General features: G+C 70.2%; 86 protein-coding genes and 11 pseudogenes. 54 read left to right on the top strand and 43 right to left on the bottom strand.

Annotation, left to right across the window (positions count from 1 at the left end; genetic code table 11):
* Positions 1 to 360: 360 nt before the first annotated feature.
* Both H4N64_RS30445 and H4N64_RS30440 read right to left on the bottom strand, forming a co-directional pair.
* Positions 361 to 564: a hypothetical protein gene (locus H4N64_RS30445; RefSeq protein WP_186285643.1), complete on the bottom strand. Its 204-nt coding sequence runs from the start codon at positions 562 to 564 to the stop codon at positions 361 to 363.
* An 836-nt stretch (positions 565 to 1400) separates the two neighbouring features.
* Positions 1401 to 2261: a UbiA family prenyltransferase gene (locus tag H4N64_RS30440; protein ID WP_336246832.1), complete on the bottom strand. Its 861-nt coding sequence runs from the start codon at positions 2259 to 2261 to the stop codon at positions 1401 to 1403.
* Between the two features lie 46 nt (positions 2262 to 2307).
* Between H4N64_RS30440 and H4N64_RS30435 the strand changes: the two genes are divergently transcribed.
* From H4N64_RS30435 to H4N64_RS30410, 5 genes are all read left to right on the top strand, one after another.
* Positions 2308 to 3444: a type III polyketide synthase gene (locus tag H4N64_RS30435; protein WP_186285641.1), complete on the top strand. Its 1137-nt coding sequence runs from the start codon at positions 2308 to 2310 to the stop codon at positions 3442 to 3444.
* 9 nt (positions 3445 to 3453) lie between these two features.
* Positions 3454 to 3969 (top strand): isoprenylcysteine carboxyl methyltransferase family protein, encoded by a 516-nt coding sequence (locus tag H4N64_RS30430; protein ID WP_186285640.1) that lies wholly within the window; start codon positions 3454 to 3456, stop codon positions 3967 to 3969.
* Positions 3966 to 4997, top strand: a complete 1032-nt coding sequence (locus H4N64_RS30425; protein ID WP_186285639.1) for an FAD-dependent monooxygenase — start codon at positions 3966 to 3968, stop codon at positions 4995 to 4997. Before H4N64_RS30430 ends, H4N64_RS30425 begins: the two co-directional genes overlap by 4 nt.
* 178 nt (positions 4998 to 5175) lie before the next feature.
* Complete coding sequence (locus tag H4N64_RS46465) at positions 5176 to 6171, top strand: YbhB/YbcL family Raf kinase inhibitor-like protein (protein WP_336246831.1); 996 nt, start codon at positions 5176 to 5178, stop codon at positions 6169 to 6171.
* Positions 6172 to 6455: 284 nt separating this feature from the next.
* The gene (locus tag H4N64_RS30410; protein WP_186285638.1) at positions 6456 to 6863 is read left to right on the top strand and encodes an SseB family protein; all 408 of its coding nucleotides are present in this window, start codon (positions 6456 to 6458) and stop codon (positions 6861 to 6863) included.
* A 63-nt stretch (positions 6864 to 6926) separates the two neighbouring features.
* Here the strand turns inward: H4N64_RS30410 and H4N64_RS30405 are convergent, their stop codons facing one another.
* A complete protein-coding gene (locus tag H4N64_RS30405) occupies positions 6927 to 7226 on the bottom strand; it encodes a hypothetical protein (RefSeq protein WP_260860059.1) in 300 nt (99 codons plus the stop codon).
* Between the two features lie 78 nt (positions 7227 to 7304).
* On the opposite strand from H4N64_RS30405, the pseudogene H4N64_RS30400 reads away from it, so the two are divergent.
* Positions 7305 to 7466: pseudogene (locus H4N64_RS30400) on the top strand (dsRBD fold-containing protein); the annotation flags it as partial.
* A 208-nt stretch (positions 7467 to 7674) separates the two neighbouring features.
* Here the strand turns inward: H4N64_RS30400 and H4N64_RS30395 are convergent.
* The 7 genes from H4N64_RS30395 to H4N64_RS30365 form a co-directional block, all read right to left on the bottom strand.
* Entirely contained in the window at positions 7675 to 8343 is a 669-nt protein-coding gene (locus H4N64_RS30395; protein WP_186285637.1) for a CBS domain-containing protein, read from the bottom strand.
* 69 nt (positions 8344 to 8412) lie between these two features.
* Positions 8413 to 9297 (bottom strand): universal stress protein, encoded by an 885-nt coding sequence (locus H4N64_RS30390; protein WP_186285636.1) that lies wholly within the window; start codon positions 9295 to 9297, stop codon positions 8413 to 8415.
* Between the two features lie 41 nt (positions 9298 to 9338).
* A complete protein-coding gene (locus H4N64_RS30385) occupies positions 9339 to 9548 on the bottom strand; it encodes a hypothetical protein (protein WP_186285635.1) in 210 nt (69 codons plus the stop codon).
* Positions 9549 to 9651: 103 nt separating this feature from the next.
* Positions 9652 to 10083 (bottom strand): DUF2267 domain-containing protein, encoded by a 432-nt coding sequence (locus H4N64_RS30380; protein ID WP_186285634.1) that lies wholly within the window; start codon positions 10081 to 10083, stop codon positions 9652 to 9654.
* 612 nt (positions 10084 to 10695) lie between these two features.
* Positions 10696 to 11523: an NmrA family NAD(P)-binding protein gene (locus H4N64_RS30375; RefSeq protein WP_186285633.1), complete on the bottom strand. Its 828-nt coding sequence runs from the start codon at positions 11521 to 11523 to the stop codon at positions 10696 to 10698.
* A 251-nt stretch (positions 11524 to 11774) separates the two neighbouring features.
* Positions 11775 to 12173, bottom strand: coding sequence for a DUF6256 family protein (locus H4N64_RS30370; RefSeq protein ID WP_186285632.1), 399 nt, complete (start codon positions 12171 to 12173; stop codon positions 11775 to 11777).
* A gap of 29 nt (positions 12174 to 12202) precedes the next feature.
* A complete protein-coding gene (locus H4N64_RS30365) occupies positions 12203 to 12439 on the bottom strand; it encodes a DUF6186 family protein (RefSeq protein ID WP_186285631.1) in 237 nt (78 codons plus the stop codon).
* Positions 12440 to 12871: 432 nt separating this feature from the next.
* Between H4N64_RS30365 and H4N64_RS30360 the strand changes: the two genes are divergently transcribed.
* Together H4N64_RS30360 and H4N64_RS30355 are read left to right on the top strand one after the other, a co-directional pair.
* Positions 12872 to 13075 (top strand): cold-shock protein, encoded by a 204-nt coding sequence (locus tag H4N64_RS30360; protein ID WP_186285630.1) that lies wholly within the window; start codon positions 12872 to 12874, stop codon positions 13073 to 13075.
* Between the two features lie 194 nt (positions 13076 to 13269).
* Positions 13270 to 13431 (top strand): hypothetical protein, encoded by a 162-nt coding sequence (locus tag H4N64_RS30355; protein ID WP_186285629.1) that lies wholly within the window; start codon positions 13270 to 13272, stop codon positions 13429 to 13431.
* A 45-nt stretch (positions 13432 to 13476) separates the two neighbouring features.
* Here H4N64_RS30355 and H4N64_RS30350 read toward each other — a convergent pair whose 3' ends face one another.
* Complete coding sequence (locus H4N64_RS30350; protein WP_186285628.1) at positions 13477 to 13710, bottom strand: hypothetical protein; 234 nt, start codon at positions 13708 to 13710, stop codon at positions 13477 to 13479.
* On the opposite strand from H4N64_RS30350, the pseudogene H4N64_RS46460 reads away from it, so the two are divergent.
* The 3 genes and pseudogenes from H4N64_RS46460 to H4N64_RS30340 form a co-directional block, all read left to right on the top strand.
* Positions 13709 to 14308, top strand: a pseudogene (locus H4N64_RS46460) (PAS domain-containing protein); the annotation flags it as partial. The gene H4N64_RS30350 and the pseudogene H4N64_RS46460 sit on opposite strands and share 2 nt — an antisense overlap.
* 84 nt (positions 14309 to 14392) lie before the next feature.
* Positions 14393 to 15475: pseudogene (locus H4N64_RS30345) on the top strand (SpoIIE family protein phosphatase); the annotation flags it as partial.
* A 473-nt stretch (positions 15476 to 15948) separates the two neighbouring features.
* Complete coding sequence (locus H4N64_RS30340; RefSeq protein ID WP_186285626.1) at positions 15949 to 16374, top strand: CBS domain-containing protein; 426 nt, start codon at positions 15949 to 15951, stop codon at positions 16372 to 16374.
* A gap of 684 nt (positions 16375 to 17058) precedes the next feature.
* On the opposite strand, the gene H4N64_RS30335 is transcribed toward H4N64_RS30340, so the two are convergent.
* Entirely contained in the window at positions 17059 to 18003 is a 945-nt protein-coding gene (locus H4N64_RS30335) for a helix-turn-helix domain-containing protein (protein WP_222109571.1), read from the bottom strand.
* A 207-nt stretch (positions 18004 to 18210) separates the two neighbouring features.
* Between H4N64_RS30335 and H4N64_RS30330 the strand changes: the two genes are divergently transcribed.
* From H4N64_RS30330 to H4N64_RS30320, 3 genes and pseudogenes are all read left to right on the top strand, one after another.
* Positions 18211 to 18639: a hypothetical protein gene (locus tag H4N64_RS30330; protein WP_186285625.1), complete on the top strand. Its 429-nt coding sequence runs from the start codon at positions 18211 to 18213 to the stop codon at positions 18637 to 18639.
* Positions 18640 to 19233: 594 nt separating this feature from the next.
* Positions 19234 to 19509, top strand: coding sequence for a hypothetical protein (locus H4N64_RS47135; protein ID WP_186285624.1), 276 nt, complete (start codon positions 19234 to 19236; stop codon positions 19507 to 19509).
* Positions 19443 to 19704: pseudogene (locus H4N64_RS30320) on the top strand (ATP-binding protein); the annotation flags it as partial. The gene H4N64_RS47135 and the pseudogene H4N64_RS30320, both read left to right, overlap by 67 nt.
* A gap of 338 nt (positions 19705 to 20042) precedes the next feature.
* On the opposite strand, the gene H4N64_RS30315 reads toward H4N64_RS30320, so the two are convergent.
* Together H4N64_RS30315 and H4N64_RS30310 are read right to left on the bottom strand one after the other, a co-directional pair.
* Complete coding sequence (locus tag H4N64_RS30315; protein WP_186285623.1) at positions 20043 to 20762, bottom strand: alpha/beta fold hydrolase; 720 nt, start codon at positions 20760 to 20762, stop codon at positions 20043 to 20045.
* A gap of 48 nt (positions 20763 to 20810) precedes the next feature.
* Positions 20811 to 21782 carry an alpha/beta hydrolase gene (locus tag H4N64_RS30310; protein WP_186285622.1) on the bottom strand — a complete coding sequence of 324 codons (972 nt, stop codon included), beginning with the start codon at positions 21780 to 21782 and terminating at the stop codon, positions 20811 to 20813.
* A 376-nt stretch (positions 21783 to 22158) separates the two neighbouring features.
* On the opposite strand from H4N64_RS30310, the gene H4N64_RS30305 reads away from it, so the two are divergent.
* The 6 genes from H4N64_RS30305 (at position 22159) to H4N64_RS30280 (ending at position 28425) form a co-directional block, all read left to right on the top strand.
* Positions 22159 to 24033, top strand: coding sequence for an amidohydrolase (locus tag H4N64_RS30305; RefSeq protein WP_222109582.1), 1875 nt, complete (start codon positions 22159 to 22161; stop codon positions 24031 to 24033).
* Positions 24034 to 24126: 93 nt separating this feature from the next.
* Positions 24127 to 24804 (top strand): hydrolase, encoded by a 678-nt coding sequence (locus tag H4N64_RS30300; RefSeq protein WP_222109570.1) that lies wholly within the window; start codon positions 24127 to 24129, stop codon positions 24802 to 24804.
* 53 nt (positions 24805 to 24857) lie between these two features.
* Positions 24858 to 25382: a DoxX family protein gene (locus tag H4N64_RS30295; protein WP_186285620.1), complete on the top strand. Its 525-nt coding sequence runs from the start codon at positions 24858 to 24860 to the stop codon at positions 25380 to 25382.
* The gene (locus H4N64_RS30290) at positions 25363 to 26103 is read left to right on the top strand and encodes a YoaK family protein (RefSeq protein ID WP_186285619.1); all 741 of its coding nucleotides are present in this window, start codon (positions 25363 to 25365) and stop codon (positions 26101 to 26103) included. The genes H4N64_RS30295 and H4N64_RS30290 overlap by 20 nt, the downstream gene beginning before the upstream one ends.
* 26 nt (positions 26104 to 26129) lie before the next feature.
* Positions 26130 to 27755, top strand: a complete 1626-nt coding sequence (locus H4N64_RS30285; protein WP_186285618.1) for an MFS transporter — start codon at positions 26130 to 26132, stop codon at positions 27753 to 27755.
* 94 nt (positions 27756 to 27849) lie between these two features.
* A complete protein-coding gene (locus tag H4N64_RS30280) occupies positions 27850 to 28425 on the top strand; it encodes a Dps family protein (RefSeq protein ID WP_186285617.1) in 576 nt (191 codons plus the stop codon).
* Positions 28426 to 28694: 269 nt separating this feature from the next.
* Here the strand turns inward: H4N64_RS30280 and H4N64_RS30275 are convergent, their stop codons facing one another.
* The gene (locus H4N64_RS30275) at positions 28695 to 29342 is read right to left on the bottom strand and encodes a response regulator (protein ID WP_186285616.1); all 648 of its coding nucleotides are present in this window, start codon (positions 29340 to 29342) and stop codon (positions 28695 to 28697) included.
* The gene (locus tag H4N64_RS30270) at positions 29333 to 30313 is read right to left on the bottom strand and encodes a sensor histidine kinase (protein ID WP_186285615.1); all 981 of its coding nucleotides are present in this window, start codon (positions 30311 to 30313) and stop codon (positions 29333 to 29335) included. Before H4N64_RS30270 ends, H4N64_RS30275 begins: the two co-directional genes overlap by 10 nt.
* A gap of 187 nt (positions 30314 to 30500) precedes the next feature.
* Between H4N64_RS30270 and H4N64_RS30265 the strand changes: the two genes are divergently transcribed.
* Positions 30501 to 30854 (top strand): hypothetical protein, encoded by a 354-nt coding sequence (locus H4N64_RS30265; protein ID WP_186285614.1) that lies wholly within the window; start codon positions 30501 to 30503, stop codon positions 30852 to 30854.
* Positions 30855 to 31074: 220 nt separating this feature from the next.
* Here the strand turns inward: H4N64_RS30265 and H4N64_RS30260 are convergent, their stop codons facing one another.
* The 3 genes from H4N64_RS30260 to H4N64_RS30250 form a co-directional block, all read right to left on the bottom strand.
* Positions 31075 to 32145, bottom strand: a complete 1071-nt coding sequence (locus H4N64_RS30260; protein ID WP_186285613.1) for a class I SAM-dependent methyltransferase — start codon at positions 32143 to 32145, stop codon at positions 31075 to 31077.
* 185 nt (positions 32146 to 32330) lie between these two features.
* Complete coding sequence (locus tag H4N64_RS30255; RefSeq protein ID WP_186285612.1) at positions 32331 to 33224, bottom strand: cytochrome c biogenesis CcdA family protein; 894 nt, start codon at positions 33222 to 33224, stop codon at positions 32331 to 32333.
* 93 nt (positions 33225 to 33317) lie between these two features.
* Positions 33318 to 33818 (bottom strand): redoxin domain-containing protein, encoded by a 501-nt coding sequence (locus tag H4N64_RS30250; RefSeq protein ID WP_260860058.1) that lies wholly within the window; start codon positions 33816 to 33818, stop codon positions 33318 to 33320.
* A gap of 476 nt (positions 33819 to 34294) precedes the next feature.
* On the opposite strand from H4N64_RS30250, the gene H4N64_RS30245 reads away from it, so the two are divergent.
* Both H4N64_RS30245 and H4N64_RS30240 read left to right on the top strand, forming a co-directional pair.
* Positions 34295 to 34681: a hypothetical protein gene (locus H4N64_RS30245; RefSeq protein ID WP_336246830.1), complete on the top strand. Its 387-nt coding sequence runs from the start codon at positions 34295 to 34297 to the stop codon at positions 34679 to 34681.
* A 128-nt stretch (positions 34682 to 34809) separates the two neighbouring features.
* On the top strand, positions 34810 to 35193 hold the full coding sequence (locus H4N64_RS30240; RefSeq protein WP_260860057.1) for a CDP-alcohol phosphatidyltransferase family protein: 384 nt from the start codon (positions 34810 to 34812) through the stop codon (positions 35191 to 35193).
* Positions 35194 to 35361: 168 nt separating this feature from the next.
* Here H4N64_RS30240 and H4N64_RS30235 read toward each other — a convergent pair whose 3' ends face one another.
* Both H4N64_RS30235 and H4N64_RS30230 read right to left on the bottom strand, forming a co-directional pair.
* Entirely contained in the window at positions 35362 to 35781 is a 420-nt protein-coding gene (locus tag H4N64_RS30235) for a DoxX family protein (RefSeq protein ID WP_186285611.1), read from the bottom strand.
* A 119-nt stretch (positions 35782 to 35900) separates the two neighbouring features.
* Positions 35901 to 36239 (bottom strand): hypothetical protein, encoded by a 339-nt coding sequence (locus tag H4N64_RS30230; RefSeq protein WP_222109569.1) that lies wholly within the window; start codon positions 36237 to 36239, stop codon positions 35901 to 35903.
* A gap of 88 nt (positions 36240 to 36327) precedes the next feature.
* Here H4N64_RS30230 and H4N64_RS30225 point away from each other — a divergent pair, with 88 nt between their 5' ends.
* A complete protein-coding gene (locus H4N64_RS30225) occupies positions 36328 to 36768 on the top strand; it encodes a heavy metal-responsive transcriptional regulator (RefSeq protein ID WP_186285610.1) in 441 nt (146 codons plus the stop codon).
* A 267-nt stretch (positions 36769 to 37035) separates the two neighbouring features.
* Here the strand turns inward: H4N64_RS30225 and H4N64_RS30220 are convergent, their stop codons facing one another.
* Complete coding sequence (locus H4N64_RS30220) at positions 37036 to 37683, bottom strand: class I SAM-dependent methyltransferase (protein ID WP_186285609.1); 648 nt, start codon at positions 37681 to 37683, stop codon at positions 37036 to 37038.
* 121 nt (positions 37684 to 37804) lie between these two features.
* On the opposite strand from H4N64_RS30220, the gene H4N64_RS30215 reads away from it, so the two are divergent.
* From H4N64_RS30215 to H4N64_RS30200, 4 genes are all read left to right on the top strand, one after another.
* Complete coding sequence (locus H4N64_RS30215; RefSeq protein WP_222109568.1) at positions 37805 to 38737, top strand: helix-turn-helix domain-containing protein; 933 nt, start codon at positions 37805 to 37807, stop codon at positions 38735 to 38737.
* Positions 38738 to 39067: 330 nt separating this feature from the next.
* A complete protein-coding gene (locus H4N64_RS30210) occupies positions 39068 to 39328 on the top strand; it encodes a sigma-70 family RNA polymerase sigma factor (protein ID WP_186285608.1) in 261 nt (86 codons plus the stop codon).
* Positions 39325 to 39744 (top strand): hypothetical protein, encoded by a 420-nt coding sequence (locus H4N64_RS30205; RefSeq protein WP_222109567.1) that lies wholly within the window; start codon positions 39325 to 39327, stop codon positions 39742 to 39744. The genes H4N64_RS30210 and H4N64_RS30205 overlap by 4 nt, the downstream gene beginning before the upstream one ends.
* Before the next feature lie 49 nt (positions 39745 to 39793).
* On the top strand, positions 39794 to 40693 hold the full coding sequence (locus H4N64_RS30200) for an SMP-30/gluconolactonase/LRE family protein (protein ID WP_336246829.1): 900 nt from the start codon (positions 39794 to 39796) through the stop codon (positions 40691 to 40693).
* 67 nt (positions 40694 to 40760) lie between these two features.
* On the opposite strand, the gene H4N64_RS30195 is transcribed toward H4N64_RS30200, so the two are convergent.
* From H4N64_RS30195 to H4N64_RS30170, 6 genes are all read right to left on the bottom strand, one after another.
* Entirely contained in the window at positions 40761 to 41210 is a 450-nt protein-coding gene (locus H4N64_RS30195; RefSeq protein ID WP_222109566.1) for a DUF6069 family protein, read from the bottom strand.
* Positions 41211 to 41335: 125 nt separating this feature from the next.
* Positions 41336 to 42334, bottom strand: coding sequence for an RNA polymerase subunit sigma-70 (locus H4N64_RS30190; protein ID WP_186285606.1), 999 nt, complete (start codon positions 42332 to 42334; stop codon positions 41336 to 41338).
* 202 nt (positions 42335 to 42536) lie between these two features.
* The gene (locus H4N64_RS30185) at positions 42537 to 42851 is read right to left on the bottom strand and encodes a hypothetical protein (protein ID WP_186285605.1); all 315 of its coding nucleotides are present in this window, start codon (positions 42849 to 42851) and stop codon (positions 42537 to 42539) included.
* A gap of 462 nt (positions 42852 to 43313) precedes the next feature.
* Positions 43314 to 43724 carry a DUF6069 family protein gene (locus tag H4N64_RS30180; protein WP_186285604.1) on the bottom strand — a complete coding sequence of 137 codons (411 nt, stop codon included), beginning with the start codon at positions 43722 to 43724 and terminating at the stop codon, positions 43314 to 43316.
* Complete coding sequence (locus H4N64_RS30175) at positions 43721 to 44332, bottom strand: TetR/AcrR family transcriptional regulator (RefSeq protein WP_186285603.1); 612 nt, start codon at positions 44330 to 44332, stop codon at positions 43721 to 43723. The genes H4N64_RS30180 and H4N64_RS30175 overlap by 4 nt, the downstream gene beginning before the upstream one ends.
* Before the next feature lie 550 nt (positions 44333 to 44882).
* Positions 44883 to 45662 carry an NAD(P)H-dependent oxidoreductase gene (locus H4N64_RS30170; protein ID WP_186285602.1) on the bottom strand — a complete coding sequence of 260 codons (780 nt, stop codon included), beginning with the start codon at positions 45660 to 45662 and terminating at the stop codon, positions 44883 to 44885.
* Between the two features lie 138 nt (positions 45663 to 45800).
* On the opposite strand from H4N64_RS30170, the gene H4N64_RS30165 reads away from it, so the two are divergent.
* Positions 45801 to 46631, top strand: a complete 831-nt coding sequence (locus H4N64_RS30165) for a helix-turn-helix transcriptional regulator (RefSeq protein WP_186285601.1) — start codon at positions 45801 to 45803, stop codon at positions 46629 to 46631.
* Positions 46632 to 46719: 88 nt separating this feature from the next.
* Here H4N64_RS30165 and H4N64_RS45650 read toward each other — a convergent pair whose 3' ends face one another.
* Complete coding sequence (locus tag H4N64_RS45650) at positions 46720 to 47355, bottom strand: hypothetical protein (protein WP_260860055.1); 636 nt, start codon at positions 47353 to 47355, stop codon at positions 46720 to 46722.
* Between the two features lie 237 nt (positions 47356 to 47592).
* On the opposite strand from H4N64_RS45650, the gene H4N64_RS30155 reads away from it, so the two are divergent.
* Positions 47593 to 49497 (top strand): SMI1/KNR4 family protein, encoded by a 1905-nt coding sequence (locus H4N64_RS30155; protein ID WP_186285600.1) that lies wholly within the window; start codon positions 47593 to 47595, stop codon positions 49495 to 49497.
* A gap of 109 nt (positions 49498 to 49606) precedes the next feature.
* Entirely contained in the window at positions 49607 to 49747 is a 141-nt protein-coding gene (locus tag H4N64_RS30150) for a hypothetical protein (RefSeq protein ID WP_186285599.1), read from the top strand.
* A gap of 481 nt (positions 49748 to 50228) precedes the next feature.
* Here the strand turns inward: H4N64_RS30150 and H4N64_RS30145 are convergent, their stop codons facing one another.
* Entirely contained in the window at positions 50229 to 52925 is a 2697-nt protein-coding gene (locus tag H4N64_RS30145; protein WP_186285598.1) for an AAA family ATPase, read from the bottom strand.
* Between the two features lie 83 nt (positions 52926 to 53008).
* On the opposite strand from H4N64_RS30145, the gene H4N64_RS30140 reads away from it, so the two are divergent.
* The 3 genes from H4N64_RS30140 (at position 53009) to H4N64_RS30130 (ending at position 55729) form a co-directional block, all read left to right on the top strand.
* Entirely contained in the window at positions 53009 to 54286 is a 1278-nt protein-coding gene (locus H4N64_RS30140; protein WP_186285597.1) for an MFS transporter, read from the top strand.
* Between the two features lie 83 nt (positions 54287 to 54369).
* Positions 54370 to 55011 (top strand): isochorismatase family protein, encoded by a 642-nt coding sequence (locus tag H4N64_RS30135; protein ID WP_186285596.1) that lies wholly within the window; start codon positions 54370 to 54372, stop codon positions 55009 to 55011.
* Positions 55012 to 55042: 31 nt separating this feature from the next.
* Entirely contained in the window at positions 55043 to 55729 is a 687-nt protein-coding gene (locus H4N64_RS30130) for an alpha/beta fold hydrolase (RefSeq protein WP_186285595.1), read from the top strand.
* A gap of 202 nt (positions 55730 to 55931) precedes the next feature.
* Here the strand turns inward: H4N64_RS30130 and H4N64_RS30125 are convergent, their stop codons facing one another.
* On the bottom strand, positions 55932 to 56396 hold the full coding sequence (locus H4N64_RS30125; RefSeq protein ID WP_260860054.1) for an aldehyde dehydrogenase family protein: 465 nt from the start codon (positions 56394 to 56396) through the stop codon (positions 55932 to 55934).
* Positions 56397 to 56402: 6 nt separating this feature from the next.
* Between H4N64_RS30125 and H4N64_RS30120 the strand changes: the two are divergent.
* From H4N64_RS30120 to H4N64_RS30110, 3 genes and pseudogenes are all read left to right on the top strand, one after another.
* Positions 56403 to 56765 (top strand): annotated as a pseudogene (locus H4N64_RS30120) (formyltetrahydrofolate deformylase); the annotation flags it as partial.
* A gap of 204 nt (positions 56766 to 56969) precedes the next feature.
* Entirely contained in the window at positions 56970 to 57806 is an 837-nt protein-coding gene (locus tag H4N64_RS30115) for a class II glutamine amidotransferase (RefSeq protein WP_186285594.1), read from the top strand.
* Positions 57807 to 57862: 56 nt separating this feature from the next.
* Positions 57863 to 58120 carry a hypothetical protein gene (locus tag H4N64_RS30110; RefSeq protein WP_260860053.1) on the top strand — a complete coding sequence of 86 codons (258 nt, stop codon included), beginning with the start codon at positions 57863 to 57865 and terminating at the stop codon, positions 58118 to 58120.
* A gap of 87 nt (positions 58121 to 58207) precedes the next feature.
* Here the strand turns inward: H4N64_RS30110 and H4N64_RS30105 are convergent, their stop codons facing one another.
* Complete coding sequence (locus H4N64_RS30105; protein ID WP_418896303.1) at positions 58208 to 58885, bottom strand: helix-turn-helix transcriptional regulator; 678 nt, start codon at positions 58883 to 58885, stop codon at positions 58208 to 58210.
* An 85-nt stretch (positions 58886 to 58970) separates the two neighbouring features.
* On the opposite strand from H4N64_RS30105, the gene H4N64_RS30100 reads away from it, so the two are divergent.
* Complete coding sequence (locus tag H4N64_RS30100) at positions 58971 to 59402, top strand: hypothetical protein (RefSeq protein WP_186285592.1); 432 nt, start codon at positions 58971 to 58973, stop codon at positions 59400 to 59402.
* A 355-nt stretch (positions 59403 to 59757) separates the two neighbouring features.
* Positions 59758 to 60096: a hypothetical protein gene (locus H4N64_RS45645; RefSeq protein WP_186285591.1), complete on the top strand. Its 339-nt coding sequence runs from the start codon at positions 59758 to 59760 to the stop codon at positions 60094 to 60096.
* Between the two features lie 35 nt (positions 60097 to 60131).
* On the opposite strand, the gene H4N64_RS30090 is transcribed toward H4N64_RS45645, so the two are convergent.
* The 3 genes and pseudogenes from H4N64_RS30090 to H4N64_RS30080 form a co-directional block, all read right to left on the bottom strand.
* Positions 60132 to 61361 carry a hypothetical protein gene (locus tag H4N64_RS30090; protein ID WP_186285590.1) on the bottom strand — a complete coding sequence of 410 codons (1230 nt, stop codon included), beginning with the start codon at positions 61359 to 61361 and terminating at the stop codon, positions 60132 to 60134.
* Positions 61362 to 62294: 933 nt separating this feature from the next.
* Positions 62295 to 63068 (bottom strand): polysaccharide deacetylase family protein, encoded by a 774-nt coding sequence (locus H4N64_RS30085; protein WP_186285589.1) that lies wholly within the window; start codon positions 63066 to 63068, stop codon positions 62295 to 62297.
* A gap of 140 nt (positions 63069 to 63208) precedes the next feature.
* Positions 63209 to 64407: pseudogene (locus H4N64_RS30080) on the bottom strand (L,D-transpeptidase).
* 207 nt (positions 64408 to 64614) lie between these two features.
* On the opposite strand from H4N64_RS30080, the pseudogene H4N64_RS30075 reads away from it, so the two are divergent.
* From H4N64_RS30075 to H4N64_RS30055, 5 genes and pseudogenes are all read left to right on the top strand, one after another.
* Positions 64615 to 65809, top strand: a pseudogene (locus tag H4N64_RS30075) (lipid II:glycine glycyltransferase FemX).
* Positions 65806 to 67437: a murein biosynthesis integral membrane protein MurJ gene (murJ, locus tag H4N64_RS30070; RefSeq protein ID WP_272491828.1), complete on the top strand. Its 1632-nt coding sequence runs from the start codon at positions 65806 to 65808 to the stop codon at positions 67435 to 67437. The pseudogene H4N64_RS30075 and the gene murJ overlap by 4 nt, the downstream one beginning before the upstream one ends.
* Positions 67438 to 67460: 23 nt before the next feature.
* Positions 67461 to 68144: pseudogene (locus H4N64_RS30065) on the top strand (response regulator).
* Entirely contained in the window at positions 68141 to 69616 is a 1476-nt protein-coding gene (locus H4N64_RS30060; protein ID WP_186285588.1) for an ATP-binding protein, read from the top strand. The pseudogene H4N64_RS30065 and the gene H4N64_RS30060 overlap by 4 nt, the downstream one beginning before the upstream one ends.
* On the top strand, positions 69613 to 70266 hold the full coding sequence (locus H4N64_RS30055; RefSeq protein ID WP_186285587.1) for a hypothetical protein: 654 nt from the start codon (positions 69613 to 69615) through the stop codon (positions 70264 to 70266). Before H4N64_RS30060 ends, H4N64_RS30055 begins: the two co-directional genes overlap by 4 nt.
* Positions 70267 to 70351: 85 nt before the next feature.
* Here the strand turns inward: H4N64_RS30055 and H4N64_RS45640 are convergent, their stop codons facing one another.
* Positions 70352 to 70618 (bottom strand): hypothetical protein, encoded by a 267-nt coding sequence (locus H4N64_RS45640; protein ID WP_260860052.1) that lies wholly within the window; start codon positions 70616 to 70618, stop codon positions 70352 to 70354.
* The gene (locus H4N64_RS30050; RefSeq protein ID WP_260860051.1) at positions 70605 to 71297 is read right to left on the bottom strand and encodes a C45 family autoproteolytic acyltransferase/hydolase; all 693 of its coding nucleotides are present in this window, start codon (positions 71295 to 71297) and stop codon (positions 70605 to 70607) included. Before H4N64_RS30050 ends, H4N64_RS45640 begins: the two co-directional genes overlap by 14 nt.
* 356 nt (positions 71298 to 71653) lie before the next feature.
* Here H4N64_RS30050 and H4N64_RS30045 point away from each other — a divergent pair, with 356 nt between their 5' ends.
* Positions 71654 to 72268 (top strand): hypothetical protein, encoded by a 615-nt coding sequence (locus H4N64_RS30045; protein WP_186285586.1) that lies wholly within the window; start codon positions 71654 to 71656, stop codon positions 72266 to 72268.
* Between the two features lie 235 nt (positions 72269 to 72503).
* On the opposite strand, the gene H4N64_RS30040 is transcribed toward H4N64_RS30045, so the two are convergent.
* Positions 72504 to 73094: a TetR/AcrR family transcriptional regulator gene (locus H4N64_RS30040; protein WP_222109565.1), complete on the bottom strand. Its 591-nt coding sequence runs from the start codon at positions 73092 to 73094 to the stop codon at positions 72504 to 72506.
* Positions 73095 to 73221: 127 nt separating this feature from the next.
* Between H4N64_RS30040 and H4N64_RS30035 the strand changes: the two genes are divergently transcribed.
* The 4 genes from H4N64_RS30035 to H4N64_RS30020 all read left to right on the top strand — a co-directional run bounded on the left by H4N64_RS30035 (position 73222) and on the right by H4N64_RS30020 (position 76904).
* Complete coding sequence (locus tag H4N64_RS30035) at positions 73222 to 74307, top strand: DUF2855 family protein (protein ID WP_186285584.1); 1086 nt, start codon at positions 73222 to 73224, stop codon at positions 74305 to 74307.
* A gap of 70 nt (positions 74308 to 74377) precedes the next feature.
* Positions 74378 to 75028, top strand: a complete 651-nt coding sequence (locus H4N64_RS30030) for a histidine phosphatase family protein (RefSeq protein WP_186285583.1) — start codon at positions 74378 to 74380, stop codon at positions 75026 to 75028.
* 98 nt (positions 75029 to 75126) lie between these two features.
* Positions 75127 to 76134 carry an NADP-dependent oxidoreductase gene (locus H4N64_RS30025; RefSeq protein ID WP_186285582.1) on the top strand — a complete coding sequence of 336 codons (1008 nt, stop codon included), beginning with the start codon at positions 75127 to 75129 and terminating at the stop codon, positions 76132 to 76134.
* Positions 76131 to 76904, top strand: coding sequence for an SDR family NAD(P)-dependent oxidoreductase (locus tag H4N64_RS30020; protein WP_186285581.1), 774 nt, complete (start codon positions 76131 to 76133; stop codon positions 76902 to 76904). Before H4N64_RS30025 ends, H4N64_RS30020 begins: the two co-directional genes overlap by 4 nt.
* Positions 76905 to 77121: 217 nt before the next feature.
* Here H4N64_RS30020 and H4N64_RS30015 read toward each other — a convergent pair whose 3' ends face one another.
* Positions 77122 to 78462 carry a ferredoxin reductase family protein gene (locus tag H4N64_RS30015; protein WP_186285580.1) on the bottom strand — a complete coding sequence of 447 codons (1341 nt, stop codon included), beginning with the start codon at positions 78460 to 78462 and terminating at the stop codon, positions 77122 to 77124.
* 210 nt (positions 78463 to 78672) lie between these two features.
* A pseudogene (locus H4N64_RS30010) lies at positions 78673 to 78906 on the bottom strand (SbtR family transcriptional regulator); the annotation flags it as partial.
* 44 nt (positions 78907 to 78950) lie between these two features.
* Here H4N64_RS30010 and H4N64_RS30005 point away from each other — a divergent pair.
* From H4N64_RS30005 to H4N64_RS29995, 3 genes and pseudogenes are all read left to right on the top strand, one after another.
* A pseudogene (locus H4N64_RS30005) lies at positions 78951 to 79828 on the top strand (zinc-dependent alcohol dehydrogenase); the annotation flags it as partial.
* Positions 79829 to 80124: 296 nt separating this feature from the next.
* Positions 80125 to 81765 (top strand): serine/threonine-protein kinase, encoded by a 1641-nt coding sequence (locus tag H4N64_RS30000; RefSeq protein WP_186285579.1) that lies wholly within the window; start codon positions 80125 to 80127, stop codon positions 81763 to 81765.
* Complete coding sequence (locus H4N64_RS29995) at positions 81762 to 82460, top strand: hypothetical protein (RefSeq protein WP_186285578.1); 699 nt, start codon at positions 81762 to 81764, stop codon at positions 82458 to 82460. Before H4N64_RS30000 ends, H4N64_RS29995 begins: the two co-directional genes overlap by 4 nt.
* 225 nt (positions 82461 to 82685) lie before the next feature.
* On the opposite strand, the gene H4N64_RS29990 is transcribed toward H4N64_RS29995, so the two are convergent.
* Positions 82686 to 82946, bottom strand: coding sequence for a dihydrofolate reductase family protein (locus H4N64_RS29990; protein ID WP_336246833.1), 261 nt, complete (start codon positions 82944 to 82946; stop codon positions 82686 to 82688).
* 34 nt (positions 82947 to 82980) lie between these two features.
* Between H4N64_RS29990 and H4N64_RS46455 the strand changes: the two are divergent.
* Positions 82981 to 83115 (top strand): annotated as a pseudogene (locus H4N64_RS46455) (VOC family protein); the annotation flags it as partial.
* 1 nt (position 83116) lies between these two features.
* Here H4N64_RS46455 and H4N64_RS29985 read toward each other — a convergent pair.
* Both H4N64_RS29985 and H4N64_RS29980 read right to left on the bottom strand, forming a co-directional pair.
* Positions 83117 to 84367: an MFS transporter gene (locus H4N64_RS29985; RefSeq protein WP_222109574.1), complete on the bottom strand. Its 1251-nt coding sequence runs from the start codon at positions 84365 to 84367 to the stop codon at positions 83117 to 83119.
* A 374-nt stretch (positions 84368 to 84741) separates the two neighbouring features.
* Positions 84742 to 86283: a pectate lyase family protein gene (locus H4N64_RS29980; protein ID WP_186285576.1), complete on the bottom strand. Its 1542-nt coding sequence runs from the start codon at positions 86281 to 86283 to the stop codon at positions 84742 to 84744.
* A gap of 765 nt (positions 86284 to 87048) precedes the next feature.
* Between H4N64_RS29980 and H4N64_RS29975 the strand changes: the two genes are divergently transcribed.
* A complete protein-coding gene (locus H4N64_RS29975) occupies positions 87049 to 87906 on the top strand; it encodes a calcium-binding protein (RefSeq protein WP_260860050.1) in 858 nt (285 codons plus the stop codon).
* Positions 87907 to 88124: the final 218 nt, after the last annotated feature.

The following is an 88124-nucleotide window of genomic DNA, read 5'->3' as shown; positions in this document are numbered from 1 at the left end:
ACGTCGGATGCGACGAGGTTGCCGGTGCGCCTCTGCCGGTTTCCTGACCGATCTTGAAGTCAACCGCTGACAGACGGTCAAGACCGCAGACTCCCGCCCACGACCAGCACGAGCCCGCCGAAGGACGGTCACGCCAGAGCCTCCGACCTGCACGTTCGAAGATGGCGAAGGCTCATTGTGCCGGCGCCACTCCCGTGCCCCGTTCTCGTAAGCACGCGAAGCTCCTGACAGACACGGGTGATCTCGGTCAAGAACCCACTGCTGCCAGGAGCTTTGCCTGTCCATGCGGCCTGCGTCCGCCAAACCCCAACCACACCGTCAGGTTGGAGGGGGCTCATCGGCGGGAGTTACGGCCGCGGATCAGAGGGAGGCGTGGAAGCCGACGTGGTTGTACTGGCCGGCGGAGCTCAGGACCTCGTTCTTGACGGCGTCGGCCTGGGCCAGGACATCCGCGTCGCTGATCGCCGTGGGGCCGACGACGAGGCCGGCGTGCAGGCCGCCGGAGACGTTGTCGAGCGCGGCGTCGGAGATCTCAACGGTCGCAACCTGGGGAGCGGAGTTCATGGTGAAACTTCCCTTCGTTTGGTGATCCACAAGGGGGGTGGCCCCGCCGGGCACTGAGAGCGGGGCTCGGCCGCAGGCGTGCGACACCCGTTTCCGGAGAAATTCGCACGGCCCCCTCGGCGCAAAGGATCAAAGCACGGAGCACGCCGGGCAACCAATCAACCGGAATGCACACCCGGAAAGTTGAACGAACAGTCGACGCATCCGTGCAGGAACGCACACGACTTGGGGGCAGCTTCTCCACGTGCTGCGCGACACCGGGACCCGACTGGTCCCGAAAGCCGCCCCAACACAGCGTCATACGGAAGGCCCTGTGCAGAACCTTCGTGCACCGCACCGCAGTTGCGCATTCGCTGTGCAGATTCACTGAAGCCCGAGTACCGCTCCACCTCAGACACAGACCGTAGTCGACCGACGGCAGACCGTATGCAGGTCAGGACGGCGTACAACGAGCGCGATTACGTGCCTCGCAGCGACGGTGTGCGCGCCTCAGCGGCGCCACCGTTGGTATGAGCCGGGCGCCGGGATCATGGCCTGGGCCCAGGACGCCTGGCGAGGCGGCAGCAGGCGGTCGTAGTGGGATCGATGTGTGAGCTCTTCTGGCGACTCGTTCGGCACCGCAGCCCGACAGACCGTCAGCGGACATGGCGCGAGAAGCGGCAGCGCCGGCTGATCAAGCTCTCCACCTCGCCGAACAGCAGCGGCCCGTATCGCCGCCTGGCACCCGGCCGTATACCGGAACGCCTGCGCACGGCCGAGCGCAGGTCCGCTGAACGAACGACCCACCCCAGCACCGCGACGTGCGGCGCGGCACGCGGCACGCGACGGGCTCGGGGTCAGGCCATGTCCGAGCCCCGCAGCAGGAGCTGTGCCACAGCCATGCCGGCCACCACGATCGCCGCCCGGAAAGGCCACCGGCTCCGGGCCCTCGACGGCAGAGCCGTACCTGCGACCGCGACGATCCCCGCGGCGGCCGCCAATACCCAGTCCGAGGTCTTCGCCGCCCCAGGGGGACCTGCGACGACCACGCCCACAGCCGTCAGCATCACGAGTGGGGCCAGCCACCGGCAGACCGGACGGCTCAGCCGCTGCGGCAGCCCGCGCACACCGGTCGCGAGATCGTCCTCGATGTCCGGAAGGACGTTCACCAGGTGCGCTCCCACGCCCAGCAAAGCCCCTGCTCCCACCGCCCACCAGGCGGGCCAGGACGGCGACGGCAGTCCGAGGGTGACAAAGGCGGGAAGCGAGCCGAAACCCACGGCATAGGGCAGCGGTGAGAGCACCGTGTGCTTCAGCCGCAGGTTGTAGGTCCAGCCCGCGGCCACGCCCGCCAGGTGTGCCGCTCCCGCGGCGGCGCCGCTCAGCAGCGACAGCGGTACGCACAGTCCCAGTGCCGTCCCGGCCGCGACTGCCGCCGCCCGGGATGGGAGTTCGCCGGTGGCCACCGGCTTGTCGGGGCGACCGCAGGCCGTGTCGCGCTGTGCGTCGGCGGCGTCGTTGCACCAGCCGATCGAGAGCTGGCCGGCCAGAGCGGCTGCGGCCACGGCCGCCGACCCGGCCACCCCGCGGCCCGCCGCTACGGCCAGGGCGGTCACGAACACCGTCACGGCGAGCGCCGGCTCCGGATGGCAGGAGCGCAGCAGCACCGGGACACGGTGTGTGGTGCGCGAGAGAACCCCAGACGGGTGGAGAGACACGTCAGCAAGGTAATTGGGCATCCAGGATGCGGAAGGTATTACTGACATGCGTGTTCCCGTGATCGTCGACCATGCCCCTTCCCCGCCCACCGCGCCGAGCTGGACGAGCGTGCCCGCCACGGCGACCACGATCGCCGCCGTTCGCACGGCGCTGCCGCCGTACCGTTACGCCCAGGACGAGCTGACCGAGCCGATCGGCGACCTGTGCCTGCCCCCGGGCGCGGATCGCGCCGTGCTACGCCGCCTGCACGCGTCCGCCGGTGTGCGCACGCGTCATCTCGCCCTGCCGATCGAGCGGTACGCCGGTCTGGGCGACTTCGGGCGGAGCAATGACGCGTGGCTGGCGGTGGGCCTGGAACTGGGCGACGAAGCCCTCACTGGCGCACTGGAGGACGCGGGGCTCCAACCGGCCGATGTCGACCTGCTGGTGTGCGTCTCCATCACCGGCGTCGCCGCCCCGTCACTGGACGCCCGGTTGGCCGGTCGCGTGGGGCTGCGGCCCGACGTCAAGAGGCTTCCGGTCTTCGGCCTGGGCTGCGTGGCGGGCGCCGCCGGTCTCGCCCGGGTACACGACTACCTGCGCGGGCACCCCGACGACACCGCGGTACTGCTCACCGTCGAACTGTGCTCGCTGACGCTCCAGCAGCGCGACGACTCCCGCGCCAACCTCGTCGCCGGCGCCCTGTTCGGTGACGGTGCGGCAGCGCTCGTCGCACGGGGCGGCGGCAGGGCCGGGCCGGACGCGGCCGGGCCCTCGGTGGTCGCCACGCGCAGCCGCCTGTATCCGGACACCGAACGGCTCCTGGGGTGGGACATCCGCGCCAGCGGATTCCGGGTCGTGATCGATGCCGGCGTTCCCGGCATCGTGCGGGACCACTTCGGCCGGCACTTGCGTGCCTTCCTGGCCGAACACGGCCTCACCACCGACGACATCGGGACCTGGGTGTGCCATCCGGGAGGCCCAAGGGTCCTTGCCGCCGTGACCGACTCCCTCGGCCTGCCCGACGACGCCCTGGACTCCGCCTGGCGCTCACTGGCGACGGTGGGAAACATGTCCTCCGTCTCCGTGCTGCACATCCTGCAGAGCATCCGGGAATCCCGTCGGCCCGAGCCCGGTACATGGGGGCTGCTGATGGCGATGGGCCCGGGATTCTGCTCCGAACTCGTCCTGCTGCGCTGGTGAGTGGTCCTCATGCCGTGGTACACGCTTCTCATCCTGGCCGTCGCCGCCGAACGCGTCGCCGAACTCCTCGTCGCCCGGCGCAACGCGGCCTGGACCCGCGCCCGCGCCGGAGTGGAGCACGGCCGTGGCCACTACCCGGTCATGGTCGCCCTGCACACGGGCCTGCTCGCCTGCTGTCTGCTCGAACCCGTGCTCGCCGACCGGCCCTTCCTGCCCGCCCTGGGATGGCCCATGCTGGCGCTCGCCGTCCTGGCCCAGGCCCTGCGCTGGTGGTGCATCACCACCCTGGGGCCGTACTGGAACACCCGGGTCATCGTCGTCCCCGGCGCGCGCCTGGTCGGTGCCGGCCCCTACCTCTTCCTGCGCCACCCCAACTACCTCGCGGTCGTCGTGGAGGTCGCCGCCCTGCCGCTGGCGCACTCCGCATGGCTGACCGCGACGGTGTTCACCGTCGCCAACGCGATGCTGCTCGCCGTCCGGGTCCGCTGCGAGAACGCGGCCCTCACCCAGGCGGTGCCCGCGTGAGCACCGGCCACGACCTGCTGATCGCCGGAGGCGGACCCGCCGGCCTCGCCACCGCCCTGCACGCCGCCCGCGCCGGCCTGGACACCGTCATCGCCGAGCCACGCCCGGCGCCGGTCGACAAGGCATGCGGTGAGGGCCTGATGCCCGGCGCCGTCCGCGCCCTCACCACCCTCGGCCTGGAGATCCCCGGCCACCCCATCACCGGCATCCGCTACATCCAGGGCCCCCGCCAGGTCCAGGCCGCGTTCCGGCACGGCCTGGGCCTCGGCGCGCGCCGCACCCACTTGCACAGCGCCCTGCACGGGGCCGTCCTGGACGCCGGGGTGCCCGTACTGCCCCTACGGGTCGAGGACGTACGGCAGGACAGCACAGGCGTGACCATCCCCGGCACGGGGCTGCGCGCCCGGTGGCTGGTCGCCGCGGACGGCCTGCACTCACCCGTGCGCCGCTGCCTCGGCCTGGAGGTGAAGACCCGCGGGGCACCCCGATACGGGCTGCGCCGGCACTACGCGGTGCCCCCCTGGTCGCCCTACGTCGAGGTGCACTGGGGAGCGCACGCCGAGGCGTACGTCACCCCGCTCGGCCCCGCACTCGTCGGCGTCGCCCTGCTCACGGCCCGGCGAGCCCCCTTCACCGCCCAGCTGGAGGGCTTCCCCGAACTGGCGGCCCGCCTTCCTGCGGAAGCGGCCGTCACTGCGGTGCGAGGCGCTGGACCGCTGCGCCGGCATGCCCGTACCCGCGTCCACGGGCGGGTACTGCTCGTCGGCGACGCTGCCGGATACATCGATGCGCTGACCGGTGAAGGCGTTTCCCTCGCCCTTGCCGGCGCCGAAGCCCTGGTCGCCAACGTGCGGCGGGGCACACCGGGCCGCTACGAGACCGAGTGGACCCGCGCGACCCGCCGCCACCGGCTCCTGACGGAACTCCTGGTGAGGGCCCGTCAGCAGCCCGCGCTCGCCCCCCACATCATGCCTACGGCCGAACGCCTGCCGCGCCTCTTCGCAGCAGCAGTGAACGCACTGGCATAGGACTCCGCCGCTGCCGGAACGGCCACATCTCCCGCCACAGCACGTCGCCGGGATCCTGGAAAGGGGCCCCGGGGTTGCCAAGCCCGTCCCCGGTCGAGTCCTGACAGGCTGATTCCGTGCGTCACGGTGATTGCTGCACGCCGCCCTGGCTACCCGATTGACTGGAAGGTGAGGTCCCATGCGCCACGAGGAGTTCATCGGTCAGGTGCAGTCGCGGGCGCGGCTGGACAGCCGGAGCGCGGCGGAAAGGGCGACCCGTGCGACGCTGGAGACCCTCGGCGAACGCATCCCCGCCGGGCTGGCCGAGAAACTGGCCGCGCAGTTGCCGCAGGAGATCGCGGAGCATCTGCGACGTGGCGAGAAGGCAGCGGAAGTTTCCGGCACCGGGGTGCACATGAGTGAACACGAGTTCTTCGAGCGGGTGGCCGGGCGCGAAGGAAAGGGGTTCCCGAAGGCGGTCCATGACGCCCGCTCGGTGATCGAGGTGGTGGGGAAGGCCGTCCAGGGCAGCGTGGCCGAGAAGGTGTGTGACTCCCTGGACGACGAGCTGGCCGCGAGACTCTTCGCCGGCAGCACCGACACCACGGCACACCGCGAGACCGCCGGTACTCACGCCCGTACGCCCGTCGGCGGCCACCAGCCCACGCGGCCTGCGTCAGCCAAGCCAGCCAGTTCATCGACCGGGGACCGTGCCGTGCCGCAACGGGCGCACCAGGGCCGCTCGACCGCACTCGAGCTCGCAAGCCCCGTCTTCGAAGATCATCACCGTATCCCGCCCCGGTACACCGAGGACGCGGGGGATGTCTCAGCGCCGCTGACCTGGTCCGGCGTGCCGGACGGGGCGACGGAGCTGGTGCTGCTGTGCGAGGACGTCGACGCGCCGTCCGGCAGCGTCGTGCACTGGGCGGTCGTCGGCATCGACCCCCGCAGCGAGAGCGTGGCAGCGGGCCGGCCCCCACCGGGCGGCACGGAACTGGTCAACGGCTTCGGCCGACCGGGCTGGAGCGGGCCGCATCCGCCGCCCGGGGAACTACCGCACCGCTACGTCTTCCATCTCTACGCCCTGGCGGAGCCGTGCGTCCTGCGTGATGCGCCCACCGCGGAGCAGGTCCATGAAGCCGTGACGGGACGGGAACTGGCCGAAGGAACTCTGGTGGGCCTGTACGAGCGCTGATGTGCGCGATGTCGGTCGGCCGTTCTTCAGCGGATGCGGCGTCATCGTCGGTTACACCGCTGTCCACCGACTGCGCTCGCCTCAACAGGTACGTACGTGACGGTATAGGCCGGGGGACGCCGGGAACCCGGATGCAGCCTCGACCATTACCGCGGAGGCCCCCAGCAATGGGAATGATCATGGACACTCCCTTGAACGACACCTGCCTCACCGGCTACCGGCGGGTGCCGAAGGCGCTGCTCGCGGCCTACTGGCCGTGAACCGGCGGAGTGGGAGAGCGCCGTATGACCGACTCGTCGCCCGAACCGATCGCCGCACGCATCCGGAGGGCGCTCGACGCCCTGGCCGATGACCGCCACGCACCGGTCCCCGCCTGGGTGCACGCCCTCGCCGAGGGTGAAGTGCTGGTGCCGCAGGCGGACGAGGCCGGCCGGTGGCGGCCCAGTGCCGCAGTTCCCGTGCCCGTCGTCCGGCACCGGGAGGACGGCCCGTTCGTTCCAGTGTTCACCTCAGAGGCGACCGTGGCGGCCGCGCTGTCGTACACGACGCCCTGCCAGCGGGTACGGCTGGGCGTCCTCGCCGCTGTGTGGCCGGGCGAGGACGTGTCGCTGGCCGTCGACCCCGGCTCGCCGGACGCGCTCACCGTCGACGCCGCGGACGTACAGCTCCTGTTCGGCCTGCACAGCAGCTGATCCCGCCGGTACCAGCACGATCAGCGTGTGCCCGCGCCGTCGCGTCTCCCCGCCACCCGTTGCTCAGGCCCGGGTGTCCGGCCCCATCATCTCGTCCAGCCGGGTCGTGCCGTCCTGCTCCGGGTACCTCTGCAGGCTCCTGCGACGGCGGCGCACCGCCCCGTTCACCATCATGGCCAGACCCAGGCAGAAGATCAGCGCCAGGACGATGCCGGAGCTGAAGACGGCGAGCGTGTTCATGGTGGCGATGTCGCGGTCGAGTACCGTCACGGTGTACTCGGGGCCGCCGGACAGGTTGTCGGCGATCGCCAGGCCGGTGAAGGCGCCGGTGGCCGCGAGGAGGAGCAGTCCGAGGAACAGCATCCGAGTCACCTCCTCAAGGAGGGAGTCGTATCACCGGTACGACTACCCAGGGGTCTTGCGTGGCACACGACGACGTCGCCCCGCGGACGTTCCCGGCGCAGTCCGAGTGATCCGGCACAGACCCGGGTCGGCGAGGAGCTCGTCACCGCCCGGGCGCTCAACGACCTGGCCCGGCGGCTGCTGCGCAAGGCCGCGCATGAGCTCGAGGAGACCACGCAAGCGTCGGCGCACCCGCGATGAGTGTGCGGACATCCTCGGCGGGCGGGGTGAGCTCGTCGGACCGGCCGAGGTCGATGACCAGCTGTGGCTCGTCGGGCCGTCGGCGGCGCGGCGGTCCCGCGGGCCGGCGGTGGGTCAGGAGGTTCTGCGGCGCCAGGGCCGAAGCGGCAACTTCCTCTCGAACACGACTTGATCACGTCGGTGACCCCGTCCGCGGCAGGGACGTGGGTCACTGTCGCGTACCGGCTGTAGCCTCTGTCTCGGCGCGGAGGTGATGGGTGACATCGACGACGCCATCGACGCTCTCGGACAGACGTACCGCGATGGGGATGAGGCTGCCTTCCGGCACCGTGCCGCTGAGCATCACCCGTCCATCGGTGACCTCGACGGTGACCGCGCCAGGGTCCAGGCCGAGCGTCCGGGTCAGGACATCCGTCATGATCTCCTCGCGGATCGTCGGGTCTCGCCGCAGGAAGACGTGCAGCAGGTCACCACGGCTGACGATGCCCACCAAATGTCCGGCGTCGTCCACGACGGGCAAGTGTTTGACGTGGTGGCGGGCCATGGCACGGGCAGCCTCCACGACCGACCACTGCGGTCGTGCCGTGACGGGCGGACTGGTCATCAGCCCCTCGGCGGTCAGCGCGTGGGCCTTGGCGTGCTCCGCGGGCAGCAGGTGCGGCCCTGCCAGATGTCCGCCCGGATCCTCCTGACTCTCCTGTTTGCGCAGCAGGTCCGCCTCCGACACGACGCCGATCGGGCGGCCCTGGTCGTCGACGACCGGTACCGCCGCGATGCCGTGCTCAGCGAGGTGCTCGACGATGTCCTTGAAGCCCGTGTCCCGCCGCACGCTCACAACCGCCGCGGTCATGAGGTCGCCGACCGTTCGATGCAGCATGTCACCTCTCCTCCTCTCCCTCCTGTCGACTTGGGCCGTTCTGCCGTTGCGTCGTTGTGCGCGTGCGGGCTACTGGTCGTGCGCATGCGGGACGGTGATGACCGGGCAGCGTGCGTGGTGCAGTACGCCCTGACTGACGGAGCCCAGCAGCATGCCGGTGAAGCCGCCGTGCCCGCGTGTGCCCACTACCAGGCCGAGGGCGTGCTCGGACGCCTTGGCGAGGACCTCTACCGGGTGGCCCCGCACGACCTCCTGGTGCAGTTCCACCTGGGGACGAGCGGCGGCACGCACCGTAACCGTCTCCGTCAGGAGCCTGCGGCACTCCTGGACGGCTGCCTCCTCGTCCAGTGTTCCGAGCCGCGGAGGGTGCCACACATACAGGGCCCGCAGTGCCGCGCCGCGCAGGGCGGCCTCCTCGAAGGCGAAGTCGACGGCCGCAGCGGACTGAGGGCTGCCGTCGACCCCGACCACGAAGTACGGCTGCGGCTGGGCGATGTGTTCCGGCTCCGGTACGACCACCACGGGGCAGGACGCGTGGGCGATGAGCGGCAGAGCGACGGCGGCGGACGTGAACAGCTCCTGGACAGCACTCAGGTGCCAGGAACCGAGCACGACCTCCGTGGCGTTCTGCGCCTGCTCACCCAGCACCCACGCCGGATGCCCCTCCGCCAACAGCCCGGACACCGATACGTGCGCATGGCGGGACTCGACGAAGGCGACCGCCTCCTTCAGCAGCCGATCCCCCGTCGCGTGCAGCGCCTCGTTCCACTCCACCCAGGACGGCCGCCCGCCCGTCGGCCGGTACCCGGGGGTCGGTACGTTCTGCGCGAGGACCAGCAGCAGGGGCAGGCCGCGCCGGTGTGCCTCGTCGGCAGCCCAGCCGAGCACCATGCGTTTGCCGGAATCGGGGTCGACTCCGGCCACGATCGGTTTACGTCCCTGTGCGTGCGTCATCGCCGACTCCCAGTTGTCTCTCTTCCGACGCGACGGTGTGTCTACAGGCCCTGGGAGAGCAGGAGTTCGTGGGCGAGTCGCGCGCCGCGTTCCGCTTCCTCGGGCGGAACGTCCTTCGACGGGATGTTCTCCAGGCCACGCGCGAGTACCCGGAGGGCCTCGGCCAGGGTCGCGACCTGTGCTTCCAGCCGGCTCAGCCGGGCCTCCGGCCCGAGCGCGGCATCGGGTTCAGTGGAACGGTTCTGCGCCATGTCGTGCTCCCTTACGAGGTGGTGAGCGGCCGGTGACCTGAGCGGCCGTCAGGTCCTGACCCACATGCGTGGGGCGTCGCCGGACTGGTTGCGTGGAGCTCGGTCAGGCAGTCGGCTGGAGGAGGAGTGCGCGGATGTCGTGCGGAAGTTGCTCCAGTGCCGCCTCCAGTTGCCCGGGCGAGACGTGTTCGCGTACGACGGCGGTGACGGCGGGAGTGATCCGGAGCACGTCGTCGGCAGAGATCTTCGCTTCCCGGGCGAAGCGGTTCACGTAGCCTTCGCGGTCGTACTTGATCGGTACGGTGCTGGGGTCCCAGCCGTCGTAGTAGGCGCCGCGCAGCAGGTCGGGGAGCTGCGCGGCGAAGTGGGCGGCCACGTCGATGGTGACCCGGTCGCGGAGCGTGTGCAGCCAGGTGCGCAGTACGCGGTGGGCTAGGTGGCGGTCCTCGGTACCCAGGGCTTCCGACACCGCTTTGAGCCAGATGTTGGCGGTGTGGATGGCGTGCTCGAAGTCGGGTGGATGTGTGGGAGCCATCGATCTTGCCCTTCCGGTCTTCCACCGCGCCCATGCGTTCGCGGGATTGCCGTGCCTCCGGGCGGGCGGTGTTCGGCACTGGGAACGGTCGGCTTGATCAGAAGTGGCGAGGCGCGGGTGGCACCTGCCCGGCGGCGTACCGCATGCGCCGCACGAGGTGCACGCGGTGACTTCTCTGTCCTGCCCTTGGCTCCATGCTAGGGCGGGCGGAACCCATTGGCAGCCGCGCCGCAGCGGGACATCACGGGGCTGAGGAACACCACTGGCAATACCCGCCAGGAGCGGAGCCGCCAGCGTGGAGTCGGGCCCACGGGCCCCACCGTGCGGGTGCCGTCATCTGGTCCGCCCTTCGTCGTGACATGCAGAAACCCGAGGCAGGGCATGCGGCCCGCAGGGGCGCCGAAGGGGTGATGACCTGATGCCCGAGGCAACGACAACTGATCCGTACAACCCACCCACCGGCACGGTGCCCGCCGATGGTGAGGTGAGGTGATCTGCATGGCGGCCATGCCTGTGGTCTGGCGGGACTACGGGCCCGTGGGGGCCACATTGACGGGGAACTCCCGCGCTGCCCGGGCGATCGTGCCGCGCTCGCGCACCCGCCGCACCGTGTCAGTCGCGCTGCCCGCCGAGCAGCAGCGGCGCCACCGACCGCGCGAACTCCTCGAAGCGACGTGGCTCACGGCCGGTCAGCTCCCCCACGGTGCCGGTGGTGGACGCGTTCACTCCGGCCCGCAGCGCGCCGAAGACGGCCGCCACGTCGGGTACGTCCACGTACTCCACGGATCGGCCCAGGACGCTCGACAGGCGCCGCGCGACATCGGCGTAGCTGATCGCCTCCGGGCCGGTGAGCTCGTACGTCCGGCCGGTGTGTCCCGCGGTGGTCAGCACCACGGCGGAGGTCGAGGCCACGTCGCTCGGATCGACCATCGCGATCGGGGCGTCCCGGGCCGGAAGGAAGAAGCGACCGGTCTGCGCGATGGTCGCGGCCGAACCGATCACGTTCGACATCAGGTGGCCGGCCCGCAGCACCACGCCTGGGATCCCCGAGTCATGCAGATGTTCCTCGATCCGGCCGTGTTGGTCGAAGAAGACCAGCGGCGAACCAATCTGCGCCCCGACCGTCGACAGGAAGACCACCTGCGCCACCCCGGCAGCCACCGACGCGTCGATCGCCCTCGTCCCGTACTCGGCCTGCCGGAGGTCGTTCGGGCAGATCAGGACCACCCGATCGACACCTTCGAGCGCGCGCCGGATCGTCGACGGCTCACCGAAATCCCCCACCGCCAGCTCGGTCTCACCGCCGATCAGGGCGGCCGCCCGGCCCGGATCCCTGACGAAAGCACCCACTCGGACGCCGAGAGCACGCAGCTCCGTGACGGCCCTCGAACCGACATTCCCTGTCGCCCCGGTCACCAGCGCCGTCATTACGTCGTTCACTCCAAGGATCGGCGATCAGCCCTCACCATGGCCGATCGGTGACGAGAAGTCGTCGTGAGTCACTGAGCGTGGCGCGGGTAACGACCCAGCGTCCTTCCTCTCCGCCTCTCGCGCCGCCCACACCGGCGCCAGGGGCAAGTCGGGCTCGCCGTCCGAACGCGGGCGCAGCTGCCGTTGGTGATCAGCGGTCGCGTTCTGGGGGCCGGTACGGCTGCTGCTGCGCCACCGCGCCGTCGCCGCCCCGATATGCGTCACTCAGAAGCGCGCTTACGCCGTTGTCGCTCCGTGAGCCATGAGGCGGTGAAGAACACCGGCAGAGCGATCCCCACCAGCAGCGCGGAGCCGGTGAACGCGCTTGCCAGAAAGTGGCCCGCCACGCGCACCACCCCGTGGTAGTAGCCGACCACCACGGCCATCAGCAGCACGTATCCCCCGACGGCGGTGCCGAGCACCTGGCGGATCAGGCCGGGCCACCCGGGTCCGGGCGCGCCGGGAGCGAGTTGTTTCGCGAGTAGGTGCTCCGGCCTGCCGGCCGCCTTGTCCGGGCCGGGCCTCTGTCGGTGAAGGAGCCGCAGGCCAAGGGCGAGGTAGCCCATGACCAGCATGTAGCCGGTCAGCATGATCCCGATGTTCAGAGCGAGGGGCAGCACGGTACGGCGCTACATCCGGCGGAACGCCGTCATGATGCGTCCCGGAGCAGGAAGTGCCAGCCGCGGACGAAGGTGTGCCAGCCGAACCACAGCCACAGAGCGAACAGTGCCCATCGCCCGAACGGGTAGCGCATCACCGCGCGCACGGCATCGCTGAGGGTGGGGAAGCCGTCACCTGTCCGGACGAGGGCCAAGCCCTCCCAGGCGAACAGGGCGCCGAACAGCACCGCCCAGACGAGATAGCCGATCACTGGATGCTCCGTCACCGCCGCCTCCGCTCTCGTGTCGTGTGCGTCGGTCGGCTGCCAATGGACAGCCGGGGCCATCATGCGTCACGACGTGGTCGAAACTTCGGATACACGGACGGTCTCGTCGGCTTGTCGTACGACCTGATCGGCCGGCACGGGCGCCCAACGCTCTCTTAACCGTGCCTCACTTCATGCCGGAGGCCGTCGCGGCCCTCGCCGGCCGACCGGTGCAGAACGAGGCCGCAGGCCCCACCCACGGTGCTGCCAGGGCCCCCGCCTCGGCGGGCTACTGTGGAACGGCGGTCCGGGCGCCGTCCGACACAGGCCTGGTCGACGGCCTGGACAGCGTGTCCACCGGGGACAGGCAGGTCAGAATGGCAGGGTCGTAGACGGTAGCCGCGACGGGCTGCGGGACGGCGATGTCGCGGTCTGGAACAAGGAATCGGACTGATGGCAACAGGCACGGTCAAGTGGTTCAACGCCGACAAGGGGTTCGGCTTCATCCAACCGGACGGCGGCGGCCCGGACGTATTCGTTCACTTCTCCGCCATTCAGGCCGAGGGTTTCAAGGAGCTGCTGGAGGGTGACAAGGTCGAATACCAAGTCACCCAGGGGCCCAAAGGACCACAGGCGGAGCAGGTCCACCGCAGGTAGAAACCTCCGTCGTCGCAGCCGACACGGGAAGAGAGGGGCAGCAGGACCGCAGCGCCGTACGGCGGCACCGTGCGTGCAGGCCCTCGGCGAAGCAAGGTGCTGGTGCGCAGGCGGACGATGCCGCAGATGCGCGGACCGGCGCAGCGTTTCCTGTGCCTGTCGTTCGGCACCGGGAGGAAGGGGCATTCCTCCCCGTGTTCACGTACACGACGCCCTACCAGCGGGTGCGGCTGGGCATCCTCGCCGCCCTGTGGTCGGGTGACGACGTCTCGCCGGCCGTCGACCCCGGCTCGCCGGACGCGCTCACCGTCGACGCAGCGCAGGTGCAGCTCCTGTTCGGACCGCACGGCGGATGACGCCGCCGCCAGCCAGCGCGGCGCGGCGTGGCTCCGCGCTGTCGCTCAGGCGTGGTCCACCAGTTCGGCCCGGCCCTTCTGCCGTGCGCAGTGGGCGCAGCAGTAGAACTCCCCGTCCGCCTGCAAGCCATGGCCCAGAATCCTGCAGCTGCAGTTGTCGCAGATGGGGGCCATGCGCTGGGCCGCGCACTCCAGACTGTCGAAGATGTGGACCGCGCCGGCGGCTCGAACCTCGAATGCCAGCTCGTAGTCATTACCGCAGACTTCGCACACCGCCATGGAAGATCACTCCATCCGCTTCCCGGACATGCGGGACCGATGTCTCGCCGGACCACCACGAGCCTGTCGCCCGTGGCGCGGACTGCGCAAGCGCCGCGGGGCCATGTGCGTGACCCGGAACGACCGAATTCAATCGTGGCCGCGCCGAGACAGACCGGAAGGGTGTCAGGCGGGTCGGCCACGGATGAGGGCAGCCCGGCCGAAGTACCGATGGACCGGGCAGGCACCCCCGGGACGAAGCAGTCCCGCCGCCGGGCGGGTATCGGGGCGCCACCCACACCGGAGATCACGATTGGAGTGCCTGGATGAGTCGCGTTCAGGAGCACAATGGAAGTGGTGGGTGGAAAGTATGTACGGCAACCCCCTGGCGGTGGAGAACGCAGCGGCCGCAGTGGACGCGCGGGGCGTCGTAGCGGCGTGGAGCCGGGGTGCCCGACTGCTTCTCGGGTATGAGCCGGGTGAGGTGATCGGGCGTCCGGCGTCTGATCTTCTTGCCGCTCGCCTTCCGGGGTCGGCCTGGCGGAGCCTCTCGCAGCAGGAGGCGTGGACCGGACGGGTCACGCTGCGCGACCGGGACGGCCACCGGGTGGATGCCGATGTGCGGGCTTACCCGTTGGTGGGTGCCGATGACCACGTCGTGTGGTTCGTTCACGCCGTACGACAGGAGACCGACGGCGCGGATCTGGCCCTGCAGCGCCGCCTGCTGCTGTATCACCGGCCCGCGCAGCCGGCAGTGGAGACGGCCATGCGCTACCTGCCCGCGGACCCGCACGCCGGTGTGGGCGGCGACTGGTTCGACGTCATCCCTCTCTCCGGTGCCCGCGTGGCTCTGGTCGTCGGCGATGTCGTCGGCCACGGCATCAACGCCTCGGCCACCATGGGCCAGCTGCGCAGCGCGATGCGCACCTTGGCCGATGTCGACCTTCCCCCGGACGAACTGCTGACCCAGCTCGACGACCTGATCCTCGAAGAGATCGAAGAGGGCATCGAATCTGCCGGGGAGGTCGGGGCGACGTGCCTGTACGTGGTCTACGACCCGGTGTCGCGCCACTGCACCCTGGCCAGCGCAGGCCACCTCGCCCCGGCCGCAGTCCTGCCGGACGGCTCCGTGGACTTCATCCCCATGGTTCCCGGCCCCCCTCTGGGGGTGGGCGGTCTCCCCTTCGAGGCCACCGACGTCCGCCTGCCCGAAGGCAGCCTGCTCGTGCTGTACACGGACGGACTGGTCGAAGCCCACGACCGCGACATCGGCACCGGAATGCAGGAACTCCTGCACGCCCTGACCGTACCCACCCCCTCGCTGGAGGCCACCTGCGACAACCTCATCACGGCACTCCTGCCCGAGTGTCCGGAGGACGACGTCGCCCTGCTCGTGGCCCGCACCCACGCCCTGGGCCCTTCGCACGTGGCCAGCTGGGATCTGCCCGCGGCGCCCGTCATCGTCGCCGACGCGCGCCGGCGGGCCGCCGACCAGCTCACGACCTGGGGTCTGCAGGACATCGTCCCGACCACCGAGCTGATCGTCAGCGAGCTGGTCACCAACGCCATCCGGCACGCCCGGGCCCCCATCCAGCTGCGGCTCATCCGCAACACCGCGCTGATCTGTGAGGTCTCCGACGCCAGCAGCACCGCTCCGCATCCGCGCCGCGCCCGTGCTCTGGACGAGGGCGGCCGTGGCCTGTTCCTGGTCGGGCAGCTCGCCGACCGCTGGGGCACCCGTCACACGCCGACAGGAAAGACCATCTGGGCGGAGCAGCCCCGGCCGCTCCCTCGCCCACGGCCCCGGCGCCTCCCCGCCGACAGGACATATGCAGCGGATCACGTCGTGGGGCCACGCAACAACCAGCGTGAATCCCCCACATGGCCGACGGGCGGATTCCGCCCGGGGATCACAGCCGCGGGCTGACCAGGACACCACCACGAGCGGGTGCTGCCGATCCCGGGCTCTCGCCGAACCTCGTGCGACCAACAGGCACGCCAGGTAGAACAGACAGCCGGCCGGGCTGGTGGCGGTATGTCGGCAAGCAGCCCAACGGACCACGGCGAGCTGATCGACATTGGGGTCGCGTGTGAGCCCACCCTCTGCCGCGCCTCGGCCCTCGCAGCCCTGGAAGTGCCGGACGGAGCCATATGGCGGGTGCGCCGTTTCGCCGCATCGCGCGTGGTGGGAGCAATGCTGCGGATCAAGGGTGCCGCCCGGCTCGGGCGGTCCGGTCAGTTAGACGGAGGAGGACTGCGATGAAGGCGCGGGACATCATGCACACGGGCGTGGAATGCATCCCTGCCCACGAGACCCTGGACCGGGCAGCGCAGCGGATGCGCGAACTCGACGTAGGCGTCCTGCCCATCTGTGGCGAAGGTGACATGCTCACCGGCATGATCACTGATCGCGACATCGTGCTCAAGTGCGTGGCGTCGGGGCACGACCCGTCCAAGGTCACTGCGGGAGAACTGGCCGAGGGCACCCCGAAGTGGATCGACGCTGATGCCGACGTCCGCGACGTTCTCGACGCGATGGAACGGAACCGGGTCAAACGTCTCCCTGTGATCGACGTGAAGAACGACAAGAGACTGGTCGGCATGATCAGCGAGTCCGACCTCGCCCGGAATGTCTCCGACGAGCAGATCGCCGAATTCGTCTCCAAGATCTTCACCCCCCACTGAGCCCCAGCAGGCAGGCGATCGGGATGGCCTGATGGACGCTGACTACGCAAGCCCCTGCGCCTCCCCGCAGCGAATTCTGCTGCCGCAGGCAGGGCGACTGCGGGGCCGGGTTGCGTGGCCGATGATGCGCCCGACGAACCGTGATGCTGTGAGTGGAGGGCCATCTGGGAAGCCGTGGCCTTCTGTGAGGCGCGGCGCTGATCACTGCGGGGCGTGGGCTTAAAGAGGCATGCCCGGCCTTGAGGCAGACCAAGGTCATGGGCTTCCGCCCGCCCAAGCCGCTGCGTCACGAGTTCGAAGCGCTCGGCGAGGCCGAGGGGCGCACGCCTTCCGACGCGCTCATCAAGGCCATGCACGACAGGGTGAGCAAGAGGCGGCGCGGACGACTAGCCCGACGCCGGCGCCGGCGCCGAGTAGAACCGAAACGTCATCCGGTTGCGGGAGCCTTCCGCGTCCACTGGCTCGTTCCGGGACTTTTGCGGGTCAGGCGCCGGGTCATCATGGGGATGAGTGCCCAGTTCAGATGGGCTTCGGAGTGCTGGGGCGGCCGTCGGCATCAACAGCCGACCACGCCACAGGCCTGTTGACGTGGGTCAGGGCAGGCTGGACGGGCCGCTGCACAGGTTCCCGGTGTGACGGGAGAACGCGGCCGTCGCGCGACCGGCGTCAGGTGCACGGGGGCCGTCAGCCCGCCCGGACGAGGAACCGCTGATCTGCCGCACCGGAGCAGCGTTCCTCGATCGCCTCGGCGCCTACGGTGGTGTCGTTGTCGACGATGCCGATGCACCCGGTGCTGGTGGCCGGGCGCAGCCGGAAGGCCCCGGCAGTGGGTTCCAGGCGGAAGAGGGTGCCCTGCGCGCAATTCTGGCGGGGTTCGAGCATGCCCTTGATCTGGTCCTCGCCCATGACCGTCAGACATCCCTTTCCCATCTGGGGATGGTGCCACTGGATGCGGTAGAGCCCCTCACCCATCGGTTCGAGGTAGGTGCGCGGCACGGATGCCTGGGCACAGGGGAGTTGGACGGCTACGGCGCTGTCGTAGGCGCCGTCGCGGTCGCGTCCGTCGGTCAGGCAGAGGTCGGCCGTGCGGGCGGGGCGGAGGGTGACCCAGCCGTCGGTGGGAGAAGCCGGTGCCCCTGGCTCGGCGGAGTCGCCAGAGAGCAGCCCCCAGGCGACCAGGGCCAGCAGGGGAACCGCGAGCGTGCTCGCGCCGGCAAATGTGAAGCCCTTGGGTCGGCGGGGCCGCGCGATCGTGGCCGCTTCAGCCCGCGGTCGAGCATCGGTTGCAAAGTCGCGCGTCGGGAGGGGCGCCGCACTTGTGCGTGCGGCGGCGAGCCGGTCTCTGGCGGCCAGCCAGGCGTCGACCCGCTCACCGTCCCCGCAGGCGCGGACGAACGCGGCCAGGACCTCGGGGCGCGGCAGGCTCGTCCGGCGCAGTACGTCGGCGAGCGTGCTGCGCGCCAGGACGTCACCGCTGCGGGCGGCTCGCTCCTCCAGCTCGCGATACGTCAGCCCCGAACGCTCCTTGAGCCGCTGCATCGACGCGATGAAGCCGGCATCGTCCCGGACTTCGTGCGGAGACACGTCTTCGTACGGCGGCAACTCCCCCAGGTTCCCCATGCGTGTCATCTTGCGTCGTCCCTGCCAACGAGACAACGACGCATTCCGCCATGTCCTGCTGTCCGGGCCGGAGTTCGGACAAGGCTCCGACCAGCCCGGACAGCCCGCGCCTGTCCGGGACAAGCGGTTTCACTGTGCTGCTGCTCCGGCGTCCGCAAGCCTGTTCCCCGTCCAAGCGCTCACACCACAGCGCACGGCTCACACGAGGGAGCATCAGTGGAGAAGACGGGTTTGACGTCCCGGCTGGGAAAGGCGGGTATAGGCGTGGCCCTGGCCGCCGTGGCTACCGTCGCCTTTTCGGGCACGGCGCAGGCAGCCAGTGTGTACGGCGAGAGCACCAACGGCTGCGCTGCCGCCGGGGGCACCTACAGCTACACCTGGACCGGCAATGCCCAGGGGCGTGACACCTACAGCGCCTACTTCAACATCACTGTCCGGGACAAGTGCCCGGGCGACGGCTGGGCAGGCGGCCTCTACCTGAGCTACTGGAAGTACCAGAACGGCCAGTGGAGCTGGATCTCTCAGAAACGGGTCAAGGTCAACGGAACGTACGACATCCCGCTGCACAACGTGGACGGTGTACAGATCAACGTCTGCAACTACTACCCGGAGAGGGCCCCCTCCGGCTGCAGCCGCGTCTGGTGACCTCTCCTCCCACCGGGGTGTGCGAGTCGTACACCCCGGTGGGAGGAAGGGCGTCGCCGACAGGTCGGGCAATCGGCCTGCGGCGGTGCCCGGCCCGGCCGGCCGATCTCCCACGGCCAACTCAGAAGGCTGCTCGGCGCAATCAACGACCACACACTGGACGCTCCAGGCGTGTGCACAGAAGACAGGATCAAATATGCGCATTCGTCACGCACTTGTCGGCGCGCTTGCCGGGACCGCTCTCGCGCTCGGCTCCCTGGCTGTCCCAGCCCAAGCGGCCCCTGCGGCCGGTGGGACCGCACCCGCGTGCATCAAACGCGATGTGACCTACACCGACCAAGGTTTCTGGGTGTACCTGGAGAACACCTGCCTCCGATCCATGACCATTCAGGTCATCGTGAACGACGGTCCCGACGGCCCGTGTTTCACCCTGGCGAAGGGCTACACCGCAGCGCCGTTCTTCTACAAGGGCACATACGCGCGCACGGCCGTCTGCTGACACGCACCGCACGATTCGGAAGATCGGCCGGCGGGCCGGGCACCGCCGCAGGCCGATCTGTCGTGGGCGGCAGGCCGGCAGCGCGCTGACCTGCCGTGGCCGGCCTCATGGTCGGAGTCCTGGTCGGCTTCGTGGCCGTGACCGGCGAGGCCGCGTCGGTCGTACATCGCGCGCCCGCCGACACCGAATTGTCCGAGGTCGGTCTGGAGACTGACGCCGGTATCGATCTCGTCTTGCGTCCAGCCGGTGATGTCGAGCTGTTGACTGAACTGAAATTGGCATTTTCGCAGCAAGACGAACACAGATGGCCACCCCTCTCCGCACCGTTTCGGGCTCCAACGGTGACCCGCTGGCCGAGGCGATCGAGCTGACCCGCAGGCTCAAACTCCCGTACATCCGGCTGGCGTTGACCGACCCGATCCCCACCGCCAAGGCTCAACGCTGGGATCCCGCCGAGGCCGTCCGGGTGCTGCTGGCCGAGGAGGCCGCCGGTCGCGACCCGCCGCAAGCAGGCCGGCTTCCCGGCCGGCAAAACGTTCGGTGACTGGAACGAGACCGCGCACTCCGCAGCCACCCACCACCCACTCACACGTGGAGGTCACGGGAAGTGCAGGTGGATGGTGAGTCCGCCCGCCGGCGCCGTAGGGCGGGGAGCAAAGCGATTCCCGTTCGGTTGGATTGACCACCTGTTAGCGTGTCCGGTCTTCCCGGCCGTCGTGGCCTCCTCAGACTTTCCGTTCCTGGAGAACCCGGCCGCGTCCAACTCCGCCGTGGAGAAGTTCCTCGCGGCGAGGGAACAGGAGCGGATTCGCCGAGCACGGCTCGGTCCTTTTTCCTGTGGCCCCAGTCGCGCCGCGCGGACATCGGATCGGAGGGTGTCCGCGCGGGTCGTTCGTGGGTCGGGTCAGCTGGTGGCGCGTACCGCCTCGCGGATCAGGTCAGCGACCTGCCTCGGCTCGGAGACGGCGATCGCGTGGGACGCGCCCTCGACCTCGACGACGGTCGCCCCGGCCCGCTTCGCCGCGAAGCGCTCCACCTCCGGGTTGATCGCGTTGTCCGCACCGGCGATCAGGGCCCAGGACGGCTTGGTCTTCCACGCGGCCGCGGACGCCGTCTCCTCGAAGGCCGCGGCGGCGAGCGGGCGCTGTGCCGCCGCGAGGACCTTGGTGACGTCCGCCGGGACGTCCGCGGCGAAGACGGACGGGAACGCGTCCTCGGCGATGGTGACCTCGACCGCCGGGTCACCGCCCGCGACCGGGTACGTCCACTGCTTGAGGTTGCTCACCAGCGGCGATGCGGGGAAGCGTCCCTGTAGTTCACCGAGGCTCTCGCCCTCCTCGAGGACGTAGGCGGCCACGTAGACGAGCCCGACGACGTTCTCGGTGGTGCCGGCCACGGTGATGAGCGCACCGCCGTAGGAGTGGCCGACCAGAATGACCGGGCCGTCGATCTGGGAGGCGATCGAGGCGACGTACGCGGCGTCCGAGGCCAGGCCGCGCAGCGGGTTCGGCGGGGCGATCACGGGGATGCCGCTGCCCTGCAACTCGGCGATGACCCCGGACCAGCTGGTGGCGTCCGCGAACGCGCCGTGGATGAGCACCACCGTGGGCGTGGAAGTCGTCATGGTGTGTTGTCTCCTTGAACTCGGAAAGTCGAACTGAGGCGGTTGCGCTCAGGCCGAGTGCAGCGCCGTGTGCAGGGTGTGCACGGCCATCGCGATGGCGGACCGGGCCGCCTGGGTCTCCCGCAGGGCGTTGAGCATCACGAAGTCGTGGATGATGCCCTGGAAGCGGACGGCCGTAACCGGGACGCCCGCCGCGCGCAGCTTGTTGGCGTAGGCCTCGCCCTCGTCCCGCAGCACGTCGGCCTCACCGGTGATGACCAACGCCGGGGGCAGCCCGCCGAGTTGCTCGACGGTGGCCCGCAGCGGCGAGGCGGTGATCCGGGCGCGCTCGGCCTCGTCCGTCGTGTACTGGTCCCAGAACCACTGCATGCCGTCCCGGCGCAGGAAGTAGCCGGTCGCGAACTGGTGGTAGGAGGCCGTGTCGAAGTTCGCGTCCGTCACCGGGTAGAACAGCACCTGCTGGACCAGGGGCACATCACCGCGCTCCTTGGCCATCAGCGTCAACGCGGCCGTCATGTTGCCGCCGACCGAGTCACCGGCCACGGCCAGTCGGCCGCCGTCCAGGCCCTTGGACGCGCCCTGTTCCACGACCCACTGGGCGACGGTGTAGTTCTGCTCGATCGCGACCGGGTAACGGACCTCCGGTGAGAGGTCGTACTCGGGGAAGACGACCGCGGCCTTCGCGCCGACGGCCAGTTCACGCACCAGGCGGTCGTGCGTGTGGGCGTTGCCGAACACCCAGCCCGCCCCGTGGATGTAGAGGATCACCGGCAAGGTGCCCTCGGTGCCGGTCGGCTTGACGACACGAGCCCGGACGCTGCCCGTGGGACCTCCCGGGACGGTGATCCATTCCTCGTCTACCGCCGGCTTGTCGATCTCGCCGGCCTGCACCTCGTCGACTGCCTTGCGGCCCTCCGCCGGAGGCAGTTCGAAAAGGTAGGGCGGGTTGGCGGTCGCTTCCGCGAACGCCGCTGCCGCGGGCTCCAGCACCGGTTCGACCGGCACGAACTCATCGGACAAGGGGATCTCCTCAACTCGCTGCATGCGCCGCCAGTCCCGGCCAACACTCGAACCGAGTCGTGGGTCTGGAGCCTCCGGCGCCTGATTTCACCGTAGAAGCGCTGTGCGCCCCGCAGTTGCCCATGAGTGCACGTCCGGCGTCCGCGCAGCGCACCGAATCCGTTCCGCATCCCGGCAGTGCACTGTGAGAAATGGAGCGCTGCACGGAGAGAACATCCACGGGCGCGCGGCAGGCCTAGCGTTGCGGCTCGGCGGTGAGGGGTCGCCCCGCATTCGGCGGCGAGCATTCACGCCTTCACCGCGTCACCCGTCAGCAGATCGCGCATGCGACGGGCATCGAGAACGTTTATACGAGGGGGTCCCGCACGTGTCTCCAATGCCGGTCGGCGGACTGGTTCCCCGGGCCGTCGACGACGCCGCAGAGCTCGTCGTCCGCAACGCGAGCATTCACACCGGGGACGCGAGCCGTCCGCAGGCCGAGGCGCTCGCCGTGAAGGACGGGGTCATCACGGTCGTCGGTGACGACAAGGACGTCGCCCCGCACATCGGGGCGGACACGAAGGTGGTGGACGCGCTCGGCAGGCGCGTGATCCCCGGCCTCAACGACGCCCATCTGCATGTGATTCGCGGCGGCCTCAACTACGTACTTGAGTTGCGCTGGGACGGGGTTCCCACGCTGCGCCAGGGCCTGGCGATGCTGCGGGAGCAGGCCGCGCGTACCCCCAAGGGTCAGTGGGTGCGGATCGTGGGCGGCTGGTCCGCCGAGCAGTTCGCCGAGCGGCGGCTGCCGACCGTCGCGGAGCTGAACGCCGCCGCCCCGGACACCCCGGTGTTCGTGCTGCACCTGTACCAGTCGGCCGTCCTCAACCGGGCGGCGCTCAATGCCGCCGGATTCGACAAGGACACCCCCGACCCCAAAGGCGGGCAGATCGTGCGCGGTCGGGACGGGGAACCGACGGGCATGCTGCTGGCGGCGCCCAGCGCCCTCATCCTCTACTCGACCCTCGCCAAGGCCCCGGTGCTGGAGGGCGAGGACAAGTTGGTCTCGACCCGTCACTTTCTGCGGGAACTGAACCGGTTCGGCCTGACCTCGGCGATCGACGCCGCCGGCGGGTTCCAGAACTTCCCCGACAACTACAGCACCGTCGTCGAGTTGGCGAAGGCGGGCCAGTTGTCGCTGCGCATCGCCTACCACCTCTTTCCGCAGACCGCGGGGCAGGGGATAGCCGACCTCACCCGCTGGATCGAGATGGCCCGCCCCGAGGACGGGGACGCGTGGCTGCGTCTCAACGGCGCGGGCGAGAATCTCACCTGGGCGGCGGCGGACTTCGAGAACTTCACCCAGCCGCGCCCCGAACTCGGCGACTTCGAGCCGGAGTTCGAGAAGGCGGTCCGTCTTCTCATGGAGAACGGCTGGGGATTCCGGCTGCACGCCACGTACGACGAGACCATCCGCCGGGACCTCGCCGTGTTCGAGAAGCTGGCCGCCGAGGGACTCTTCCCGGCCGGGAACCGCTGGCTGTTCGACCACGCGGAGACCGTGTCCGCGGAGAGCCTCGACCGCGTCGCCGCGCTCGGCGGCGCCTTGTCCGTGCAGAACCGGCTGTCCTTCCAGGGCGAGGCGTTCGTACGCCGCTACGGCTCCGGAGCCGCCGCCGACGCCCCGCCGATCCGGGCCATGCTGGACCGCGGTCTGACCGTGGCCGCCGGCACGGACGCCACCCGGGTGTCGACGTACAACCCCTGGGTCGCGCTGCACTGGCTGGTGAGCGGCCGTAGCGTCGGTGATCTGCTGCTGCGCCCGCGGACCAATCGTGTCGACCGGCAGACCGCGCTGCGGATGTTCACCCGCGCGGGCGCCGAACTCACCGGTGAGGAAGAGGTCAAGGGCGTGCTGCGGCCGGGCTGTTACGCGGACCTCGCGGTGCTGTCCGAGGACTACTTCACCGTGCCCGAGCCGGACATCGCGCGGATCGAGTCGCTGCTCACGGTCACCGGCGGCCGGATCGTCTACGCCGCAGGCGAGTACGAGGGCCTGGACGAGGAGCTGCCGCCCGTCTCCCCCGCCTGGAGCCCCGTGGCGCACTTCGGCGGCTACCAGTCGTCCAGGCAGTGCCTTGCGGGCGTGCGTCAGGCGGAGTCGCTCGGCGAGGCCGTCGCGGAGTCCGAGCAGCACCGTGCCTGGCGTGTCGCGCGCGGCCTGGCCCCGAGCGCCGTCGACGCGCCCTTCGATCCCTGCTTCGTCCTCTGACTGCGCCGTATTCCGGTCCGGCCGAAGCCCAACAGACCCCGTCCACTGGGCGGCTGTTGCTCCGACGCGGACGGTTCGTCCGCGCCGCTACTCATGGAAAGGCAGTTCATCGTGAACATCTCCGAGGTCACCGCGTCCGCCGGCCCCGACCTGCTGACGCCCGACAACTGTGCGGTGCTGTTCGTGGACCACCAGCCGCAGATGTTCTTCGGCACCGGCAGCGGCGACCGTACCGCGATCATCAACTCCACGGTGGGCCTGGCCAAGGCGGCCAAGGTCTTCGACGTCCCCGTCGTGCTCAGCACCGTGGCCGCCGAGTCCTTCTCGGGCCCGATCATGCCGCAGCTGCCCGCGGTCTTCCCCGAGCACAAGGTCATCGACCGTACGACGATGAACGCCTGGGAGGACCCTGCATTCGTCGAGGCCGTCAAGGCGACCGGCCGTAAGAAGCTCGTCATCGCGGGTCTGTGGACCGAGGTCTGCGTGGTCCTGCCCACGCTGTCGGCACTCTCCCAGGGCTACGAGGTCTACGTCGTCACCGACGCGTCCGGCGGCGTCAGCCCGCAGGCGCACGAGCACGCCGTCCAGCGGATGATCCAGGCCGGGTCCGTCCCGGTGACCTGGGTGCAGGTGCTGCTGGAACTCCAGCGCGACTGGGCCCGCGCCGACACGTACGTGCCGGTCACCGAGGTGGTCAAGGAGCACGCGGGCGCCTACGGCCTTGGCATCGTCTATGCCCAGGCCTTCATCGGCGAGCACGCGGCCGGCTGATCCTTTCCACCCTCACAGCAGTGCAGAACTGAGTCAGGAACAGGCAGGAAGAGATGGATACGGGACTGCTGGTCCTACGGCTGGTCGCGGGGCTCCTTGTCGCCGGTCACGGAGTGCAGAAGGTGAGCTTCCGGCTCGGGGGGCACGGCCTCGCGGGCGGAACGGCGGAGTTCCGTAATGACGGGTTCCGCGGCGGCCGGCTCACCGCGGTCGTCGCGGGAGCCAGTCAGATCGGTGCCGGCCTGTTCCTGGCCGCGGGACTGCTCACGCCTCTGGCGGCGATGGCCGCCATGGGTGTGATGACGGTCGCGGCCACGGTGAAGTGGCCCAAGGGCCTCTGGGTGCAGAACGACGGCTACGAGTACCCCCTCGTCCTCGTTGTCATCTGTGCGGCGCTGGCCCTGACCGGGCCCGGCCGGTGGTCCCTGGACCACGCTCTGGCCGTCACTCCGTGGCCGGTGTGCGTCGCCGTCGCCGCACTCGTGATCGGCCCCGTCAGTGGGCTGCTGACCCGTGTGGTGCTCCACCGCGAGCCCACAGCACCGGAGAGGAAGGCCCATGCACAGGCTGCTGACTGACGCGCTCCGCACCCTGGCCCCGCCCAGGGGGGATGCCCACGGCCCGCTGCCTCCGCTGCTGCTCGCGCTGACAGTGGTCACCGGGGTGGTCGACGCGGTGAGCTATCTGTCGCTGGGCCACGTGTTCGTCGCCAACATGACCGGCAATGTGGTCTTCCTCGGCTTCGCGCTGGCGGGTGCCCCGGACCTGTCCGCGCTCGCCTCCGTGGTCGCGCTGGTCTCCTTCCTGCTCGGCGCGCTGGCGGGCGGCAGTCTGGGAACGCGGTTCAGCGCGCACCGCGGGAACCTGTTGAAGACCGCGGCGGCCGTGGAGACGGTGCTGGTCGCCGTCACCGTCGTCGTCGCTGTGGTCTCCGACGGCCGGGTCACCACCGGCGTCCAGTACACGCTGATCGTGTCCCTCGGGCTGGCCATGGGGATGCAGAACGCCGTCGCCCGGCGCCTCGGCGTCCCCGACCTCACCACGACCGTCCTGACGCTGACCCTCACGGGGCTGGCCGCGGACTCCACCACGGCGGGCGGAAAGGCACCGAGGAGCGGCCGCCGGATCCTGTCCGTACTGGCCATGCTCCTCGGCGCCCTCGCCGGAACCGCGCTCCTGCTGCACGGACACCTCGCGCTCGCCCTCGGCCTGTCCCTGCTGCTCCTGGCACTCACCTCCGTGGCCACGCACCGCCTTGCCACGCCCGAGGCCGTGTGGATCAGACCGCCGGTCCAGTAGACGCCCCGCACCCGGTCTGGACGGACATGCCCTCAAAACCACCCGACTCTCCGTGGGCACCGCTCGCTGCGCGTGTCTTCCGAGCGCTGTGGATCGCCCAGTTGGTGTCGAACGTCGGCAGCTGGATGCAGACCGTCGGCGCCCAGTGGCTGCTCCTCGGGGACAGCGCCGCGCTGGTGACGCTCGTACAGACCGCCTCCAGCCTTCCGGTCGTGCTGCTTGCCCTGCCCTCCGGAGTGATCGCCGACCGCTTCGACCGGCGCTCGGTGCTGCTGGTGGCGCAGTTCGCCATGGTCGCGGCCTCCGGCGCGCTGGCGGTGCTGGCGTTCACGGGGGCCCTGACACCGGCGGTGCTGCTCGCGCTGACCTTCCTCCTGGGCTGCGGCACCGCGCTGATGGGCCCGGCCTGGCAGGCGATCCAGCCGGAGCTGGTGGAGCGCGGTCAGCTCGGCCAGGCGGCGGCGCTGGGTGCGGTGAACATGAACCTGGCCCGCGCCGTCGGGCCGGCGCTCGGCGGGGCCGTGGTCGCCGCGGCGGGCGCGGGATGGGTCTTCGCCTTCAACGCGGCGTCCTACCTGGGCACCGCGGCCGTCCTCCTGGTGTGGCGGCGCCCGCGTGCGGCCATCCCGGCCGCGGGGCACGAAGGGCTGATGGCCGCCCTGCACGCGGGCCGACGTTATGTGTGGAACGCGCCGGGGGTACGCCGAGTCCTGCTGCGTACGCTCCTGTTCATCCCGGGCGGCGCCGCGCTGTGGGCCCTGCTGCCCCTGACCGCGAGCCGCACCCTCGCCCTCGGCTCCGGCGGCTACGGACTGCTGCTGGCGGCCGTGGGCGCGGGTGCGGTGGCCGGGGCCTTCGCACTCCCCCGCATACGTCGCCTGCTGGGCGCCAACGCCACGCTCGCCGCGGGCGCGTCGCTGTTCGCGGGGGTCCTCGCGGCGCTGGCCACGGTGCGCACTCCGTGGCCGGCCGTGATCGCTCTCCTGGCTGCCGGACTCGCCTGGATCGGGGTGCTGTCCACGCTCAACGCGGCCGTGCAGACCCGGCTGCCTGCCTGGGCCAGGGCCCGTGGCCTGGCCGTCTACCTTCTGGTCTTCCAGGGCGGCCAGGCGCTGGCGGCACCGCTGTGGGGCGCCGTCGCCGACGGGCTCGGGCAGCGCGCCTGCCTGCTGATCGCGGCGGCCCTGATGCTGCTGAGCGCCGCCAGCGTACGCCGCTGGCCGCTGCACGACGCCGACCGCATCAACCCCGCGCCGTCCGCGCACTGGCCCGCTCCTCCCCTGGTGTTCGACCCGGGAGAGGCAGACGGCCCGGTCCTCGTCTGCGTCGTCCACCGCGTCCCGGCGCACCACCGCGCCGAGTTCGTCGACCGCATGCGCCACGTCCAGGGTTCCAGACGCCGCACCGGCGCCCTGACCTGGGGCCTCTTCCAGGACGGCAATGAACCGGAACGCTTCATCGAGACCTACCTGGTCGCCTCCTGGGCGGAACACCTGGCCCAGCACGACGTCCGCCTGACGGCGACCGACCGCGCCCATGAGGAGCGGGCGCGTGAACTCCTCGCACCGGGAACGGCGCCGGAGGTGACCCACGCCTTCGACACCTCGTCGGGCCCGGCCTTACCCGAGGGGCAGAACCGGTCGGTGCACTGACGGGCACCGATGCGAGCGTTCTGGGACAACACACATGCCCATGCGGCCCATAGCGTCGGCCCCGTAATCCAGCACGCATCGCGGGAGGTACGTCATGACCACAGGTTCCCGGCCCATGAGCAGTCAGCCGTGGCTGCATCAGAAGGGCGAGGTCATCCAGGAGTTCGGCACAGTCAAGCAGTTCCCCCTCGCGCTGTCCTACGAGGCGCGCATGTACTCCTGCCAGCGGGTGAACAAGGTACTGGCGGACACCCAGATCCTCTACGGCCTCTACAAGAAGCACCACTGGATCATGCGGGGCGCGACCTTCTACCAGCTCCACCTGCTCCTGGACAAGCACGCCGGAGAGCAGTTGGAGCTCGTCGACACCCTCGCCGAGCGCGTCCAGACCCTGGGCGGCGTCGCCGTGGGCGATTCCCGGCACGTCGCCGAGCTCACGTCGATCCCGCGCCCGCCGGACGGTGTCGAGGAGGTGCCGGCCATGCTGTCCCGGCTGCTCGAAGCCCACGAGACCATCCTGACCGAGGCCCACGACGCGGCCACCCGCGTCGCCGAGCTCGGCGACGACGGCACGAATGACCTCCTGGTCTCGCAGATCATCCGCACCGGCGAGTCGCAGGCCTGGTTCCTGGCCGAGCATCTGGTCGACACCCCGCTGGTCCGCGCCTGAGCACGCCGCACGTGCATGGACGGGGAGCACCGACCTGTTTCGGTCGCTGCTCCCCTCCCGCACACCCAAGGGTTTGTCCTCGGGGTCGTTCCCCGCACCACCCTCGACCAGTTGGGGATCTTCCCGTTCCTGCTGGCCGGCAGCGTGCTGTGCTGCCCGTCGCGGGGCTCGTCGGCCACATCCGCTCTGGTCGCGCTGGGGCGCTCGAAGCGACCCCGCAGCAGTCGATGTCTGAAGCAGCAGTGCACCAACAGCAGTCCGGACGCGGTTCACTGCCAACGCAGGAACCGCAGCACCGCCTGCACCCGCCGGTGGCCGCGCTCGCTCTGCTCCAGGCCGAGCTTGGTGAAGACACTGCGTACATAGCCCTCGATCGTCTTGGGGCTCAGGACCAGTTCCTCGGACAATGCGGCGTTGGTCAGCCCCTGGGCCATCAGCGACAGCACCTCCCGCTCGCGGTCGGTGAGTTCGGCCAGCGGGTCATGTTCCCGTCGCCGGCCGACCAGCCTGGACACGAATTCGGCGTCCATCACGACCTCGCCACCGGCGACGCGTCGAACGTCGACCGCGAACGCACCGAGGTCGGACACCCGGTCCTTGAGCAGGTAGCCGACCGCGCCGTCGAACTCTTCCATGAGCCGTAGCGCGTGATGCACCTCGACGTACTGCGACAACAGCATCAGCCCGACCTGCGGCGCGAAGGAGCGGATCTCGGCCGCGGCCTCGATGCCCTCGTCGGCGAAGCCCGGCGGCATCCGCAGATCGGTGATGACCACGTCCGGTGCGTAGCGGCAGACGAGGCCGACCAACTCGGCACTGTTCCGGGCCTGGGCCATCACGTCGAAGCCCTCCTCGGCGAGGATACGAGCCATGCCCTCGCGGAAGAGGACCGCGTCGTCGGCGACGATCACTCGCACGGCAGCACCGCCCTGACCCTCGTGCCCCCGCCCGAGGGGCTGTCGACCCGGAGGTCACCACCCAGCGCGGCGAGGCGATCCGCCAGCCCTCGCAGCCCCGTTCCCGGCCCTGGGCGTGCTCCGCCGCAACCGTCGTCGGTGACCTCCACGCACAGGCCGCCTTCGACCGGGGCCACGTCGACGACGACCACGCCTGCGCCCGAATGCCGTGCGGCGTTGGTGAGCGCCTCGCTGACCACGTCGTACGCCGTCGCCTCGAGGTCACGCGGCAGGCGACCGGCGTCGGCCACATGCAGTCGCACCGGGATCGCCGACCGGTCCCCGAGCGCCGCGAGCGCGGGCTCCAGACCCGACTGGGCCAGGACCATCGGGTGCAGACCACGGGCCAGTTCGCGCAGCTCGGCGGTGGCCTCCAGCAGGTACGTCCGCGCCAGTTCGACGCCATCGGCCATTGCCGCGCCGTCGGCCCGCGCCTGCTTGGCCAGGGCGCCGAGCTCCAGAGCAAGGGTGACCAGGCGTTGCTGCGCACCGTCGTGGAGGTCGCGCTCGATGCGCCGTCGGGCCGCGTCCTCGGCGGTGACGATCCGGCGGGCCGCCGCCTCGATCTCCTGGCCCTGTTGCTGCTGCACGATGACCAGTCCGGTCTGCGCGACCAGGTCCGCGAGCAGGCGGGCCTCCGTGGCGCTGAGCGATCCGCCGGCCGGCTCGCGGACGGTGACCGCGCCGCGCACGCTGCCGCGGTGGACAACGGGCCGGACCAGCCGGCGCGGCCCGCCCAGCCCGGCGAGGGTTGCCGGGCCCGCCTCGACGGTCGTGGCCGGCCACCGCCCCCGCGGGATCAGATGATGCTCCTCGCCCACCCATACGACAACTGCGGTGGCGCCGACCGCGCTTGCGACCGTGGCGGCGACGGCGTCGAGCAGGTCCCGCGGCGGGTCCTGGAGGTGGGCCACGGGACCCCCGACGGACATGCGACAGAACAACTCCGATCGCCCAAGGGGCGAACCTAAGTCGCGCAGTGGCCAACCTGCGTGCCCGCCGATCTGATCCGGGTATGGGCGGCCCTGGACGCACTGTCGGCTCGATCAGCAAACACGCGGTCATGTGGAAAGCGGCCGCATGCTGCGCGTGGCTTGCGGGACTAGGCTTCGGGCTGCCGTGCGCGTAGCCATCTGGTATCTCGCCGACCACGGCAGCGTCTGGACCTTCCTGGGCTTTCCCACCTACGGCGACGGCCCCTTTGAGGACATCGGTCTCACGACGACCATTCCTCTGCTCTGCCTTTTCCTCCTGGTCTGCGTGGGAGAACTGGCCGTGGGACGGGCGCTCTGGCAAAGTCGCCGCAGCGCCAGACCGCTCGCCCTGGCACTCCTGCCCATCGAAATCGCAGTCTGGACCGGTTTCGCACTGCCCTTCGGCTTCCTGGCAGGCGCCGCCCGAACCGTGCTCGTCCTCGCGGTGAGGGGCGGCAAGGAGGAAACCACCACCCGTTCGGATCAGCGCGAAACCTAGCGTGGCGCCGGCGGTGGCACCCGGCCATGGTCGACGGCGAAAGAGCCACTCGACGTCAGATCCCCGTATGCCTCATCCTCTTCTCGGCTTCGTCGCGCCCCAGCGCATCGAAGTTGTCCAGGTGAAATTTGTTGGCGTTGAAGGGATCCCCGCGCCAAGACACAGTGATGCGGTCACCCCCGACGAGGCGTCCCCTTCTGCCACAACTCTTCGGGCCGGCCTACGGCTTGATGTCGTAGAGGACGTTGAAGGGGTCGTCCGCGGTGGACCGGGCCACGTCGCTGAAGCCCGCCTCGGCGCACAGATCGCGTACGACTGCCTCGGGCATACCGCACGTGCCGAGAGCGGCTCCGCCGCTCGCGAGGGACGTGGTCATGCAGTAGAACAAGCTGAACCCGTAGAACATCGAGGCCACGGGGCCCACATTGTCCTGGGGGCGGTCCTGGCAGTTGATCTCGAGCATCAGGTAGTCGCCGTCATCCTTGACCGCGGCCCTGACGGCGGCAAGCAGCCGCTTCGGGTCCGCCGCGTCGTGGATGACGTCGAAGGTGGTGACAAGGTCATAGCGTCCGGGAAGCCCCTGGGCGGCATCGACCGTCTCAAAGGTCACGCGGTCGGCGACACCGGCCTTCTCCGCATTCGCCCGGGCGCGTTCCACCTGGGCCGGGAAGTTGTCGAACCCCGTGAAACGCGAGTGGGGAAACTTCTCGGCGAGCACGATCAGGGCGCGGCCCGCGCCGCATCCCACGTCCGCGACGTCGATGCCGCGCCCCAGCTTCTCGACGACGTGCGGGAAGGTGCTCAGCCAGTCGTCGACCATCACGCTCTCGAACCAACTGCCGGTGAAACGGCTCATGCCGTCCCACAGGATGTCCGGGTAGTCGCTCTGCCGCACGCCTCCCCCGCTCCGGAACGCCTCGATCAGTCGTTCGTACGGCGCCAGGGCGGCGGGCATCATCTGGTACACGCCGCCGAGGAACATGGGCCCTGATTCCTCGGCCAGGGCGGGGGCGTGCTCGGCGGGCAGCGTGAAGCGCCCGGGCTCGGGTTCCGCCAGATACCCCGTGGCTGTCATACCCCGCAGCCACTCACGTACGTAACGCTCGTTCAGCTCCAGACGGTCCGCGAGTTCCTGGCTGTCGGCGGGGCCGTTGGCCGCGAGGTCCTTGAACAGGCCCAGCCGGTCTCCCAGGTGGCAGAGACCGATGGTCATCGTCCCGCTGAGGTCCCCGAGCGCTTTCTCCATGAAGGCTTCGACCTTCGCCTCGTCCAGCTCGCGCGGCGCCGCCATGATGTCCCTCCTGACCGTCGAGCACGATCGCGGGGTGCGACCGGCCCGGCCAGCCAAGCACCGGGGTGCTCTCCTGCGTCGCCGCCACGACGGGCGGAGGCGCGAACTCCACTCCCCGGGCGGCGTCGGCGTACTGCGCCCATGCGCGCTGCGCTTCAGCCGGGCCACGCCCGGCTCACGGCGGCTCAGGCCGGGTGCTTGGGTGCCGAGGAAGGACTGGGGTCGGTATGGGTGGGCCGACGTGTGCGCGTGCGGCGACGGATGACCAGGGCCGCGGTCAGCAGGACGGCGAAGAGGGTGGCCAGTGCTGTGGGACCGATGGTGTCCACGCCGTCGGCGACGGCACGCTGGATGGTGGCCGCCGTGTCGATGACGGGGTCCTCGGTGGCAGGGTCGCGCCGGACGCGGATCTCGTACCAGCCGTAGTAGGCGACGTACGCGCCGACGAGGAGGAGCAGTCCGCCTCCGAGGCGCGGGGCGATCACACCGAGGCGGCGCAGACGGGTGACGGCGGTGGTGCGGGTGAGTGCGACGGTCAGAGAGGCCGCGCCGACGATCAGGCCCATCCCGGCGGCGTAGGCCGCGAACAGGGCGATGCCCTCGCCGGTGGAGCCGCTGCGGAAGGCGGAGACGACGATGGCGAGGAACGGGGCGATGGTGCAGCCGAGGGACGCGGTGGCGTACGCCATGCCGAACAGCGCCATCGAGGGCAGGGAGCGCGTGAGGGTGGGGGCGCGGCGGAGTTTCGGGGTCAGGGTGGGCAGTTGGCGGCCGACGAGCAGCCATACTCCGGCGGCGACGATGAGCAGGCCGAAGCCGATGGTGAACCAGGGCAGGTGCTGCTGGATCTGTCCGGCCATGGGCTGGATGGCGAGGCCGAAGATACCGAAGAGGGCGGCGAATCCGGCGGTCATCGCGGCGGTCGCGGCCAGCGCCCGGCCCACGGCGACGGCACGGCTGGGGCTGTCGTCGCCGAGGACGAGCAGGGAGAGGTAGGCGGGGAGCAGGGCGAAGCCGCACGGGTTGACGGCGGCGAGCATGCCGGCGCCGAGCGCGAGGGCGAGGGGAAGGTCGGCCATGGCTTCAGCCGGTGAGCGTGGCGAGCTTCTCGGCCAGCCCCTTGCCGCCGGGGAGCACGCCCTCGTAGACGGTCTTTCCGGTCCGGTCGAGGATCACGTAGTTGCTCTGCTGGATGATCTCGAACCTCTTCCACACCTCTCCCTTCTCGTCGGACAGGTGGGGAAGGAGTCGGTGCCGGTGTCGGAGACGAAGTCGCGCATGGCGGCGTTCTTGTCCAGGCCCGCGACGCCGACGACGTTCGCCTTGCCCTGGTAGTCGGCGGCCACCTTGGCGGTCTCGGCGGCCTGGCCCTTGCACGTGGGGCACCACGGCGCCCAGAACCACAGCACGGTGGGCTTGCCCGCGAGGGTTTTCGCGTCGAACGGTCTGCCGTCCACCGTGGTGGCGGTGAAGTTCAGCGTCTCAGGGACGCTCGTGTCCTCCGCCTCGCTGCCGCTGCCGTCCCCGGTCGGGGACGGCTGGACTGGGGATGACGCCTGCGATGGGGAGGCTCCCGCGTCGCCGACGGAGGCGGAGCCTCCGCCTGAGCCGCATCCGGTGGCGGTGAGGAGAGCGGCGGTCAGGGTGGCCGGGAGGAGGGTGCGGGGGCGCAAGGAGGACTCCTGGGGTTGTCGGTACTGGTGGCGAAGGTAGCTGTGGAGGCTCGAGCGGGCAGCCGGGCGGGGTCTTACGGTTTGGTGACGTCAGCCTGCCGTGTCCCTTGAGCCGTTCGGGGTCGGGGACCGTGATACACCCTCGGGCCAGTGACGTTTCACTCCTGGGCCTGGGGTGCGTCGGCGCCGGCCGATCCACCGCAGTCGTCCGCACCTCCGATGGCTCCGCATCCGGGAGATCCCCGCAAGCCCCGGGTACGCGGTGCTCCGGTCCCCGGGGCACCGCAGATCAGAAAGCGTCGGCCTCGACCCCGACGCCCGCGTCCTCGACATGGATGGCCGGATGCGAGCCACGGACAGCGTGTGGGGCGTCGGCGACGTCACCGGGCGCGGTCTGTTCACCCATGCCGCGATGTACCGGGCCGAGGTCGCCGTGCGGGACATTCTGCGAGAGCCCGGTCCACAGGCCGACCACCGTGCCCCTGCCACGGATCACCTTCACCGCCCCGGAAGTCGGCTCCGCGGGGCTGACCCAGCAAGCGGCCAGGGAGCAGGGGCACCGGCTGCGGACAAGCGCCTCGCGGGTGCCCTCCTCGGCACACGGCTGGATGCACAAGGTCGGCAACGAAGGGCTGATCAAGCTCGTCGAGGACGCCGAGCGGGGCGTCCTGGTCGGTGCCACCCCCACAGGCCCGTCCGGCGGCGAGGTCCTCTACGGGCTCGCCGTCGCCGTCCAGACCGAAGTCCCGGTCGACCGGCTCCGGCACATGATCTACGCCTGTCCCACGTTCCACCGCGGCGTGGAGGGCGCCCTGGGCGGGCGACCTCGTCAGCTGAGCGCCGCGCGGCGCTCTGCCTCCTGATTGACCGCTGACAGCGAGGCCGCGACGGTCGCCTCCCACCGCGGGGCTACCGCGTTGCCCCACCACTGCCCGAGCGCCCACAGGTCCGTGCCCAGCTCACCGGTGTACTCCAGCCGCGTCCTCCGCCCGTGCTCCAGGAGCTGGAACGACTCGGTCTCCCCGGCCGAGGCAAACCCTGGTCCGGACCGCTGGCCATCGCCCTCGACCTCGCCGACGGCCGTCTGGCCCGCCACCAGGACACCGCATCCCCCTTCGGCGACTACGCCGACACCTTCGCCGACGCCGCCTACTGGACGTGGCTCACCCTGCGCCACGAACCCAGCCGCACCCTGCGGACGGCCGCCGTCGCCGCCTGGGCGCTTCCCGTCGTCACCGTCACCGCACTCGCGCTGCGCCGCGGCACCATGCCCAAGCGGGCCCCGCCCCACGCTGCTGCGGCCGGCCGCCGCCCTGCAGGTCGTCGTCGCGCTCCGCCACCTCACCCGCCGCCAGGACCGTCCGAAGCCGACTGATCCGACTCCGCCACCGGAGCACCCTCCACTCGCTTGACGTCAAGGGCTGCAACGTCAAGATCGCCTGGCCAGGGTCCCAGTAGGCGACGTCCGTTGGTGACGACGTCGCCGGAGAGGGCCGCCCCAGGGGGCGGGACACCGACCCACGCGGCCGGTGCGGTCGTGGCCTCAGCGCAGGTCAAAGAGAGGGCCCGTGATCGTCAGGCCCAGGTCGGTGCCGGCATGTGCGATGAGCGCGAGCAACATCAAGGACGCGCCGGCCAAAGCCAGGTCCTTCTGGAAGTGGACCAACTCCCCTTGCCTGGCCTGTGGGTCGCGCTCCCTCCAGAACCTGTGCATCAACACCGCGGCGGGCACCAGGAAGACGACCAGCAACAGCGCGCCCAGGTCAGCCCAGATGCCGAGCAAGACGCTCAATCCGCCGACGAGAATGAGCAAGCCGCTGCCGATCGTGGCGGGCACGGCGAGAGGGACTCCTCTGGATGCCGCGTACCCGGCCATCGCCCTGGTCCTGGTGAGGTGGCCGGCGGCCGAGGCGAGGAAGAGTGCCGCGAAGAGGATGCGGCCGATAAGTACCAAGACGTCCATGACGACCTCCGGGCGGAATGCCGGCGAAGCAGAGACCACCTAGGACAAAAGCTACTCGTCCCACCCCTCCGGAGGATCCGCCGCAGCGTGCCACCGCCCCGGTCCGAACCGCCTCAGCTCTAACCAGCCACCTCAGACAGACCGGCAGCCGCCAGGGCCCGGCGCAGGTCCGTGACACTCGGGGCGCCTTCGCTCGTACCGTCGACATTGCGGTACAGGCGGCACGAGATGCTGGGCCGGGCGCCCGGGACGGCGAACGGATCGGCACCGTTGAGCAGAACGGTGGGGGAACCCTTCATGTCCCACCGCGCGGCTGCGGTCTCGTCGGGCACCTCAACCACCTCCACCGGCACGGCGCGCCCCGCGAGCACGGCCGCGATCCGCTCACATACGAGCGGAGCGTTCGGGCAGCCGGGCACCGCCAGGACCGAGATCCTCACACCCGCGCGCTGTTCCATGACACGCCCTCCTGTCTCATCTCCTGCTTCTCTTCCGAGGAACGTAGACCTTCCAGTGGACTGGAAGGTCAAGGGCTAGCCTGGAGGCATGCGCATCGGTGACCTCGCCGCCGTCAGCGGGCTGACCACCAAGACCATCCGCTTCTACGAGCACGCCGGACTCGTGCCGGAGCCGCCCCGCACCCCGGGCGGCTACCGCGACTACCCGGAGCGGACGGCACAGCGTCTGGCGTTCATCCGCGTCGCCCAGGGCGCCGGGCTCACCCTCGCCGAGATCCGCTCCGTCCTCGCCCTGCGCGACGCCGGAGCCGCCCCCTGCGCCCACGTCACGGCACTCATCGACCAGCACCTCGCCGACATCGAGCGCCGTCTGGACGAACTGCGCACGACCCGCGCCGCCCTGCGCGGCCTCGCCGAGCGCGCCGCCGCGACGGACCCGTCCGACTGCACCGACTCCGACATCTGCCGCATCCTGGCCGGGGCGAACCGTGAGCACCGTCCAATGAGTCCGGCACGCGAACATCCATAACGCGCCAGGCAGAGGACTACCGAGAGCCTCCCACACCGGCGCGGAAACGAGGAGTACGGCCATGCTGCGCGCTGGGCATGGCGGCTCTTGTTGAGCGCCTCTCTCGGTGATCGGACCGAGCCGGCCCACCGTCCACCGGCGCTTTCCTGCCCCGGTGGTGTGTCAGGGGTGCGGAAGCCACGGTGAGGGGGCCGTGAATCGCCGCGGTGGCTTTGTCCCCTGTCAACCGTGTTGGCCATGCTCGGCGCCAAGCCGTCTGACCCGGGACTATTTCTGGCCCGGCCCGGTCGGGCGGGCCAGTTCGATGCCGACTTTTCCACCAATCCGCAGGGCCATGGTGCGGGTCGGCTCCACAGTGAAGCCGGCTGCGGCGATCCGCTGCGACACGGCGTCACCGACATTGTCGCGCAACTGTTCGCCCACCCGACCGCGCATCCCGGCCTGCCGGTGCCCTCGGCCGTGCCAGTGGTCATGCCCGTGCTCGTCGAACACCGCGTCGGCCAGGACCAGCAGCCCCTCGGGCCGCAGCACCCGGCGCACTTCGGCAAGCAGCGCGTCCTTCGACGTACTGTCCAGGTGGTGCAGCATCAAGCTGGAGAAGACCCGGTCGAACGAACCGTCGCCATAAGGCAGTTCCTGGGCGAACCCGCGGTCCAGCCGCACGGTGAGGCCGACCCGCCGGGCCTTGCGACCGGCGCGGGCCAGCGCCTTGGGGTCAGGGTCCAGGCCGACGAGGTCCACGTTCCGGTATCGCTGACCGGTCGCCCGCAGCAGGTTCCCGGTGCCGCAGCCGACGTCCAGCACCCGGTGCCCGTCCCGCAACCCGGCCAGCCTGATCATCTCCTGGTGAATCGGGCGCAGCCCGAACACGTGGTGCACCACGTCGTAGAGCGGCGTCAGGAAGTGCTTGCCCAAACCCGGGATGTACTCCCGCTCGGTGAGCGGCTGAGAAGTTTTTTCGGCCATGGATTCATTCTGACCGCGCCTGGAGCTGCGGGCCTGTACCGATTTACGGCTCCAGTGGGACGATTCGACGGTGAAGACCGTGCGTAAGGCGCCCAGCCGGGACCGGCCGGCGACCTACTCGATGCTGCCGGCACCCGGAGAGCTGCCCGTGGCGACCTGGCGACTGGAGCACGGCTGGGAGAGCACCGGCACCTTCGAGGAGCACGCACACGACTTCCCCGGCCTGGCGTACTTCCAGACCACCGGCGGGCTGCTGCGCACTGGCCGGCGGGCCTGGCCGATCGAGGCCGGCGACCTGTTCGTGATCGCGCCCGGCGACGTGATGGGCCACATCCACGCCACCGACCTGGCCCACGCCCACGGCTGGGGCGTGTTCTTCACCGCCGACGCGCTCGGCCCGGACGTCCCCGGAGCCCACCTGGCCTGGCGCACGCACCCACTTCTGTTCCCGTTCGTGCGCGGCGGCGCGATCGGCGCCCTGCGGTTGCGGGTGCCCGAACCGGACCGGCCCGAGTGGGCCGCCCGGATCCAGGCCCTGCACGGCGAATTGGCGCAACGCCGGGACGGCTACCGGGAGGCCGTGTCGGCCCATCTGACGCTGCTGCTGGTCGGAGTGTCCCGGCTCGCCGCCGATGTCGTGGGCGACCTGCGCGAGAACCGGGAACCATTGCTCGCCGAGGTGTTCGAGGTCATCGAGCAGCGCTACCCACAGCCTCTGTCACTGCGCGACGTGGCCGCCGCGGTCAGCGTTTCCCCGGGCCACCTCACCTCGACGGTACGCCGACGGACCGGACGTACCGTGCAGGAGTGGATCACCGAGCGGCGGATGGTGCAAGCCCGGCGCCTGCTGGCCGCGACCCAACTGCCGATCAGCGAGATAGGCAGGCAAGTGGGCTTCCCGGACGCCGGCTACTTCGCCCGCACCTTCGGCAAGGTGCACGGAATGAGCCCCGCACAGTGGCGGCGAGCCGGCGCCGATCCCGTAAGTCGGCCGCGACGCTGACAAATCCCGTTCCGCGCTGGCGGAATCCGCGTAAGAGGCCAGACGGGTCTGATCGGGTAACCGCGCGACGGCAACCAGGGCTGTCGCAGGAGCCACCCGGATGGCCACCGCCCGGCTCAGGACGGGCCCGTACGGGCTCCGCTGACCACGCCAAGGGCCTACCCACCCGTACGTGAGCACCACTCGGCGTACGCCATCCCGTGCGAAGTCCGAGTCCGAAGAAGTTGCCCGCCAAAGGCGGTCATGTTCCGGATGACTCCGAGGCTGTGAACCTTTCTGAAGCTGATGCCGACTGTTCCGGTGAGGTGGGACGCGGGACAGGGAGGTGCAGTGAGCAAGGACGATCGCTCCAAGCTGCCTCTGTGGCGTTATCTGCGGTGCATGCTCGGCTCACCGCATGTCGCGGACGATCTTGCGCAGGATGTGTGGGTTCCGTTATGCGCGGGCTGCCACGGCTGCGAGAGCCGGACCGACGCTCCCTGGTTGTTCACCATCGCCCGGCGCACGGTGGCCGGCCATCTGCGGGAGCAGGCTGCACCGCGCGCGTCGCATTCTGCGCGACGTCCTCACCGAAAGGGCTACGAGACATGACTGAGCAGGACTACGGAGCGCACCGAGGCGTGCCCGCCGAGCTGGAGAGCGCGCTGGCGGCGGAAGTCTCACTGCGTTCCCGGATGCGGTACGTGGCCGTGGGTCTTGCGGGAGGGTGCGCAGCGCTGCTCATCGCCCTGATGTGGGCGACCGAGCCGCAGCCCCTCCCCGCACGCACCCAGGCAGCCTTCGCCGGACTGATCGCCGCCGGGCCGGCCTGGGCCACTGTCGCCGGCTGGGCCGTGAGCAGGCGCCGACCGCGGTACGCACAAGACCAGGTGCTAACAAGCTGCCGCCAGGCACGCGAACAACTCAACGCGGACCTTGCGCTGGCGCGGCCTCGGCAGCGACAACGCCCCACCCGTGGCAAGACCGCCCACCCTGGGGCCGCCTCCCTGCTGCATCTCGCGGCCTGAGACGCAACAGCCTGGCTCCGAATCACGGTGCAGACCGCGATGAGTTCCCGTGCCCGGGCAGGTCTATCCCTCTACCAAGCGAGGAGAGAAGCACATGAGCGCACCCGAAGTAATGAGCACACCCGAAGTACTGATGGAAGGCATCGTGTTCGGCGAGTCACCCCGCTGGCACAACGAGCAACTCTGGTTCTCCGACTGGGGCGCGCACCAGGTAATCGCACTTGACGCCGACGGCCACCATGAGGTGGTAGTAACCGTTCCGTCGTTCCCGATGTGCATCGACTTCCTCCCCGACGGGCGACTGCTCGTCGTGGATTCGGCACAACGACGGCTGCTGCGTCATGAACCCGACGGATCACTCGTCCAGCATGCCGACCTTTCCAAGGTCTCGGAGAAGCCGTGGAACGACATCGTGGTCGACGACCGGGGCAACGCCTATGTCAACACCATCGGTTTCCCCTTTCCCGGCGGTGAGTTCGCGCCGGGCTTGATCGTGCTCGTCACGCCGGACGGCAACGTCCATCAAGTTGCCGACGACCTCGCGTTCCCCAACGGCATGGCGATCAGCCCGGATGGCGCCACGCTGATCGTTGCCGAGTCGTATGCGAACCGGCTCACCGCCTACGGCATCGACAGCCACGGCCGCCTCGGCAACCGCCGTGTGTGGGCGCAGACACCCGACGACCACCCGGACGGCATTTGCATGGATGTCGAAGGCGCGGCCTGGTACGCCGACGTCGGCAACCAGCGCTGCGTCCGCGTCCGCGAAGGCGGTGAGGTACTCGCCACCCTCGATCTGGACCGCGGCGCCTTCGCCTGCGCACTCAGCCGCGGCGACAACCCCCGCCTCTTCGTCGTCGGCCAGACCTGGAACGGACCCGAGCCGCGGCAACCCAGCGGACGGGTCGTGGCGTTCCCAGCCCCCGCACCAGGCGCCGGAAAACCCTGACCCAGCCAGGCCCAGCGTCCAGAGGAAAAGCCAGCCTCTTCCACCGCCTCGGCCAGGTGGCCTTCAGTCACCTATCGGTCCGGGTGCGGAGGCTCCGCGCCAGGGTGGGGATCATCACCGTCGCAGGGACGAGGTGCAGCCCGAGGAGGGCGGTGGTGGTGGCGGTGTTCGCCCCGGAGAGGAGGGGCGGAACCAACGAGATCGCGGTGAGCGACACTGCCGTCCTCACGAATCGCTCGGCGGGGCGAGCGCTCCACCGAAGAAGAGCGACGGCAATGACGATGCCCACGACCGAGAAGAAGCCGGTCACCACGGCGAACCCTGACAACGGGATCGTCTCGCCCCCATCGGGGACCTCGAAGTCGACGCCAACGGCCTGGGCAAGCGCAGCGGCGAGAGTGGTGGCCACCATCGCTGCGAGCGTGGCAATGAAACCGGTGCCGGCGAGCCCGCGAAGTGGGTGGGTGTGGCTGGTCCGGCCCGATGCCTGGCCTGCGACAACCCCGGTGTCATTCATCCTGTTCATGTCGTTCCTCCCTCATTCGGTAACTGGCGTACGGGCTGTGTTGACCGGCATGTAAAGGTCCTGGCCCATGGGGGTGACGATGCGCGCCCTCGCCGCGTGAGCGTCCACACCGGGACCTACTCCGTGCCGTCCGCCGGCAGGCGCTCCGGCAGCCCCAGCCGCGGGAACTGGTCGTCGTGGAACGTGACGATCTCGGTGATCGCACCGCCGGTGACGCGCAGGACGTCGATCGTCAGCGGCAGGTACGCGTCCTCCTGCTTCCGCCAGAGGTAGAAGGCGACGGCGGGCTGCCGGTTCACCGAGGTGGGGACGCCGCGCAGGCCCTTCATGCCCTCGAAGCCATCCTCGACCCAGCTGTTCACGACCGTGTCGCGGCCGACGTACAGGCCCGGCGTGGGCGGCATCGAGCAGCGGACGTCGTCCCGCAGCATCGCCGCGAGCGCCGGGATGTCCGTGGCCACGCTGGCGTCGGTGAAGCGGCGCACCAGCTCGCGCGTCCTGGCGTCCTCCTCGCCGCCGGTCCAGTCCTGCCGCTCGGCGGGCAGGTGCTCCCGCATGCCGGCGCGGGCCCGCTGCAGCGCGCTGTTCACGGAGTTGACGGAGTCCCCGAGGAGCTTCGCGACGTCCTTGGCCGGCCAGCCGAGCGCGTCCCGCAGGATCAGCACGGCCCGCGGGCGCGGCGCGAGGTGCTGGACTGCGACCAGGTATGCCAGCTCGATCGTCTCCCGCGCGACGGCGACGGTCTCCGGCTCGTCCGCGTCACCCGCGGGCAGCTCGTCGAGCAGCCGGTCCGGGTAGGGCTGCAGCCACAGCACCTCGCCGCCGGTCGCAGGCTCCGGGCGGCACTTGGCGAGCAGGTCCAGGCAGGCGTTGGTGGCGATCCCGTACAGCCAGGCCCGGAATGTCGACCGCCCCTCGAAGGTCTCCCGCCGCCGCCAGGCTCGGAGGAACGTCTCCTGCACGGTGTCCTCGGCGTCCTCGAACGACCCGAGCATCCGGTAGCAGTGCACGTGCAGCTCCCGCCGGTGCCGCTCCGCCAGCCCCGAGAACGCCGGCTCGTCGACCTCGCCCAGACCGCTCACGCCCAGCTCCTCCAGCCGCGTGTCCGCACTCATCACGTCATCCTTCCGCCTCGTCGTGTCCCGTCGTAGGTGTGACGGGTGCGGGCGCGAAAACTCATCACCAGGTCGGTCGGTATGGCTGCTCCAGTGACGGATCCGGTGGCGGAGCACGACGCGCGCTACGGCGAGAAGGGCGCGGGTCCGCTGGAGTGGGAGCGGGTGCGCGACCGCCTGGCGCGTGCCGGCGTCGCCTGGTTCACGACGGCGCGGCGGGCATGGACGCACGGTCCAGCGCCTCGCTCGTAAGTCGGCGCGGGTTGCCGCCACCGTCACTGTGCGTGGCAGGAGCGCCACAATTACGGGAGGCGCCGGTCATGTTCGAGCGTACGTACAGCAGCATCGCTGTGCTGGACGCCTGCGGCACGCCGGTGGGCGGGATCGAGACGCTGTGGGCCAGGAACGCCGCCGGCCGGGCGATGCCCACCGACTGCCGCATCGAATACGACAGCCTGATCCAGGGCGCCAGGTGGGTCTGGGTGCACGCCGTCTCCAAGTGGACGCTGCAGATCACGCCCACCAACTGGATGCGGGCCCAGCCCTCCGACTACTCATCGCCCGGGTCAGCTATCCGGGCACGGTCCTCGCCCAGTGCAACCCGGAGTAGTCAGGGGGGCGATCTCGGCGATCAGCCCCTCGACCAGAGCCCTGCTCTCGTCGTGGATGGGGCGCACGGCCGCCAAGCATGTCGAAGGCTATGACGCCCCCGCGAGAGTGGGTCTCCGACCGCACCCCAGACCTCCCCCGACGTCGCTTACGGCTCCGACATCGCCAGCATCGGTCTGACCGTCCCGGGCGGTGGCCATCGCAGCGATCTGGCACGAGGGTCCGCTCTTGCTGGGCCTCGGCCCCACCCACCAGGTATCGCTCTTCCTCTCGATCGTGGTGGGCGCTGTGACGGTCATCCCCGGCCGCGCGACGCTCTAGCAGGGCTGCCTCCATCTGGCGCTGTTCGCGGCGCACTTGGTGCCGGCGGTCACCCCCTTGCGGCACCGGCTCCCGCCCCGGGGGACCTGCCGCCCAGCCCCGGGATCAGTACCGCCGCCACGGCCAGGTGCATCAGAGCGAGGGAGACCCGGGTGCCGCCGTCCATGCCGTCGCCGATGAACGGCAGGAAGGACACGGCCAGTACGGCACCGGCCACCCCGGTCCAGATGGCGCGGGCGCGCCGCGTCCCGAACCGCTCCAGGGCGGCCAGCAGTCCCCAGCCGGAGAGCGACGCGAGAGTTGCGACGACCGCCACGGGCACGGCGCCGATGTCGAGCGTCTGCTCGCCGTCGGCGATCCGCAGCCGGTGACCCAGTAGTGGGTCCGCGACCAGCCATACCAGGACGGGGGCCAGGACGGCCAGGGCCGTAACCCCCAGGCGCCTTCTCCACGCGCTCACTTGGCGCCCCCCGAGAGTGCCCCGTGCAGGAAGACCTCCACCAGCTCCTGCGGGGTCAGGTCGGGCTCGTCCTCCGTACGCGGCTGGGTGAAGAGCAGCCCGAAGAAGAGCGCCGCGATCTGCTCCGGCGGCCGGCGCAGGGCGGCCTTGTCGGGCTCCAGCAGCTCCGCGAGGGCCGCGCGGATACGGGTCGTCGACTCGTCGCGGCCCGCGCCGCGCACGGTGCCGGGGTGCTTGCCGCCGCGATGCCCCAGCGAGCCGGCGATCGCGCCCATCCTGGACAGGTGCGCCTGCAGCGCCTCGGCCGCCTCCGCGAGCCGGTCGGGCAGCGGCTGGGACACGTCGATCGCGTCGAGCTCGCGGACCGCGTGCTCGGGGGAGAGCGCCTCGGCCACGCAGGCCTGCAGCAGCTCGTCCTTGTCGGCGAAGACCCGGAAGATCGTGCCCTCGCCGATGCCCGCGGCGCGGGCGATCTTCGCGGTCGTCACCGCGGCGCCGTACTCGGCGATCAGCGGGATCGCGGTCTGGATGATCATTGCGCGGCGCTGCTCCGGCGACATGGCGGGGGCGCGGCGGCGGGGGGTCTGGTTCTCCTTAGGTGCTGTCATGACTGCGAGGGTACGGAGTGAGGACTCACTCCGTCAATGAGTGAGTCCTCACTCCGCCCGGCGACCGACGATCTTCACCGAGGTCATCCGCCACTGACCAGCCCGAGCATCCCGGACCCCGCGCGCCCACCAGGTCCGTGACCTGCAACGTCACGATGCACACCACTCAGTGGGGCGCCCATCCCGCGTAGAACTGCCGGCCGGGTCAGGCAGGACCGCAATCCTGGATGATCTCGCGGGCCAGGAGCTGTTGCGGCAGAGGCAACTCGCTCTCGACGGCGTCCGTCACGGCTTCGTCGAGCGTGATCGCGGCGGGCTGTGGGGGCTGCCCGGGTCAGCCGCGCAATACGCAGGCGATCGGATGGGACACCGCGAACCTCTGCTGGGCTGCCTGATGGGGCAGAGCCAGCCGTTCCGCGCTTGTCATGGCGTTGGCTCGGCCGGACACATGTGCGGCGATCGCCAGTCGGTGTACCTCAGTGCACCGCCGCGGCCCTCATGGCTGCTCCCCGGGTTCGCTGCCTGAGCTTCTCCTGTTCATCGCCGGCGGTCAGCCGCGCAGGTGCAGCCCGAAACCCGTGCGGCCCGCGGACTCCAGTCCCTCCTTCAGGTGCAGCGAGGGGATCTCGTAGTCGCCGAAGTTCTGCCGCCGGAACGGGATCGGCTCCGTCGACTCCAGGGCGAGCAGGCGCTGTTCCCAGGCTTTGGCGATGTCCGAGTAGTCCTCGTCGGTCATCCGGTCGGTGCCGTACAGCACGAACGGCGGCAGCACCTCGATGCCCGGGTAGTAGAGGATGCCGTGGTGGATCGGGAACAGCAGATCGTCGATGGGACCGTTGATCCCGCGAGCGGCGTAATGCGACTCCGGGCCGCCGGCGGTCACCGACAGCAGAGCCCTCCTGCCCGCGAGGGTGCCTTCACCGAAGCGCTCGCCGTACTTGGTGTCGCTGTGCTCGCCGACGCCGTACGCGAAGTGGTAGGTGAACACGCGGTCCACCCAGCCTTTGAGGATCGCGGGCATGGTGTACCACCACAGCGGGAACTGGAAGATGATCGTGTCGGCCCACAGCAGCTTCTCCTGCTCGGCCAGGACGTCCTCGGTGAGCGTCCCTGCATCGAAGGCCCGGCCCGAGTCCGCCGCGACCTTCAGAGGACTTGAGGCGTTCGGGCCGTAGTCCGCGGCGTCCACGACCGCCTTCCAGTTCATCGCGTACAGATCGCTCACCCGTACCTCGTGCCCGGCGCTCTGCAGCGTGGACACCGCGAGGTCCTTCAGCGAGCTGTTGAGCGACTTCGGCTCCGGATGGGCGTAGACGATCAGCGTCTTCATGGGAACTCCTTCGGATCGGGTGCCTTCGATCCTGGGCGCCGCCGCGCCCGGCGTTCAGGGGCTCCTCTTCCGTCGGACGGGACTTCCTGGTAACGGCAGGACCACCTTCACGGCCACCATCGAGGCCATACTGGGGGCATGGACGATCTTGCGGGCTTCCTGCGGACCCGGCGTTCCCGGGTAGACCCGGCAGCCGTCGGCATCCCCGCCGACAGCCGCCGCCGGGTCAAGGGGCTGCGTCGCGAAGAGGTCGCGCATCTGTCCGGAGTCAGCGTCGACTACTACGTGCGCCTGGAGCAGGGCCGCGCGACCCAGCCTTCCGAGCAGGTCCTCGACGCGCTCGCCCGGGTCCTCGCTCTCGACGAGACCGAGCGCGGGCATCTCTACCGGCTCGCCCGGCAGCGCCGCCGCCGCGCGAATGCGCCGGGCGGGCGGGTCCGGCCGGAGCTGCTGCGCATTCTCGAACTGGTCGCCGACGCACCCGCGCTGATCATGAATCACCGCCTGGACGTGCTCGCCGGGAACCGCCTCGCCCACCTCCTCTACGGGCGGCCGATGCCGGGCCTGAACACCGCCCGGCACATCTTCCTTGAGGAGGCCGAGCGCGGCCTGTACGCGGACTGGGAGAACTGCACCCTCGACGTGGTCGGGCACCTGCGCCTGGCCGCCGGCAAATTCCCCGAGGATCCCCGTCTGGCCTCGCTCATCGGCGAGCTGGCGATGGGCAGCGAGCGTTTCCGCCGCCTGTGGGCCCGTGCGGACGTGCGCGCCCGCACGCATGGGCGCAAGGCGTACCGTCACCCGCTGGTCGGACTGCTGGAGCTGCACCAGGAGAACTTCGCACTCCCGGACGAATCAGGCATGGAGCTGCTCGTACTGTCCGCAGCTCCCGGCAGCTCCGCCGAGGACGGGCTGTGCCTGCTCGCGGGCCTGGGCACGGCCAGCGCGGTGTCGCGCATCCCACCGTGAACACTCAGGTCCGCGAGTAACGCAACGACGCCCTCCCACCGCCAAGAAGCCGGGACGGTGCCGGGTTCCGATCACGCCAAGCCGGTGTTCACTGCTTCCGCTCTCCAGGCGTGAACGGGCCGGTTGCGGGGGCTACGCATTTGTCGACGACGGTGTTCTCGCCGGCCGCCGAGCCCTCCAAGCAGAGCCGTCCGCCCTTGTCACGCAGGTCGAGGAGGAATCGCGTGGTCGCACCGGACTGCCTGAGGTCGTGTATGCGCTCGTCGACGTAGCCGAGGTCGTTCAGAATCGTCCGGACCCTGGTTGGGGTGGGATCCGCCAGATCCCAGAGCGCCTGGGCAATGCGCTCTTCGTGGAGGGCGCTGGCGCACCAGTCGTGAGCGTTCAACTCCACCTCCGGACCCGCCGTGGGGGCGATGGGCTCCATGTCCGGCGGTGTCTCCACCGAACCGGGCGGCGGTGTCTGCGCCGGACCGGTCGGCGGCGCCTCTGGCGGGGCGCTGGTGGGACATGACTGCGCGACCTTGTCCAGCATCGCCGTGAAGGCCGCGCCAGGGCGGACCTCAGCAGTGTCAGCAGGCTTGCTTTGCGGTCCGTCGGCGCCTGTCTTCTCGGTGCCGCAGGCGGCGAGCGCCAGAGCAGCACCAGCCGCTATCGCGAGCGTGAGCCGCGGGCGGTGCGGGGAGCTGCCAACCGTGCTGGTCAGTGCAGAGGTTCGTCTCATGCGCCAAGTCTCCGATCAAGCCGCCTGCTGCACGTGAGTACGCGTACTCACGTGCAGGGGGTACTCACTCAAACTTGGACGAGACCCGACGACTGTCGCCCGGGCCCGCCCCAAAGACTCGCGTCAGTCCGGCAGGCCGACGAGTTGATCAGAGCGGATGGCCGCAGACGCCACTTGGTCGTAGGCATGCGAGGCAGGGGCCGACACGTTGTCAGTGCCGGGTGACATCATCCGGCCATGAGTGGCGAGTCTTTCAACTGGCATGAGTTCCTGGGACGTTGGCAGCAGGAGTGGGTTCCGCGCGCGGACGAGGACGAGGACGAGGACGGCGGGCAGACCGTCGCGGGCCCGGGCAGGCCCGGGGCCCACGAGGCGGTGATCGCCGCGGCCGAGGAGCGGCTGGGGCGGCGGCTGCCGCCCTCGTACCGGGAGTTCCTGGCCGTGAGCGACGGGTGGCACGTGGACGAGACGGCCGGGGTCTATCAGCTCGGCGGCGCCGCGGACATCGACAGGTTCCGGGATCCGTACGGCATGACACCGCTGTACGAGGAGAATCTGGGCGACAACCCGCCCGAGGAGGACGTCCTGCTGGCCGGGATGTGGCAACGAGCGCTCCGGCTGGAGACCGACTCCGACATGTCGTACGCGCTGCTCGACCCGGGCGACATCGACCAGGACGGCGAGTGGGCGCTCTACGTCTACAAGGGCTGGGGCGGTGAACTGCCGGACCGTTACCCCTCGTTCCGCGCCTACATGGAGGCCATGTACCGCGGTTTCCACTGTGACCGGGTGGACAGATCCGACTTCGTGAACGCGACCACGCGCGCTCAGGACGCCCATGTGGACGACGCCTACCGGCTGGCCCTGGGCGGACGGTACGAGGAGGCACTGCCTCTGCTGGAGGAGGCGCTGTCCTTCGGACGGCCACGGAGCGCTGTCCTGCTCAACCAGCTACGGCATCTGCTGGCTCCGCACAGCTCCCAGGACTACGGCACCCTGGTGGCCGACCCGCGCTACCTGCCCGAGCTGCTGCCCGTGCAGGCCATGACGCCGGCACGCGGCGAATGGCGGCTGGGCGGGGACGACCACTGGCTCGGGATGATGACCGCCCGCGGGGCCGCCCGGCAGACCGCCGAGGCCGTACTTGGCGCGGTGCGGGACGGCACCCATCGCTACGCGCCTCCCGGCCCATGGGGTGGGGCCGTCGCCGAGGCCCGGGAGTCGGCCCGCTGGGGGGCGACCGACGCCGCGTGGCGGGTGCTGCGGGACGCGCTTGCGCTGTGGGAGACGCCCGGGCCCTCACTGATCGCCCCGATCGGCCTGCTCGCCGATCCGGTCCTGGGTCCGCTGATCACCCCCGAGCGTGGGCGGGAAATCCTCGCGACACCGCGGGCCGGTCAGACGGGACCCGCCCCCGAGCCGGTGCCCGATCTCGACCCGCCGGGCCTCGCCTGGCTGACGGAGCCTGCGGCGAACCGGCTACCGCTGGACGGATACCGCTGTGTCTGGGTCGAGGGGATCGACCCCGCCCGCCTACCCGCTCTGATCGGCGAGGAAGGCGCCGAACTGAGCGCGCCCGCCCATCCGCGCGAGGCGTCCTGGCAGGCACCCAAGCCCCACGAGCGGGAGGGCGTGGAACTTTGGGAGGATCGGGCCGTGGTCGCCGTCGGCCGCACCGCCGAAGCGTGGGCCTTCGCCTTCGACGGCCACTCCCACCGCCACCTGAACAAGCTGTTCATGTCCCCCGCTGCGGCCGCGTCCTCGTCCGGCCGCGCGGTGGTGGTGTGGCGCGACCCGAGGCCATCGTCCCCGGGTGACCACCCGGCCGCGTTCCACCTGTCGGTGGCCGAACAGGGCAAGGAACTCTACGCGTTCACCGTGCGGGGCACGAAGATCCAGCGCTCCGGAGCGATACCCGACGCCCTGGACCCCGCACGGCTGTTCCGCCCGCAGAACACTGAACGGGACGGCGAACGGCGTGTGCTGGAAGCCCTGCACACCGAACTCGGGCTCTCACTCCCCCGCTTCGCGCTGACCCACGGCAGGCTCCCCACCTTCACCACCCGGTCCTGGACGCAGGCGCCACCCGCCGGCGAAGGATTCGCCTACGCCTACATCAGCCTCGGGCAGCACCGACCCTGAACCGGGGCGGGCCCGCCCCCGTGCGCCGACGACGACGATCGGCCATGGCACAGCTCAGCCCTGGACCATTGGACGCCGCACCGGCTCCGCCACAGCGCCCTCAGGCACGATGCGGAGGACAGCACCTCCGCCCCGGTGCTGCTCCCGGCACGCCTCCGCCCGGCCCCTGGAGCGGTACGCCCGCCCCGGGGTCGACGCGGTCGCCCGGCACGTCGCCCAGCGCGACCCCGCCGCCCGCTGCCGGGGCTGAGCCGGGGCCCGAGGTCCCGACGTCGTCCGGCTGCATACCTCCGCTCCTCGTCTCCCGGCTACTTGAGCTCGGCCATGGGGAGGAGGTGGAATTCCAGGCCGGCCAGGGGGAATGGTTCTGCGCGCGGGAGTGGGCGCGGCTGCTCGGTGACCGGGGTCTGCAGGAGCAGGCGTTAGAGGTGCTCGCTCAGTTGGGGGGTGCAGAGGAGGCGATCGCGCTGGCCCGGCCGTACGCAGCGGTCGGGGAGCGCGAGTCAAGGACGCCGTGGCACTCCTTCAGCAGCGCGAATCCAAGCCGTTCATACCCGTGTGGACAGGCGCACTCGTCACCGAACCCCCGTTCTAACGCCGCCCTCCGCGAGCCACACCCGACCCGCCGGTGGGGAACCACGGTCGAACTCCGGGCGCGGTCACGGAGTTCCCCCTGCCCGAAGCGGGCACCGAGCGGAGGGCGCCCGCAACGTGGCGTGCCTGGCGGACTCTCAGTCGTGGAGGTCCAGCTCCGCCAGTTCCCTTCGTGAAGTCACGCCCAGCTTGGGATACGCCTTGTAGAGGTGGTACTCCACGGTGCGCGGGCTCAGGAACAGTTGCGCGGCGATCTCACGACTGGGCAAGCCCGTGGCGGCGAGGCGGACTACCTGAAGCTCTTGCGGGGTGAGGAGGATCGTCGCGGGTGGGCAGGCGTCGGCCTGCGCCGCGGCCGGGCTGGTGCCGGTGGCCCGCAGTTCGCCGCGGGCTCGCTCAGCCCAGGGGGTGGCGCCGAGACGGTCGAAGGTCGCGGCGGCGGCGCGGAGTTGCACTCCTGCCTGGGCGCTGCGCCGGCTGCGGCGCAGCGCCTCCCCGTAGACCAGCTGGGTGCGGGCCTGCTCGAAGGGTCGGCCGCCGTGTGAGGCGTCATCGTGATGCGTCTGCACGGCCCGCTCGAAGAGGGACAGGTCCTGGGTCAGCAGGGCCTCGACGCGCAGCGCGGTGGCCCGGGCCCATGGCCGGCCGCTCGCCGCCGCCCAGGAGGCGAACCGCTGCGCCGCGCGCTCGGCCCGGTCCTTGTCGCCCAGCCGGACGGCCGCCTCGACTGCGTCCGTGCAGGCGAGGATGAGCGCCATGGAGTGCCAGGCGCCCTGGCGTTCGGCCTCGTGGATCCTGCGGAGCACCTCCTCGTAGCGGCCGAGGCCGAGGTCGAGGAGGATCAGGGCGGCCAGGCCGTGGCTGCCGTCGACGGCCGGGCCGGGCCGGGCGAGCGCACCTACGCGGATCTCGTCGCCCTCGATCGCCGCGATACGGGCGACGACGTGGTTCAGCTGGGTCAGCCGCTTGTGCAGGCCCGCGGCGCGGGCGAGTTCCTTCGCCTCCGCAATGGTGGCCACAGCCTCCTGGTGCTCTCCGGCGTACACCTGCAGGCGGCCGAGCACGCTCAGCAGGAAGGGCAGCCGTCCGACGACGCCCTGCTGCCGACAGCGCGCCGCCTCGGCCTCGGTCACCCGGCGCAGGAGCATGTCGTCACCCAGCAGCAGACCGCCGGTGATGGCATGGGTACGGCTGTCGTGATCGTCCCGGTCCGTCTCACTCAGGCGGCGGTGCTGATCCACCCGCTCCGTGTCGTCCAACAGGCCGGACAACAGGGGCAGTCCCTGCCCGAAGTCACCGGCCGCCACCCGGTCCAGCCCCTGGACCGCCCGCCCAATGGGATGCCGGTCGCGCTGCCGGGCCAGCACGGCGGCGCAGTGGTGCAGCATGCCCAGGTCATTGCTGTGCCAGGCGTAGAACGCGGCGCTGCGCATCATCTGCGGGCCCTGCGCGGGCGCATCGGGTGCGGCATCGATCAGCAGCCGGACGGCCTCGGAGGTCCCGTCCTGCTCGAAGAGGGCCAGGGCGCGGACATGTGCCGCCTCCGCCCGGCCGATCCGGCCCTCACGGTCGGCGGCGGCCAAGTGGCCTGCCTCCTCGGCGAGTTCGCCGGCCAGGGCGGCCGTCCCCGCCCGGTGGGCGGACCAGGCCGCCGAGATCAGGCGTACTGCGCGAGCGGTCGGCGTCGGCGTCAACCGGGCGGCCTGGCGGTAGAGGTTCGCCGCCGCCGCGAAGCCGCCCCGGGCGCGGGCGCGGTCGCCCACCGCTTCCACGGCAACCGCCACCGTCTCGTCCGGCCCCAGCGTCGCCGCCGCCCGGTGCAAGGCGCCGCCGTCCGCCGTCGGGGCGGTCTCCGCCAGTGCCCGGTGCACGGCGACCCTGCTCGCCAACGGCGCGCTCTGGTACACCGCAGAGCGGATCAACGGATGCCGGAAGCGGACCGACTCCCCGGTGACCTCGATCAGCCGCCGGCTCTCCGCCTCCGTCAGGTCCCCGGGCCCGACGTGCAGTTGCTGTGCGGCCGCCAGCAGCTGGGCGAGGCCGGCCTGCGCATCCGCCGCGGCGAGCAGCAGCATAGTCCGGGTGCGGTCGGGCAGCGCGGAGATCCTCGTACGAAAGGAGGCAAGGACCCGGTCGGGGGCGGCGAGTGGCACAACCGGCGCGAGCGCGATGTCGTCCCCCGCCGCAAACTCCGTGAGCGCCAGGGGATTTCCGCCCGCCCCCTCGATGATCCGCTGCCGCCGGGCCGGGTCCACGCCCAGGGCATCGAGCAGCAGCCCGGCCTCCGCGCGCCCCAGGTGGCCGGGCCGCAGCTCGCGCAGCCCCGCGGCGTCGAACCCCTCGTCACGGGCGGCGAACACCAAAGCCACGCCCTCCGCGGCCAGTCGGCGGGCCGCGAAGAGCAGCGCCTGCGCCGACGGCGTGTCCATCCAGTGGGCGTCGTCCAGCAGACAGAGCACGGGGCGCTCCGCCGCCGCCTCGGCCAGCAAGGACAGCACGGCGAGACCGGTGAGGAAACGGTCCCCCTGCCAGGTGCCGCCGTGCCCCAACGCCGCCTCAAGCGCCCGCGCCTGAGGCTCGGGGAGTGCGTCGACGTGGTGTGCGACGGGACGCAGCAGCTGAAGCAGTGCGGCGAAGGCCAGCTCGGACTCCGGCTCCACTCCGACGGCCCGCAGCACGGTCATGTCCTGCGCCGTCCGCTCCAGGTGCGCCAGCAGACTGCTCTTGCCGATGCCCGCCTCACCGCGCAGCACCAGCGCCGCACTCATGCCGCCGCGCACCTGGTCGGTGAGGCCCGCGAGTTGGACCAACTCGTCCTCTCGCCCGTACAGCACAGCGATCCCCGTTCCGGCCTACGTAGGCTCTACTGAAGCGCTACGGATTCGTCCCGTGACGTGCCCGTCCTAGCTTCGGCGTCATGACGGCACACAGGATCAAGGAAATCGCCGCGGCGGGCAAGCAGTTGCTCCCGCCGCGCGGCCCCCACCGGCTGCTGACCGCAGGCGTCCTCGCCCGGGCGATGGGCCTGGGCGGCATCCTGCCCACCGTCGCCGTGTTCTTCGTCCACTCCGGCGGGCTCAGCGGCGCAGAGGTCGGCCTCGGCATGTCGTTCGCGAGTGTCTTCGGGCTCGTCGCCGCCGTTCCGGCCGGCCGTCTGGTGGACCGCATCGGGGCCCGGCGGGTACTGATCTGCCTGCCCCTCGCCGCCGCAGGGGTCTTCTGCTCCTACGCCCTCGTTCACTCCCTCCCCGCGTTCCTGCTGGCCGGCAGCGCGGCCGCGGCCTGCCTGTCGGCGACCCGGGTCGCCGAGGCAACCCTGATCCAGCAGCTCCTGGACCCGCAGAGCCTGGTCCGCTCCCGGGCCCGGCTGAGCGCCGTACACAATCTCGGCTTCGCGCTCGGGGTGCTGGCCATGGCGATTCCCCTCCAGGCCGGTACGCGCTCGGCGTACCTCTGGTTCATCGCCGCGAGCGCCCTGGTGACCGCCGCCTCCGCACCCTTCGCCTGGCTGCTGCCCCGCGTCCCTCCGTCGCACGCCCGCCGCCCGGCGCTGCGCCTCGGCGCGCTGCGCGACCTGCCCTACCTGTCCGTCGCCGTCCTCACCGGCCTGACGACCGTCCACAACCAACTGCTGACCATCGCCGCGCCGCTGTGGGTCATCGGCCACACCGACGCCCCGCACACGACCGCCTCCCTGCTGCTCACGGCCAACTCCGTACTGGTGGTCTGCCTCCAGGTGTCCGCCGCCCGCGGCACGGACACGACCCGCGGGGCCGTCGGCGTCAACACCCGAGGCGGCATCGCACTGATGCTGGGCTGCCTGCTCCTCGGCGCGGGCGCCGGACTGCCCCCATGGCTCGCTGCCGCCACGCTGCTACTGGCGACGGCAGTACTCACCTGCGGCGAGATGTGGACGGCTGCGGCCGCCTGGAACTTCGGCTACGCCCTTGCGGACCCCCGGGCCGCCGGCGACTACCAGGGCGTCTACGGCCTGGGGCGCGCCCTGTCCGACCTCGTCGGCCCGGCGATGGCGACCGCGGTCGTCGCACTCGGCAGCACGGGCTGGGCGCTCGCCGGACTCTACTTTCTGCTCCTGTCCGTCCTGACACGCCTCGCGGTCGGCCTCGCGCAGCGCACACGGCAGCACGCCACAGCACCCGGGAAGGCCGCATGGCCATCGGCCACGGCCGCGTGAGCCGCCACAGCGCGGCCCGGGCTCCGCCGGACCACTCCGGACCACACCCACCACACATTTCCAAGCCATCGAGAGGCACACCCATGCGCACAAACCCCAGCACCCGGTACGACGACTTCCCGACCCGCGACAACACCGCCGTCCTGCTGGTCGACCATCAAATCGGCCTGTTCACCGGGGTGCGCGACATCACCGTGCAGGACCTCAAGCACAACGTCACAGGCCTCGCCCGAGCCGCCGCCGTCCTGGGGCTGCCCATCGTCGCCACCACCACCGCGGCGGACAGCATGTGGGGCCCACTGATCCCCGAACTCTCCGCCGCCCTCCCCGCCGGACACAAAATCATCGATCGCAGCACCGTCAACGCGTGGGACGACGCGCGCGTCCGCGAAGCGGTCGAGGCCACGGGCCGCTCCAAGCTCGTCATCGCCGGCGTCTCGCTGGAGGTGTGCGCCGCGTTCCCCGCGCTCTCCGCCACCGCCGCCGGGTACGACACCTACGTCGCCGTCGACGCCTCCGGCACCTTCTGGGCCACCAAGCGCGAGACCGGCCTGCTGCGCCTGCACCAGGCCGGCGTGGTCGTCACCGACTACTCCTCCCTGATGGTCCAGATCCTCGCCGACAACGCGGACCCACTCGCCGGCGAGGTCTACGGCACACTCGACATGCCCTTCGCCACCCTGGTCGGCCAACTGGCGGCGGCCCTGGGCCCGCGCACCGACTGATCCGAACCCGCCCGAAAGACTGAGGTCGAGCATGCCCGCATTGATCTTCATCCACGCCTTCGGCTCCAGTGGCCGTGCCTTCCAGGCCCAGACCACCGCCCTCGGCGAGGAGTACCGCGTCCACACCCCCGATCTCCCCGGGCACGGCTCGGCCCCCGGGCCTCTGACCCTGGACCGAGCCGTCGCCACCGTGCGGCAGGTACTGACGGAGGCTGAGGAACCCGCCTACCTCGTGGCCGTTTCCGGCGGAGTCAGCGTGGCCCTGCTGACCGCACTGGCCGAGCCGGAGAAGGTCGCGGGCCTGGTGCTCTCCGGCGGGGCCGCACATACGGGCGGGGCAGGAGCGGCGGTGCAGCGGCTCGTGCTGGGGCTGCTGCCTCAGCCCCTCCTGGTCCGGGCCCTGGCACCGATGTACTCCGGAGGGATGGCGGCTCACCGACAGCAGGCGGAGGAGGACCTGCGCAGGCTCGGCAAAGGTGATTTCCTCGCGGGGCTACGGGAGTTGGGACGACTGGATCTGCGCCCGCGGCTGACCGAGGTCGAAGCACCGACGCTGGTGCTGTGCGGAAGCAAGGACCGCGCCAACATCCCCTTCGCCGAGGAACTCGCCGAGGGAATGCCCCGGGCCCGACTACGGCTGATCGCCGACGCCGGGCACATCTGGAACCTGCAACAGCCACAGCTGTTCACCCGCATCGTGCAGGAGTTCGCCGGCTGAGTGAGCCCGGCCATGGCACGTCGCTCCGTGCAGTCAGATCGTCCGGCAGAGACGGGCCGCGTCCAGCATCGCAGCATGGACGTTCCGGCTCGCCACCGCGTCGCCGATCCGGAACAGAGCTCCTCGACCGGATCGGTGCAGGCGTCGCAGGGCGGGCTCATCAGGGGATCGTTGACGCTCGTCCCACACCTCCCAGGGGTTCTCAGCGGCCGTGGTTGTGCATGACGTGCTTGGTGCGCGAGTAGTCGTCCAGCGCGTAGATCGACAGGTCACGGCCATAGCCGGAGCCCTTGAAACCGCCCCAGGGGACCTCGCTGGACAGCACCAGATGCGAGTTGACCCAGACGGTGCCGAAGTCGAGGCGCGCGGCGACGGCGTGGCTGCGGCGGGCGTTCTCGGTCCACACCGATGCCGAGAGGCCGAGGGGGACGTCGTTGGCCCGTCGTACCGCCTCCTCCTCGTCGGTGAAGGTCTCGACCGTGATGACGGGGCCGAAGATCTCCTCGCGGGCGGCCTCGGCGCCTTCGGGTACGTCGACCAGAACGGTCGGGGCGATGAAGTAGCCCGGTCCGTCGACGGATGCGCCTCCGACGGCCACCCGTACGCCTTCCTTCTTCGCGCGCTCCAGGTACCCGGTGACCCGTTCGAAGTGGGCCTTGGAGACCATCGGGCCGACCTCGTCGTCCTCGCCCGCTACATGCAGGTGCTCTCCGACGATCTGTGCAAGAGGCTCGAAGGCCGGGCCATCAACATCCACCACTCCTTCCTGCCGAGCTTCGCCGGAGCCAAGCCGTATCACCAGGCTCACCGCCGTGGGGTGAAACTCGTCGGCGCGACCGCTCACTACGTCACGGCCGACCTGGACGAAGGGCCGATCATCGAGCAGGAGATCATCCGCGTCGACCACCGAGCCGGTCCCGACCGACTCGTCACCGTCGGCCGTGACGCCGAACGCCTGGCGCTGGCCCGCGCCGTCAACTGGCACTGCCAGGGCAGGGTCCTGATCCACGGCAACCGGACGGTGGTCTTCAGCTGACGGGAACGCCCCGCCTACGACGTCCCTCCTCCAGGGACGTCGTAGGCGGCCGTAGATACACACGACGGCAATGGCGGCCGGGCGGGCCGCAGCTGCCCGCCCGGGTGGCCGTCCGATCCGCGCCCGCATGGCGATGCGCGGCGAAGGAGGCGAAAATGAGACCAACCGAATAAGGGCCACCCGATCAGTGCCAGGTGATCGCTCATGTGCCGATGGCTCGCCTACTCGGGAACACCCCTGCTTCTCGACACCATCCTCTACAAGCCGGCCCACTCGCTGATCGATCAGAGCCTCCACTCCAGACTGGGTGTCGAGACCACGAACGGCGACGGTTTCGGCATCGGGTGGTACGCGCAGGAAAGCATCGACACCCCGGCCTTGCTCAAGGACATCGGCCCCGCCTGGAACAACCGCAACCTGAGGGAGATCGCGGATCATGTCCGCTCCCCGTTGTTCTTCGCCCACATACGGGCGTCGACCGGCACAGCGGTGCAGCAGACGAATTGCCACCCGTTCCGGCACGGCCGTTGGATGTGGATGCACAACGGTGCCATTGCAGGCTTCCCTCTCATGCGCCGCGAGCTGTCCCTGCTCGTCGACCCCGGGCTGTACTCGGACATCGAGGGAACGACGGACTCGGAGATGATGTTCTACCTGGCGGTCACCTTCGGCCTGGACGAGGACCCGCCGGGAGCCGTGGCCCGGATGGCGGGAGTGGTGGAGCGCAGCGGCAGGGACCACGGCGTGGAGTTCCCGCTCCAGATGACGATCGCCGTGACCGACGGCGAACGCGTATGGGCCTTCCGCTACTCCAGCCAGGGCGCTTCGCGGTCGTTGTTCTACAGCACCCGCGTGGACGCACTGCGCAAGCTGCACCCCGATATGGCGTTCCTGCAGGAAGTGTCCGACGAGACCCGCCTCATCGTGTCCGAACCCCTCGGCGACCTGCCGGGTGCCTGGAACGAGGTACCCGAGAGCAGTTACGGCGTCGTACATGCCGGAGCCGACGGGTTGTATCCCTTCACCCCAGAACCGGCGTGACGCGTCAGCAGATAGGGTGACGCCTTTCCAGTTCATGGCGTAGTAGGGAGTCGAGCATGGCTGGCGCAGATGAGAGACCGACCGAGGTCGGCAGACGGGACATCCCGCTGGCGGGCAATCGCACGCTGAGGGTGACGGAGTTCAGCAACGGCAGCCTCCGGATCGCGGTGAAGACCGGGTCTCCCTACGTGATCACGAGCCTCGAACAGATCGACAACGAAGCCGTGCTGAAAATCTCTCCCGGACGTGAGGGGTCGAACGCCCACAAGAACTGGGTCCGTGACCACACCCAAAGCGACGAAGAACCATCCTAGGGAGCGAGCGACGTTGTGAAGGCCTCGTCGCCCCGGTGCAACTCCCGCCGCCCTATACGTGGTTGACGTCGCAAGATGGGGCGCCGGTCAGGCGGCCGGCTGCAGGCGGACGCAGCACCGTCCCGGCGCCGGCGCCAGGCACGCCTCAAGGCCGCTTTCGCCCAACGCCCTGAGCACCCCGCGCAGCAGATGCAGGTTCATCCCGCACACTGTCTCGGTGTGCTCGCGCGCCAGCACATGGAAAGGGCAGTTGCCCAGCACGATGGCCTCCCCGTCGTGGCGCGGCTCGAACCCGTACCGCTCCAACAGGTCCGTCACGCCGGCGGCTTCCTGCACGCCCAGCTGCTCGCCCAGCTCCCCCGCCTTGCGGTGCAGCACGGTGCGGACCGGTTCGCCTGTCGCGTCGGACTCCTCCACCGCCTGCGCCAGCAGCCGGCCCGCCAGCTCGTAGCGCCGCTCGGGCAGGCTGACGCTGACCTGTCGGCCCGAGCGCCGGTAGAGCTTCGCGGGCCGGCCCGCGCCGGGGCCGCTGCGTCCGCTGCGCCGTTCGTACACCGCCTCCAGCAGCCCCTGATCGGCCAGCCGGTCCAGGTGGAAGGCGGCCGTCTGCCGCGCCAGCCCGAGGGCCTGGGCGGCGTCGTCCCGGCCGACCGGCTCGGGCTGGCGCACCACGTGCTCGTACAGCCGCCGACGCGTCGGCTCGTCCAGAGCCGCGACGGCGGAGACATCAGCGTCTGTCGGTTCCTTCGAGTGGTCCACGCACACCAGTGTAAAACCAACAGCCATTGACTAAAGAGACGGGGCGCGCTTCTATTGATAGTGAAAGTTGTTGATACAGGAGGAGGGTGTCATGTCGTCCACCGCCCCCGCGCCGGCCGCACCCCGGCGCAGCCTGGCTGCCGACCCGGCCTACCAGGCGTTCTGGATCCTGCGGACGGGATTCACCGTTGCGCCGATCCTGTTCGGCCTGGACAAGTTCGCCAATCTGCTCGTGGACTGGCCGACCTACCTCGCGCCGTGGATCAACGACGTGGTTCCGGGCAGCGCCCAGGACGCCATGTATGCCGTCGGCGTCATTGAGATCATCGCCGGCATCACCGTCGCCGTGGCCCCGCGGTTCGGAGGCTGGCTGGTAGCCGGCTGGCTCGCCGGCATCATCGTCAACCTGCTGACCATCCCCGATCACTACGACATCGCCCTACGCGACTTCGGCCTCCTGCTCGGCGCCGTCGCCCTGGCCCGGCTCGCCGAGCGCTACCGCGCCACACGGCAGTCGAGCTGACCCTGCGCCCCGCGCGGGAACGGCGGGTGACCGGCTACGTCGCACTGACCAGGCGCAGCACCGGAGCCGGGCGCTCGCCGAGCACGCCAGGCGCGGAGCGTACGCCGAAGCCTTCGGGGTGGCGCACGCCGACTCCGCCGCCCCGAAGGCCGGCGAGGATCCCGCCCGCGTCCGGCACCCCATGCGCACTGTGCGGTCTCGGTGAAGACCGGCTCCGGTCCTGGACCTGTTGGTTCATCTGTCTTGTGACGAGATGCCGTAGGGGACATTCGGGTGGACTACCCCGTGCGCCGCAACTGCCCTCACTCCCCTTCCCGTCGTCTTCTCCAACGACGTCACAACTGAGGAGGCAATCGTGACCCGACTTCAGGCTTTCACCACGGACACCGCTGCACTTCAGGATCTCGACCCCTACCGCTTCCCCGCCGCGCGCATCGACGACCAGCCGGAGCAGACGCCGACGCCCCTCGGCGTCACGGATCTCGGCGACTACGTTCTGCCCGCACCCGACCCGGCGAGCCGCCTGTCCCTCTCTCTCGAACCGGCCGACCGTCGCCGTCTGGAACTGCATGCCGCTCTCACCACCGCGGCTATCGCACCGCTGCCGGGCGACCTCGACGCCATCGAGGCTCTGTGCCAGCTGGACGACACCACAAACGCAGCACTCCGACGATGGATCAATCATGCCATCTGACCCGCCATCACACAGACGCACCAGTGCTCATGGACTCATGGGCTGCGGAAGTCCTCTGAATCCGGGTAGGTCACGTGGGTGCAGCCGCGCCGCTCGGTGATGTCGTCGACGTACGCGCGGAACAGAGCGGACAGGCTTTGGGAGTCGAGCACGTTGTCGTAGGCGTAACTGGAGCTGAGGGTGTGCAGGGCGGGCTTGCCGTTGCAGATGGAGGAGGCCCACCAGGCGCCGTTGGTGTGCCCGGTCGTTCCCGTCTTGATGATCTCGTCCCTACTTCCGAGGCTGTCGTATCCCACCGTGCGTGCCTCTGGGCCGAAGTAGGAGACGGTGCGCAGCCACCAGGGCGAGTGGGTGAGTGCGCTGCGGGCGTAACTACGCTTGCCCTCGGGCATGCCATCGGCGATATGTCCCACCTGATCGGGGCCGACCGCCAGAAGGCAGCTCTGTACGGGGTTCGCGTCTCGGGCGGGCGTCGCGAGGGCGCGGTCGGGTAGGCGGCCTTGCCCCTGCTGCTTGATGTGCCGGGCGAACCAACGGCAGGAACCGTTGACCGCCTGCGCGGGGCGAAGGGCGGACGGCGCGTTGGCCAACGGGTGGTCGGCCAGGGCGGGCAGTCGGGTCCGGCAGCCGATCCGGTCGGTGAGTTTCTCGGCGGCCGAGCGGGCGATGCGGGCCAGGCGCTGACGGTCTGCTGCGGAGACGTCGTCGTAATCGGCGCGGGCGGTGACGTTCAGCAGTTCAGGGGCTGTCGCGCTGCTGCCGGGTCCGCACTCGGCGCGGACCGTGGTGTACCAGTTCCCGTACCAGCCCAAGGTGCCATCGCCCATAGGCTGCGGTTCAGGGCGCCGATCGGCGACAGCGGTGACGTCCGACTTCTGACGGCCGTTCGTGTCAAGGCCGTAGAACGGCTCGTGTCCGCTGTCATCACCGATCCAGTGCAACGGCGTGGAGGTGTCGGTGCCCTGCACGACCAGCGTGAACAGGCCTATCGTCTTGCCCGGACCGGGCACCTTGTAGATGGTGCAGGAACTGGGCAGCTCACGTGCGTCGAGCCGGTCGTAGTCGCTGGCCTTGGCTCGGACCGTCCCACCGCGCAGGTCCATCACCGTGGCCGGCGACACGAGCCGACCGCACGCCGCACTGATCTCCCGCTCGCTGGACGCGCGGTCTCGTGCGTCATCGACCGTCAGCCAGCCCGCGTACACGCTCAGCCCGATCCCGCCCCACGCCGTCCACCGCCACAGCCTGATCCACCCCGCGCGCACCGCACACTCCCCCGTTGCATCCCATCTGGCGCGATCATCGCGGCGGCAGGCACCGAGCGTAAGCCTTGGGCCCTGCGCTCATCGACGCAGGACAGGCGCCGGCCCAATGTGACTGAACCTCTTTCATCCTGGCTGTCGGACGAACCCGGCTGGTCAGAGGCGGTGACGTGGCGAAGGCCCAGCTCATCGTCCGTCGCTCCGAGCTCCTCGTCTGAGGGATCTTGGCAACGCGGTCGCCCGGTGGCGATCCGGTTACAGGTCCGGCGCTTTCGCTGTGGCCAACGCGCTTGCTGGCGGTGATGCTGGCCGGTTGCGCGGGACCCGTCTGGCGCATGCCGCCAGCCGTCCGGGCGAGCCGGTCCACACTCGTGCGTCTTATCCGCCGCTTGTCCAAGCCTGCGGTGCACACGCCCAGGGCGCTACGCCGAGGCCGGGCGGCCCGGCGCGCCGGCCGCGATCCATGTCGCTGCGGCGTCTCCCGTAGCGATCACTGTGAGCCATACGGAGCCCGCCCATGGGGCCAGCGGCCGGTGGTGGGGTGCGTTTCAGAAGTGGATCTTGAAGTGTCAAGATCCACTTCGTGGGGCGGCATGATCTGACGATGCGCAGCGGGCGAAGCTGGAGCCCTTGCTCCCGGTCGGCCTGTTCCGGCGTTGGCAGCGGGATGGCACTTGGCACCGCGTCTTCGAGCAGTTGCAGGCTCAGGCCGACGCCGAAGGACTGATCACCTGGGATGTCTCGACTCGACCATCGCCCGGGCCCACCAGCATGCCACTGGTGCCCGCAAAGAGGGGATCTGCAGGTCGAGCCGCCGCCGCAGTGGCGGGCTGTCTCGGCGAGCCCCGCGCGGTTGCACCAGACACGGCTCACGGCCCGGCCCAGCCGCGGGCTACAGGAGCCGCAGCGGCCGCACCGTCGCGCCGTACATCCAGCTCAGCGCACCGGGAAGCCGAAGGAGTAGCCCTGGTCCTTGAGCCAGGGCAGGATCCGGCGCAGGGCCTCGACGGTCTGGGAGCGGTCGCCTCCCGCGTCGTGGAAGAGGAGTGTCGGCCCGTTGGGCAGCTCCCGTTCGACGGTGGCGACGATGGCGTCCGTGCCCGGCCGCTCGAAGTCCTTGGTGTCCACGTTCCAGCCCAGCGGACGCATGCCCCGGGAGGCGGCGAGCGTACGGCTGTAGGGGGTGAAGGCCCCGCCCGGCGCCCGGTAGTACATCGGCCGTACGCCCCCGGACGCCTCGGTGATCATGCGCTCGGCGTCGAGTATCTGCTCCGACTGGTAGGCCTGGGGCTGCCTGTCCATGGTGGTGTCGTGCGACACCGAGTGGTCGCACAGCCGGTGCCCGGCGGCCACCACCTTCTTCACCAGATCCGGGTGGGCCTGAGCCTGCGTACCCACCATGCAGAACGTGGCCTTCACCCCGTACTCCCGCAGCACGTCCAGGACTTGAGGGGTCCAGACGGGGTCGGGTCCGTCGTCGATGGTGATGTTGACGCCGCGAGCCCCCGCGTCCGAGGCGTGGGCGATGGTCTTCGCGACCGGCTCGACGTCACCGCCCGGCGTGGCCGACGCGCTCGGCTTCGGCGACGAGCCGCCCACGGCACCGGCCTGCGCGGCCCACACCGAGGCCCCGGTTGCGAGCACCGTCACCCCGAGCGCCGCCCCGACCACCTTGACGTACCAGCCCCGCCCAGCACCGTGCCGTGCCATGTCCGCCCCGCTCTCCCGTAGTTCCCCATCGATCCCGAGCTACCTCGCGACCACCTGGCAGGACGAGAAACGGCGGCCAGAGGATCCGTCCGTTACCGATCACGGACAATTCCCGGAGAGATCCCGGACAACTCACGTGGCTATCCCCGCTCCGCGCTCTTCTGCTGCCACTCGCTCCACGACAGGTTCCAGGCGCCGAAGCCGTTCCCGGGCGCCACGACGCCCTTGGTGTCCTTGCCGGTGATCTCGAAGGGGTCGCCCGGCCGCACCTGCCCGTAGAACCAGGCCGCGTTCGCGTCGCTCATCTCTATGCAGCCGGAACTCTGGTTGGAGTTGCCGAACCAGCGGGCGTTCCACGGGGCGGCGTGCGCGTACATGCCCGACCAGGTCAGCCGCATCGAGAAGTCGACCATCTTGTCGTAGGCGTCACCCAGGCCCACTGTCCCGGAGTTCATGTTGATCGTGCCCTCCTTGGCCATGAGCACGGCTGTTCCGCGCCAGGAGCGCTTGTCACCGCCGGGTGTGCCCCCGGAGACCGGTATGCGCCGCACCGTCTCGCCGTCGCGTACGAGGGTGAGCTGGTGGCTGTCGAGGTTGACCTTGACGATTTGTTCGGCGCCGATGGTGAAGGTGGTCGTGTAGTCGCGTACGAACCAGCCGCCGTCCGGGCCCGAGTCGGTGCCGTTCAGTTCGGCGTTCAGCATGACCTTGGTTCCGGGCTTCCAGTACGTCCTGGGCCGCCAGTCGACCCGGTCCTTGCCCGACCAGTCCTGTATCCAGCCCCAGGAGCCCTCGGTGTCGTTCGAGGTGGTGATCTTGAGCTGCTTCTCGACCTCGGCCTTGTTCTTGACCGGATGGTCGAAGACCAGGGAGATCGGCTGGGCGATGCCGACGGTGGCTTCGGCGCCCGGCCGCCAGTCGACCTTGTTGACCTTGTCGGCCGGGGCCGTGGTGAAGGAGGCCTTGGTGCTCTTGGCGGTTCCGCCCTCGGTCCGGGTCTTCGCCGTCACCGTGTACGCCGCGCCGCGTACGGCCTTGCGGTCGGAGACCCACGACCGGCCGTCGGCGGCGACCTTCCCGGCGAGCTTGTGGCCCTCGCCGTCGGTGACGGTCACCGAGGTGAGTCTGCCACCCTCGGCCGTGACCCTCACGGGCTCGCCGCCGGAACCTGATCTCCCTTGGGTGTGACAGTGACCGTGACCGGGCGGTAGGCGGCGCCTGAAGTTCCCTTGCCGTCCGAAGAGTTCGGGGAGCCGCTCGACGAACAGGCGGCGAGCGGTGCCAGCAGGGCGGCCACAACAGCGGCCCGGGCATGGGCGAGTACACGTATGCGCGACAACAGTGCCTCCGCAATGGGCGACAAGATGGTGGATGTCGTGACTGTAGAGGCGGAAAACCCGAGGTCAGCCGCTGTGGAGCAATGTGACGGCGACTGGTGAGGAACGGTCATGGTCCGGTCACATTCGCCGGACGGAACGGTCATGGGCCGCTGTGAGCCTCCTGTGTGTCCACGCGACAGGTCCGGGGAGAAGGAGAGGCTCACACTGTGTCAGCGCTGCTCGTTCCGCCCAGCCGCTCGTCCCGAGCACAGAACCGGGGCTTCGCCCTGCGCGCCATCACCGCGGGCACCTACCGCGCCTTCCTCGCGTCCCCCGACGGCGCGGCCCTCGGCGCCGGTTTCCTGCAATGCCCGTCCTGGGCCGAGGTCAAGGAGGGCTGGCGGGCCCAACTGCTCGGCTGGGGGCCGGATCCGGAGACGGGTGAACTGACAGGCGTGGCCCTGGTGCTGCTGCGGCAGTTCCCCGGCACCCGCAGGTACTTCGCCTATCTTCCCGAAGGACCCGTCGCCGAGTGGAGCGACCCCGAGGTCGACGGCTGGCTCGGTCCGCTGCTGGAACACCTGCGCCGCGCGGGCGCCTTCGCCGTGCGCATCGGCCCGTCGCCCGCCTACCGGCTGGGACGCCGCGCTCCTCAAGCCGCTCACCGGACCGGGCCGGCGCCTCGGCGACGTCCTCGCCAGTGAGGTGGACCCGCTCGGCACCGCCGTCGCCGAGCGGCTGCGGGCCCGGGGCTGGCGGCGCTGCGGTGGTGACGGCACCGGAGGGGACCGGGACGCCCAGCCCCGGCACGTCTTCCATGTGCCGCTCGCCGGACGCACACCTGAGGACCTGTGGTCCGGGCTCAACCAGGAGTGGCGGCGCAATGTCCGCCGAGCCGAGAAGGAAGGCGTGGAGGTCGTGGTGGGCAGCGCCGCCGAACTGCCCGAGTTCTACCGGCTGCTGGGCATCACCGAGCGCCGCGACGGCTTCCGGCTCGGCCGCTCCCTCGCCTACTACGAGCGTCAGTACGCGGCGCTCAACGCCGAGGAACCGGGCCGGATGAAGCTGTACCTCGCCCGGCACCGAGGCGAGATCCTGGCCGCCCACACGATGATCACGGTGGGCCGCCGGTCCTGGTACCAGACCGGCGCCTCCGCCGACCACCGCCGCGAGGTCCGGCCCTCCAACGCCCTGCAGTGGCGGATGCTGCTGGACGCACACGCCCTGGGCGCCGACGTCTACGACATGCGCGGGGTACCCTCCACTCTTGATCCACAGGAACGTGCGTACGGACTGCTGCGGTGGAAGCTCGGCACCGGAGGACAGGTCGTCGAGACGTTGGGGGAATGGGAGAGACCGTTGGGCGGCAGCGCCAACCACACGCTTTACCGCGCCTTCCAGGCGTACCTGAACCGCCGATGACGCCGGCCACGCTCACGACGCCGACCGGCACGAAGACAGCCTCCGCCGCGCGCGGCAGTGCCGTCATGGCCGCCGGGTCCATCGTCTCCCGCGCCACCGGTTTCGCCCGCTCCGCCGTGGTCGCGGCGGCGCTGGGCACCATCGGGCCGGTCGCCGACGGCTACGCGGTCGGCAACGCCCTGCCCACCATCGTCTACATGCTGCTCCTCGGCGGCGCGTTGAACGCCGTGTTCGTGCCCGAGCTGGTCAAGGCCGCCAAGGAGCACGACGACGGGGGCGCCGCGTACACCGACCGGCTCGTCACCGTCTGCGTCGTCGCCCTGCTGGCGATCACCGCGACCGCGATCTGGGCGGCTCCCGCGATCATCGACGCGTACACCGACTACACCGGCGAACAGGCGGACATGACCACCGCGTTCGCCCGCTACTGCCTGCCCCAGATCTTCTTCCTCGGACTTTTCACGCTGCTCGGTCAAGTCCTCAACGCACGCGGCCGGTTCGGCGCGATGATGTGGGCGCCGGTCCTGAACAACCTCGTCGTCATGACCGTCTTCGGTCTGTACCTGGCGCTGGCCATGGGCGGCGGGGACGGTGGGGCCACGCTCACCGCGACCGAGACCGCCGTGCTCGGCTGGGGCACGACCGCCGGTATCGCCGTCCAGGCGCTCGCCCTCGTCCCCGCGCTGCGCGCGGCCCGCTTCCGCTGGCGGCCCCGCTTCGACTGGCGCGGCAGCGGACTGACCCGTCCCCTGCGCTCGGCCGGCTGGCTGGTGCTGCTGGTCCTGGCCAACCAGGCCGCGTACTGGGTCACCACCCGGCTGGCCACGACCGCGGGCCTCGACGGCGGCCCCGGATACGGCGCGTACAACAACGCCTATGCCCTGTGGGTCGTACCACACGGCATCATCACGGTCTCCGTGGTGACCGCGCTGATGCCCCGGATGAGCGCCGCCGCCGCGGACGGGGACACCGCCGCCGTGCGGCGCGACGTCTCCCACGCCCTGCGCGTCAGCGCCTCCGCCGTCGTACCCGCCGCCTGCGCGCTGTTGGCCCTCGCCCAGCCGGTGATGGCCCTCGTCTTCGGATACGGCAGGACCAGCGCCGCCGACACGGCCGCCATGGCCGGAATCCTGATGGCCTTCGCGCCGGGCCTTGTCGCCCTGTCGGGCCAGTACGTCCTGTCCCGCGCCTTCTACGCGCTCTCCAACACCCGTACGCCGTTCCTGCTCAACCTCCTGATCGTCGCCCTCAACGCGGGACTGTCCCTGGCCGCCGCCCACCTGCTGCCGGCGCGCTGGGCCGTGACGGGCATGGCGGCGGCGTACTCCCTGGCGCTGTGCGCGGGCTGGGCGCTGACCGCCCGGGTGCTGAGCCGCCGGCTCGCCGTCGAACGCCCCCTGCGCTCGACTGCCCTCGGCGCACACGCGCGGCTGCTGCTCGCCGCCGTCCCCGCCTCAGCGCTGGGCCACCTCGCGGCCCTGGGAACCGCACCGGCGGGGTCGGTGGTCTCCACGGTTGCCGGCGCGGCCGCCGTCGTCCTCACCTTCGCCCTGCTCGCCCGTCCACTGCGGCTCGCCGAACTCGACGCACTGCTCTCCGGCATACGCCGCAGATCGACCCGGACCTGACCATCACCGAGGGAGAACCGCCGATGTCCCGCGTGCTTCTCATCGAGGACGACCCTTCCGTACGCGAGGGGGTCGAACTCGGTCTGCGCCGCCGCGGCCACGAGGTGCGGGCGGCCGCGACCGGTGAGGCCGGTCTCGCCGCGCTGGCCGAATTCCGCCCCGATCTGCTGCTGTTGGACCTGATGCTGCCCGGCATGAACGGCGTACAGGTCTGCCGGCAGGTCCGCGAGCACAGCCAACTGCCGATCATCATGCTCACCGCGCGCGGCGACGACTTCGACGTGGTCGTCGGCCTGGAAGCCGGTGCCGACGACTACATCGTCAAGCCCGCCCGCCCCGAGGTGATCGAGGCCCGGATCCGTGCCGTACTGCGCCGCCTGGACGACAGCGGCACCGGCCGCCCGGCCATCGAGGTCTACGGCGAACTCACCATCGACCGAGTCGGACTGACCGTCACCAAAGCCGGCCGGCGGCTCACGCTCGCACCCTCGGAGCTCAAGCTCCTGCTGCACCTCTCCGCTGCCCCTGAACAGGTCTTCAGCAGGCAGCAACTGCTGGAGCACGTCTAGGAGCACAGCTTCCACGCCGACGCCCGGCTGGTCGACGCCTGCGTGGCCCGGCTGCGCGGCAAGATCGAGGACGAGGCCGGCAGCCCCCGCTACGTGCAGACACTGCGGGGCTTCGGCTACCGCTTCGGGCCGCTGTGAGCACCGGCCCTCGTCGCCGTCGGATCCGGGCGTTCGGGCTGCGGACGCGGCTGTTGCTCGCCTTCCTGCTGGTCGCCGCGGTCAGCGCGGGCACGACGGCCGCGCTGACCTACCGCGAGGCCCGCAACGCGCTGCTGGAGACCGCCCAGGACACGGCCGTCTCGTCGTTCCGTGACCAGGTCCAGCAGACGGCCTTCGGCCTGCCCCTGCGCAACGGACCGGGCCTGGAGGAAGTCCTGCGGGACGTCGCCCGCAAGGGCAAGCCGCACCCCTGGGTGGTGTTCGCCGAGTACGGCTCGTTGCGCGCCTCCTCGGGCGAGAACCCCGTCTCCTCCGTCATCACACCCGAACTGCGCCGCGCCGCGCGGGCCAACCCCCACGGCAGCTTCGAGCGGGTCGTCAAGGACGGCGTGCCCTACCTGACGATCGCCATGCCCATGGTCTTCAAGCCTAGCCCGGACAGCCTGCTGCCCAGCGGACTCGTCCTGTACGCCGTCATGCCGATGACCGAGGAGCAGATCAACGTCGACGCCCTCCTCATGGCCGCCCGGGACGGCGCCCTGCCCGGCCTCGCCATCGCGCTGATCCCCGGCCTGATCGCCGCGCGCAGCGTGCTGCGCCCGGTGCGGGAGCTGCGCCAGGCGGCTCACAGCATGGGCAGCGGACAGCTCGACACCCGGATCCGGGTGCGCGGCAGCGACGAACTGGCTGACCTGGCAGGTACCTTCAACGAGTCGGCGGGCCAACTGGAATGCTCCATAAAGGAATTGCGCGAGGCCGGGGAACGCGCCCGCCGCTTCGCCTCCGACGTCTCGCACGAACTGCGCACCCCCCTCGCCGGAATGCTCGCCGTCACCGAGGTCCTCGACGAGGACGCGGACCGCCTGGACGCCGACACCGCGCGGGCGGTCCGGCTGGTCAGCGCGGAGACCGGAAAGCTCGCGGTGCTCGTCGAGGACCTGATGGAGATCTCCCGCTTCGACGCGCGCGCGGCCGAGTTGAACACCGACGAGGTCGACGTCGCCGAGGCCATCCGCCAGACCATGCAGAGCCGGCACTGGACCGACGACCGGTTCCGCGGCGAACTCCCCGACGGCATCCGCGCCCGCCTCGACCCGCGCCGCTTCGACCTGGTGATCGCCAACCTCATCGGCAACGCCCTGCGGCACGGTGCCGCGCCCGTCGCGGTACGGCTGCGCACCGCGGCATGCCCCGCGGGCCCGCCAGTGCTGATCATCGAGGTGATGGACAGCGGCCCCGGCATCCGCCCCGAGACGCTCCCGCACATCTTCGATCGTTTCTACAAGGCCGACGCGGCCCGTACCCGTTCGGCGGGCAGCGGACTGGGACTGGCGATCACCCTGGAGAACGTGAAGCTGCACGGCGGCACGATCCACGCCGGGAACGTGCCCGAGGGCGGTGCCGTCTTCACCGTCGAGATACCGCTGCACGCGGAGGGGGCCGCGGGATGAGGCGTGCGCGCAAGCGCCGAAGAACGGCGGCCGTCGTGGTCGTTGTCACGGCTGCCGTATCGCTGCTGGGCGGCTGCGGTATCCAGGAGACCGACGTCATCGAGGCGGGCGGTCCCGCCAGCTTCCAGGCCTTCCTCAACCGCGACTACGACATCCTGCTCTTCTTCCGTTCCCCCGACGGAGGACTGAGCCCCGTGATCTTCACGACCGGGAGCTCGGACGGGTTCGGCGCCGACTATGTCGAGTCGGGCTCCGCAGGCCAGGAGCCCGGCGACACGGCTGGAGCGGTACCGACGGAGAAGGTCGTCGCCGCGTTGCTCAGCGGTCCGCGGGAGGAAGACCTGGCCGCCGGCCTGGACACCTCCCTTCCCCCCGCCCCCCGCGGCGGGACCATCGAGGTCGAGATCCTCCCGGGCAGGGTCACCACCCGCCTGCCCCTGGCCCTGGAGGACCTCGACAGCACCGCTCTACGTCAGCTGACCTGCACGATCGCCTACAGCCAGGCCGCCGACGGCCAAGTGCTCGTGGAGCTGACCGGACGGGACGGGGCCACCAGTACCGGCACCTGTGGACTCGCCCTCGGCAGCGCCGTGAACACACCCACGCAGACCGAGTCCGGACCGCGCCCCACACCGTCCGGGCATCAATGACCACACGGACCGGCCAGGGTCAGCGGCTGTCGCGCAGACGCAGGAGCACCAGAACACCGCCGTCGCCTTCACCCTCGACGAGCTCTCAGCCAGCTTGGCCGATGGTCACGGTGCGGGATCCGGGAGCGAAGTCAGCAAAGGACTGTTCCCAGGACTCGCCTGGCCAGTAATAGGTCACACGGCGCTCGGAGGCCTGGTAATGGGCGGTGTAGACGGTGCCCAATCCGTCGTCGTACCCGGATTGATACAGCGGCGGCTTCAGCATCGCCGCCACGTCGGTGCCCGCTGCACGAATGGCGCTCAGTCGCTCTTGGGTCCGGGAGAACTGCTCCTGCTCGTCAGGCACCGGCATGTGCTGATGGTTGGCAGCGCAGGCGTCCGGCGCCCTCAGTCAGTGAGATGTCCGGCCCCACGAACACCGTCACTGCCTTCTCGGAATCGACAAGGGTGACGTTCTGCGGGATAGCGATCGGTATGGACTTCAGCTTGCCGATTGCCTCATCAACGGTGGTACACGTCTCCAGCAGGTAGCGCAGCACAATGAGGATGGCGAAGCCGTGGCCATGGACGAATCGGCCACCGAAGGTGAGCGAGACCGCGAGCCCGGCATCGTTCATCCCGTCCAGCAGGCCCCAGGCCGCATCCTGCATTCCGATCACCGGTCGGAGGAAGTGGGAGAGGACAACGGTGCCCTCGCAGTCGTCGGGGCTGAAGTCGTAGTTGCGCAGCAGGGTGCCGTCGCCGCCGATCTGGGTGCAGCCTGAGAAGAACGGTCGCAAGGTTGCGAGGGTGAGGAAGGTTTCCCCTTCGGGCCGGTCGAGCTGACGGGCGAGCCGGTCGAGCACCGGGACCAGCTCGGGCATGTGCGTCTCGAACAACTTCCGAGCACGGTCCGCGCCCTCTGGAGTCCGGCTCTCTTCGGTCATCCACCCCTCCGCGAGCGGCCACAGGGCCTGTGTATGGGTGGCCCATCGCCCGTCGCTGCCGTCCCCGACCTCGATGGCACGGAAGGTCTTTTGCTGCTGGCTCATGCCTGTCGCTCCCACGTGGACGTCGGGTGAGGTGCCCGCAACTTAGCTAATTTCGCGGGCAATTCACCAGAACAGGCATGGCTGTGGGAAGCGGCTGAGCAGGGCTCGGACACAGCCGCCGGGACACCGCCCCCGTCAGCGATGAACGCGAAGTGGACAGATCCAGCGAGGTAACTCAGCGACGCAGCAGAGACGAACACAGGTGTCTTCCGTACTATCGCTACGACACCGCTGTGCGGCCGTAACTCCTCCTGCTGACACGAGACCAGGCAGAACAGACGCACGCGTTAGATTTCGCATACGCCGAGGGCTCCCTGCCTCTCGCAGCCCCGGCGCCGAGCAAGGGTGTGAGCAACATGTCCGAAACCACCGCCGAACCCACCGAGTTGACCTCGCAGTACAGCGCCCAAGTGGCTGGCGATCTTGAGCGTAACCTCAAGGAGCAAGAACGTATCGGCGGCGAAATCGCGGCGCTGCAGGCTCAGTTGGCCGCCTTGCTCCACGATCACACGGTCCTGGTGAACATTCAGCAGGCGCTCGGCGCATCGGCCACGCCCCCAGCGCCCGAGGCCGAGCCCGCCTCGACGGTGCCCGCGCCGCGCAAGCGGGGATCGGGCGCAGCCAAGCGGGCGAAGGACAAGAAGACCGCTACGGCCGCCCGGAAGCGGAGCAGCACAAAGAGCGCCGCCACGGCCGCGGCCGCGTCGCCCGCCTCGCCCACGCTCGTCGAGCTTGTGCGCGAACACCTGGCAGACCAGGGCGAGCCTCGTTCCGCTGCCGAAATCGCTGCCGCGCTCGGCCAGCAGCACCCTGAGCGCACCGTCAAGACAACGGTCGTGCGCACGACGCTGGAAGGGCTTGTGGCCAAGAGCCAGGCCCAGCGCAGCAAGCAGGGCAACTCCGTCTTCTACACCGGCCCGGACGCCACTCCGGTCCCGGCCGGAGAAGACAGCCCGCAGCAGTCCGACTGACCACCCACAGCACCCGACGGCGAACCGCGTGACCGTGAACCGGCCCGCGCCCAGCGCCTCGTCCTCGGTCACTGTCAGCCGTATGAGGGCATCCTCGGTGGGTCCCTCACGGCACGAGGATGAGCCCGCCGGGCGTGGTGTCACGGATCCATGGGGCGGGAATCTGCCGCACCCCGGCCATGGCGATGATCCGGGGGCGAGCCGGGCCGCGTTGCAGCCAGTGCCGGTGCCGGGCTCAGTTTCGCGGCATGCGCAGCGCGTTCGTCCACAGCCGGGTGACGGTCTCGACCAGCGCGTCGAAGGGCACGGATTCGCCCAGGGCGAAGGTCGCGTACGCCAGGCGGCTGACCATCGCGCTCAAGGCTCGGGCGGTGACCTCCGGGTCGAGCTCCGGGTCGGCGAGGCCCGACTGCTGAAGGCGGGCGATGGCGGCGGCGCTGCGGTCGATGAACACGCGCGAGCGTTCCAGCCGCAGTCGCACGAACTGCGGGTCGACGGCGGCGGCCTGTTCCATGGCGGCCATCAGGCCTGCGTTGCGGCGATAGGACTCCAGATAGGCGCGGTTGGCGTCCTCGACTCCTCGCCACAGGTCCTTGCGCTCGCCGTCGCCGTCGCCGCGGTCGTCGCTGACTCCCGCGTGCAGCATCTCGTCCTGCAGCCGCTCAAGGACGGCGGCGAACACGTCCTCCTTGGATGAGAAGTGTGTGTAGAAGCTGCCGGTGGCCACTTTCGCCTCGGCTGCGATGTCGACGATGCGGGCGTCCAGATAGCCGTCCCGCTCGAAGATCCGCCGGGCCGCAGCCACCAGGGCGTCACGGGTGCGCATGCCGCGCCGGGTACGCGTCCCAGCCGGCTGGGGCTGCGCGGGCTGTCCGGTTCCAGGGTCGGGGGAGAGCATGTGTGCATCGTAGCTCAGTATTGAATCCGAATCCGGATTCAAGTACGTTCCGGTCATGGACAACACCACCGCCGCCACGTCCTGGAATCTGCTCGTCCGCCGCGACGACCTGTCCACCGCAGAGCTGGCCGACATCCCCGTCCCCCAGGTGCGGGACGGCGAGGCGTTGCTGCGCGTCGATCGGGTCGGCCTGACCGCCAACAACGTCACCTACGCAGCGCTCGGCGACTCGTTCCGCTACTGGGAGTTCTTCCCCGCCCCCCGGGCCGGCTGGGGCATCGTCCCCCTGTGGGGCTTCGCCGATGTCGTCGCCTCCCGGGTCGAGGGAATCGAGACCGGCAGCCGCTACTACGGCTACTTCCCGTCGGCGAGCCACCTGCTGGTCCGCCCCGACCGAGTCGACGAGCGTGGCTTCCGCGAGGCCAGTCCCCATCGCCGGCCACTCCCCCGGCCCTACAACGCCTACGCCCTCACCACCGGCGATCTTGCCTACGAGGTCGGCCGGGAGGACCTTCACGTTCTGTTCCGCCCGTTGTTCTGGACCTCTTTCATGCTGGCCGACTGGCTCGTCGACAACACCTGGCTGGGCGCGAAGACCGTCGTCCTGTCCTCCGCGTCGAGCAAGACGGCCTACGGCGCCGCCCACCTGTTGAAGGGGCAGGGGTGCGAGGTGGTCGGCCTGACCTCCCCGCGCAATCTCGCCTTCACCGAGGGCCTCGGCTGCTACGACCGGGTGCTGACCTACGAGGACGTCTCCGTGCTCCCGCGCACACAGACGCTGTACGCCGACTTCGCGGGCGACGAGCAGCTGTCCGCCCGGCTGGGTGCCCACCTCGGCGACTTGCTGGTGCACCAGGTGGTCGTCGGCATCACCAACCAGGAACCCGCGCCCGCCGGCACCCTCGCGGAGACGGGGCCGGCCATGTTCTTCGCCCCCGACCAGATGCGCAAGCGGATCGGCGACTGGGGGCGGGAAGGGCTGGACCACCGTTTCGCCGAGGCGTGGAAGGAATTCCTGCCCGTGGCCGAGGGGTGGGTCGACATCGCGCACAGCGACGGCCCGCAGAGCCTGAAGCAGGTCTGGCACGAGGTCCAGTCGGGGCGGACCTCGCCGCGCACCGGGCACATCATCACCCCGTAGCCATGGCCGTCCCGCTCGCCGTGCGCCCGTTGCGCACGGCCGCCCTCCGCCACCCCTCGAAAGGTCCCGCATGCCGGTCATCCACCTCGTACGGCACGGCCAGGCGTCGTTCGGTTTACCGGAGTACGACGTGCTCTCGGAACTCGGGCGGCGGCAAGCGGCCGTAGTGGGAGCCGAGTTGGCGCGGCGCGGGCTGCGCGATCCGCTCGTCGTCTGCGGCACGCTGCACCGCCAGTACGACACGGCCGAGCTGCTGATGAAGGCAGCCGGACTCAGCGGCACCCCTGCCCGGGACCCGCACTGGAACGAATACGACCACCTCCGCCTCCTCGACCGCCACGGCCCGCCGGCCCCTGGGGCCCACGCGGATTCCCGTGCCGCACAGCACCTGCTGGACCAGGCGCTTCAGGCGTGGGTGAGCGACCCGGACGACGACGGCTGGACTGCCGTCTCCCAAGGAGCCTTCGCGTCCCTGGGCGATCTGGTCGCCTCTCTCGGTCCCGGCCGCGACGCCGTGGTGGTCACGTCCGGAGGAGTCCTGGCCGCGCTGTGCGGCAGGCTCCTCGGCACATCGGCTGCGGGGACCGTCGGCCTCGACCGGGTCGCGGTCAACGCCGCCGTCACCACGCTCGTAGCCGGCGGATCCGGCATCAGTCTGCCGGCCTTCAACGACCACTCCCACTTCACCGGGGAGCTCCGGGAACTGCTGACCTACCGCTGAGGGGCAGGGCCCGTCCGCGGCGTGTGATGCACGTCACTACCCATGACATACCTACCGGTCGGTACCCTCCCGGTAGACCGCGAACGACAGGAGCCGTGATGTCCGCGACCAACCGTCAGATCCGTCTGGCAGCCCGTCCCCTCGGCGATGTGAAACCCGAGGACTGGGAGCACCGTTCAGAGCCCGTCCAGGATCCGGGCCCGGGCCGGTTCGCGGGCCGGACGCGCGTCATCTCCCTCGACCCGGCCATGCGCGGCTGGCTGGACGACCGCCCCTCCTACCTCCCTCCGGTCGGCATCGGCGAGGTCATGCGCGCCGGGTCGGTCATCGAGGTCACGGCCTCGAACCACCCCGACTACCGGCCGGGCGATCACGTGGTCGGCACGTTCGGCGTCCAGGAGTACGTGGTCTCCGACGGCAAGGGCACGATGAAGATCGACACCTCCCTCGCCCCGCCCTCCACCTACCTCGGCGCGCTCGGCATGCCCGGCATGACCGCCTACTTCGGCCTCCTCGACGTCGGGGCGCTGAAGGACGGCGAGACCGTCGTGGTGTCCGGGGCGGCGGGCGCGGTCGGCACCATGGTGGGGCAGATCGCGAAGGCCAAGGGCTGCCGGGTCGTGGGCATCGCCGGAGGACCGGAGAAGTGCGCGCTGCTCACCGACGAACTGGGCTTCGACGCGGCGATCGACTACCGCGCCGAGGATGTGCGGAAGGCGCTGCGCCGGGAAGCCCCCGACGGCATCGACGTCTACTTCGACAACGTCGGAGGGGACATCCTCGACGCCGCCCTGACCCGGCTGGCGATGCACGCGCGCGTGGTGGTCTGCGGCGCGATCAGCCAGTACAACAACGCCACCCCCGTCAAGGGCCCCTCCAACTACCTGACGCTGCTGGTGCGTCGGGCCCGCATGGAGGGCTTCGTCGTCTTCGACTACGCCAAGCAGTACGCCAGGGCCGCGCAGGAGATCTCCGCCTGGATCGCGGACGGCCGCGTCAAGGTCAAGGAACACGTGGTGAGAGGCACCGTGGACGACTTCCCCGAGACGCTGCAGATGCTCTTCCGCGGCGAGAACGTCGGCAAGCTCGTGCTGGAGCTGGCATGAGCGCGGCCGAGAGCGGGGCCGTGCTCCAGGGCCAGGTGGCGATCGTCACCGGCGGTGCCAGCGGGCTCGGCCGGGCCACGGCGCTGGCGCTGGCCCAGGCGGGGGCGCGGGTGGTGGTCGCGGATCTCGACGCACGGGGCGGGCGTGAGGTGGCCGACCTGGTCGGCGGCGCCTTCCGCGCCTGTGACGTCTCCGACCTCGACGCCAACCGTGCGCTGGTGGATTTCGCCCGGGAGCAGTACGGCGGTGTCGACATCGCATTCCTCAACGCGGGCGTGATGACCGGTTGCGGGGTGGGTGAGGACTTCGACCTGGCGCGCTACCGTCGGGCGATGGGCGCCAATCTCGACGGTGTGGTGTTCGGTACGCATGCGGTGCTGCCGGCGCTGCGGGCCCGCGGTGGCGGGGCGATCGTGGCGACCGCGTCCCTGGCGGGCCTGGCGGCGGTGCCGCTGGATCCGCTGTATGGGGCCAACAAGCATGCGGTGGTGGGGCTGGCGCGCTCGCTGGGGCCGGCTCTGGCGCCGGACAACGTGCGCTTCAACGCCGTCTGCCCGGGGTACGCCGAGTCGCGGATCATCGATCCGCTGCGCGGCATGCTGTCCGAGCAGGAAATGCCGATCATCCCGGCCGAGGTCGTGGCGGACACGGTGCTGCGGATCGTCACCGGCGACGGTGCTGGGGAGTGCTGGTTCGTCCAGCCGGGCCGCGAACCGGAACCGTTCCGCTTCCGCACCGTCCCCGGCCCGGGGAAGCCTGCCACCGTCTGAGGCAGGTACGGCAACGCCCGTTGCGGTCGCGTACGCGGCAGCACGAGCGCGAACCCATCCGCGTCAACCAGTGATCCACGGCTGGGCGCTGCCACCTGGTGCATCGGGTCCCGGACGAGCCGGCGCCAGACGCGGTGGAGCCGGTTGCGGACGCGTTCCAGCGCCGACCACAGCCGTAGCGGCCCGCTCTGCTGCACGAGCGGGCCGCCTTTCCAGGTCAGGCCATGCCGAACCGCTCGGCGTGCACCTGCCGCACGGGGACCTGCAAGTCGCGCAAGGCGGAGAGCACGGCCGAGTTCATGGCGGGCGGGCCGCAGACGTACACGTCACGTTCGATGATGTCGGGGACCAGCTGGTGCAGGGTGCTCGGGCCGAGCGGCGGGACGCCGTCCTGGCCGGTCCTGCCGGTGAGCAAGTGCAGCCGCCCGCCCTGTTGCGCGACCAGGTGGCGCACCTCGTTCAGCAGCACGGCATCGGCCTCGCTGCGCACCCGGTACAGCACGACGACGTCGCCCGTCGTCTGCTCCTCCAGCATGGCCCGCACGGGCGTGATCCCCACGCCGCCGGCGATCAGCAGGGCGCCGGGCCGGGTCCGGTGCAACGACGTAAAGGCCCCGTACGGCCCTTCGACGAAGGCGCGGCTGCCGACCGGCACGTTCCGCAGGCCGGCGCTGGAGCCGCCCACCGCCTTTGCCGTCAGACGCAGCTCCTGTCCGCCCGGCGCCGCCGACAGGGAGAAGGGATTGGCAATCCACCAGTGGTTGTGCCCGGGAAATCGCCAGATGCAGAACTGGCCGGCCCGGGCGGGGAACTTGTCGAGGTGCTGTCCGGTCACGTACACGGAGACCACGTTCAGCGACTCCGGTACGACGGCCACAACGCGGAATTGGTGGTAGGCGTTGCGCCACAGCGGCAGGGCGACACGCCCGGTCAGCAGCGCACCGAACGCGAACAGCCACAGGCTCCACCAGTAGGCCGTGGCGAACGCGGAGGACGTGAACGTCGTCGTCTCCTGCAACTGGTGGACGAACGCCAGCCCCAGGGCCACGTAGAGCAGCAGGTGCAGACCGTGCCACACCTCGTACTGCAGCCGACGCCGCAAGGACCGGGTGGAGATCACGGCGATCACGACGATAACGGCCGCGGCGAGCATGCCCAGCAGGGAGGCCGGAACCCCGCTCAGTGCAACGAACGTCTTGCCCATGGACGCGTCGTCGAGTGTCGCGTAGCCGAGCACCACCAAAGTGGCGTGGGTAAGGACGGTCCACAGCAGAGAGAAACCGACCCAGCGATGCCACACCGTGAGCCGGTCCATCCCGATGCGCCGGTCCAGCCACGGCAGCCGGGCCACCAGCAGCAGTTGAAACAGCATCAGCAGGGCTGCGTGCAGTCCGAAGAACTTCGCGACCGTGAGCACCTCGTTCTTGCCCTCACCGACGCTGAGGAACAATGCCTCGACGACCGCCACGTTGACGAGGACAAATGTCCACATCGCCCAGCGCGCCGCATCCACCGGAAGCACGGTGCGTGTCCGCACCGTGCTGCTCGCAGCCATCATGGTCGCCCCCCATCCCCCGGGCCACATGCTCACGGCCCATGTGCACAAACCCCATGAAGACCGAGGAATTCTGCCGAATGCGAACCTCGATCGGGTAAGGATACGGCGCGCCGGCCCGATCCGTTCATGCCGGAACAGTCCATCTCGTCGCCATTTTTGGCGCTCGGCGGCTGGGGGGTACGCAGTCACCCGGGTCGGCGCAGAGGATGATCAGCCTCGCGTGGGCGCTCCCGCGCGCAACCCGTCCATGACGAGATCCAAAAGCCAAGCGCTCTGGGCTTGCCAGTCCCCGCGGGAATCGATCTGCCAGATACCGGCGATGGCCAGGACGAAGTCGTCGGCAGTCACCCCTGGACGAATGGTGCCGGCCTTGTGATTGGCGGCGAGGAGAGCCTCGATCGCCTCGACCACCAGCGCGTATCCCGGCTGAGCCGGTCCGTCCGCCGTCCCGATGGGCCACGCGGCGGCAGCCGCATATCGAACACAGCATCGACACGCCGTTCGCCCTCGGGCACGAGTGCATCGCCCGCGTCACCGACATCGGCGACGCCGTGACCACCGTGGCTCCAGGCGACCTCGTCGTCGTGCCCTGGTCCATCAGCTGCGGCGCGTGCGACCACTGCCGCACCGGACTGACCGCCCACTGCACCTCGGTCCCGCACATGGCCATGTACGGCGCACCGGTCGGCGGCAGTTGGGGCGGCCTCTTCTCCGACCTGGTCCGCGTCCCCTACGCGGACGCCATACTGGTCCCGCTGCCGGCCGGTCTCGACCCGGTCGCGATGGCTTCGGCGAGCGACAACTGGTCACTGTCCTGGCGCCTGGTCGCGCCCCACCTCAAAGCCCGCCCCGGCGCGCGCGTGCTGGTCCTGGCCAGGGGCAGCATCGGCCTGTACGTCTGCGACATCGCCCGCGCCCTCGGCGCCTGCGACATCCTCTACGTCGACCCCGACCCCGAGCACCGCAAGCTCGCCGAAGGCTTCGGCGCCCGCACCGCCGAGGCGACCGAACCGATCCATCACGGCTTCGACCTGGCCCTCGAGGCCACCGGCCGCGTCGATCAACTCGCCCTCGCCGTCAAGTCCGTCGCCCCCGAGGGCATCTGCGAGTCGGCCGGCAACCACTTCCGCTCCGGCGAACTCCCGCTCCTCGACATGTACCTCACCGGCGTCACCCTCCGCATCGCCCGCGACAACGTCCGCAACCACATCCCCGACGCCCTCGACCTCGCCGCCTCCGGCTCCGTCGCACCCGAACGCGTCGTCTCCTGTGTCCTCGACTGGGAGCAACTCCCCGACGCGCTGCCGGAAAAGCACCTGAAGCCGTCTTCGTCCGCGACACCACTCCGCCCCGGGCCGCACGCTGACCAGCGCAGTACGGCCCACCACCATGTAACACAGAGACACCTCGATGAACTCGCCCCTCACCGGCCGGGCGCGCACGACTCCGCCGCTGTCGGGCATGACAGCGGACCCCCGATCCCCGATCTCCGATCCCCGATCCCCGATCCCCGATCCCCGATCCCGCACTCACCGTGTCACGGTCCGGGTACGCCTCACCAATACTTCTGGCCCCGCAACCGCAGTGGCCGAAAATGTGTCTCTGAGCGCGTGGCATGGCCGCGCCGGAGTGGGTGAGGGCTCCGCCACTTTGGGGGATGCGATGAGCACATGGGAAGTGCCCGGATACACCGAGTCACTCGAACTCGGCTCGGGAGCGAGCGGGCGGGTCGTCCTGGCCGTCCACGAGGAGACCGGCGTCGCGGTCGCGGTGAAGTACCTCAGCGAGTCACTGCGCACCCGGCCCGGCTTCCTGTACGACTTCCGAGCGGAAGCACGGCTGCTCGGCGGCCTTGCGAGCCCGTACGTCACCGGTTTGTACGAGTACGTGGAGAGCCCGCACGGAGCTGCCATCGTGATGGAGCTGGTGGACGGCGTCTCCCTGCGGACCCTGCTGACCCGTCATGGCCCGCTCACCCCTGAAGCCGGCCTCGTCATCCTCAAGGGATCACTGCTCGGCCTGGCCGACGCCCACCGCGTCGGCGTCGTCCACCGTGACTACAAGCCGGAGAACGTCCTGGTCGTGCCGGACGGATCGTCCAAGCTCGTCGACTTCGGGATCGCGGTGGACTCGGGCACCAGCGCCGGTGTGGCGGGAACCCCGTCCTACATGTCCCCGGAGCAGTGGACGGGCGCGCCCGCCTCACCAGCCGCCGACGTGTACGCGGCCACGGCGACCTTCTTCGAGTGCCTGACTGGTCACAAGCCCTATTCGGGCGACAACTTCGCGGAGCTGGCGTTGCAGCACGTCGAAGCGCCCGTCCCTGCCGAGGAGGCTCCCGAAGCCGTACGCGAACTCGTCCGCCGCGGTCTGGCCAAGGACCCGGCACAACGGCCCGCGCAGGCAGAGGAGTTCGTCACGGAACTGGAGGCGGTCGCCGGCACCGCCTACGGGCACGACTGGGAGGAACGGGGCCGAGGCCGGCTCGCCGCGCTGGTGGCGCTGCTGCCCCTGCTGCTGCCCTCGACCCGCAGCACCCCCCGGACCACCACGGACATCGCACGCACTGTCCTGCCTCACGGGCCGGGCCCTGCCCCGGCCCGAGCATGGCTGCCCGGCCGACCCGGAATGCTGGTATCGATCGCGGCCGTCATTCTCGGAGTGCTCCTGACCTACGGAACCCCGTTGAACCCAGGGACCGCGGCGCAGCAGACGGGGCAGGAGGCCCTGGCCACGACCAGCGCCCCGCCCGACGCGGAGCCGGCCGGGACCACAGCGCCGACTTCGTCGGCTGCCCCGTCCCCTACGTCCACCTCGTCGGGAAGCCCGTCGTCGTCATCCAGCCAGTCGCCCACAGGCTCGGCAACCACCGGTTCCGCGGAACCCGCTGACCCCGGTGAGGGGACGACAACAACGCCCGCAGGCACGGAGACCACGGAGACGCCGACGACCACCTCTCCCCCGTCGCCGGCCGCGCCCGCCGTCAAGGCCGTTGCGGTGTCGGGCTTCGGCCAGACAGGTCCTACGACCGCCACGGCAACCATCGACGTCACCACGGACGGCACCGGGCCGGTCTCCATCACCGTCTCGTGGTTCACGAGCAATGCCAGTGGACAGCTCGGCGCTGCCGACGGTGCGCCTCAGACGTTCACGCGCAGCGGAGCCACCACGTACTCGATCACCGTCGACCACACGTTCCAGAACATCGGCTGCTACTGGTCGGTTCATGCCACAACCGACCCGGGCGCCGCCGGCGGTGATGCCTCTCAGCAGCTCCTGACCAGGCAGTGTGACATTCGATGACCGCTCAGAACGACCGCACTCCCCCACCCGCCGAAGATCGCGAACCGACGCAAGTCCACAGCGACGGACCCGGCTCTGTCGACTCCGAGTACAGCGCCACCGTGCTGGCCAGCCACTGGATACAGAGACCGACACCGCACGACACGCTCGTCGAGGAGACCCCTGCACAGACACCGTCGTCGCCCCCGCCCGACCGCGTCGAAGGCACCGTATTGCGTTTCGGCCCGGGCGTCACCGCCGCCGCCGTCGCGCACCGCACGCACGGGACACTCCCCGCGGTGGCGACGCCCCCGGCACCCCCTCGTCGGCGGTTGCGCAGACACGCTCTGCCTGCCGTGGTCTTGATCTGCGTCCTCGCGTTCCTCGCCTGGCAGCGCCTCGGGCCGTCCGTCGAGGTGAACACGGTGGCGGTCACGGCCCGGCCGACAGTGCTGGGGTGCGACCAGACGGCGGACGTCATCGGCCTGGTCAGGACGAACGGCAGTCCCGGCACGCTCTCCTACCGCTGGACCAGAAGCGACGGCACCGTCTCCGACGTACTGCGTGAAGTGGTGGTCCGCGGCCAGAAACACGCACGCCTGCACCTGATGTGGACCTTCCAGGGCGAGGGTCACCGCACGGCGCGGGCAGAGCTTCAACTCCTGTCGCCGACCCACAGAACGGTCGCCGTTCAGTTCGTGTACGACTGCTCCTAGCTCGGCCACGTAGTTCATCGGCCACAGCTGTCCGCCGTGGGTGTGTCCGGACAGTTGCAGGTCCACCCCGCTTGGACGCTGGTCTACCCGACCGCGCTGACCAACGGCCCCGCCAAGGGAAGCGCATGAGGGCGACGCGGTGATCACCGACTGACGGCAGAGCGTCCCGAGGCGACGCGTGCATCGGACCAAGGGTCTTGAATTCACTGTCCGTGAAACCGGTGGCTACCTTTTCGGCTTCGACAGCCCCGCGAACAATGTCGGCCCGTGGCCCACCAGCCTGGGCTGCACCACGAACTCGTACTCATCGATCAATCCCAGCTCCGCCAACGCGAGAGGGAGCTGCACGCCTCCCACGAACCGTCCCTTACCCGACTCCCGCTTGAGCTGCTGAACGGCCTTCGCCAGATCCCCGCGCACGAGCTCCGCGTTCCAATCGACCCGGTCCAGGGTGCTCGACACGACGTACTTCTTGGCCGCGTCGATGGTCCGGGCGAAGGGTCTTCGTCCGCGAGAATCTCGGGCCCTCGGCGCCGCCGACCTCGACCTCGGCCAGTGCGACGTCCCGTGGACGTGCCTGGCCGACCCGGAGGGCCACGAGTTCTGCGTCCTCGCCAGTCCTGACGCGGAGCCTTGTCGACTCCCCGACACGTGAGTCACACAGACGGGGGCGGACTCTGCGGTGGGGCGGGAAGCGTTCGTCCCAGGCGGGCGAGTGGGGACAGGGCCATCAGTGTCGGCGACAGCAGCATGCCTGCGGCTGTTACCAGGAGGCTGGTGCGTGTCCCCCACCCTTCCGCGAGGAGGCCGCCGAGCAGCGAGCCGAGCGGGGTCAGCCCCATGCCGACGAAGGTGATCGTCGCGGCCGCGCGGCCTTGCATACCGTACGGAGTGACGGTCTGCCGGACGGCCATGACCGTGACATTCACCAGCTGACTGAAGGTCCCGAACACGAAGTTGACCGCGAGGAGCGCGGGAACCGTCACCGTTGAGGGGCCGTGCAGTGCGGGCACGAACAGGAACATGCCGTCGCCGAGTGCTGCCGCGGACACGAGCACGGCGCCATATCCGAAGCGGTTCGGCAGGCGGGCGGCCAGCAGCGAGCCCAGGAGCGCGCCCGGCCCCGTCGCCGCGAGTGCCAGCCCGACGGCGGTACCCGATAGGTGCAGGTCCCGTGGCAGAAACAGCAGATAGATGGTCATCACTGCCGCGAAGAAGAACTGGAAGGCGGCTGACGCGAGGCACACGGTCCGCAGCGCGGTGTCGCCGACGACAAAGCGGAGGCCCTCATGGATCCGCCGCCAGACGCGAGGAGGACGTTCCGAGCGTTCCGGGATCGACTCGCGGCGACGCATCCGTCGGATCGACAGGAACGACAGCGCGAACAGCGCTGCGCTGGAGGCGGCAGCGATCGGCGCCGACAGCACGGACACCAGCGCGCCGCCGAGGGCGGAACCGCCGATCTGCGCCACGGACCGACTGCCCTCAAGCGCGCTGTTGCCCCGCACCAACTGATCGCGTTTCACCAGCCGTACCAGAGATGCCTGGTATGCCACGTCGAAGAACACGGACAGGGCCCCGACGGCGAAGGCAACCACGAGCAGCGCCGGCAGGCCGAGCCCGCCGAGGAGGCCGGCCACGGCGGCGGCGCCCAGTGCCAGGGCCCGGCCGGCGTCCGTCAGCACCATCACCGTACGGGTCCGCCACCTGTCCACCCACGCGCCGACGAAGAGCGAGAGCAGCAGGATCGGCGCCTGCCCCACCGCCCGCAGGGCGCCCAACTGGCCGGCACCGGCGTTGAGCGTCAGGACGGCGAAGAGCGGCAGAACCACCAGACTTGCATGTTCGCCCAGTTGGGAGGCCGTCTGGCCCACCCAGAGCCGGCGGAAGTCGCCGTCCCGCCACAGGCTCGACGGAACAGGTCGACCGGAATCGGATACAGCGGAGGAACAAAACGGCACAGGGGCCCCTCGGATGACCGAAGACGAGACCCGCCGACCGGCGCACGCCATGGGCACCGACCATGTCAGGCAGCGGCAAAGGAAGGCTCGCTGTGCCGCGCATCAAGGGCAGCACGCGATGACAGGCCGTTCACGGCCACAACGTCAACGCGTGCTCGGGCGACCGACCATGTCTACGCTCCTCCTGAGTCACTTTCTACGCGAACACTAGCCGTCGGTCGGCAGCGCACGAAAGGCAATTGAGGGCTGGGCGGACATGTCGTGGATCTGCTCTGGGGACCCTGGTGTGTCGCGCCGTGCCGGAGAGGCGGCGGGGGTTCCTACGAGCCGTAGGTCTCGAACTCTGCCACCTTGGGTGTGCTGGTCGAACCGGTGATCTCGAAGGTGATCTTGTTGAGTGAAGTCTGCGGGAAGGTGATGACACCCGCGCCGCTGCCGGAGGTCAGGACGGCTCCTGTGTCGGCGTTGAGGAGCCTCCAGGAGCCGATGGCTCCCTGGGATCCGGCGGCCTCGCGGATGTTGACGCTGGAAACCGTGGTGGCGGAGCCCCACTTGATGGAGATGGATCCGGTCGAGCCGGTGGGCGACCAGTACGTGTTCATGTCGCCGTCGCGGACATTGCCATAGCTCGTGCCGTCGGCCTTGCTGGAGCCGTCGGAACCTGCCCCGATGCTGAGGTTGGTGCCGGTGGGCTGGGTCGGGCTCGGCGTGGCAGTGGGAGTGGGAGTCGGGGTCGGGGTCGGGCTCGGTGTCTGTGCTGTGCAGTTGCCGTCCGACACCTGAAGGCCCGTGCCGGCGCCCGCCGTTCGGCTCACGACGTCGGGCACGCACGCGGCGGCGTCGAGTGTGTAGGCGTAGGGGATGCTCACCGTGGTGTTGGACTGGGGGTTGGGGCCCGCGGGGTGGTTCTCGGTGCCGGCGCTGGACCAGGTGACGTTGTCGAACACGTTGCCGCTCACCTGCCAGTAGCCGAGTTCGTCGGTGTAGAAGGTGCCCAGGACGTCCTTGGAGTCCTCGAAGTAGTTGTTGTCCACCTTGGCCTTGGCTCCGGCGCGGGAGTTGATGCCGGACTCGTTCAGGCTCGTGTAGTGGTTGTTGTAGATGTGGGCGGTGCCGCCGCGCAGCAAGGGCGTACGGGAGTCGATGTTCTCGTAGCGGTTGTGGTGGAAGGTGACGTATCCGTTGGTGAGGTCGCTTTCGCTGGATCCGATGAGGCCGCCGCGGCCGGAGTTGCGCAGGATGCTGTAGGACAGCGTCACGTACTGGGTGTTGTCCTTCATGTCGAAGAGGCCGTCGTACCCTTCCGACTCGCCGCCCGACGCCTCCAGGGTGGCGTGATCGACCCAGACGTTGCGCACGTCGCTCTCCATGCCGATGGCGTCGCCGCCGTTGGATGTGGGCGAGCCTGACTTCTTCACGTTCCGGACCGTCACGTTCTGGATGATGATGTTGCTGGATTCACGGATGTGGATGCCCAGTTGGTCGAAGACGGCTCCGCTGCCGACTCCGATGATCGTGACGTTGCTGATCTGCTTGAGTTCGATCACACCGTCGGCCGTGTTGCAGCTCTCGCCCGACACCTTCGCGGTGTTGCCGTGGTTGATGGTCCCCTCGACCTCGATGACGATCGGCGTACTGCTGCTGGCCCGGCCGCACAGTGCCGCGTGGATCGCGGTGCCCGTGGTGGCCCGGACCGTCTGCCCGCCGGCCCCACCGGTGGTTCCGCCGTTCTGCGTCGCGTAGCCGGTGGCGCTGCCGATCGCCGCCGATGCCTCGGGCATCGCCAGGGCCACACCGGCCGCGGTCGCCAGGGCCAGCGCGGCTGTGGCCGCGGACAGTCGTAGTGCGACAGGTCTTCTCATGCTCGTCTCCTCAATTCGGCGTGGTTCTTGTGCTGTGTGTCGTGCGTCTTGAAGCACTTGGGCAGGTCGGCGCGCTCGCACGGCCCCGCGCTTTCTGGCGGACTCCGGACGGCTACAGGCTGTTCGTTGTCGGTGCGGAGTTCAGTGCGGCGCGGGCCTGTGATGGGTGGAGCTGGAAGCGTCGGGCGGCGGGGCGCGGACTCGCGGTCCGCTCCGATCGCCGTCCCAACGGCCCTTCGCTGGAACGGTGTTCGCCCGCTCCCGTTGCCGTGACCGGCGCCCCTCAGGAGGAGCCGTCGCCTCCGGGGGCACGGCGGGTGGTGCCACTCGTGCGCGTCATGATGTGCACCCTTCGTTCCACGGCATGCCGGCACCGTGAAGTACCGTCATGCCGGATCGTCGGCGGCTCGTGCACACGCCACGGCGGCCCACCGCGACGGTCGTTCGGCTTTCCCGGGGCGGTTGGAGACGCTTTGGGAAAGCGCTTTCTGGCGGCAGACGATAAGGGTCGCACGACAGGCTGACAAGACTGTGGGCGGAATCTGGTTCACATTCTCGAACGACCTTTCCGGCGAGGAGCCGCTGGTGGACCTCGCAGTTGGGCAGTCCTTGCCAGTGGCGGTCGTTTTCCCGCCCTGGCCGGGGCAACGCTCGGGACGGCTCGGCAGTCGTAGGGAGTGACCCGCATACGTCTCCCGTGCTCGCCACCAACCTCCGTCGCTCGTGCGGTGGTTGGCCACAAGGTCGGTCATCCCTGGAGGGTTCATGAGCCGCTTCGCCGCACGGCCCAACGACAGACAGCGCGGCGGGCGCCGCATCGCCGCGCCCATCGCCGCCGCTCATGCCCTACGGCGCAAGCCCGTCGCTCGGGCGACAAGCCGCGGTGCGGTGGTAGGGGCCGTCGCCGTTCTGCTGGCAGGGGCCCCGGGCTCGGCCGATGCCGCGTCCAGCGACCCGGTGGTCAGCGGTGTCACCGTCAACTCCGGACATGACGTCATCGTGGGTATCACGCAGAACGTGGCGTTCCCGGTCACGGTCACCGGGGCGGATGACTCCGGCCTGTCTTTCGTCGATGTCGATCTGAAGGGGCCGCATGGCGGCTTCTACACCACCGACGCGTTCTGCGAGAGCGCAACGGCATGCACGACGGTGTTCACCGTCAACGCCCACCCGGCCCCGGGCAGCGACGATCCGGTGGACCTGGCCAACGCCAACGCGGGGACCTGGTCGGTCGACGCCCTGGTCGACGCCAACGACGGCGATTCCGTTTTCGCCCCCGGCGTAGGGTCGTTCGGCCTCAAGCGTGCCGCGCGGCTCACGGTCAACGCCTCACCGGAGCCGGTGGCCAAGGGCGCTCCTGTCACCGTCACCGGCAAACTCGTGCGTGCCGACTGGGACACCTACCGGTACGCGGGATACGCGGGCCGAGCCGTCAAACTGCAGTTCCGCCCGAAGGACAGCAGTTCCTACACCACGGTGGGCACCGTGAACACCAACAACACCGGCAACCTGCGCGCCACGGTCAAGGCGGTCAAGGACGGCTATTGGCGCTGGAACTTCACCGGCTCCACGACCACCGGCCCGGCCAGGGCCACGGGCGACTACGTCGACGTACGTCCCTGATCCAGCAAGCGCCGCATGGGACACGGCCGGCTTGTCGGCCACCAGGTAACGGCTGCCGGCACGCCACTCTCGCGTGCGGGACTACCGGCGATGTTCTGAGCGTGTGCAGGACTGTGGCCGCCAGGGCGCGTTCCCAGTCGGGCCGTACGCCGACTCCATGACGGGAGTGCGAGGTCGGGCGGCTGCGACGGGGCGGAGCGATGGCGTGTCACCGGGGG

It is taken from the genome of Streptomyces cupreus (genome assembly GCF_014257025.1).
GTDB classification, from domain to species: domain Bacteria; phylum Actinomycetota; class Actinomycetes; order Streptomycetales; family Streptomycetaceae; genus Streptomyces; species Streptomyces cupreus.
The sequence above is the reverse complement of the archived record's forward strand: the minus strand, read 5'-3'. Positions and strand labels throughout refer to the sequence as shown.

What these genes read in the sequence shown, in the direction of transcription:
- H4N64_RS46465 (WP_336246831.1), top strand. Translation starts at nt 5,176, where the DNA reads ATGCGCCACGAGGAGTTCATCGGTCAGGTGCAGTCGCGGGCGCGGCTG.
- H4N64_RS30445 (WP_186285643.1), bottom strand. Translation starts at nt 564, where the DNA reads ATGAACTCCGCTCCCCAGGTTGCGACCGTTGAGATCTCCGACGCCGCG.
- H4N64_RS30290 (WP_186285619.1), top strand. Translation starts at nt 25,363, where the DNA reads ATGCACAGGCTGCTGACTGACGCGCTCCGCACCCTGGCCCCGCCCAGG.
- H4N64_RS29980 (WP_186285576.1), bottom strand. Translation starts at nt 86,283, where the DNA reads ATGAGAAGACCTGTCGCACTACGACTGTCCGCGGCCACAGCCGCGCTG.
- H4N64_RS30140 (WP_186285597.1), top strand. Translation starts at nt 53,009, where the DNA reads ATGACGGCACACAGGATCAAGGAAATCGCCGCGGCGGGCAAGCAGTTG.
- H4N64_RS30255 (WP_186285612.1), bottom strand. Translation starts at nt 33,224, where the DNA reads ATGGCCGACCTTCCCCTCGCCCTCGCGCTCGGCGCCGGCATGCTCGCC.
- H4N64_RS30115 (WP_186285594.1), top strand. Translation starts at nt 56,970, where the DNA reads ATGTGCCGATGGCTCGCCTACTCGGGAACACCCCTGCTTCTCGACACC.
- H4N64_RS30110 (WP_260860053.1), top strand. Translation starts at nt 57,863, where the DNA reads ATGGCTGGCGCAGATGAGAGACCGACCGAGGTCGGCAGACGGGACATC.
- H4N64_RS30030 (WP_186285583.1), top strand. Translation starts at nt 74,378, where the DNA reads ATGCCGGTCATCCACCTCGTACGGCACGGCCAGGCGTCGTTCGGTTTA.
- H4N64_RS30000 (WP_186285579.1), top strand. Translation starts at nt 80,125, where the DNA reads ATGAGCACATGGGAAGTGCCCGGATACACCGAGTCACTCGAACTCGGC.
- H4N64_RS30100 (WP_186285592.1), top strand. Translation starts at nt 58,971, where the DNA reads ATGTCGTCCACCGCCCCCGCGCCGGCCGCACCCCGGCGCAGCCTGGCT.
- H4N64_RS30340 (WP_186285626.1), top strand. Translation starts at nt 15,949, where the DNA reads ATGAAGGCGCGGGACATCATGCACACGGGCGTGGAATGCATCCCTGCC.
- H4N64_RS30285 (WP_186285618.1), top strand. Translation starts at nt 26,130, where the DNA reads ATGCCCTCAAAACCACCCGACTCTCCGTGGGCACCGCTCGCTGCGCGT.
- H4N64_RS30405 (WP_260860059.1), bottom strand. Translation starts at nt 7,226, where the DNA reads ATGCTGTTCCTCGGACTGCTCCTCCTCGCGGCCACCGGCGCCTTCACC.
- H4N64_RS45650 (WP_260860055.1), bottom strand. Translation starts at nt 47,355, where the DNA reads ATGAGACGAACCTCTGCACTGACCAGCACGGTTGGCAGCTCCCCGCAC.
- H4N64_RS30315 (WP_186285623.1), bottom strand. Translation starts at nt 20,762, where the DNA reads ATGACGACTTCCACGCCCACGGTGGTGCTCATCCACGGCGCGTTCGCG.
- H4N64_RS30170 (WP_186285602.1), bottom strand. Translation starts at nt 45,662, where the DNA reads ATGAAGACGCTGATCGTCTACGCCCATCCGGAGCCGAAGTCGCTCAAC.
- H4N64_RS30335 (WP_222109571.1), bottom strand. Translation starts at nt 18,003, where the DNA reads ATGACACGCATGGGGAACCTGGGGGAGTTGCCGCCGTACGAAGACGTG.
- H4N64_RS30165 (WP_186285601.1), top strand. Translation starts at nt 45,801, where the DNA reads ATGGACGATCTTGCGGGCTTCCTGCGGACCCGGCGTTCCCGGGTAGAC.
- H4N64_RS30350 (WP_186285628.1), bottom strand. Translation starts at nt 13,710, where the DNA reads ATGGCGGTGTGCGAAGTCTGCGGTAATGACTACGAGCTGGCATTCGAG.
- H4N64_RS30040 (WP_222109565.1), bottom strand. Translation starts at nt 73,094, where the DNA reads ATGCGCACCCGTGACGCCCTGGTGGCTGCGGCCCGGCGGATCTTCGAG.
- H4N64_RS30050 (WP_260860051.1), bottom strand. Translation starts at nt 71,297, where the DNA reads ATGAGCCAGCAGCAAAAGACCTTCCGTGCCATCGAGGTCGGGGACGGC.
- H4N64_RS30300 (WP_222109570.1), top strand. Translation starts at nt 24,127, where the DNA reads ATGGAAAGGCAGTTCATCGTGAACATCTCCGAGGTCACCGCGTCCGCC.
- H4N64_RS30135 (WP_186285596.1), top strand. Translation starts at nt 54,370, where the DNA reads ATGCGCACAAACCCCAGCACCCGGTACGACGACTTCCCGACCCGCGAC.
- H4N64_RS30125 (WP_260860054.1), bottom strand. Translation starts at nt 56,396, where the DNA reads ATGGTCTCCAAGGCCCACTTCGAACGGGTCACCGGGTACCTGGAGCGC.
- H4N64_RS30410 (WP_186285638.1), top strand. Translation starts at nt 6,456, where the DNA reads ATGACCGACTCGTCGCCCGAACCGATCGCCGCACGCATCCGGAGGGCG.
- H4N64_RS30280 (WP_186285617.1), top strand. Translation starts at nt 27,850, where the DNA reads ATGACCACAGGTTCCCGGCCCATGAGCAGTCAGCCGTGGCTGCATCAG.
- H4N64_RS30230 (WP_222109569.1), bottom strand. Translation starts at nt 36,239, where the DNA reads ATGGAACAGCGCGCGGGTGTGAGGATCTCGGTCCTGGCGGTGCCCGGC.
- H4N64_RS30085 (WP_186285589.1), bottom strand. Translation starts at nt 63,068, where the DNA reads ATGGCACGGCACGGTGCTGGGCGGGGCTGGTACGTCAAGGTGGTCGGG.
- H4N64_RS30260 (WP_186285613.1), bottom strand. Translation starts at nt 32,145, where the DNA reads ATGGCGGCGCCGCGCGAGCTGGACGAGGCGAAGGTCGAAGCCTTCATG.
- H4N64_RS30380 (WP_186285634.1), bottom strand. Translation starts at nt 10,083, where the DNA reads ATGGCTCCCACACATCCACCCGACTTCGAGCACGCCATCCACACCGCC.
- H4N64_RS30035 (WP_186285584.1), top strand. Translation starts at nt 73,222, where the DNA reads ATGGACAACACCACCGCCGCCACGTCCTGGAATCTGCTCGTCCGCCGC.
- H4N64_RS30025 (WP_186285582.1), top strand. Translation starts at nt 75,127, where the DNA reads ATGTCCGCGACCAACCGTCAGATCCGTCTGGCAGCCCGTCCCCTCGGC.
- H4N64_RS30395 (WP_186285637.1), bottom strand. Translation starts at nt 8,343, where the DNA reads ATGCTGCATCGAACGGTCGGCGACCTCATGACCGCGGCGGTTGTGAGC.
- H4N64_RS45640 (WP_260860052.1), bottom strand. Translation starts at nt 70,618, where the DNA reads ATGCCGGTGCCTGACGAGCAGGAGCAGTTCTCCCGGACCCAAGAGCGA.
- H4N64_RS30155 (WP_186285600.1), top strand. Translation starts at nt 47,593, where the DNA reads ATGAGTGGCGAGTCTTTCAACTGGCATGAGTTCCTGGGACGTTGGCAG.
- H4N64_RS30435 (WP_186285641.1), top strand. Translation starts at nt 2,308, where the DNA reads ATGCGTGTTCCCGTGATCGTCGACCATGCCCCTTCCCCGCCCACCGCG.
- H4N64_RS30205 (WP_222109567.1), top strand. Translation starts at nt 39,325, where the DNA reads ATGACTGAGCAGGACTACGGAGCGCACCGAGGCGTGCCCGCCGAGCTG.
- H4N64_RS30390 (WP_186285636.1), bottom strand. Translation starts at nt 9,297, where the DNA reads ATGACGCACGCACAGGGACGTAAACCGATCGTGGCCGGAGTCGACCCC.
- H4N64_RS29995 (WP_186285578.1), top strand. Translation starts at nt 81,762, where the DNA reads ATGACCGCTCAGAACGACCGCACTCCCCCACCCGCCGAAGATCGCGAA.
- H4N64_RS30150 (WP_186285599.1), top strand. Translation starts at nt 49,607, where the DNA reads ATGCGGAGGACAGCACCTCCGCCCCGGTGCTGCTCCCGGCACGCCTCC.
- H4N64_RS30270 (WP_186285615.1), bottom strand. Translation starts at nt 30,313, where the DNA reads ATGTCCGTCGGGGGTCCCGTGGCCCACCTCCAGGACCCGCCGCGGGAC.
- H4N64_RS30360 (WP_186285630.1), top strand. Translation starts at nt 12,872, where the DNA reads ATGGCAACAGGCACGGTCAAGTGGTTCAACGCCGACAAGGGGTTCGGC.
- H4N64_RS30195 (WP_222109566.1), bottom strand. Translation starts at nt 41,210, where the DNA reads ATGAATGACACCGGGGTTGTCGCAGGCCAGGCATCGGGCCGGACCAGC.
- H4N64_RS30385 (WP_186285635.1), bottom strand. Translation starts at nt 9,548, where the DNA reads ATGGCGCAGAACCGTTCCACTGAACCCGATGCCGCGCTCGGGCCGGAG.
- H4N64_RS30190 (WP_186285606.1), bottom strand. Translation starts at nt 42,334, where the DNA reads ATGAGTGCGGACACGCGGCTGGAGGAGCTGGGCGTGAGCGGTCTGGGC.
- H4N64_RS30055 (WP_186285587.1), top strand. Translation starts at nt 69,613, where the DNA reads ATGAGGCGTGCGCGCAAGCGCCGAAGAACGGCGGCCGTCGTGGTCGTT.
- H4N64_RS30045 (WP_186285586.1), top strand. Translation starts at nt 71,654, where the DNA reads ATGTCCGAAACCACCGCCGAACCCACCGAGTTGACCTCGCAGTACAGC.
- H4N64_RS30305 (WP_222109582.1), top strand. Translation starts at nt 22,159, where the DNA reads ATGCCGGTCGGCGGACTGGTTCCCCGGGCCGTCGACGACGCCGCAGAG.
- H4N64_RS30430 (WP_186285640.1), top strand. Translation starts at nt 3,454, where the DNA reads ATGCCGTGGTACACGCTTCTCATCCTGGCCGTCGCCGCCGAACGCGTC.
- H4N64_RS30235 (WP_186285611.1), bottom strand. Translation starts at nt 35,781, where the DNA reads ATGGACGTCTTGGTACTTATCGGCCGCATCCTCTTCGCGGCACTCTTC.
- murJ (WP_272491828.1), top strand. Translation starts at nt 65,806, where the DNA reads ATGACGCCGGCCACGCTCACGACGCCGACCGGCACGAAGACAGCCTCC.
- H4N64_RS30225 (WP_186285610.1), top strand. Translation starts at nt 36,328, where the DNA reads ATGCGCATCGGTGACCTCGCCGCCGTCAGCGGGCTGACCACCAAGACC.
- H4N64_RS30175 (WP_186285603.1), bottom strand. Translation starts at nt 44,332, where the DNA reads ATGACAGCACCTAAGGAGAACCAGACCCCCCGCCGCCGCGCCCCCGCC.
- H4N64_RS30015 (WP_186285580.1), bottom strand. Translation starts at nt 78,462, where the DNA reads ATGATGGCTGCGAGCAGCACGGTGCGGACACGCACCGTGCTTCCGGTG.
- H4N64_RS30295 (WP_186285620.1), top strand. Translation starts at nt 24,858, where the DNA reads ATGGATACGGGACTGCTGGTCCTACGGCTGGTCGCGGGGCTCCTTGTC.
- H4N64_RS29975 (WP_260860050.1), top strand. Translation starts at nt 87,049, where the DNA reads ATGAGCCGCTTCGCCGCACGGCCCAACGACAGACAGCGCGGCGGGCGC.
- H4N64_RS30020 (WP_186285581.1), top strand. Translation starts at nt 76,131, where the DNA reads ATGAGCGCGGCCGAGAGCGGGGCCGTGCTCCAGGGCCAGGTGGCGATC.
- H4N64_RS30130 (WP_186285595.1), top strand. Translation starts at nt 55,043, where the DNA reads ATGCCCGCATTGATCTTCATCCACGCCTTCGGCTCCAGTGGCCGTGCC.